This window comes from Plantibacter sp. CFBP 8804 (assembly GCF_014841225.1).
GTDB lineage: Bacteria > Actinomycetota > Actinomycetes > Actinomycetales > Microbacteriaceae > Plantibacter > Plantibacter auratus.
Genome location: NZ_JACYTU010000004.1, coordinates 56,542 through 169,162, shown reverse-complemented (window position 1 = coordinate 169,162; position 112,621 = coordinate 56,542). Strand labels below are relative to the sequence as shown.

Sequence of the window (112,621 nt, the reverse complement as noted above, 5' to 3'; positions counted from 1 at the left end):
GACGCCGCACGTGCGTGCGCAGACCCACCACGTCGAGGACGAACTCGCAGAACATCGCGTTCGCCCAGGAGAACCAGGGGCGGGTGAAGGTGTCGGGGTCGTCCTTGTGGAACGACTCGTGCATGACCCCGGTGCCGGCGTCGGTCCGCAGCAGCGTGTCGAGCAGACGGGCGCGGTCCTGCTCGTCCTGCGAGGTGAGGCCCTCGATGGACAGGGCGATCGGCCAGATGTGGTCGTGGGGTGTGTGCGGGCTCCCGATGCCACGGGCGGCGGACCCGACGAAGTAGCTCGGGTCGCCCTCGCTGAGCAGGAACCGTCTGGTGGCGAGATACCGGGCATCGTCGGGCGCGCACCAGCCGAGGAACGGCAGCGAGAGCAGGCTCGGCACGTTGGCGTCGTCCATCAGGAGCGCGTTGCCGAACCCGTCGACCTCGTAGGCGTAGACGTCGCCGTACTGATCGGTCGTCACGACACCGTGGGCGTCGATCGCGGTCTCGAGCTCGCGTCGGAGCGCACCGGCCTCCGCGGCGAGTGCCGCGTCGTCGAGCACATCGGTGGCGATCGATTCGACCCCGGCGAGCGTCACCGCGGCGAAGAGGTTGCCGGGAACGTTGTAGCCGTACCGCCCTGCGTCGTCGCTCGGCCGGAACCCCGACCATGAGAGCCCGGTCCACGCCGTTTCCGGCCCGAGTCCGTCGCGGACGAGCGTGTCGGAGAGCGGCGCGTCGAACCGCTGGAACCGGTACGGCGAGCGCTCCTCGTGGTGCTGTTCGACCCGCCAGACCTCCATCGCCGCGACGACGGCGGAGCGGTACCGCGCGTCCAGGTGGTCGCGGCGCCCCGTCGCCAGCCAGATGTCGTGTGCGAGCTGGAGCGGGTAGCAGAGCGAGTCGATCTCGTACTTGCGTTCCCACACCCAGGGCGACGCGTCGGTGCGGTCGTCTCGGTGGCCGTGTCCGTTCGGGTCGGCGTTGAACGCGTTCGCGTAGGGGTCGAGCGCGATCGCGTCCAACTGCCGGCGGTTGACCGCGACGAGCAGCTCGGCCAGCTCGGGGTGGTCGGCTGCGAAGTGGAGATAGGGCGCGAGCTGGGCGCTCGAGTCGCGCAACCACATCGCCGGGATGTCGCCGGTGAGCATGAAGACGGTGCCGTCCGGCATGGGCGTCATCGTGCTGTGCAGGGTGTCGGCGAAGCAACGCTCGAACATCTCGGCCACCCGTTCGTCACTGCGCTCCCGCACAGCCGTGGTCACCTCGGTGATGAGTTCGTCGATCCAAGCGGTCACGGGTCTCCTCCGTCTGCGTCGGCGCGGTGATCGGGCGGGTCAGGTCGAGTCAGGTCAGCGCAGGTCGGAACGAGGGGGCGCGCCCCGTGTTCCACCCCACCGTCAGACGTCGCCGCGTGGTTTCGGGGCGTCCGGCTGTTCCGCCGCGTAGGCGGACTGGCCGGTCGCTCCGGGCTCCCCGGCGGGGATCGGGACGAGGTACGCCGCGGTGCCGTAGGCGGTCAGCTGCGTCCACGCACCGCCGATGTCGGTGGTCTCGAGACGCATCGCGAGGACCGCGTTTGCGCCGCGCTGTTCCGCGTCGGCCACCAGGCGTCGCATGACCTCCTGGCGGGACTCGAACAGCAGTTGGGTCATCCCCGGGACCTCGCCGCCGCCGAGCGCCGAGAAGCCGATCGACATCGAGGAGCCCCAGTCGCGAGCTCGCACGGTGAGCCCGACGACCTCGCCGAGGACGGCGTCGATGCGGTGTCCTGCGACGGTGTCCGTCGTCACGACGATCATGCGGTGGCCGCCGTTCCGGCCAGACGCGACAGTGCCGCGAGCGAGAGCGCTGCGATGCCGGTGTCGAGGGTGGGGTGGATGAGCGGAGCGAACTTCGAGGAGTGGTTGCCGGGGAGGTCCTGCTCCATGCGGCCCGAGGCGTAGGCCGCCGCGAACGCCTGTGGATCGGCGCCACCGAGGATCCAGTAGACGATGGGAGCGTCGGCAGCCGTCGCGAGCATGCCGACGTCCTCACTCCCCGTGACGAGACCGGGGTCGACGATGCGATTGGCACCGAACGCGTCGGCGAACACCGCCGTCACCGCACCGGTCGCCGCGGGATCGTTCACGAGCACCGGGAAGGTCTCGGTGTGTTCGATCACCGGTTCCCGCTCGGCGCCCGACGCGGCGGCCTCGGCGCGGATGATGCGCTCCATGGAGCCGACGACGCGGTCGCGCACGTGCGGTTCGTAGCTGCGGATGTTGACGCCGATCTGCGCGGTGTCGGGGATGATGTTGTTCTTGGTGCCGGCGTGCATCGTGCCGACGGTGAGCACCGCGGTGTCAGTTCCGGCGACCTCGCGGGACACGATGCTCTGGAGGCGGACGACCGCCGACGCCGCCATCACGATCGGGTCGATCGTCGACTGCGGGCGGGATCCGTGCCCGCCGCGGCCGTGGAAGGTGACGCGGTAGGCGTCGGTCGCGGCGAACGACGGACCGGCGTGCGTGCCGACGACACCGGCAGGCAGCGGACCGACGTGCTGGCCGAACACGATGTCGGGCTTCGGGACGCGTGCGTAGAGGTCGTCGTCGATCATCGCCTGCGCACCGCCGCCGGCCTCCTCGGCCGGCTGGAACAGGACGACGAGCGTCCCGGACCAGGTGTCGCGCCGTGCGGCGAGCAGTTCGGCGGCACCCAGCAGACAGGTGACGTGGACGTCGTGGCCGCAGGCGTGCATGACCGGGACGTCATTGCCCTCCGGGTCGACCCCGCGCGCGACGCTCGCGTAGTCGAGGCCCGTCTCCTCCAGGACGGGCAGGCCGTCCATGTCGGCCCGCAGCAGGACCGTCGGTCCTTCGCCGTTCTCCAGGACACCGACGACACCGGTGCCGCCGATCCCCGTCGCGACCCCGTACCCGAGGCCGGTGATGCGATCCGCGACCAGGGCGGCCGTCCGGTGCTCCGCGAAGGAGAGCTCCGGATTCGCGTGCAGGTCCTGGTAGACCGGGGCGAGGGACACGGCGAGCGCGGCCGCCTCCTGCTGGACGAGTGCGGCGGTGGCGATGGGCTGGTCGGTCATGGGTCTCCTTCGAGCGTCGCCTCCACCCTACGACCTGGGGCTCGCGATGCACCGGGAGCGCGTCGAACCGGCCGCTCAGCTCCGTTCGCCGGCGCGACGCTTCCGGAGGCCGACCACGACGAACACGACCGCGACCGCCAGGGCGATCGCCGCGACACCGAACGGTCCGATCGCCGCGAGCAGCGCACCGAACCCGGCGCGGCGTCCGGTGCTCCGCCCGGCGACCTCGTCCCAGATCGGGGTGAAGCACAGGATCGCAGCGAGGAGACCGATCCCCGCGCCGACGAACCAGCCGAACGGTGAACTCCCCCACTCCTCCACGGACCACTGGGATGGCGTCTCCTCCTGGCCGGATCGATCCGGTTCGCGCACAGGTTCCCGCCCGGGCTCGTGCACGCCGGTCATCGCTTCCACACCGTCCCGCCCGAGCCACCGTCGGAGGTGCCGACGTAGACGCCGGTCACCTCCAGACCGTCGGTCGACGACAGTGGCACGCAGACGGTGACCGTCTCACCGGCGACCAGGTCGTCGGCGGCGGCGACCGGATCCTCCGGTGTGCCGCTGCACTCGGTGAGCCCGATGAACGAGGCCTCGAGGAGGCTCCCGTCCGACAGCCGTGCGAAGACGTTGTTCCACGGCACGGCGAGCACCTCGGCGGCAGCATCGCCCGTGTAGGCGAACTCGATGGACGCGAAGTAGACGTCGTCGTCACCCTCGATCTGATCGGCCACCTCGGCCGGAGCCTCGTCGACCGAGGCGACCGTGACGGCGAAGTCCTGATCACCGTTCCCCGCGGTCTTCGCCGGCAGGGTGACCGTCGCCGTGTCTCCGACCGAGACGTCACCTCCGGAGCACCCTGCGAGGGTGGCGGCGAGCACGAACAGCCCGCCTCCAGCGGCAAGTCGTCTGAGCCGGTTCGTCGATGGTCGGTGTCGCGTCATGGGGTGTTCGTCCTTCTGCTGGCATGGGCCGACGAGCTGCGTCGTCCGGCCGGATGTCGGTCTGTCTCGGGCTCGCCGCACGGCTCGCTCCGGCATGATCGTGGCGGATCGAGGCGACCGCGGACCAGTCACCCGAACGAGCCCGAACGTCCGGGCGCCGAGGACCGCCGATTGCCGCGTGTCCACTGGTTTCCGCCGTCAGGGTCGGAGGGAAGCCGCGCGCATCGTCTGGACGGCCGTGGCTCGCCAGTGGCCGACCGCGCTGAGGAGGTCGGCTGCGGCGGTGGACGCGGCGTCGGCCGCCGCCCGGTCGCCGCGGATCGCCGCCGCCCTCCCGATCGTCTCGAACGCCCGCGCCTGCTCGACCCGGTCACCGAGCAGTTCGGCGAGCTCGAGCGAGCATCGCGCCCAGCGCTCGGCGGTCTCGGCGTCGTCGGCATCGGCGGCGATCTCGCCGAGGGTGCTGCAAGCGTCGGAGCGGAGGAGTGGGTAGCCGACACGCTCGGCCGAGGCCAGGGCGGTGTCCGCCAGACGCGCGGCCTCGACGAGGTCTCCGCGTCGACGAGCGACCTGGGCGAGCTGGATGGCGATCTCGGCGTCCTCGTCGAACGTCGTCGGACCGCCGTCGTCCGCCCCTGCCGCGAGCAGGGCCGCCTCCGCCTCGGCCACACGGTCGAGGTCCAGCAGGATCATGGCGCGCTGGGTGAGGAGGTATCCGCGGTTGACGCCGGCACCGCCGTGCTCGAGCAGGGTCGCGCAGCGCCGGAGCGCCTCGTCGAACCGGCCCTGCGCCTGGAGCAGGAGCACACGGTTCGACTCGACGATCGTCAGATTGACGTCATCCCCGGCTCGAGTGCTCACCGCCTCGGCCAGATCGAACAACCGCTCCGACCGGCGATACCGGCTCGTGATGCGCGCCAGATTGCCGAGGTTGCCGAGCGCGCGCCCTCGCGTGATCGGATTGCCGGCCGCGGCCGCGATCCGAGCGGCGCGGAGATACGACTGCTCGGCTTCCGCCATCCGTCCCAGTTGGCGTTCCACATTGGCGATCACGTTCATCGTGCGACCCGGCTGCTCCTCGGTGAGGAGGCGGCTCGCCCGATGCAGGTGGTCGAGGGCGTCGTCGTACCGACCGAGCTTCTCGAAGGCGCGGGCGAGGAGCTCCGCGGTCGTGCCTCGTCGGTCCCGCGGCACGAACGGCGCGGCGAGCTGGAGGAGTTCGGCCGCATGGCTCCAGTAGCCGGCATCACCCACCGGCTCCACCACGTCGAAGACGAGCGCGGCGAGCGCGTCGCCCGCCCGCTGGTCGACCGCGAGCGCTGCGGCGGCCACCAGCCCGTCGGCGAGGGACGCGTCGACGCGGACGGAGCCGACCAACTCGCGGAACCGGTCCAACACACGCTCGGCCAGCACCACGAGGACCGACGGGCGCTCCTGCTCGACCCCGAGCCGGTGGGCCGCGGTGTGGACGAGCGGGTGCAGTTCGACGGTCCGCTCCGAGACGGTGGCCAGGTGCATGTCCGCCAGGCGACGGAGCAGGCTCACCGAGGTCGGCGCATCCGCGCCGGCGTCGTCCAGCAGTGTCCCGACGACGTCCAGCCGTACTGGGCCGCGGAGCAGGCCGAGCCGCCGGAACAGGGCTGCGGCGGCCGGTCCGACGGCGGCGACCGAGGGTTCCAGGAGCGGCACCGCGTGGTCGCGCCGCGGGCGGTCGCCGAAGCGCTCGGCCACATCGGCGAGCGACCAGTCCGGGTGGTCTTCGATGAAGCGCAGCACGAGGTCGAGGTCGAGGCGGATCCCGCTGATCGCCTTCGCGAGCCGACGGACCGCCGCGTCGTCGGCAGAGGAGGACGTCGGACGCCGCGAGGCGGTCGCGGCCGAGAGCAGCCGGACCGTCTCCTCGGTCTCGAGCGGCAGGACGGTCCGACGGTCCACCGCGAGTCCCTCCGCGGCCGCCAGTGCCTCGAGGCCGTCGAGCCGGGCTCGCGAGGTCACGATCAGCTGGAGACCGCACCCGGCGGGACCCCGGGCGTGGTCGGCGATCAGGAGTGGAGCGAGTTGCGCTGCGGAGAACGCGTCCTCGAGCAGGACGACGATCCGGCGGTCGCGCGCCGCTGTTCGGAGCGTCTCGCGCAGCGCTGCGGCGTCGTGGCGACGATCGGACCGACCTCCGACGGCGCGCACCAGTTCGCGCAGGACCTCGTCCGCTTCCGCCGGACGCTGCCCGTCTTCGAATCCGTGCAACCGGACGAGGAGCACCACCGCACCGGGGGTACGGCGGCGTTCGACCTCGGCGAGCCGCCTCGCGACCTCGGCCTTGCCGACCCCGGGGAGCCCGGTGAGGACGACGACGGGTGCGGCAGCGGGTTCCACACCGGTGGACGTCGATCCCTCGGCTGCCGGTAGGACGGAGGCGGACACCGGGCCCCCGAGCGTCGCACCGTTCAGGCGCGCAGCAGTGGTGCGCCACTCGGCGGCCGCTGACGCTGAGGCTCCGAGGGCGAGGACGAGGTCGTGGATGAGTTCGGCGTCGACCCGATGCCGGTCGGTGCGGAAGCAGTCGTAGACCGTCACCTTGCCGGGGGCGTCGCGGGAACCTCGTCTGAGCCGGAGGGCACCGACCCGCCGGGCCAGCTCGGCGAACGACGGCGCACCGGCCGCCGCGCGCAACCCCGTGAGCGCCTCTGCCAGCTCCCCCAGGTCGGCGATGGACGAGAGGGTGGTCGGTCGCATCACCGGGCCCGGCGCGCCGGTGCCGTGGTCGCGCCAGGGTGGAACCGGACCGCGAACTGCTCGCACTCCGGATCGCGGCCGTCGAGCATGGCGACGATCGCCCGGCCGGCGGCCGACCCCTTCTCCCGGGAGGGCTGCCAGACCGTCGTGAGGTCGTAGTCGAGCCCTTCGACGCGGATGCCGTCGAACCCGACGACGCTGAGCTCCGCGGGAACGGAGATGCCGAGCTCCTCGGCTGCGCGGATGACACCGGCGGCCAGGAGGTCGCTCTGTGCGGCGATCGCCGTCGGGCGCTCATCCGCCGGAACGTCGAGGATGGCGTGTCCGGCGACCCGCCCCTCCTCGAGCGATGACCCCGTGGTGACGAACCCTTGCGCGTCGGGGAAGACGTCGCGGAGGCCCTGCAGGCGTTCGATGGCAGGGACCGTCGTGGCGGATCGCTCCCACTCGGGCGTGAGCGGGCCGCGGCGTTCGGTCGGGTCGAGGTTGAGGGTGACGACGGCGACCCGCTCGTGGCCGCGGTCGGCGAGGTGTCGCGCCTCCTCACGCACGCCACCGCGGTTGTCGACGGCGATGTCGGGGACGCCGAGGGCTGCGAGTCCTTCGATCGACACGATCGGCATCCCCCGTCGGCTGAGGATCGCGACCGAGCTGTCGAGGTTCGGGCTGCAGCCGATGAGGACGACGCCGTCCATCGGGGCGTTGCTCAGCTGCAGGGTGCCCTCCTGCGCATCGTTCAGGAGCAGCAGACCGGCACCGACCGCGCCGAGTTCGTCGGCGAGTCCGTCGAGGGTCTGGACCATCACCGGGTCGCGGAAGGAGTGCCCGATGCGGCCGGCGACGACGGCTCCGACGATGCCGCTGCGTCCCTGGCGGAGGGAGCGGGCCCGCGGGTCGGGGCCGGCGTAGTCGAGGTCGGCCGCAGCCTGCAGCACCCGCTGCTTGGTCGCTTCGGACACGGGTCCGGCGCCGCTGAACGCCAGCGAGGCGGTCGACGGCGACACCCCCGCACGCTCGGCGACATCGGCGAGCGTCGGTCGCGAGGGGCGTGTTTCCTGGTCCACGATCTGCTAGCTTAGTCGACGGAATCGAATCGATTCGATTTCCGCCAGATCCACCCAGATGCACGGGCCTCACCACCCCGCTCCACCGAGCGCCCAGGCACACCAGCACCGATCCCGAGGACCCTGTGTCAGAGCCGACCAACCCGCACACCGCCCCCGTCGCACAGCGCCCACGCCGCGAACTCCTCGCCTGGCGCAACGCGATCTTCGTGATCTTCGCCCTGAGCGGCCTCAGCATCGCGACGTGGGTGGCGCGCATACCCGCCATCCGCGACAACCTCGAGCTGACCACCGGCGCCGTCGGGCTGCTCATCCTCGGCATGTCGATCGGATCGATCCTCGGCCTCGTCGCCTCCCAGCACGTCCTCGCGCGTCTCGGCCCGCGACACGGCATGCAGCTCACGCTCGGGCTCGTCGCGACCGGCTTGCTCCTCATCGGGGTCGGCGCGAGCCTCGTGCCACTCGAGGGCATCGTCCTCGTCGGGCTCATCATCTTCGGCTTCGGGAACGGCGCGCTCGACGTCATGATGAACGTCGAGGGCGCCGCGGCCGAGCAGGAGCTCGGCAAGACGGTGATGCCGCTGATGCACGCGTGCTTCAGCTTCGGCACGGTCGCCGGAGCAGGGCTCGGCGCACTCGCGTCCGCAGCCGGCCTCGAGGTCTTCTGGCACGCGCTCGTCATGGCGGTCGTCATCGCGATCGTCGCCGTCGTCGCCGTGCGCTTCGTCCCCGCCGAGCAGGTCGTCGCCGACGAGCTCGACGACGCACCGAAGGCGCCGTGGCAGGACCGTGTCCGCGAGAGCCTCTCGGTCTGGGCGGACGGCCGCCTCATCCTCATCGGCGTCATCATGCTCGGCATGGCGTTCGCCGAGGGCAGCGCCAACGACTGGCTCGCACTCGCCGTGGTCGACGGCCACGAGCAGAGCAACACGACCGGCGCGCTCGTCTACGGCGTGTTCGTCACCGCGATGACCGTCGGTCGCATCGTCGGCGGGCCGCTCATCGACCGCTTCGGCCGGGTGCCGGTGCTGCAGGTGTCGGCCGCCGCGGCGATCGCCGGACTCGTCCTGTTCATCCTCACGCCGGTCACCGGCCTCATGGTCCTCGGAACCGTGCTGTGGGGACTCGGCGCCTCGCTCGGGTTCCCGGTGGGCATGTCCGCCGCGGCCGACGACTCCAAGCGCGCTGCGGCACGGGTGAGCGCCGTCGCGATGATCGGCTACTGCGCGTTCCTCGTCGGTCCGCCGCTCATCGGCATCCTCGGCGACGCCATCGGCCTGCTGAACGCCCTGTTCGTCGTGCTCGTACTCATCGTGTTCGCCGGCCTCGCGTCGCCGGCCGCCCGCGAGAGCAGCCGCCGCAAGCGCTGAGCCCTTTTCGTCCGCCCATGTTCGGGCGATTCACGGTTCCGTCGCCCGAATATGGGCGAATGGACGCGCTGCGGTGTCGCGGTAGGCTCGTCGTCGTGCGTTTGGTGATTGCGGAGTGCTCGGTCGACTATGCCGGACGGTTGTCGGCTCACTTGCCGCTCGCCAAGCGGCTGCTCATGGTGAAGAACGACGGCAGCCTGCTCGTCCACTCCGACGGCGGCTCCTACAAGCCGCTCAACTGGATGAGCCCGCCCTGCGTGCTCACGACGGTCGAGCCCGACGAGACGCAGGCCGCGGCCGGGATCACCGAGCTGTGGAAGGTCACGCACAAGAAGACCGGCGACGCCCTCATCGTGTCGATCCACGAGGTCCACCACGACAGCGCGCACGAACTCGGCGTCGACCCGGGCCTCCAGAAGGACGGCGTCGAGGCGCACCTGCAGAAGCTCCTCGCCGAGCAGATCGAACTCCTCGGCGACGGCTACCGACTCATCCGCCGCGAGTACATGACCGCGATCGGCCCGGTCGACATCCTCGCCACCGACGCGACCGGGGCGTCCGTCGCGGTCGAGCTGAAGCGCCGCGGCGACATCGACGGCGTCGAGCAGCTCACCCGCTACCTCGAACTCATGAACCGCGACCCGCTCCTCGCTCCCGTGCAGGGCGTCTTCGCCGCCCAGGAGATCAAGCCGCAGGCGCGCACCCTCGCCCAGGACCGCGGGATCCGCTGCGTCGTCCTCGACTACGACGCGATGCGCGGCCTCGACGACAGCGACTCCCGCCTCTTCTGACGTCGACCGAGTCCCTTTCTCAGGAGTCCTCCGGCGCGCCGACTTCACCCGGCACCGACACGCCCGGACACTCCTGAGAAAGGCGCCATCTACCGCTCAGTGACCTTTCTCAGGAGTCCTCCGGCGCGCCGACTTCACCCGGCACCGACGCGCCCGGACACTCCTGAGAAAGGCACTGGTCCGACGGTCACGACTCGGGCTAGACGAACAGCCAGATGAGGGCGACCATCCCGAAGCCGACGACCGAGAGGATCGTCTCGAGCACGGTCCAGGTCGCGAGCGTCTGCTTGACCGACATGTTGAAGTACTTCGCGATGATCCAGAACCCACCGTCGTTGACGTGCGAGAGCGTGATCGAGCCCGCGGCGATCGCGATGCCGATGAGCGCCAGCTGCGGCTGCGAGTAGTCGCCCGCGAGCACGACCGGCTGGAGGATCCCCGCCGTGATGACGATGGCCGCGGTCGCCGAGCCCTGCGCGATGCGGAGGCCGGAGCTGATGAGGTACGCGGACACGATGATCGGCAGGCCGAGCGAACCGAGCACCTCGGCCAGTGCCGCGCCAACACCCGTCGCTGAGATGACTGCGCCGAAGAACGCACCCGCACCGACGACGAGCAGGATCATGCCGATCGGCCGGAGCGACTGACCGGAGAGCTCGCCCAGCTCGGCGAGCGTCATGCCGCGCCGCACCCCCAGCACGTAGTACGCGAGGCAGACGGCGATCGTGAGCGCGACCGCCGGGTTGCCGATGAGCGTCAGCGCTTCGAGGACCGGTCCGTTCGGCAGGGCGAGGGCACCGAAGGTGGCGGCGAGGATGAGCAGGATCGGCGTGATGATGATGAGACCGACGCTCCAGAGCGAGACGTCCTTGCGCTCGGGGGCGTCGTCCTCGGGCTCCAGCACGTACTCCTCGGGGACCGAGACCATGACGCGCTTCCCGATCCAGAGCGGCCAGGCGATGCCCGACGCGATGAAGGCGGGGATGCCGCAGAGGAAGCCCATCAGGATGAGCCAGCCGAGCCCGACCTCGAAGGTGCCGGCGAGCGCCGTCGGGCCCGGGTGCGGCGGCAGGAACGCGTGCGTCATCGAGAGGCCGGCGAGCATCGGGAATGCGTAGAGCACGAGCGACTTCCCGCCGCGACGCGCGGTGATGTAGACGAGGGGCGCGAGGACGAAGATGCCGACGTCGAAGAACACGGGGATACCGAAGATGAGACCGGTGAGCCCCATCGCGATCGGAGCGCCGCGTTCCCCGAAGCGACCGAGCAGCTTCCGGATGAGGACGTCAGCACCGCCGGAGCGCTCGAGGATCGCGCCGAGCACGGTGCCGAGACCGATGATGATCGTGATGTGCCCGAGGATGCCGCCGAAGCCGGTCTCGAGGAGTGACGCCCCCGGCTTGATCTGCTCGTCGTCGAAGGGGTCCGGCACGGCCACGCCGACGATCTGGTAGATGCTCGTCCCGGTCGCGAGCGCCAGGCCGATGCCGACGATGAAGAGCGAGATGAACGGTTCGAGCTTCACCCGGATGATGAGGAGGAGCAGTACCGCGATGGCGACCGCGCACAGGATGAGCAGGCCGGGGGTGGTCTGCTGCAGCCATCCGATGGGATCGCTCGGAGCTGGTGCGGCGGCGGCTACGACGCTGCGCGCGAGGGCGGTGATGGGCATGGGAGGACCTTCTGTGTAGGCGGTGAGGAAGGGGAAGCGATCAGGCCGGGCTGCGGCGGATCGAACGACCGGGGACGGCGTCGGTGCGTCGACCATCGGCGATGACGGCGGCACCGTTCACGAACACCCACGGGATGCCCGCGGCCTGCTGCCGAGGCTCGGCGAAGGTCGCGCGGTCGGCGATGGTCGCGGGGTCGAAGAGGACGACGTCGGCGACGGCTCCGACGCGGAGCACGCCGCGGTCGCTGAGGCCGAGACGCGCGGCCGGTCGCGAGGTGAGGTGCGCGACGGCGTCTTCCAGCCCGAGCACAGCCTCCTCGCGGACGTAGTGGCCGAGGTATCGCGGGAAGGTGCCCCAGGCACGCGGGTGTGGCTTCGCGCCGATGAGGATCCCGTCGCTCCCGCCGGTGTGGGCCGGGTGCACCATCATCGTGCGCACGTTGGCCTCGTCGCCGACGTGCTGGAGGATGCCGGTCGCGAGCCGGTCGGCTTCGAGCAGCGCGAAGAACAGGGCTGTCGGATCGCCCGACCACGCGTGTCCCGCATCCTCGGCGGCGATGTCGGCGACGGTCCGCCCGACGAAGCCGGCGAGCTCGGGGTTCGCGACGCCCGAGATCTCGATCGTGGCCCAGTCGGTGACGACACCGTGACAGCCGTCCGTGCCGAGCACCTCGAGCTCGTATCGGATCCGCGCACGGACGTCGTCATCGCCCAGACGCTCGATCGTCGCGTCCGGCCCGCCGACCGCCGCCCAGCTCGGCAGCAACGCCGACAGGGTCGTCGAACCCGGCAGGTAGGGATAGGTGTCGAGCGTGATGTCGACGCCGTCGGCGATGGCGGCGTCGATGAGCGCCACGAGTTCGGCGGCCCGGCCGGCGTTGACGCCGAAGTTCATCGTCGCGTGCGTGAGGTGCAGCGCGCAGCCGGAACGACGACTGATGTCGATCATCTCCGCGTACGCATCGAGTGCGCCCTTGCCGTACGAGCGCTGGTGCGGTGCGTAGAAGCCGCCGTGCTCCGCGACGGTGCGGCACAGCGCGACGAGCTCCTCGGTGTCGGCGAACATGCCGGGCACGTAGGTGAGCCCGGAGGACATGCCGACGGCACCCTCGCGCAGACCCGCCGCGACGAGCTCCTGCATGCGAGCGATCTCGTCAGCGGTCGCAGCCCGGTTCTCGGTGCCGACCACGAGCATCCGGACGGAGCCCTGCGGCACCAGGTAGGCGACGTTCAGCGCGGCCCCGCGGTCGACCCGGTCGAGGTACTCGCCGACGGTCCGCCACGCGAAGTCGACGTCGTCGGGTTGCCCGTTCCAGCCGGCGATCTGCTGCCGGACGATCGCCATGGTGCGGTCGTCCGTCGGAGCGTAGGAGAGCCCGTCCTGTCCGAGGACCTCCGTGGTGACGCCCTGCGAGACCTTGGCGAGGTGCTCGTGGTCGCGGAGGACGGCGAGGTCGGAGTGGGCGTGCATGTCGATGAAGCCGGGCGACGCGACCAGACCGTCGGCGTCGATGATCAGGGCGTCGGCGGGCGCGTCGGCCTCGGCGGACGCCCCGATCGCGATGATGTGGCCCCGGTCGATGAGCAGCGACCCGTGCACGCTCGGTCCGCCGGTGCCGTCGACGATGCGAGCGCCGCGGATGACCACCGCGCGCGCATCGTCCGTCGGTCGCGACGTCACGGCAGGAGGGCCGCCGTGGTGAAGGCGGTCGCACGCTCGGTGACCCCGGCCCAATCGGCCGCGGCGACGTCGGCCGCACCGACCACGCTCGACCCCGCGGTCACGGCAGCCGCGCCGGCCTGGATGTACTCCCGTGCGTTGCCGGCGTGCAGTCCGCCCGACGGCACGAGCCTGAGACCCGGGAACGGACCCTTGAGGTCCTTGAGGAAGCCGGACCCCATGGCGGCGGCGGGGAAGATCTTCACCGCATGGGAACCGAGCGACGCGGCGCGCATGACCTCGCTCGGCGTCATCGCACCGAGCAGGAACGGGATGCCGGCGGCGGTGGCGACCTCGGCCACCTCTTCGCTCAGACCGGGCGTGACCAGGAACTGCGCACCGCTGTCGATGGCGCGCTGCGCGGTGTCGCGGTCCACGACCGTCCCCGCGCCGATCACGGCCCCGTGGTCGCCGATCGCATCGGCCGCAGCGCGGATCAGGGCTTCGACGCCCGGCGTGGTGAAGGTGAACTCGACACTTCGGATCCCGCCCGCGGCGAGCGCCCGGCAGAGTTCGACCGGGTCGGGGATGACGGGTACGCGGACGACGGCGATGGCGCGGTCGGCGTACAGGGCGTCGAGGGCGTGCGGTGTGGAGGGAGGGGTCTCGAGCGTCATGCGGGGCTCCTGTTCGGTTCGGCTCAGCCGAAGGTGGTGGTGACGGCGTCGACGGCGCTCGGTTCGGCGAGACGGACGTCGTCGATGACCACGAGGGCACGCCACTTGTCGAAGGTGGTGCACGGGTGGGAGAGGCCCAGGCGGATGACATCGCCGACCTCGACGTCGCTGCCGGGCGGCAGGGAGACGAAGGTGTGCTGGTCGTTCATAGCCGTGGTCGTCGCGCCCGGGAGCGGTTCGACGGTGGTGGACCCGGCGCGGCGGACGCCCTGCACCTCGGGAAGCCCCTCGTCGAACGGGAAGTCGCGCTTCCCGCCGTCGACGAGCGCGAGGCCGGGCTCGGGGCGGGAGACGATCGTCGCCCAGCCGTGGATCGCGGAGCGGAAGTCGCCGGTGCCCTCGTGGCGGCCGAGCGGGGTGATCCCGCGGTAGAAGCCGTCGTCGTGGGTCACGTACGCGCCGGAGCGCAGCAGCACGTCGACGGCGTGTCCGTGAGCACCGTCGAGGTCGCGCAGTCCGGCGAGGACCTCGGCGACCACGTCGAAGTAGGCGCTGCCCCCGGCGGTCACGATGAGCGTCCGGACACGTCCGTCGTACCGGCCGCCTGCGAGGAGCGCGTCGTGGAGAGCGGCGAGCGACTCCAGGTAGTCGCGGACGATCTGCAGCGAACCGTCGTCGCCGTGGTGTGCGAGGGCCCCCTCGTAGCCGCTGACGCCGGCGAGCGCGAGCTCGGGAGAGGCGACGACGGCCTCGGCGATCTCGAGCGCGGTGGCGTGGTCTCGGGCTCCGGTGCGGCCGCCCGGCGCACCGAGTTCCACGAGCACGTGGAGGGGGCGACGGGGCGGCTGCTCAGCCAGCACGCTCGACATGATCTGCACCGCGCGGACGGAGTCGGCCCACACGACGATCTCGGCGTCGCCGCTGTCGAGGGCCCGCCCGACGGCGCGCAGGTGTTCGGGCTGGACGAGGGCGTTGGCGAGCATCACGCGGGGGATCGACCAGTCGAGCGCGACGGAGAGCTGCCACGGGGTCGCGACGGTGATGCCCCAGGCACCCGCGTCGAGTTGACGCTGCCACAGGGCTCGGTTCATCGTCGTCTTGCCGTGCGGTGCGAGGCCCACCCCTGCGCGGTCGCACCACTGCCGCATGGTCTCGACGTTGTCGACGACCGCCGAGCGGTCGAGCGTGACGAGCGGCGTGGTGAAGTCGGCGAGCGCCGGTCGACCGGCGAGGAACGCGGCGGCGTCGGTCCCGACGGACGCCGGCGGGAAGCCCTTGAGGCTGCCGTCGAGCACGCCCAGCGCGCCGGCATCGAACTCGTCCGTCATCGTCTCCTCGTTTCGCGATCGAGCGCTGCACCCGCCGACCTCGTGAGCATCAGGCGTTGCGCATCATGCAACGTACATTGCATCCGGCGCTACGTCTGTTCTAGCATTGCGTCCACAGGCCGTCAACCGGACCCGGCCGAGATGCGAGGGGAACCGTGATGACGACGTCACCGTCCACCGTGAGCACGATCGGCGAAGCGATGGTCGTCCTCCTGCCCGAGAACCAGCTCCCGGTCGCCGAGGCCCGCGAATACCGGACGGGCGTCGGCGGTGCCGAGTTCAACGTCGCCTCCAGCCTCGCGCGCATGGGCGTCCCCACCCACTGGATCTCGCGCCTCGGCGACGACGGGTTCGGCGACTACATCCTCGAGACAGCCCGGCACGACGGCGTCCTCACCGACGCCGTCGAACGCGACGACCACCGGCCCACCGGCCTCTACGTCAAGGAGACGGTCGTGAGCGCCGACGGCGACCGTCGGCCGCGGATGCACTACTACCGCAGCGAGTCCGCCGCATCGCAGCTCGGCGCCGACACCCTGCGACACGAAGCGACCCGGGCGGCCATCACCGCCTCGGCCATCGTGCACACCTCCGGCATCACCCCGGCCCTCTCCGACTCGACCGCGCTGCTCGTGGGCGAGCTGGGCGACGCACTCCCCCGAGACACCGTCCTGAGCGTCGACCTCAACTTCCGCCCGCGACTCTGGGAGCGTCGCTCGACCGCCCCGCTGCACCGCCTCCTCGACCAGGCGTCCGTCCTGTTCCTCGGCGTCGACGAAGCGGAGTTGTTCTTCGGCCACACGGACGCCGCCCGCCTCTTCGCCGAGCTGCCGACCCTGCAGCGCATCGTGCTCAAGGACGAGGAGAACGCCGCGACCACCCTCCACCGCGGCTCCGAGGCGGGCATCGAAGTGCGGTCGTTGTCGGTCGACGTCGTCGAGACCGTCGGCGCGGGCGACGCGTTCGCCGCCGGCTACCTCGCCGGGCTGGCCTCGGGTCGCTCCGACACCGCCTGCACGCGGCTCGGCCACGCGGTCGCGGCGTCGACGCTCATCTGCCACGGCGACCGCCCCGAGCTCGTACCCGACGCGCAGGGCGTCAGCATCATCGTCGAGGCGACCGATGAGGAGTGGGCGTCGTGGCGCATCACCGCGGAGCACCCACTGCCGTGGACGACCGTCGGCGCACACGGGATGATCGACGCATGAGCCAGTCCCTGTCCCGCGCGCTCGACCTCCTCCGCGAGATCGTCTCGGGCACCAACTCCCTCGACGCGCTCGCGGCGACGGCCGGCGTGCACAAGACCACGGTGCTGCGCCTGCTCAACACGCTCGAGGAGCACGGCTTCGTCACGCGCGACGCGTCGTTCCGGTACCACCTCGGGCGGGCGATGTTCGAGCTGACCCAGACCGCGCTCGACGAGCAGGACGTCCGCGGCGTCGCCGCTCCGCACATCCGGGCGCTCGGGGCTGCCACGGGCCAGACGGTGCACCTCGCCGCCTACGAGGGCGGCTCCGTCTTCTACATCGACAAGGTCGAGTCCCGTCAGCCCCTCCGCATGTACTCGCGTGTCGGCCTGCCCGCCTCCCTGTACGCGACCGGCGTCGCGAAGGTCCTCCTCGGCGGGCTCGACGAGGCGGAGCGTCGACGCGTCGTCACGGGCATCGTCTTCGAGCGGTACACCGACAAGACCATCACCGACGCCGACGCCCTGCTCGCCGAGATCGAGCGTTCGACCGAACGCGGATGGGCCGAGGACCACGAGGAGCACGAGAGCTTCATGAACTGCGTGGCCGCACCGGTCTTCGGGCCCGACGGCCGGGTCACCGCGGCGGTGTCGATCTCGGTTCCGACGATGGTGCTCCCCCACAGCGGCGTCCGCGCACTCCTGCCGCAGCTCCTCGCCACCACGTCCGCGATCTCCACAGAACTCGGCTACGCACCGCCGGCGCCCACTGCGGCCCCCGCCACCGCCTGACCTCCCGCCCGTCCCGTCCCTGAGCCCCCACCAACCCCGGTCCCTGACCACCCATCCGGCCCCTGAGCCCCACCATCCGGCCCCTGAGCCCCACCATCCGGTCCCTGAGCTTGTCGAAGGGCCACCAACCGAAGGACACACCCCCATGACCGAACGCACCGCCATCTCCACCACCGACGCCCCGGCTCCGGCGCACACCTTCTCCCAGGGGGTCCGCAAGGGCAACTTCGTCCAGGTCTCCGGCCAGGGCCCCGTCGACCCCGCGACGAACGAGTACCTGTTCCCGGGCGACGTCGCCGCGCAGACCACCCGCACGCTGCAGAACGTCGAGGCGATCCTCGCGGCCGGCGGCGCGACCTTCGACGACGTCATGATGCTGCGCGTCTACCTCACCAAGCGCGAGGACTTCGCGATCATGAACGACGCCTACGGCGAATTCGTCGGCTCGCGTGTGAAGGGTGGCGTCCTGCCCTCGCGCACCACGGTCTTCACGGGCCTCCCGCGCGAGGAGATGCTCGTCGAGATCGACGCCATCGCGATCGTCGACTGACGCACGTCCATTCGCCCAAGTTCGGGCGACCGAGGGTTCGTTCGCCCAGAACTGGGCGAACGAACACGCCTCGCCGGAGGCTGGTAGCGTGGTGCGCGATAGCGCCTAGGGTTCCGGAGCGACAGCTCGACTGGTCCGAGCGGCGCCACGGTCGGCGGCCAGCCAACGACCGTCATCTGACAGGACAAAAGCCCGGAGGACCCTGATCGTCGCGCCCGCGAGGATCGGAAGGGTCTCACGTGTCTCTGCTCGCCGTCACCATCGTCCTCGCCGCCGCAGTCTGCCATGCGGCGTGGAACATCATCGCCCACGGCGTCAGCCGGATCGGCATGCCCTTCCTCTGGTGGGGCGCCGTGGCGAGCACCGTCCTGTGGGCGATCGTCGTCCCCTTCACCGGCGGTCTCGGTACGGACGACCTCGCCGGCTTCGCCATCGGCGTCGTCGTCTCCGCCGTGCTGCACTACGTCTACATGCTCGTGCTGCAACGCGGCTACGCCAGCGGACGCCTCTCCACCGTCTACGCCACGGCGCGCGGCACCGGCCCGACGATCAGCGTGATCATCGCGGTCCTCGTCCTCGGCGAGCGCCCGTCGCTGCTCGCGCTCCTCGGCGTCGCGGCGATCGTCGTCGGCGTCGTCGCGATCGGGTTCGTCGATCGCGGCAGCGACCCGTCACCGGTCGCCGTCGAGGTGCGTGCAACGCGACGACGCCTCGACCCTGCAGTCGCCTTCGGGCTCCTCACCGGGGTCGCGATCGCGGCCTACACGATCTGGGACGCGCACGCCGTCCGCACGTGGGGCGCCTCGCCCGTCGCGTACATGGTCGGCTGCACCGCGGTCGAGGTCGTCCTGTTCTCCGGATCGCTCGGGCGCCGGGCACGCGAACTGCCGGCGGTCCTGCGCGCCCACTGGCCGCGCATCCTCGCCTTCGGAGTGCTCTCGCCGATGTCGTACATCCTCGTGCTCGTCGCCATCACCATGGCGCCGGTCGCGCTCGTCGCACCGATGCGCGAGGTGAGCGTCATCCTCGTCAGCCTGTTCGGCGCACTCGTGCTCCGCGAGGGCCGACCCGTACGCCGGATCGCCGCGGCGACCGTCGTCGTGATCGGCGTCGCCCTCCTCGCGGGCTGACCAGCGGACACCCGGACGCCGGCACGGACCACCGCGACGACCGCCTCAGGTGACCTTCACCGAGCGCCACGTGCCCTGGTCGTTCACCCAGAGCAGCCCGTTGCCGACGAGCAGGTCACCCGACCCGCCACCGGCCGGGCGCGCCGTACCCATGTGCCTGGTCGTGACGTAGCTCGTCGCCGGCTGCGCATTGATGTGGGCGCTGCCGGAGACCGAGAGCCGGTTGGCCGCGACCATGGAGCGGCCGGTGGAGCCGTACGTGTCGATCCCGGTCGCGCACGTCAGAACCGTGTTGCCGACGATGGTCACCCCGCCCGTCGAATTGGTGACGGCGAGCCCGATCCGGAACCCCTCCACCCGGTTGCCGGTGACCTGCACGGCTCCGGCACCCTGATGCTGCACGCCGTACCCGCTGGCCTCACCTGCACCGAGGAGCGAGTTGTCGGCGACGACGATGTCGCTGCTGAGATACGAGACGACGCCTCCCGTGGTCCCACTCGGCGTGGTCACGCTGAGCCGGTTGCCGACGACGAGCGGCCGGATCGCGCGTTGCAGCACCACGCCAATCGGACACGTGCCGCCGGCGAGCCGGATGACATTGTCGGTGATCACCGTGTCGGTCGAACCGACGGGCGTCTTGGTGTCGCCCGAGGGCATGGTCGCGTCCTGCAGGCGGATGGCAGCGGAGGCGACGCCGCGGATCTCCAGCACGTTGCCGTCCACCACCGTGGCCTCCGCGCTGCGGTAGACCATGATCGGCCCGCGCGACGGACCCCAGACCGACCCCTGGTCGTCCTCGGCCGCCCGCGTCCAGCGCACCGTGTTGTTGGAGATCCCGGTCGAGCGCGTGTCGATCGCGGCGATGCCCCACCAGGTGCTCCCGGTGACGGTGTTCCCCGACACGGTGGCGTGCGACACCGCCTCCAACGCGATGCCGCGGCGGAACGGACCGCTGACGACGTTGTCGTTGATCGAGAACATCGCGTCGGGGTAGAGCCCCGGATCGACCTCGTAGTCCGACAGGCCTTCCGCGTGGATGCCGATCCGCGCATCCGTGCCGGCGAGCGCGTTCACGACGTTGCCGGAGACGAGCGCGCGCGCACCCCAGATGGTGATGCCGTCGCCGCGATCCTCGCCGGCCCTCGAGGTCGAACCGCGGCCACCGCCCACGCCGACGATGTCGACGATGTGGCAGTTCGTGACGATGACGCCCTCAAACTCGCCGGTGGGCTCGTTCACCACGCCGTTCTGGAAGCCGACGATCCGCACCCCGTCGACGATGACGTCGCTCGTCCGGATGTCGATGCCGATGTTGCGCGCACCCGTGGCGGAACCGAGGTGGTTCGGGTTCGTGAGGCGCACCTCTCGTACGGTCGACCCCGGAGCGGTGATGCGGACAGCCGGCGCGTTCGTGATGCCGGCCGTCCACCGCAGCTCGCCGCTCCCCCGCAGTGCCAGCCGACGGTCGAGCAGGAGGGTCGCGTCGAGCGTGATGACGGCGCCGCCCGGCACGATGATCGTGCTGCCGTCCGGCGCCGCCGACAACAGCGCCTGGACCGCGGTCGTCGAGACGGTCGCGCCGGTCGGATCGATGCCGTCACCGGCCAGGACGATCGTGCCGTCGTCCGTTGCCTGCGTCGAGGGGGCTGGCGGATCGGCCTCGGTGGGCGTCTCGGGGGCGTCGGGTGCCGGGCCGGGTGGGGTCGGGGCGGGAGGCTCGGGTGACGGGTCTGGTGTCGGCGATGGGGCAGGGTCGGGCTGGACGTCCGGTGGCTGGGTGTCGTCGCTCGTCATCTGTTCCCCCGAACCGTCGTGTGCGTCCTCGTACCGCACCACGGTAACCCGCTGGAACCTGAAATACCAGAGGCGCTTGTGTGCCGAGGGCGTGACGTGAGCGCGCCCCTGCGACGTGAGCGCGGGCCTCCGGAGGGGCGCACTCACGCCACAGGGGCGCGGTCGGGTCAGCGCACCGCGCTGGCCGCAGGGATCACCAGTCGTGGACGGTGCCGTCGGCGAGACGGTTGTAGGGCAGGTAGGCGCGCTGGTACGGGTACTTGCCCGCCTCGTCGACGTCCAACTCGACACCGAGACCCGGTGCCTCTCCCGGGTGCAGCATGCCGTTCTCCCAGGTGTAGGACTGCTGGAACACGGCGTCCGTCTTCTCGCCGTGCTTCATGTACTCCTGGATGCCGAAGTTGTGGATCGACAAGCCGAGGTGCATCGCGGCCGCCATCCCGACCGGCGAGATGTCCGTCGGCCCGTGCATGCCCGACTTGATCTGGTACTGGGACGCGTAGTCGAGGACCTTCTTCAGATGCGTGATCCCGCCGGTGTGCGTGACCGCACCACGCACGTAGTCGATGAGCTGCTCGCGGATGATCTGCTGGTAGTCCCACACCGTGTTGAAGATCTCCCCGATCGCGAGCGGCGTGGTGGTGTGCTGCCGCACGAGGCGCAACGCCTCCGGGTTCTCCGCCGGCGTGCAGTCCTCGAGCCAGAACAGGTCGTAGGGTTCGAGGCTCTTGCCGAGCTTCGCGGCCTGGATCGGCGTCATCCGGTGGTGCCCGTCGTGCAGCAACGGCAGCTCCGGACCGAACTCGTTCCGGACCGCCTCGAACACCGTCGGCAGGTGACGCAGGTACGACCGGGTGTCCCAGTCCTCCTCGTTCGGGAGCCCACCGCGCTGCGCCGGCTCGTGGTCGTAGCGGACACCGGTGTTGCCCTCGAACGTCGCGTTCGACGCGATCCCGTAAATCGACTTCAGACCCGGCACCGCCGTCTGGATGCGGATGGCCTTGTAGCCCTGCGCCTGGTGCTCGCGCACGCTGTCGAACAGCTCCTCGTTCGTCTTCCCCGACGCGTGCCCGTAGGCGAGCAGCCCCGTCCGGGACGCCCCGCCCAGCAGCTGGTACACGGGCATGCCCGCGGCCTTGCCCTTGATGTCCCACAGCGCCATGTCGACCGCCGCGATCGCGGCCATCGTCACGGGACCCCGCCGCCAGTACGCCGAGCGGTACAGGAACTGCCACGTGTCCTCGATCCGCGACGCATCACGGCCCAGCAACAACGGCACCACATGCTCGGACAGATACGCCACCACCGCGAGCTCACGCCCGTTCAACGTCGCGTCGCCCAGGCCCGTGAGGCCGTCGTCGGTCGTGAGCTTCAACGTCACGAAGTTCCGGTCGGGACTCGTGACGATGACCTCGGCCTTGTCGATGTTCATGGGTACTACTCCTTCGTGCGTTGCGGCCGATGTGGCCGGGGTGGTTCCGACGAACTGCGGGTCGGCTGCAGTGGCGGGTGTCAGGGGTTCCGTGGGCGTCCGGTCAGCTCGTCGACCAGGTGCTCCAGCTCGGTGACGAGCGTGGATCCGTCATCCGGCTCCGAGTCGAGGAGGCGGGGATCGATCAGGCGTACGAGCGCCGCGGTCCGCTCCCGACCCTGGAACCGGAGCGCCTCGGCGACGGCGGCACCGCTCGCGTCACCCGGCCGGTCGTCGCCCTGGACGGCCGCCACCCACGCGGCGATCACGCGCAGGGACCCGGTTCCCGGCCGACCGGCGGCCCGTTCCGCCAGGAGGGTCGACACGATCCGCACCCGCAGCTTGGTGACGCCCTCAAGGGCGATCTGCTGCAGTCGATGTTCGATGCGCGCGTTGTCGAAGCGCCCCAGGAGTGCGGTGCGATACGCCGTCAGCCCGAGGTCGTCAGGCAGGTGGCGCTCCGTCTCGTCCCAGTACTCCTCGACCCAGGCCCGGCACTGCTCGTCGCCGACCGCCTCGGCGACCGTCGCATGACCGCGCAGCGGGCCCGCGTAGGCGAGGAGGCTGTGGGCGCCGTTCAGCAGCCGCAGTTTGCGTTGCTCGTAGGGCTCGAGGTCGTCGACGAACCGGGCACCCGCGGACTCCCACGCCGGCCGCCCGGCAGGGAAGTCGCCACTGAGCACCCAGTCGGTGAAGGGCTCGGTGACGACGGGAGCGGCATCGGTGAATCCGGTGAGTTCCGCGGCCGTCGCCTCGTCGGCAGGCGTGGGACGCGGCGTGATGCGGTCGACCGAGGACGAGACGAACGAGACTTCGTCGGCGATCCACCGAGCGGTCTCCGGGCGGACCCGGTCGGCGAGGGCGAGCATCGCGCGACGGACGAGCGCACCGCCGTCGGCGATGTTGTCGCACGGCACGATCGCGATCGAACCGGCCCCGGCACGACGACGGGCTTCGAGGCCGAGGAGCAGCCGACCGAGCGTCGTGGTCGGTCGGGCGTCCCGGAGGTCCGCCCCGCCGTCCAAGGCGTCCGACAGCAGGGCGACGTCATGCTCGACCGCCGGATCCGACGCGTCCGGCTTGCCCTCGGCATCGAGCCGGTACCCGGACTCGGTGATGGTGAGGGTGACGATGGCGGTGGTCTCAGCGGCGAGGAGGTCATGGAGCCGTGCGACGTCGGCACCGTCCCGTGCCTCGACGATCGAACCGACGATCGTGGCCGAGTCGCCGTCCGCCGAGCGCTCGACGACCGTGTAGAGGCAGTCCTGAGCGTCCAGGTCGACTGCGGCCTGCGGACTCCGGCCGGTGAAGGCGGCGATGCCCCACTCGTGATCGGGGTCGGCGAGCTGGGTGTACCAGGCCTGATGGGCGCGGTGGAAGGCGCCGAGTCCGAGGTGGACGATCCGGACCGGCGCCGATGGGAACTCGGGCAGCCGCGCTCGGGACAGACGCGGGACCGCCTCCTCCCCCGGCCCTGCGGCGACACCGGCCACGTCCGTCACGGTGCTCACAGCTTGAACACCCGTCGCGGCTGGTCGACGACGAGGTCGAGGATGATGCGTTCGGCCGTCGCCTCGTCGATGCGCCCCTCCCGCACGAGTCGCGCGAGGAAGGACGCGTCGAGGCGCCGGGACATGTCGTGTCGGGCGGGGATCGAGAGGAACGCCCGCGTGTCGTCGATGAAGCCCGATCCGCGTGAGAACCCGGCCGTCTCCGTCACGGCGGACCGGAAGCGCAGGACGGCGTCGGGCGCGTCGAGGAACCACCACGGTGCGCCGACGAAGACACTCGGGTAGAACCCGGCGAGCGGTGCGATCTCCCGCGAGTAGCTCGTCTCGTCGACACTGAACAGGACGAGGTGGAACCCCGGAGCCGTGCCGAACCGCTCCAGCAGCGGACGCAGGGGGCGGACGTAGTCGGTGCGGACCGGGAGGTCATGCCCGGTGTCCGGTCCGAAGCGGGCGAGCGTCGGCGCGTGGTGGTTGCGGTGGACGCCGGGGTGCACCGTCATGACGAGGCCGTCCTCGACGCTCATCCGCGCGCTCTCGAACAGCATGTGCGCGGCGAACCGCTCGAGGTCGGCGGTGTCGGCGGTGCCCGACAGCGCCCGGTCGAACAGTGCTGCGGCATCCGCCTCCTCGAGTTCGAGCGTGAGGGGCTGCGGGACACCGTGGTCGGCCGACACCGCCCCGTGTTCGATGAAGTGGCGACGGCGCCCGGCGAGCGCTTCGAGGTAGCCACGGTAGCTGCCCTCCGGCGTCCCGTTCCAGGCGGCGAGCGAGGCGACCCGCTCCGCCCACCCGGCCTTGGCCGGGTCGAGGTACGCGTCGGGCCGGAAGGTCGGCAGGACGCGCCCACTGAAGGTGGGGTCCGCCGCGAGGGCGGCATGCGCGGCGAGGTCGTCCATCGGGTCGTCGGTGGTCGCGAGCACCTCGATGCGGAAGCGGTCGAACAGCGCGCGCGGACGGAACGCCGGCGCTTGGAGCGCCTCGTGGACCGTGTCGAAGAGCCGGTCGGCGTTCGCTCCGTCCGGCTGCTCCGTGACACCGAACTGCTCACCGAGGATCGAGCTCAGCCAGTACCCGGAGGCGGTGCCGGCGTACAGGTGCCAGTGTTCGCAGAAGCGTCGCCAGGCGTCCCGCGGCGCGGCGACGGCACCACCCTCCGCGAGGTCGGGCACGCCGACGTCCGCGAGAGAGAACCCGGCGGCGTGCAGCAGGCGGGTGACGTAGTGGTCGTGCCGGAGGAACAGCTCGGTGGCGTTCGCGAACGGGGTGTCCTCGACGAGGATCGCCGGATCCACGTGCCCGTGCGGCGAGATGATCGGCAGGGCCTCGACCGAGCGGTAGAGCGCCCTGGCGACGTCGCGCGTCCCCGGGTCGGCGGGGAGGAGGCGGTCTGGATCGTTCTGCAGCGTCATTGGCACGCCTCCATTGAAACCGGGGGACCGCGGTCTGTCAACCGATTGCCACACCCTTCTGGCAATCGCTTGCCAGATCGACGACCGTCTGCGAGACTGATCCCGCTTCCGCCCGGAACCGTCGTGGTCCAGCACCACTGAAACGCTTCAGCGACGCGAGGAGCAGACCCCGCTATCAAAGGAGATTGCAGTGGCAAACAGCGTTCGTATCGGAATCGCGACCGCGGGAATCCTCGCCCTCGCGCTGACCGCGTGCTCGGGACCGGGTGGCGACGACTCGGCCGACGGCCCGGTGACGCTCGAGTTCTGGGCCTGGGGCTCGAACATCGACAAGCGCGTCGAGGTGTGGAACCAGGCCAACCCCGACATCCAGGTCAACATCTCGCAACCCGCGAGCGGAGCGGACATGCCCGTCCGCGTCCTGAGCGCCGTGCGTGCCGGTGACGGCCCCGACATCGCGCAGGCCGAGTACACGCAGTTGCCGACCTACGTGTCGGCCGGCGTCCTCGCCCCACTCGACAGCGCGAAGCAGGACCTCGAGGAGGCCTACTCCCCCACGGTGCTCGAGAGCGTGTCCTTCGACGACACCGTCTACGGCGTTCCGCAGGACCTCGGGCCGGCGCTCTTCGTCTACCGGAACGACCTCTTCGCGCAGTACGGTCTCACCCCGGCCGCGAGCTGGGACGACTTCCGGGCCCTCGCCGAGCAGGTCCGCACCCTCGACGGTGACCGCTACCTCTTCAACTTCAGCTCGATCGACGCCGACCAGTTCATGGGACTCGCCCTGCAGAACGGCGCCCAGTGGTGGGACTACTCCGACGAGCAATGGGGTGTCGACATCGACAGCGCCGAGACGCAGGAGGTCCTGGACTTCTGGCAGGGCATGGTCGAGGACGATCTCGTGAGCACCTACCAGACCGGCAGCCCCGAGCAGATCGAGGCGACCGCGAGTGGCCGGGTGCTCGGCACGATCGCCGGCGCCTGGGCTCCCGGCCCGCTGCTCAACCAGTACCCCGACACGGTCGGGCTCTGGTCGGCCGCGCAGATCCCGCAGTGGGACGCCGCCGATCCGCGGGTCTTCGCCCGTGGCGGTTCGGCCAACGTCATCCTCAAGGAGAGCCCGCACTACGACCAGGCGCTCGAGTTCATCACGTGGCTGAACGCCTCCGACGAGGGCGCCGAGGGGCTCGTCGAGGTCAACAAGTTCACCGGCGCCCTGCACGGCCAGGAGATCGACCGCACGCCGCCGGAGCTCATGCCCGAGGACACCACCTACTGGCCGAGCGCCACGGAAGCGGCGTCGAAGCTCGTCACCGTGCAGTGGGGCCCGAACACGCAGGTGGCCTTCACCGCCATCACCGACGAACTCGGCAACGCCATCGAGGGGACGAGCCCGTGGGCCGACGTGCTCCCGAAGGTGCAGGACATCGTCGAGAAGGACCTGGCCGGCTGATGACCGCGCTGACCATCGAGCGCGACCGCGGTCGGACGGAGGATGATCCGACCGCGGCCGCCACCAGACGGCGCGTCTCGCTGACCCGCCCGCACCACCTGTTCGCCTGGGTGCTCATCGCCCCCGCGGTCGTCCTGTTCGTCTTCGTGTTCGTCATCCCGATCGTGTACTCCGGCGGCCTCAGCCTCATGGGCACCGCGGCGGGTGCGAGCGCGTACGGCGTGCGCGAGGAGGTCTTCGTCGGCCTCGGCAACTACACGAAGGTGCTCCAGGACCCGACGTTCTGGACGAGCCTCGGCAACCTCGCCGTGTACGCGCTCTTCCTCGTGCCGATCATGATGCTCACGGCGATGCTGTTCGCGCTGCTGCTCGACCTCCCGAGAGCCCACCTCCGCGCCTTCAGCCGCATGGCGATCTTCCTGCCGTACGGCGTGCCGAGCGTCATCGCGGCGCTCATGTGGGGCTTCCTGTACGTGCCCGAGATCAGCCCGATCTACCAGCTCGCCGAGACCTTCGGCCTGCAGTTCCCGACGCTGCTGCGTGGCGACCTCGTCATGACGGCGATCATCAACGTCGTGCTGTGGGGCGGGATCGGCTTCAACACGATCATCCTGTACACCTCGCTGCAGTCGCTGCCGAAGGAGCAGATCGACGCCGCCCGCATCGACGGCTGCAACGAACCGCGCATCGCCTGGTACATCAAGCTGCCGCACATCGTGCCGGCCACGATCCTCACCGGGCTCTTCTCGATCATCGGCGCGCTCCAGGTGTACAGCGAGCCGCAGATGCTCTCGAGCCTCACCCCGGCCATCAGCTCCACCTACTTCCCGCTGATGCGGGTGTACCGGGACGCCTTCGCCCACGACGACCTCAACTCGGCGTCGGCGGCATCCATCATCCTCGCCCTCGCCACGGTGCTGCTGTCGCTCCTGGTGCTCGGCGGGCAACGCCTCGCAGCTCGGAGGAACGCATGACCACCACCGCACGCACCGCGGAACGCGCGGAGGAGGACCGTCGAGCTCGCGAGACCGTCGTCCGCGCCGATCGCGGCCGCATCCGCAAGCCGAAGGAGTCCGTCAGCCTCGTCCACAAGCTCGGCGGGATCCTCCCGACGATCGTCCTCCTGATCGCCGTCCTCTACTTCCTGCTCCCGATGGTGTGGGTCGTGTTCGCCGCCACGAAGAGCACCGGCGAGCTGTTCTCCACGAGCGCGTTCACCTTCGGGTCGAGCCTCGTCGACAACATGACCGACCTGTTCGCCTACGAGAACGGCTCCTTCGCGCGCTGGTTGGGCAACAGCTTCATCTACTCGATCGGCGGCGCACTCCTGTCGACCGCCGTCTCCGCCGCCGCCGGCTACGCGCTCGCGCTCTACCGGTTCCCGGGCAAGAAGGCCGTCATGGTGGGACTGCTCGCCGGCGTGCTCCTCCCGACGATCACGCTCGCGATCCCGCAGTACATGCTCTTCGCGCAGCTGAACCTCACGAACACCTACTGGGCGGTGCTCATCCCGATCTCGATCACCCCGTTCGGGATCTACCTCTCCTACGTGTTCGCGCGGGGCTCGGTGCCGCAGGAACTCCTCGAGGCGGCACGCGTGGACGGGTCGAACGAGGGACGCACCTTCGTCTCGATCGGCCTGCCGCTCTTGTTCCCCGGCCTCGTGACCGTGTTCCTGTTGCAGTTCATCGGCGCCTGGAACAACTTCCTGCTGCCGTACATCATGCAGTCGAAGTCGGAGCTGTCGCCCATCACGGTCGCCATGTTCCTCATGCTCAACCGTGGCGGTAGCGAACCGGTGCTCTACTCGGTCGCCATCGCCGGGGCGCTCATCGCCGTCATCCCCGTGGTGATCTTCGTGCTCGTCCTCCAGCGGTTCTGGCGCCTCGACCTCATCTCGGGGAGCCTGAAGTAGCGATGACCATCCCACCGACGACGGAACGGAACCACATGTCCGACACGCACCCGACGGCCCAGCGGCACCCGCTCACGGGGTACGGCGTGATCGTCCCCTCCGAACGCATCCCCAGTGCGTTCGCGTCCGGAGCCGACTACGCGGAACCGACCATCGTCGGCAACCTCATCGTTGCCGACGGAGCCGGGTGGACGCGCCACCCCGACTACGACGTGAGCGTCCGACGCGGCTCGTTCGCGATCCTGTTCCCCGGCGACCTGTCACTCGCCGACCCCGGCTTCCCGGCGGAACGCGTCACCGCGTACCTCGACGCCGTCATTCCGATCATCGGTTCGGTCTCGGAGCCCGGCGCGAAGATCGTGTTCGGGAGCGGTACGGCGCGCACCATCCCCACCGGGGTGGACGTCGCGGCCGCCCGCGCGAGGTTCGCAGAGGTCGTCGTCGAGACGCGCGACGCGGCGGAGCGGAACGGACTGCAGATCGTCCTCGAGCCGCTGAACCGTGACGAGACGAACCTGCTCAACTCGCTCGAGGAGACGGTCGCCTTCCTCGACGAGTTCGGGATCGACCGTGTGCCCGTCGTCGCCGACCTCTTCCACATCATGCTGGAGGAGGAGCCGTTCGCCGTCGTCCAGGCCCTCGGCGCCCGCATCGGACACGCCCACATCGCCGATGCCGGACGACGGCCGCCCGGCCAGGGCGACTGGCCACTCACCGAATTCATCACGGCCCTCCGAGACGGCGGCTACGACGGCCCCATCACCGTCGAGTGCCTCTTCGAGGACTTCGAACCGGAGCTCGAGGCCGCCCTCGCGCACCTCCGCCAGCTCGCCTGAGCCGGCACGGACACCGACGCACCCCACGCACAGAACTGGAGCGAACCCCCGCATGTCCCGACCGCACCGCATCGCCATCGCCGGCGCCGGCATCATCTCGAAGCAGCACGGCATCGTCATCGACCAGTTGCGCGACGAGCTGGAACTCGTCGCCGTCGCCGACCCGGAGCTCGCGAAGGCGGAGGCCCTCGTCGCCGAGCGCGGCGGACGCGCGTTCACGACCCTCACGGAGGCGCTGGCGCAGACCGACCCCGACATCGTCGTCGTCTGCACGCCCACCGGTCTGCACGCCGACCTCGCCATCGAGGCGCTCGAGGCCGGCAAGCACGTCATCATCGAGAAGCCGGCCGACGTCACCGTCTCGCGGACGGACGACATCATCGCCGCCCAGGAGCGCGCCGGTACCGTCGTGACCGTCATCTCCCAGCACCGCTTCGACCCCTCGACGGAGATCGTCCTCGCCGCCGCCGAACGCGGAGACCTCGGGCGCATCACCTCGGGCATCGCATCGGTCGACTGGTGGCGCGGGCAGAGCTACTACGACTCCGGCGACTGGCGCGGCACGTGGGCGCTCGACGGCGGCGGCGCGCTCATGAACCAGGGCGTGCACACGGTCGACCTGCTGGTCGCCCTCGTCGGACGCCCCGTCGAGGTCTTCGGCTACACCGCGCTCCTCGCCCACGAGCGCATCGAGACCGAGGACGTCGCGGTCGGTGTCGTCCGCTTCGCATCCGGCGCGCTGGGCGTCATCCACGGCTCGACGGCCGTCTACCCGGGCCTCGTCGCGCGGCTGCAGGTCCACGGTGACCGCGGCTCCGCGGTCATCGAGAACGACCAGCTGACGTACTTCCACTCCACCCCCGCGGGGATGGAGCGCGCCGAGGCCTTCTTCGGCTCGCAGGGCAAGGACACGAACCAGGCGGCGCAGTTCGCCGACGAGACGCAGGCGGGCTCGAGCGTCGCCGGACAGATGTCGGACGCGCACCTGCGCCAGTACCGGAACGTCCTCGCCGCGATCCGCGGGGAGGAGCCGCTCCGCGTGACGCTGGCCGAGAACCGCCAGGCGATCTCGATCATCACCGGTCTCTACGAATCCGTACGCACGGGCCAACCGGTCCGCCTCGACGCCGTTGCGGCGGTGGCCCGATGAGCGCCCAGCGGACGAACCGGGTGGCGGCGAACCCCATCCCGTACTGGAGTGCGCGCGGCAAGACCCGCGAGGTGTTCGAGGAGGCCTTCGCCGACTTCCAGCGCATCGGGTTCACCGCGGTGAAGGCCGACATCCCCGAGGGCATGACCGCGGACGAGTACCGCACGTGGATCGGCGGCTACGGCCTCGCACCGTCGCTCAGCCTGTTCAGCAGCGTGTTCGACGAGACGGTCGACCCGGCCGAGGTCCTCGAGGCGGCGAAGGCGTTCGGGGCGGCCCAGGCCTCCCTCGGACTCGACCGTACGATGATCTCCTCGATGGCGATCCCGGCGCGCATGGCGACGCCGGCGATCGGCGCCGACTTCTCCCAGGAGCGCCTCGACCTGGCCATCGAAAACGTCGGCCGCACCTGCGAGGTCCTGCTCGCCGAGGGGATCCGTCCCCTGCACCATTCGCACGTCGGTGGTGTCTTCGAGACCGAGCACGAGATCCGCAGTCTGCTCGACACCCTCGGACCGGACCTCATCGGGTTCGGGCCCGACACCGGGCACCTCCGCTGGGCGGGAGCGGACCCGGTCGCGATGATCACCGACTACCGCGACCGCGTCGGCGGCATCCACATCAAAGATGTTTACGCCGATCACCTCGACGGCGCAGCGGACGGCGCGCTGAGCTACCACGAGACGTCGCAGACGAAGCGGCTGTGGGCGGAACCCGGGCTCGGTGTGCTCGACTTCGACGCGATCGTCGCGGCGATGCCCGCGGACTACGACGGGGATTTCATGATCGAGGTCGACTTCCCGAGCGTCGAGAGCGTCTACGAGTCGCACCGCCTGTCGTACGAATGGGCCAGCCACGCACTCGATGTCGCGACCCGCTGACCAGGCCGGCCTGAACCCGCACGCCGAGGCCGCGGCAGTACGATGGCTCAGGTCGCCGAGGGCGGCGATCGAGAGGAGCGGGCCCCATGAGCACCTCTGATGCATCCGCGGAGACGGTCGCTCCCGAGCCCGGAACGCCCGAACCCACGGCAGGGGCCGCGAGGACGAAACGTGCCGCGACGATCTACGACATCGCACAGCTCGCCGGCGTCAACCCGTCGACCGTTTCGCGGGCGCTGAGCCGCCCTGGCCGCATCAACGAGAAGACGGCGCAGAAGATCCACGACGCCGCCAAGCAGCTCAACTACGTCGCGAACCCCGCCGCCCGAGCGCTCCCCACCGGGCGCACCGGCACGCTCGGCCTCATCGTCGCCGACATCACGAACCCGATGTTCTTCGACGTCGTCCGCGGCGCGGAGCGTGAGGCCGCCGAGCGCAACTACACGCTCGTGCTCGCGGAGTTCAAGGAGTCGGCGGAGATGGAGCTGCTGACCGCCAGGCGGCTCATGCCGTCGGTCGACGGTCTCATCCTCGCGACCTCGAGGCTTCTGCCCGACGACGTGCGCGCGCTGGGCCAGGAGAAGCCCGTCGTCGTGATCAACCGTCAGGTCGACGACGTCGACAGCATCGTCGCCGACATCGACCCGGGCCTCACCGCGGCGATCGACCACCTCGCCGAGCTCGGGCACCGGAGGCTCGCGTTCGTCTCCGGCCCCGGTCGGTCCTGGATGTCACGGCATCGGTGGAGCCGGACACGGGAGCTGTGCGCGGAGCGCGGCATCGAGACGGTGCGGGTCCCTTCGACGCAGCCCGACATGGCCGCAGGCAGGGCGGCAGCCACCGCCGTGCTCGAGACGGGTGCCACCGCGGTCCTCGCGTACAACGACCTCCTGGCCATCGGCATCATGCTGGAGCTGCGCTCACGTGGTGTCGAGATGCCCACCCAGCTGAGCCTCATCGGCTTCGACGACATCTTCGGTTCGGACTTCACGACACCGGCACTCACCTCGATCCGCAGCCCGCACATCGCCTCCGGCTCCTACGCCGTGCAGACCCTCTTCGCGCACCTCGGGGGCACCGCCGTCCCGACCATCACCGACCTCGCGACCACGCTCATCATGCGCGAGTCGACCGCTCCGCCGCCGGCCACGGACTGAGTCGGGGCGTCACCCAGCCCTTCGACAGGCTCAGGGACCGGGGTGGGCTCAGGGACCGGGACGGTCCCTCGCCCGGGGACCGACCGCGGGGTACGCTCGATCCGATGATCGAGCTGAGCCCGCACCGGACGGCGTGGGCGACGGCGTTCCGACACGAGGCGGCGCGACTCTCGGACGTCCTCGACGGACGTGTCGACGCGATCGAGCACATCGGGAGCACCGCCGTCCCTGGTCTCGTCGCCAAGCCGATCATCGACCTCGCCGCGAGAGCGATGGCAGGCGTCGACCCGTTCGCCCTCGGACCGCTCCTGGCCGGGCTCGAGTACGAGCCGAACGCCGCGGGACCGAAGACGCATGCCGTGTACGTCCGCTCAGAGCGAGCCCGTCGCACGCACATCCTCCACATGTTCGGCCCAGACGCGTGGGAGCACTGCAACCAGCGGCTGTTCCGAGACAAGCTACTGCACGACGCATCCGCTCGGCGCCGGTATCAGGAGCTCAAGCTGGAGCTCGCCAGGACCGACGACGGCCGCGCCTACACGGCGGCGAAACTCCCGCTCATCGAAGCGCTGCTGAATGAGGAACGCACCGCGCGGGGCCTGCCGCCGACCGAGGCCTGGGACAAGTAGGGCCGCCCCTCGCGTGGTCCTCAGGCGACGAGCTCGATCTCGACGCGCGCGCCGAGCGGCAGCCCGACGACCGCGACCGTGGTGCGCGCAGGGTAGGGCGCCGAGAAGACCGTCTCGTAGACGCGGTTCATCGCGGCGAAATCGGCCATGTCGACGAGGTACACGTTCACCTTCACGACATCGCCGAAGCCTCGACCGGCGGCCGTCAGCACCGACTCGAGGTTGGCGAACACCCGCTCGGTCTGTGCCGCGACGTCGCCCTCGACGAGGGTTCCGGTCGAGGGGTCGATGGGCGTCTGCCCCGACAGGTGGAGTGCCCCGCTCGGGCCGGACGCCGCATGCGAGTACGGCCCGACGGGTTCGGGCGCGTGCGGGTCGGTCACGGTGGATCGGGTCATGGCCTCAGCCTAGGGAACGCGGGCGGGTTCCGATGGTGTTCGACGAGGCCAGCGTCGCACTCGGGTACTCGCCGAAGCGTCGCGAGTACCCGGCGGCGAACCGCCCCAGATGACCGAACCCCCACCGACGGGCGACGTCACCGACCGTCGTCCGTCCGGGGTCGGCGTCCCGCAGGTCGTCGCGGACGCGGTCGAGCCGGACCGCGCGGAGGTAGTCGGCCGGTGTCACGTCGAACTCCCGGCGGAACGCCGACTGCAGACTGCGGAGGCTCATGCCGGCCGCCGCTGCGACGTCCTCGGTGCGGATCGGCAGATGAGCGTTCGCGACGAGGTACTCCACCGCGGTCCGCGTCCGAGCGCTGGCGGCGACGGCCACCTCGGTCGGCGGCCGGAGCGCGAGGTGCGGGAACGTCTCGAGCAACGACACCGCGGCCGCTCGCCTGGCCTCCGCGCGCAGGAGCGCCGGGCTGTCGTCGTCGTAGACCACCCCTGCGACGGCCGCGACGGAGGCGTTCCATCGGTGGAGTCCCGCGCCCGACGGGCGGAACGTCGTGTCGAACCGGATCGGACCGACCGACCCCTCGGTCTCCGCCGCGACGCCCTCGAGATAGGCGCCACCGAAGTGCATCATGTTGAGCCGGTAGTCGATGAGGTCGAACTGCGCGGGGCGGTCGTTCGCGAACATCGCCGGCTGCCCGTGCAGGAACTTCATCGGCGAGCCGAGCAGGTCTGAGACACCTTCACCACGCGTCATCCAGGAGACCACGTACTCGCCCTGGGTGAACGACGCACCCGTGATCCGTCCCTCGACCTGCGAGGCACGGAGGGAGAGGTCGTCGTCGCCGGTGGAGGTGAAGCGGTATCCGAACTCGGCGGCGGTCGGCTCGACCGTCATCCCGCCGATCCGGTAGGCCTCGCGGTAGAGCTCGCGAGCGTCGTCGACGTCGCTCCCCGCGGCCTCGAACCGCTCCGCGGACCCTGGTTTCGCGCTCATCCTGCTCAGAATCCCACGACTGTGCCAAAGCTCCACTTCCGGGCGGTCGGCGTTCGTTTATCGGATAACGCCGGATCGCCGCCGAGCGCCAGGCGTCACCCGATGTACGAGGTGTCGGAGCGGGCCTCTCCCGCCACGACGGCAGTCAGGTCGACCTCGCGGCCGTCGAGGCGGAACGTGAACCGCCCCGTCTGTTCGACCATCGGCGTCTCCGTGAGGTACTGGCGGAGTTCGGCGCGTTCGCTCTCGTGCAGCCAGACCACCGGGTCGGAGGTCGACTTGAACTCGAGGATGGCGGCGACGTCCTGGAGCATGCGACGTTCGACGGGGTCGAGGAGGTTCCGAGCGCTGCGGAAGTAGACGGCGTCGGGGTCGACCTCGTAGACGTCCTTCAGCCAGACGCGGTTGACGGAGTCGACGATGGAGTTCCAGGCCCCGACGCCAGACGGATCGCCGACCCGTTCGGCGTTGTCCCAGAACGGACCGACATCCGGCCCCACGCGCGCGCCGTCGAACACCCCGATGGACGGGATCATCGGGACGCCGCAGCCGAGCAGGTACACGTCGTCACCGACGGTCTCCCTGATGAACGAGATCGCGTCCCGGTAGGCGGTTTCGCGGTGGACCTCCTGGTGCCGCCGCCCGGTGACGGCGCCCGCGTACATGAAGTCGAGCTTGAGGTAGCTGAAGCCCCACCCGGTGACGCGCTCGAAGACCTCGCGGAGGTGGTCCTGCACCTCCCGCTGGGTGGTGTCGAGCGAGTAGTAGTGGGAGTTCCAGTTGTAGCCGGTCGCCAGCGGGCGGCCGGCGTCGTCCTGCACGAGGAGGTCGGGGCGCTCCCGCGCGATCGTGGAGTCGGGAAGCGCGATCATCGGGGCGAGCCAGAGCCCCGGGCGGAACCCGGCTTCGGCGATGCGACCGGCGGTCGCCTGCATACCCGACGGGAAGTCCGGTCCGGCCGTCCAGTCGCCCACGATCGGCTCCCAGCCGTCATCGAGCTGGAACACGTCGAAGGGGTACCCGGCGAGATCGGCCACGGTGCGGGCGACCAGCTCCTCGTCGATGCCCTCGTAGTAGGAGTACCAACTGCTCCAGACGCGACCGGCGCGCTGCGAGCGCCGCCCGAGCCGTTCGGACAGGATCGCCGCGTAGTCGGCGAAGGCCTGCAGCTCCGGTCCGAACGTGACGAACCACTCGGCTTCGTCGGTCTCGCTCCGCGCCCAGATCGTGTTGCGGTCGGCACCGACCCGGGGGTTGCCGAGCCCGAGGGTCCCGATGAGCAGTACGGTGCCGTCCGGTCCGGCGATGGCGCCGACACCACTGCCGGAGTGGAGGTGCGGGGTCTCGTTGACCGCGTCGTCGGCGGTGAGCAGCCGGTCGGGGCTGTTCTTGATGCCGATGGTCTCGCCGTCGGTGGTGGTCCACCCGCTCGGACTCCACGAGTTCCAGCCGTGCCGGTAGAAGCCGGTGTCGCCGAAGGGGTGGAGCAGCGCGACCGGGCCGGCGGGCACGACGAACCCCGTGCTGGTGGCGGTCGGTTCGCCGGCGAGGTTCGCGGGGATGCGGAGGTCACCGAAGGTGAAGGTGTGCAGCATGGCCGGCTTTCTGTGTGGGTGGGCGCTCCCGAGATGGACGCGGGCCTCCCGGCTGCCGCCGCGGGGCTGCCGCGGGTAGAGTCGAGGAGGCGGAGTTAATACTGCAACGTGCCGTGAAAAGTCGCAAGAGGGGAATGCCGAATGCCTCGAGAGGCGATGGTGGAGCCGTCCGGCGGATCGATGGGCAGTCGGTCGTTGCTCCGGAGGATGAACTCGCTCGGTGTGCTGCGCGCCCTGCTCCCGCAGCCACTCACCCTGCGGGAGTTGGCGGACGCGTCCGGGCTGTCTCGGACGGCCATCGACGCGATCGTGACGGATCTCGTCGAGATGGGCTGGCTCGAATCCGTCGAACGCGCCTCGGCGTCCCGGGTCGGCAGACCCGCCACCGCTTTCAGCGTGCGGGCCGGACTCGGCCACCTCCTGTCGCTCGACATCGGCGCGAACCACATCCACGCCGTCGTGACCGACCTCGCCGGTGCCGTCCTGGGCCAGCGCACGGCACAGCTCGCCGAGGACACGGGCGCGACCGAGCGCATCACCCTGGCGCTGGCGACCGGCGATGCGGTGCTCAGCACCCTCGACCTCACCCGCGGGTCGGTGTGGATCGTCGCCGTCGGCTCCCCCGGCGCGATCGGCCGGGACGGCGAGGTGCTGCACTTCGGCGGGACGGGACTCCCGGACTGGGTCGGACTCAACCTGCGCGAGCGGTTCGAGCGCGAGTTCGACGGAGCCGTCCTGGTGGAGGGCGACGTCGCGCTCGGTGCCCGCGCGGAACTGACCGTCGGCGCGGCACAGGGCCACCGCGACGTCGTCTACCTCCTCTGCGGCGTGCGCACCAGCGCCGCCTCCATCGTCGACGGGAAGGTGCATCGCGGCGTGCACGGTGCGGCAGGGATCGTCGGCGAGATGCCCGAACTCCGGTGGTCCCGCCTGAACGAGCGGTACGGCGAGTCGGTCCTCGGCTCACCACGGCCGTCCCGCGAGGAAATCTTCGATGCGGCTCGCGCCGGTGATCGGATCGCCCTGACGGCGATGGACGAGTTCGCGGACGACCTGGCCACCGGCGCGGCGGCCATGGTCCTCGCACTCGATCCGGAACTCCTCGTGGTCGGCGGCGGCAGTGCTCCGGGCGCGGACGTCTTCCTGCCGCGTTTCATCCGCACCCTCGGCGAGATCTGCCCGCTGCCACCGGACGTGGTCGTCTCCTCGCTGGGCTCGGAGGCGGTGGCGATGGGTGGCGTGAGCCTGGCGTCCCAGCACCTCGACACCGTCCTGCAGACGGCCGTCCGAGACGTGGAGCGGTTCCCCGACCCGGACGGAGCGCAGCTGCTCGTCAAGCGGACCGCAGCGTCCTGAGCCGTCACAGCCCGCGGCGGGTGACGGCTCAGCGACCGCCGAGCTGCGCGGCGGGGACCGACGACCGTCGCTCGGGGATCGCCGCGTCGTAGACGTCCTGGATCACGTCGAACGCCTTCCGTGCTTCTGCGGGGTGGAGCCAGAAGGCGCCCGGCTCGTCGAGCCCCGCGTAGAAGTCCTGGATCAGCCGTTCATGGGACACACCCCAGTAGGCACGCGCTCCGCTGGCCGTCACCCGCTCGACGGTGGTCTCGACGCGTCCATCGGCGAAGCGTGCGGTGAGTTCGGCCCCCAAGCTCAGCGTGCCAAGCTCGCAGACGACGTCGATCGTCACGGGCAGGTTCGCGACCCCGGCGACCGTCGCGTAGACCGTGCTCGTCGCGCCACCCGCGTGCACGATGCGCAGCTCGGCCGTGTCCTCGACCTCGATCACCTCGGCGAGCGCGCGGGTGGCGATCGACCCCGTCGCCTCGAGCGGGTCGCCGACCAACCACTGCACGAGGTCGATCGTGTGGATCGCCTGGTTCATGAGGAGTCCGCCGCCGCCGGTCTCCCAGCGACCGCGCCACGGGCGATCCTCGTAGTAGGCCGCCGTCCGATGCCACGGCACGACCGCCGAGGCGCCGAGCACTGCGCCGAGCTCACCCGAGTCGAGGAGTTCCTTGGCGCGCTCCGCCGGCTGGTTGTAGCGGTTCTGGAAGCACACCGCGATCTTCGCGCGACTGTGCTCCGCCGCGGCCAGGAGCCGTTCGGCCTCATTGCGCGTGTGGGCGAGGGGCTTCTCGAGGATGACACTGATCCCGCGCTCGAGCGCCCGGATCGCCTGGTCGGCGTGCAGGTGGTGCGGGGTGCAGATGTGGACGACGTCGGGTCGCGCCTCCTCGAACAGTCGATCGAGGTCGGTGAAGCCCGGGACACCCGTCGCAGCCGTCGCCGCATCGAGCCGGCCGGCGTCGACGTCGCACACCGCCACGAGCTGCGCATCGGGCACCGTTCCGATCGCCGCGATGTGGAGGGCGGAGATGTCGCCGCACCCGACCACGGCGACGCGACGGAGGACGGATGCGGGCCCGCGGCTCATCGCAGTTCGATCCCCAGCTCGTCGGTGAGCTTCCGGAAGGCCCGGGCGGCCACGCCGAACGAGGCGGGACCCGAGAAGCCGCCGAGCGCGTGGGTGTCGGCGAGGTGCGGCTCGAGCGAGGCGAACCCCGCGTAGCCGTCGTCGCGCAACGCCGTGAGCGTTTCACGCAGTTGCCCGTCGCCCTCGCCGGACGGCACGACCTGGCCAGTCTCGGCGACCGCGTCCTTGACCTGCAAGTAGTCGACGTACGGACGCAGCATCGCGTAGCCGTCGTCGAACGGGGCGACGCCCACCTGGACGAAGTTCGCGTTGTCCCAGGCGAGCCGCAGCGCGGGTGATCCGACGGACTCGACGAGGTCGAGGATGCGCTCCGGGACGTCGCCGTAGATGTCCTTCTCGTTCTCGTGCAGGAGCACGACCCCCTCCCGCTCGGCCAGGTCGGCGAGCAGGCGCATGCGGACCAGGACGTCGTCGCGGGTGGCCTCCACCGGCACGCCCTCACCGCGGAAGAAGGAGAAGATGCGGATGTTGGGGGTCCCGAGGGCGTGTGCAGCGGCAACCGCTCGCGCGAGGCGGGCGACTTCCAGCTCGGCGTCGAGGGCCACGTCGACCTTGCCGATCGGCGATCCGATGGCGGACACGCCCATGCCGGACCGCTGCAGCTGCGCACCGAGTCGGGCGAGCTGGTCGGCGTCGAGGTCGATGATGTTGACGCCCCACGCGCTCCTGACCTCGATGTGCGATGCACCGAGCGCCTCCAGCACGGCGATCTGCGTCGTCGGGTCGGCGTCGATCTCGTCGCCGAAGCCCGACAGGGTCCAGCTCACCGGGTGTTGTGCATTCACGTGCGCTTCCGCCTTCGCGTTCGTTCTCGTCATCGGGAACCAGACAGTCGGGCTGCCGGTCCTGTCAGCCTACGGCTCTGGCAACCGGTTGACAACCCTCTGCAGCCGGAGGGGTCGCCCTAGGATGGAGCGTGTGACCGATCTCTACCTCGCGAGTACGACCGTGTCCTTCCACCGCAGCTGGTCCTGCGTGCTGTTCGACCTCGACGGCACGATCGTGGACTCGGCTCCCGGCATCATCTCCCGCATGAAGACGACCCTGGCGAACGTCGGTGCCGTCGTCCCGTCCGACGAATCGCTGCTGCGTTGGGTCGGACCACCGCTGCTCGACTCCTTCCGCGACTTCGCGGACATGGACCCGTTGCAGTCGCAGCTCGCCCTCACCGAGTACCGTCGCCAGGTCGCCACCGAGGGCGCCGAGGTCGGCACCGCGGTGTTCCCGGGCGTCGCCGGACTGCTCGCGCGCATCTCCGAGGCCGGGATCCCGATCGGGCTCGCGACCTCGAAGCCCGAGTCGCAGGCGAACACGATCCTCGACCACTTCGGTCTGAGCCAGTACTTCACCGTCGTCACGGGCGCCTCCGAGGACGAGGTCCGCAGCAGCAAGGCCGACGTCGTCGGTGAGGCCCTCCGGCGCCTCACGGTCGCCGGCGTCGACACGTCCCGCACCGTACTGGTCGGCGACCGCCTCCACGACATCGAGGGCGCAGCGGCGCACGGGATCCCGACGATCCTCGTCGAGTGGGGCTACGGCTCGCCGGCGGAGGCCACCGGTGCCCTCGCCGTCGTCCACTCGATCGACGCGCTGTCGAACCTCATCACCGGCTGAGCGAGGCCGGAACCACTTGGTGACCCCAGGAGGGCCTGGCTTCACCGACACCTGCTCACTAGGGTGATGACCATCCTGAGGAGGTCGACATGGCGGTGTTCACACGCGGTTTCGGAGGACGGGCACGAGAGCAGGACGACCGACTCCCGCCAGGCCAGTTCCTCACCGAGGACTTCCCGGTCCTGTCCGCCGGACCCACGCCGCGGATCGACACCGATGAGTGGGAGTTCCAGATCCGGACGGAGACGGGCGAGACCCACCGCTGGGACTGGGCGGCCATGCAGGCCCTGCAGCAGGACGACATCACCCGCGACATCCACTGCGTGACCCGGTGGACGAAGCTCGGCACGAGCTGGCAGGGCGTCTCCCTCGACACGCTCTTCGCCGAGGTCGAGAGCGGCTACGACTTCGTGATGGCCCACTCCTACGGCGGTTACACGACCAACGTCCCACTCGACGATCTCCTGGACGGCAAGGCCTGGATCGCCACCGGCTTCGACGGCGAGCCGCTCGCCGCGGAGCACGGCGGCCCGGCGAGGCTTCTCATCCCGCACCTCTACTTCTGGAAGAGCGCGAAGTGGATCCGCGGCCTCGTCATGCAGCAGGACGACGAACCGGGGTTCTGGGAGCAGAACGGCTACCACGCCTACGGTGATCCCTGGCTCGAACAGCGGTACTCGTGAGGCGCACGAACCATGTCGACGTCTGGAAGCCGGCCACCGTGGTCACGGCGACGCAGCTGACCCCATCGGGGCGGAGCCTCATCCTGGACGCCCCGGGCTGGGGCGGGAACCTCGCCGGGCAGCACGCCGACGTCCGCCTCACCGCACCCGACGGCTACCAGGCGGTCCGCTCCTACTCGATCGCCTCGGCCGACGCCGGTGACCGCATCGAGATCGCCGTCGACCGGGTCCCCGACGGCGAGGTCTCACCCTTCCTCGTCGACGCGATCGAGGTCGGCGACCAGGTCGAGGTGCGTGGACCACTGGGCGGCTGGTTCGTCTGGCGCCCTGAGGACACGGAGCCGGTCCTCCTGATCGGCGGAGGTTCGGGCATCGTGCCGCTCATGGCGATGGTGCGAGCGCACGAGGCGGCCGGGAGCACGACGCCGTTCCGACTCGTGTACTCGGTCCGCTCACCGCAGGACGCCTTCTTCGCCGACGAGCTCGCTGCGGCGACCGGGGTCGAGGTCACCTGGATCTACACCCGTCGAGCGCCCGACGGCTGGCCTCGTCCCGCCGGCCGCCTGGTGGCGGCCGACCTGCAGGCGCTCGAGGTCACCGGCGGCGAGGCCCCGTCGGTGTTCGTCTGCGGACCGACCGGCTTCGTCGAGGCGGTCGCCGACACCCTGGTCGCGATCGGCCACGATCCGGCCCGCATCAAGACCGAGCGGTTCGGAGGCGCGTGATGACCTCGCATCTGGACGGGAACGTCCTCGCCGGAACCCTGTCGGAGCTGACCGGCACCGACCCGAGCGGGACCATGTCGCAGTGCCTCGGGTGCCGCGACGTCTCGCCGCTCGCCGCGGAGCTGGTGTTCGGCACCCCGGACGCTTGGGTGGTTCGCTGCCGCCACTGCGATGACGTCCTGCTCGTCGTCCTCCATCACGAGGAGACCACGCGCGTCACCCTCGACGGCGTCCGCTGGTGGACGGACCTCGGCTGACCACCCCTCCCCCGCACTCGTTCGCCCATTCTCGGGCGAACGGAGTTTCCCTCGCCCAAAGATGGGCGAATGAACCTCGTCCGCAAAAGCTATTGACATTAGCCAAACGGCGATGCAGACTAGCTTCATGAACACGAACCCGGCATCGTCAGGGCCTGCCACCCGCTACCTCGACCGTCCCGAGGGCAAGATCGCCTACGAGATCCAGGGAGACGGCCCGCTCGTCGTCCTCGTCCCGGGAATGGGCGAGCTCCGCTCCTCCTACCGCTTCCTCGCTCCCGCGCTCGTCCAGGCCGGGTACCGCGTCGCCTCCACCGACCTCCGTGGTCACGGCGACAGCGACACGACGTTCTCCTCGTACGGCGACGTCGCGACCGCCTCGGACATCCACGCCCTCATCCGCGACCTGGGTGCCCCGGCCGTCGTCATCGGGAACTCCCTCGCTGCCGGCGCGGGCGTGATCGTCGCCGCCGAGCACCCGGAGGACGTGTCGGGTCTCGTCCTCGTCGGGCCCTTCGTCCGCAACCCGAAGGCGGGCGCCGTCATGCAGGCGGTCTTCCGCGCCATGATGGCTCCGCTGTGGATCGCACGGGTCTGGAAGGCCTACCTCCCCACGCTGAACGCGGGCCGGAAGCCGGTCGACTTCGACAACCACCTCGCCGACGTCTTCGCGAGCCTGCGTCGCCCCGCCTATGGCAAGGCCTTCTCGCAGACGACCAGACAGACCGACCATGCCCCGGCCGAGGCTGCGCTCCCCGGCGTGAGCGCTCCGACGCTCGTGATCATGGGCACCAAGGACCCCGACTTCCCCGACCCCGCAGGAGAGGCGCGCTGGATCGGCGACACCCTGCAGGCGGAGGTCGTCCTCGTCGAGGACGCCGGCCACTACCCGCAGGCCCAGCAGCCCGAGGTCACCTCGCAGGCCGTCCTCGGCTTCCTCCAGTCGGCGCTGCACCGTGCCTAGGGCGGGACTCAGCCGCGCGCGCGTGGTGGACGAAGCGGCTGAACTCGCCGACGAGGTCGGGCTCGAGGGGCTGACCCTCGCCGCCCTCGCCGAACGGCTCGGCGTCCGGCAGCCCTCGCTCTACAAGCACCTCGACTCGCTCGCCGGACTCCGCCGGAGCATCTCCCTCCAAGCGAAGGGCGAGCTCGGCGACGTCCTGCTGCGCGCCGCCGTCGGCCGTTCGGGCGCGGATGCGATCACGGTGATGGCCGGCGCCTACCGGGAGTGGGCCCTGGAGCACCCGGCACGCTATACGGCCGCGCAGTGGATCGCCGGGCCGGAGGATGAGGAGGACGCGGCGGCATCGCTCGGCGCCATCCAGGTCATCAGCGACGTCCTCACGGCCTACGAGCTCCGCGGCGACGACGCCATCGACGCGATCCGCGCGTTCCGCTCCACCCTGCACGGCTTCGTCTCGCTCGAGGCGGCAGGCTCCTTCGGCCTAGACCGCGACCTCGACCGGAGCTTCGACCGCCTCGTCCGTGGCTTCGTGATCACGCTGACCCGTTGGGCCGAGACCGCTGGGGACGAGTCCTAGCCGACCTGCAACGGGTTCCGCTGCACGACGCGTGCGGGGTAGCGTGCCCTCATGTCATGCCGCATCAGTGAACTCGTCCTGGACTGCCGCGATCCGGAAGCGCTCGCCCGCTTCTGGTGCGAGGTCCTCGACTTCGTCGTGCTCGACCGAGACGAGGACGGGGTGGAGATCGGAGCGCGGGACGGCTTCGGTGGGTCGCAACCGACCATCATCCTCAGCCGCAGCGACGACCCGCCGCAGCCGAAGTCGAAGCTCCACATCGACGTCAGCCCGACCGACGGCGACCAGGACGCCGAACTCGAGCGCCTGTTGGCCCTCGGAGCGCGCCCGACGGACATCGGGCAGACGGGCGATGAGTCGTGGCACGTCCTCGCCGATCCCGAGGGCAACGCCTTCTGCCTCCTGCGCACGCCCGTCAAGCCGGTCTGATCGGCCTCAGTCCCGGGCGATGAGGGCGAACCGTTCGAGGACGACGAGCGTCGCGCGTCGAGGCGGAAGTCGGCGCCGAGTTCGGCCTGCATCTCCGGTGAGGTCCAGAACCGCTCGTGACCGGCACGCCAGTCGGCGACCGAGGCGTAGCCTTCGCCCTCCGCCAGAGCGTGAGCCAGCGGCACCTCGTCCAGCGGTACCACCTCGACACCCACCGTCTCGATGACGAAGCGGTGAGCGCCATCGGAATCGACGACGATTCCGCGCTGCCCGACCGCCGGCAACTCCTCGCCTGCCACCGCGTACTCGTGCGCCAGGGAACTCGTCGCGGCCTTCTCGCCGGACTCGATCGCCGCCACCAGCCTGTCCCGCAGCGGGCCGGGGAACGCGAACTCGACGATGGGGAGGTGGTCATCCATGCGTCCATCCCAGCATCGATCGACGCGTCGTGCCACTTCACACCTCCTGTCGGTTTCCCGCGGCGGCGCCTGCAGCCTCCTGCGGACGCGAGCGGATGCGGTCTGAGGGCCGGCGGGCACGGTGCCGGTGGGATAATCGGCGCATGTCCTCGACCGCGCGGTACGCCAGGCAGCTCGCCCTCCCCGGGTTCGGACCAGCGGCGCAACAGCGCCTCGCCGACGCACGGGTGCTGATCGTCGGCGCCGGCGGCCTCGGCAGCATCGTCATCCCGGCGCTTGCCGCTGCCGGTGTCGGTTCCGGTGACGGCGCGATCCACCTGGTGGACGACGACACGGTCGAGCTCAGCAACCTGCATCGGCAGACCGTCCACAGCACCGCGGACGTCGGCCGGTCGAAGGTCGACTCCGCCGCCGACCGCGCCCTCGCCGTCAACACCGATGCGACGATCCTCAGACACCGCCTCCGCCTCGGACCCGGCGAGATCATGGGCCTCCTGGCCGACGCGGAGATCGACCTCGTCATCGACGGCAGCGACAACTTCGAGACCCGTTACCTGGTCGACGACGCCGCGACGCTCGCCGACGTCCCACTCGTCTGGGGTGCGGTCTCGCAGTACGGCGGGCAGGCTGGACTCAGCTGGTCGTCTCGCGGCCCGCGCTACCGCGACCTCTTCCCCCACCCGCCGACGGACGGTTCGGTGCTCTCCTGCGAGGCCGGCGGCGTCCTGCCCACCACGGTCGGGGTCATCGGGTCCATCATGGCCACCGAGGCGATCAAGGTGCTCACCGGGGTCGGGACCCTCTCGCTCGGCCGGGTGACGATGTTCGACGGGCTGAGCGGCGGATTCCGCGAACTCCGGTACGAGCGCGACCCCGCGGGCGCCCGGCAGGTGTCGCTCGATGAGCATCTGCATCGGACGCCAGGAGGGGACGCGGCGAGCGCCGCAGCGGCAGCCCCGCACGAGCCGCGACACGGCGGCCGCACGATCACCGCACCGCAGCTCGCGGCGAGCGACGATGAGGCCGTCCTGCTCGACGTCCGGGAGCCGTGGGAGGCGGAGATCGCCCGGTTGCCCGGTTCGACGCTGATGCCGCTCGGCTCGCTCCCCGAGACGCTCCACGGGCTCGACCCCGAGACGCCCGTGGTCGTCTACTGCCACCACGGCATCCGATCCGAGTCCGCGCTTCGCCTGCTCCTCGAGCGCGGCTACTCGGCCGTCCATCTCGAGGGCGGCATCGACGCGTGGTCGCGGCTCGTGGATCCGACCGTCCCCCGCTACTGACCGCGGCTCCGAACACCCCGTGCAGCCCCACCGACCGACCTCGACGACGGGAACCACCATGACGACGCCAGCGCCCACGAGTCGGAAGACCGTTGAGCAACACGCCTCCGACGTCGCAGCCCTCCTCGACGACGTGACCGACACCGGCGCCGAGCACGTGCCGATCGACGAGGCCGCAGCTCGGGTGACGGCGGTGGCAGTGCCGTCACCGGTCGACCTGCCGCTGTTCCGCAACTCGCAGATGGACGGCTTCGCGGTTCGGGCGGCAGACCTCACAGGCGATGAGACGCGACTGCGGGTGGTGGGCGAGATCGCCGCGCGCCCGATCGACCCCGCGCCGCTCGAGGCGGGGACCTCGGTGCGCATCATGACGGGCGCGGTCGTTCCGCCGGGTGCGGACGTCGTCGTGCCGGTCGAGGAGAGCGAGGTCGTGACGGATCCGGACGGTGTCGAGACCGTCCTCCTCGGTCCTGCGCGCGGCGGTGGCGAGCGCCCGGTGGGGCTGTTCGTCCGGGAACGCGGGAGCGACGTCCGCGCCGGCGAGGAGCTGCTGCCGGCCGGCGTGCGCCTCGCTTCACGACACCTCGCCGTGTTGGCTGCGGCCGGGATCACGACCGTCGAGGTGCGTCGGCGGGTGCGGGTCGCGATCGTCACGACCGGTGCCGAACTCGTCGAACCCGGCGAGACGCCGACGCTCGGCCAGACCTTCGACTCCAACGGGACCGCGCTGGCGGCCGCCGTCGTCGCAGCCGGGGCCGAGGTCGCCGCCCGTGCGCGCGTCGTCGACGATGCCGACGTCCTGCTCGCCCTGCTCGACGACCTCCACGGCGAGGTCGATCTCATCCTCACCTCCGGCGGGATCTCCATGGGTGAGCACGAGGTCGTCCGTGACGTCCTCGGTCCGCTGGGTGGCTGGATCGGTTCGGTCGCGATGCAGCCCGGCGGACCACAGGCGCTCGGCGCCCACCGGGGCGTCCCGATCATCGCGTTCCCCGGCAACCCGGTGAGCACCCAGCTCTCGTTCGAGGTCTTCGTCGCTCCGGTCCTCCGCCGGGTCGCGGGGCTGCCGCAGGCGTCGCGCGTGCCGGCCGAGCTCGCGGTCGCCGTGCGTTCGGTGCCCGGCAAACGCCAGTTCCTCCGCGGACGCCGACGAGACGATGGTCGGGTCGAACCGGTCTCGGGCCCCGGCTCGCACCTGGTCGCCGGGCTCGCGGCCTCCGACGTGCTGATCGTGATCCCGGAGGACACGCTCGAGCTCGACGCCGGTGACGCTGTGGAAGCATGGGCACTATGACCGGGCTCACACACCTCGACGACGACGGCCGCGCACGCATGGTCGACGTCGGCGACAAGGCCACGACGAAGCGGGTCGCGACGGCGACGGCGACCTTCACCACCCGACCAGACGTGATCGCACTCGTCCAGGCGGACGGCCTGCCGAAGGCGGACGTCATCGCGACCGCTCGCATCGCGGGGATCGCGGGGGCCAAGCGGACGAGCGAGCTCATCCCGCTGTGCCACCAGCTCGCGCTGTCGTCCGTGAGCCTCGACTTCGCATTCACCGAGGACTCGATCGTCATCACCGCGACGGCGAAGACCACCGGCCAGACCGGGGTCGAGATGGAGGCCCTGACGGCCGCGTCGATCGCCGGCCTGACCCTGCACGACATGGTCAAGGCCGTCGACCCGGCATCGGTCCTCGGCGACATCCGGCTGCTGGGGAAGTCCGGCGGCAAGCGCGGGAACTGGACGCCGGAAGCGGTGGAGCCGATCGAAGCACCTGTGGCGCGAACGGTCCGTCCGCGAACCGCGGCCGTCATCGTCGCGTCGACCGCCGGCGCGGCCGGCACGCGCGAGGACCTCACGGGGCCGCGCATCTCCGCCTGGTTGTCCGAGCACGACTACGCGGTGGATGCGGTGACGGTCGTGTCCGACGCGGACGTGCACCTCGCGATCACGGCAGCCCTGGCCGCCGCGCCCGCGGTGCTCATCACGACGGGCGGCACCGGCCTCTCGCCGAGCGACCGCACCCCGGAGGCGACGCAGTCCCACCTCGACCGCGAACTGCCCGGCATCGCCGAGGCGATCCGCGCCCTCGGGTCGACCAAGACCCCGACCGCGGCGCTCAGTCGCGGGCTCGCGGGGGTCTCCGGCGGCACCGTCGTGGTGAACCTGCCCGGATCGACCGGCGGCGTGAAGGACGGACTCGCGGTCCTCGACGGCCTGCTCGACCACCTCGTCGCCCAGATCGCCGGAGGTGGCGCGCATGAGTGAGTCGACGGTTCCCGAGGTCCTCGCCCTCATCTCGGAGTCGCCCCTCGACGCGCATGCGATCGAGGACTTCGTCGCGGCGCCCGCCAACGGCGCACTCGTCGCCTTCCGAGGGATCGTGCGCGACCACGACCACGGCGAGGCGGTCGACGCCCTCGACTACCGGGCTCATCCCGACGCCCAACGGTTCCTGGAGGACTGCTGCCGGACGGTCGCCGCGGAGACCGGCCTCCGAGTGGCGGCAGCGCACCGCGTCGGGTCGCTCGTCGTCGGCGACCTCGCGCTCGTCGCCGCCGTCGCCGCTGCGCACCGGGCCGAGGCGTTCGCCGCGTGCGAGCGGCTGGTCGAGGAGATCAAGCGCACCGTCCCCATCTGGAAGCGCCAGCACCTGGCCGACGGCGATACGGAGTGGGTCGGTCTGTAGCGGCCCGCCCTCGATTCGCCCCGAGTGGTCGCACGCACGAAGCGTGGGCGACCACTCGGGGCGAATCGAGCTGTCAGCGCGCCAGCACGTCGTAGGTGATGCGCACAAGGCCGTCCTCGGGCGTCGCGTGGGTGCCTCGGAGCCGCAGGAGGACGTCGGCGTCGAGGTCGCCGAAGAGGCGTGCGCCGGAACCGATGAGGACCGGGGCGACCGACACCGTCAGCTCGTCGACGAGGCCGGCGCCCAGGAACGCCTGGATCGTCCTACCTCCGTCGATGTAGACGCGGCCGGCCCCGGCCTCGTCGAGCAGGGCGGCCGCCTCGTCGACCGACCCGGCGACCGTGATGCGGTCGTCCCCGGCCTCGAGCGTGGTGCTCAGCACGACGACCCGCTTGCCTTCGAACGGCCACTCACCGAAGCCGAGGACGGTGTCGTAGGTGGTGCGTCCCATCACGAGGGTGTCGATCGTCGGGAAGAACGAGTCCCAGTCGAGCGCCGGGTGCTGCCCTGGCGCATCCGCGGCATGCTCCCGCGGCTCGAGCTCCGTGAGCCAGCCGAGGTCGCCGTCGGGCTTTGCGATGTAACCATCGAGGCTCACGCCGATGAAGACACAGCCGTGCCAGGAACGTTCACGATTCATGAGGACGATCCTGCCGTCCACCCCCGACATCGCGCATCGGGCGGGGCACGTCAACCGGTCGCCCACCAGACCGCGGCGACGTAGGGTGATCTGATGCCCGAACACGCCCCCGAAGCATCCGACCCGTTCGTCCGCGTCCGGGGAGCCAACGAGAACAACCTCCGCAACGTGGACGTCGACGTGCCGCGCGATGCGATCGTCGCCTTCACCGGGGTCTCCGGCTCGGGCAAGTCGTCGCTCGCGTTCGGCACCATCTTCACCGAGGCGCAGCGACGGTACCTCGAGTCCGTCGCACCGTACGCCAGGCGGCTGATCCAGCAGGGTCATGACCCGCACGTCGACTCGATCTCCGGTCTGCCACCGGCGGTCGCCCTGCAGCAGCGTCGCGGCGCCCCCAGCTCGCGCTCCAGCGTCGGCACGGTGACGACCCTCTCGAACTCACTCCGCATGCTCTTCTCGCGCGCCGGCACCTTCCCCGAGGGGTTCACGACCCGGCTCGACTCGGACGCCTTCTCCCCCAACACCGCTGTCGGTGCCTGCCCGGAGTGCCACGGCATCGGCGTCGCGCACACGGTCACCGAGGACTCTCTCGTGCCCGACCCGTCGCTGAGCATCCGCGAGGGCGCGATCGCCGCGTGGCCGGGCGCCTGGCAGGCGAAGAACCTCCGTGACATCACCATCGCGCTCGGATACGACGTCGACCGACCCTGGCGGGAGCTCGACCAGGAGGACCGCGACTGGATCCTCTTCACCGAGGAGCAGCCGGTCGTGCAGATCACGCCGCAACGCGACCGCGTCGCGAAGCCGTACAACGGCATGTTCTGGAGCGCCAAGCAGTACGTCTTCCACACCCTCTCCGACTCCAAGAGCCAGATGATGCGGAACAAAGTGCTGCAGTTCGTGCGCTCGGGTCCGTGCCCGCTCTGCCACGGCACGGGACTCCGCCGCGAGGCGCTCGCGGTCACCTTCGCCGGCCGCACGATCGCCGAGCTCAACGCCCTGCCGATGACGGAACTCGCCGAGGTCATCCGCCCCACCACGGAGCTGACCGACGCGGCGCCCGCGCTCCCGACCACGCTCTCCGGCGAGCGCACCGACGTCGCCGTCGCCATCACGACCGACCTCCTCGCGCGCATCCGCGTGCTCACCGACCTCGGACTCGGCTACCTCGGACTCGGGCGCGTGACGACCACGCTCTCCCCAGGCGAGATGCAGCGGCTCCGGCTCGCGACCCAGCTGCGCTCCGGGCTCTTCGGCGTGGTCTACGTCCTCGACGAACCGTCAGCGGGTCTGCACCCGGCCGACGCTGAGCCCCTCCTCGAGGTGCTGGAGCAGCTGAAGCGCTCGGGCAACTCGGTCTACGTCGTCGAGCACAACATGGACGTCGTCCGGAACGCGGACTGGATCGTCGACGTCGGCCCCGGTGCGGGCGAGGGTGGCGGCGACGTGCTCTACAGCGGGGCCGTCGAGGGTCTCGCCGAGGTCGAGGCCTCGGCGACCCGCCCGTTCCTCTTCCCCGAACAGCACGGTCCGGCTCCCGAGCGACGAGCACTCCGTGAGGCGCGCGACTGGCTCGAGGTGGAGGGCATCACGCTCCACAACCTCGCCGGCGTCGACGCCTCGATCCCCCTCGGGACCTTCGTCGCCGTCACCGGTGTCTCGGGTTCCGGCAAGTCGACCCTCGTGAGCCGCGTCCTCCGCGACGTCGTGCGCGACCACCTGCGCGCAGACGGTCGGGGTGCGGACGACGTCGCAGACGACGACGAGGTGCCCGCCGAGACCGATGCGGCCGAGGGTTCCGGCCTGGCGGAGGCGACTGTGCCGGACGGACATGCCGACACGCTCACTGTCCGCCGCGTCCGAGGGCTCGAGCACGTCGACCGCCTCGTCCGGGTCGACCAGAAGCCCATCGGACGCACACCGCGGTCGAACCTGGCCACCTACACCGGACTGTTCGACGCCGTCCGCGCCGCCTTCGCCGCCACGGACCTCGCCCGCGAGCGCGGGTACACGGCCGGCCGCTTCTCGTTCAACGTCGCGGGAGGTCGGTGCGAGACCTGCCTCGGCGAAGGCTTCGTGTCGGTCGAACTGCTGTTCCTCCCCGGCAGCTACGGGAAGTGCCCGACCTGTGACGGCGCTCGGTACAACGCCGAGACCCTCGAAGTCACCTACGACGGGAAGTCGATCGCAGACGTCCTCGCACTCACCGTCGAGCAGGCGGCCGAGTTCCTCGCGGCCGTCCCGGCGGCGGCACGGAGCCTCCGCACCCTGCTCGAGGTCGGCCTGGGGTACCTGCGGCTCGGCCAGCCGGCCACCGAGCTGTCGGGCGGTGAGGCGCAGCGCATCAAGCTCGCGACGGAACTCCAGCGGGTGCGACGCGGTCACACCCTCTACCTCCTCGACGAGCCGACGACCGGCCTCCACCCGGCGGACGTCCGTCGTCTGCTGGCGCAGCTGAACGCGCTCGTCGACTCCGGCGACACCGTCGTCGTGGTCGAGCACGAGATGGACGTCGTCGCGGCGGCCGACTGGGTGATCGACCTCGGACCGTCCGGCGGCGACGCTGGTGGGCGCATCGTGTCCGCGGGCACCCCGGACACCGTCGCCGCAGACCCCGACAGCCGCACCGCGCCCTACCTGGCGAAGCGACTGGCGTTGCTCGGTGCCGCACCGTCACCGGAGGAGGCGTCGGCGGGGTGACGTCCCACCGACCCGGAGCGCCTAGCGTGGAGTCCATGCAGGCGACCGATGAACGCCGTGACCTCCGCGCTCAGCGCATCGCCGTCGTCGTCTGGGCGGTCGCCGCGACGTCGATGCTGGTGCTGGCTCCCATCGAGGAACTCATCTGGGCGCCGCTCGCGATGACGGACGACTCCTACGGCCTCGAGGCGATCTACGGGGTGTTCGCGCCCACCACCCTGACCGTCGGCCTCGTCGGTGTCGCGATCGCGTTCCTGCTCGGCCTCACAGCCATTCTGGTGTTCACCCACTTCGGATGGCGCGGCCGGCTCGGCACACACTGGGTCCACGTCGCGACACTCGGATCCATGCTCGTGTGGCTCGGTCTCCTGGCCATGTTCGTCGCCGGCTTCGGCGTCGGGAACACCGTGTCCGACGAGATCCCGCCGTACGTCGGCCGGTCGTCATCGGTCGGCGAACTGCTCCAGATGCTCGCGCTCGTGGCGTTCCTGGCGACCGTCGTCGGAGCGATCTGCTCGCTCATCCTGATGTTCCGGTCGGCCGGGGTGGCCCGTCGCGCCTGGCAGGCTTCGCGATGAGCCCCTATCCGACACCTGACGTGTAAGGTCACGGAGTATGACGCAGCCCGAATCCGCGTTCCTCTCCGTGACCTACGTGAGCACCTCCGCTGCGCCGCTGACCCAGACCGCCCTCGAAGCGATCCTCCGGCAGTCCCGCGACAACAACGGACGCTCCGGCCTCACCGGCATGCTCGCCGTGCGCGGCGACGACTTCTTCCAGGTGATCGAAGGGCCTCCTACGGCCGTGCGCCACGTGCTGCAGCGGTTGCGCGAGGACACCCGACACAGCGAGCTGCAGGTCCTGGTCGAAGAGGAGATCGACTACCGGCGGTTCCCGGACTGGACCATGCGCTGCGAGAACCTCGACGACTACCCGGCTGATTCGATCCCCGGCTACCGCGCGTCGCACGAGGACGAATCGGATGCACGGCGCCATCGCATCCTGGACCTCCTGCGATGGTTCCAACACCGCGCGACCCGCGCCCTCGCCGAGCGTCGTCGCTCAGCGACGTCCCCGTCCTAGCCGCCGGCGAAGGGTGGGAGGACGTCGACCCGGGCGCCGAGCGGACGGGTGTCGTCGCGACTGACGACGCCGTCGACGAGGAAGGAACCGGACGCGAGGACCTTCGCCATCGCGTCGCCGTAGCGCTCGAGCAGCACCGACTTCAGCTCGCCGACCGTCGCGACCGCCGGCAAGGACTCCTCGGGGACGCCGGCGGCCTCCTCGGCAGCGGCGAAGTAGCGCACGAGCACCTGCAGCGTCGTCGTCTCAGCCACCGATCGCTCCCATGCTCCGCTCCGGACGGACGAAGTCGGGCGACGCGATGCGGTGCCCGGCCTGCTTGTGCCACATCGCCGCGCGCCAGCGATCCGCGATCTCGACGTCCTCGACGCCCGAACGCAACATGCCCCGAAGGTCGGTCTCATCGTCGCCGAAGAGGCAGGAGCGGATCGTCCCCTCGGCGGTGAGCCGCGTGCGGTCGCAGTCGTCGCAGAACGAGCGCGTGACCGAGGCGATGATGCCGACCGTGGCCGGGCCGCCGTCGACGAGCCACTCCTCGGCGGGAGCGGAGGGGTCCTCGCGATGCGGGGCAGTGAGCGTGAAGCGGGAGCCGAGGACGTCGAGCAACTCGGCCGCGTCGACCATGTTCTCCCGCACCCACGCCTCGTCGGCGTCGAGCGGCATCTGCTCGATGAAACGGAGACGGCAACCGTTCTCGATCGCCCAGGAGAGCAGGGCGACCGCGCCGTCGAGCGTGTCGCGCATGAGGACGGCGTTGATCTTGAGCGGCGTCAGCCCGGCGCGCTTGGCGGCCTCGATGCCGGCCAGGACGGCGGGGAGTCGGTCGCGACGCGTGAGTCGCGCGAAGTGGTCGCGGTCGACGGTGTCGAGGGAGATGTTCACGCGGGTGAGCCCGGCGGCCACGAGCTCGTCGACGCGCTTGTCGAGTCCGATGCCGTTCGTCGTCATGGAGATCGAGGCGTCGCCGGCGACCGCGGAGCTGCGGGCGATGATCTCCGCGAGGTCGGGGCGCATGAGCGGCTCGCCACCCGTGAAGCGGATGTCGTGCACCCCGAGGTCGCGGACGGCGATTTCGACGAGGCGACCGATCTCGGTGGGCGTCAGCAGGTCGTCGCGGGCGATCGCGGGGAGACCCTGCTCGGGCATGCAGTACGTGCAGCGCAGCGAGCACTTCTCCGTGATCGACACCCGGAGGTCGCGGGCGACCCTGCCGAAGCGGTCGATGAGGCCGTCGACGTCGGGGCGCCCGGCAGCGTCCGGGATGTGCCTGAGCGGCGACCCGATGCGTGGGATTCCGAGCCCGACTGTGGTCATCCCCCCAGGGTACGGGGATGGACGGCCGACTTGCCCCTCTAGAGCCGCTTCGGGGAGGAACGCCCAGCGGGCGCGCGTAGCATGACGGACATGGAGCCCCGCCGCCGCACCCTGCTCGCCGGTGCGTCCGGCGTCGTCGCAGCCGTCGCCACCCTCGGCTCGGCCGAGGCCGTCGCAGCCTTCGTCGCCCCCGCGAGCTCGCCGCTGCTCGCTGTGGGTTCCCTCGTGATCGACCTCGTGCCCGGGTGGGTGAAGGACCTCGTCATCGCCCTGTTCGGCACCAACGACAAGCTCGTGCTGCTCATCGTGCTCGGCGTCCTGGTCGCGGCCCTCGCCGTCGGGATCGGGATCCTCGAGGAGCGTCGCCCGGTGGTCGGCAGCATCGCGCTCGCGCTCGTCGGTGTCGTCGCGGTCGTCGCAGCGATCACCCGCGCGGACGCGGGCCTCGACTGGGCGTTCCCGAGCATCGTCGGTGCCGCGGTCGGCATCCTCGTCCTGCGGCTGCTCGTGACCCGGCTCCGGACCTGGGACGATGCGACGGTCGCGGACGAAGCCCGGCCGGTCGTCGGCGCCTCCCGGGCCGAACTCCCCCGGCGCTCCTTCCTCGTCCTGCTCGGCGGCACCGCGGTCGGCGCCCTCGTCGTCGGCGTCGGCGCGCGCGTCGCCTCGGCCGGAGCGGTCGCCGTTGAGACCTTCCGGAAGGCGCTCAAGCTCCCGACGGCCGCCGTCGCCGCACCGCCGGTCCCCGCCGGAGCCGAACTCGGCATCGACGGACTCACCCCGGTCGTGTCGGCGAACGACTCCTTCTACCGGATCGACACGGCCCTCCAGGTGCCGAACATCGACCCCTCGACCTGGAGCCTCAAGATCACCGGCATGGTCGAGCAGGAGGTCGAGATCGGGTTCGAGGAACTCCTCGCCCTCCCGCTCCAGGAGTCGATCATCACGCTGACCTGCGTCTCGAACCCCGTCGGCGGCGACCTCATCGGCAACGCGCTCTGGCTCGGGTACCCGATCCGCGAGTTGCTCGCCCGCGCGAAGCCCAAGGCCGGAGCCGACATGGTCCTGTCGCGGAGCATCGACGGGTTCACCGCCGGCACTCCGCTCGAGGTCCTGCAGGACGAGGATCGCGACAGCCTCCTCGCCGTCGGGATGAACGGGCAACCGCTCCCGCTGCAGCACGGCTTCCCGGTGCGCATGGTCGTCCCGGGCCTGTACGGCTACGTCTCCGCCACGAAGTGGGTCGTCGAGCTGGAGGTGACCCGCTACGCGGACGCCCGGGCCTACTGGACCGACCGCGGCTGGTCCGAGCGCGGGCCCATCAAGACGGAGTCGCGCATCGACGTACCCCGCAACGGTGGACGTGTCGCGGCGGGGAACGTCGCGATCGCCGGCGTCGCCTGGGCGCAGCACACGGGCGTGAACCGGGTCCAGGTCCGGATCGACGACGGCGATTGGCTCGACACGACGCTCGCGACCGCCATCTCCGACGACACCTGGGTGCAGTGGGTCCTCCAGTGGGACGCCCCGGCCGGCGACCACACCATCGCCGTTCGCGCGACCGACGCCGCGGGCAAGACGCAGAGCGAGGCCCCCGTCGACGTCGTCCCCGACGGCGCGGAGGGCTGGCACACCATCTCCGTCGGCGTCGACTGACCCGAGATCATCACGATTCCGAACCGGGACACCACCGTGTCACCGGTGCGGAGTATCGTCACTCGGGCACGTCCCTCACGCTCCTGTCCGGCTGCGCCGCCGACCGGAGCACTGGTCTCGCGCCAGGCCCGCTCCACCTCGTCACCCGTCCGCGCGATGCCCCGCGCCGGACACGAACCGTCTAAGGACCTCACGTGGCCCTCCTCGCCCTCGCCCTCCGACACGCCAAGCCGTACGCGGCCTGGGTGGTCGCGGTGTTCGTGCTGCAGCTCGTCTCGACGATCGCGGCCCTCTACCTCCCCAGCCTGAACGCCCAGATCATCGACCAGGGTGTCTCCCGGGGCGACACGGACTTCATCTGGTCCACCGGCATGACGATGCTGCTCGTCTGCCTCGTCCAGGTGGCCGCAGCCATCGGCGGGGTCTACTTCGGCGCCCGCACCGCCATGGCCATCGGCCGCGACCTGCGCCGGGAGTTCTACCGGAAGGTCGACTCGCTCGGCGCCCTCGAGATCGGCGGCTTCGGCAGCGCGACGCTCATCACGCGCGGCACGAACGACGTCCAGCAGGTCCAGATGCTGATCCTCATGACCCTCAACTTCATGGTGTCCGCACCGATCATGTGCGTCGGCGGCATCATCATGGCCCTCCGTGAGGACGCGGGGCTGTCCTGGCTGGTGTGGGTGTCCGTGCCGGTGCTCTTCATCATCGTCGGGTTCCTGGTCTACCTGCTCATGCCGCTGTTCCGGCAGATGCAGGACCGCATCGACGGCATCAACAGCGTGCTGCGCGAGCAGATCATCGGCATCCGCGTCGTACGCGCCTTCGTCCGCGAGCCGTTCGAGTCGGAGCGCTACAACCGTGCGAACGAGGCGCTCACCCGGGTGTCTATCAAGGTCGGCAACATCTTCGTCCTCATGTTCCCCGTCATCATGATGGTCCTGCACCTCGCGACCGCCGCCGTCCTCTGGTTCGGCGGTCAGCGGGTGGACGCCGGACAGATGCAGGTCGGTTCCCTCACCGCGTTCCTCCAGTACCTGCTCCAGATCCTCACCTCGGTGATGATGGGCGTCTTCATGGTCATGATGATCCCTCGCGCGGTCGTGTGCGCCGAACGCATCCAGAGCGTCCTCGACACCGAGCCGAGCCTCACGGTGCCGACGAGCACCGACATCCGCGTGCCGTCCGTCGGTCGCGTCGAGTTCACCGGCGTCACCTTCGGATACCCCGGTGCGGAGCGACCGGTCCTGTCGGACGTGACGTTCACGGCGGAGCCCGGCAAGACCACCGCGATCGTCGGCTCGACCGGCTCCGGCAAGACGACGCTCCTCTCGCTCATCCCGCGCCTCTACGACCCGCAGCAGGGCCACGTCACCATCGACGGCGTCCCCGTCTCGCAGCTCACCCGGCAGCAGATCGCCGGGGTCGTCGGGATCGTGCCGCAGAAGCCATACCTGTTCTCGGGCACGATCGCCTCGAACCTCCGGTTCGGACGTCCCGACGCCACCGACGACGAGCTGTGGAGCGCCCTCGACGTCGCGCAGGCTGAGGACTTCGTCCGCGCGAAGCCGAAGATGCTGAACGACGGCGTCGCCCAGGGTGGCACGAACGTGTCCGGCGGCCAGCGTCAGCGCCTGTGCATCGCCAGGGCCCTCGTCGCGAAGCCCCTGGTCTACCTCTTCGACGACTCGTTCTCGGCCCTCGACGTCGCCACCGACGCCCGACTCCGGGCAGCCCTCGGCGACAACACCGCCGACGCGACCGTCATCATCGTCGCGCAGCGCATCGCGACGATCCGCGAGGCCGACCACATCATCGTCATGAACGACGGCGGCATCGTCGGCCGCGGCACCCACGACGAACTCCTGGAATCCAACGAGACGTATCGCGAGATCGTCCAATCGCAGCTCGCTGTGGAAGGGGTGGCGTGACCATGGCCCGTTCACCACGTGACAAGCGTCCCTCGCGCACCTCGAAGGACACCGCCCAGGCTCCCGAGCTGAACGCGATCGAGGCAGACGTCCTCGAGCCGGAGTTCACCCCGGGAGAGTCCGACGGCGACATGTTCGGCGGCACGCCCTCGAAGAAGGCCGAGCAGTTCTGGCCGTCCGCCAAGCGGCTCGTCGGTCTGCTCGCACCCGAGAAGGTGAAGATGAGCCTCGTCGTCGGGCTCGTCGTGCTCTCCGTCGTCCTCACGGTCATCGCCCCGAAGATCCTCGGGCTCGCGATGGACGCGATCTTCAACGGCGTCATCGGCTCGCAACTCCCGGCGGGCGTCCCGCTCGACCGGATCGTCGACGAAGCACGGGCCTCCGGCAACGACCAGTACGCCGACATGCTCGTGAAGTCCGACATCACGCCCGGCCAGGGCATCGACTTCACCCTGCTCGGCCGCCTGATCATCATCGTGCTCGGCATGTACATCGTCGCGTCGATCCTCAACTGGGCGCAGGGGTACATCCTCAACGGACTCGTCATGCGCGTGGTCTACAACCTGCGCCAGGACATCGAACGGAAGCTCAACCGCCTCCCGCTCAGCTACTTCGACACCCGCCAGCGCGGCGACCTCATGTCCCGGGTCACGAACGACGTCGACAACATCCAGACCGCCCTCCAGCAGGCGTTCTCACAACTCGTGCAGTCCGCCCTCACGGTGCTCGGCATCACGGCGATGATGTTCATCGTGTCGTGGCAGCTCGCACTCATCGCGCTGATCGCGTTGCCGCTGTCCGCGCTGATCGCCGGGGTCATCGGCTCCCGCTCGCAGAAGCTCTTCACCGCGCAGTGGAAGAACACCGGCTCGCTCAACGGGCACATCGAGGAGTCGTTCTCGGGCCTCGAGCTGGTGCGGGTCTTCGGTCGCGACAAGGAGATGCTCGCCGAGTTCGACGAGCGGAACGAGAAGCTCTACACGGCGGCGTTCGGCGCGCAGTTCGTGTCCGGCATGATCATGCCGGCGATGACCTTCGTCTCCTATCTGTCCTACGTGCTCATCGCCGTCGTGGGCGGCCTCCGGGTCGCCTCCGGGCAGATGACCCTCGGCGACGCGACGGCGTTCATCCAGTACTCCCGCGAGTTCTCGCAGCCGCTCGGCCAGATCGCGGGCATGGCCAACCAGTTGCAGTCGGGCGTCGCGTCCGCCGAGCGCACCTTCGAGCTGCTCGACGCCGAGGAGCAGGACCCGGAGACGGCGACGGCGCACCTGCCCGAGCACACCGACGGCCACGTCGAGTTCGACGGCGTCTCCTTCAGCTACGACCCCGAGAAGCCACTCATCGAGGACCTCTCCTTCTCCGCGCAGCCGGGTCAGACCGTCGCGATCGTCGGCCCGACCGGGGCGGGGAAGACGACCCTCGTGAATCTCGTCATGCGGTTCTACGAGCTCACCGGCGGACGCATCCTCCTCGACGGGGTCGACGTCACGGCGCTGACGCGTGCCGAGCTGCGGTCGCAGGTCGGGATGGTGCTGCAGGACGCCTGGTTGTTCGAGGGGACGATCCGCGAGAACATCCGATACGGCCGACTCGACGCGAGCGATGCGGAGGTCATCGAGGCCGCTGAGGCGACGATGGTCGACCGCTTCGTGCGGCAGCTGCCCGACGGGTACGACACCGTCCTCGACGCGGACGGCGGCAGCGTCTCGGCCGGTGAGCGCCAGCTCATCACGATCGCCCGCGCGTTCATCGCGAAGCCGAAGCTCCTCATCCTCGACGAGGCGACGTCCTCCGTCGACACGCGGACCGAGCTGCTGGTGCAGCACGCGATGGCGGCGCTTCGGTCCGACCGCACCTCGTTCGTCATCGCCCACCGCTTGTCGACCATCCGCGACGCGGACACGATCCTCGTGATGGAGAACGGCCGGATCGTGGAGCAGGGCTCGCACGCGCAGCTCCTCGAGGTCGACGGCGCGTACGCCGAGCTCTACCGCACGCAGTTCCGCGGTGGCGAGGAGCAGTCGGCGATCGACGAGGCAGCCGTCGCCAGCGGGTCCGACACGGCGCGCGCACCGCGCAGCTGATCCGACACCGACGCCACGACGGGCGGGCGCTCGATTCCCGAGCGCCCGCCCGTCGGTTCAGCTGAGGGTGGTCGACCGCCAGGTGCCCTGATCGTTCACCCACAGTCGCCCGTTCCCCACGAGGATGTCGCCGGAGCGACCGCCGTACGGACGCGCGAGCCCCATGTGGCGCGTGGAGAGGTAGCTCGTGTTCGGCTGCGCGTTCGCGTGCGCCGTGTTGCTCGTCTCCCAACGGTTGCCCTGCACCACCGAATGCCCGGTCGTGCCGAAGGTGTCGAGGCCGTACTCGCATTCGCGTCCCGTGTTGCCGATGATCGTCGCGCCACCGGTGCAGTTGCTCACGGCGACCGCGACGCGGATGCGGTCGATGCGGTTCCCCGTCACCACGATCGAGCCCGCGCCCTGGTGGAGGATCCCGTACCCGTTGGAGGTCGCCGACCCGGTGATGGAGTTGTCTGAGATCACCGCGTCCTCGGCGAGGTACGAGATCACCCCGCCGACCGAGCCGGTCGCGACGCTCACGGCGATCTGGTTCCCGGACACCATCGGGCGGACAGCTCGGTCGAGCGAGATCCCCGTCGGGCAGGTGCCGGCGGTGAGGCGGATGACGTTGTCGGCGATGATCGCATCCACAGCGCCGACGAGCGTCGAGGGGCCGGTCGGGAGCGGAGCCGCGTGGAGCCGGATCGCGGCCGGTGCAGCGCCGAGGATCTCGACGACGTTCGCCGAGATGATCGGGCTCTGCGCACCCCGGTACACCATGATCGGACAGCGGGGAGGGTTCCATGCCGACCCCGGCGTCTGGTTCTCGGTCCTCGTCCAGCGGACGGCGTTGCCGACCACGGACGTCGACCGGGTGTCGCTCATGGAGATGCCCCACCACGTCGCATCGGAGACGGTGTTCGCGGAGACCGAGGTGTGACTCACCCCTTCGAGCGCGATACCACGACGGAATGGTCCTGAGACGACGTTTCCGCTGATCGTGATCATCGAGTCGAGCCAGGGCCCCGGATCGACCGCGTAGTCGCCGAGCGACTCGGCATGGATCCCGATCCGCGCGTCGGTACCCGCAGCCGCGGAGACCACGTTGCCGATGACGGTCGCCCGAGCACCCCAGACGGTGATGCCGTCGCCCCGGTCCTCTCCGGCCGTCGAGGCGGAGCCCGACCCACCACCGGCACCCCGGATGTTGAGCACGTGGCAGTTCGTGACGACGGCGCCCTGGTACTCGCCGAACGGGCGGACGACGATGCCGTTCTGGAACCCGTCGAGCGTGACGCCGTCGACCACGACGTCGTCTGCGTGGATGTCGATCCCGACGTTGCGCTCCGCGGCACCGCCGTCGATGGGGCCGGAGTACGTGACTCGGACATCCCGTACCGAGCTTCCGTCGGCGATGAGCTTGAGCGCGGAGGCGGAGGAAAGCCCGCCCACGAAGCGCAGTTCGCCCCCTCCCCGGATGTCGACCCGCCGATCGAGCCTGAGCGTCCCGTCGAGGGCGACGACGTCCCCACCTCTGACCACGGCGGTCGCTCCGTCCGGGAGCGCCGCAAACCATGCCTTGACGGCCGCCGTGCTCACCACCGCACCGGTCGTGTCGATCCCCGGGCCGCCGAGCACGTGTTCGGCGGGCGCGACGGTGGCGGCGTCCGGTACCGCGTCCGGAGTCGACGGCTCTTCTCCGGTATCGGGTGACGGAGCCGGTTCGTCAGGACCCGGTTCCTCCGGACCCGGGTCATCGGCGGTCGGCTCTGGCTCCGGTGTCGGCTGAGGCTCGGCCGCGCCGCTCCGCCACCAGCCTGATCTCTCGCGTCGTGATGTCTTGTCCACAGCTCACACAGTACAGAAACATGAGGCACAAAAGCATCTTACGATGAGTGTCTGGCGCGTTCACCGCCGCCCGACCATTCAGGAGCACCATGCCGTCACCCGCGAACCGCGCGACCTGGCCGGGCTGCCGACCGGCACCCCGCGTCGACCACACCGCCTTCGCCGGTGCCCGCGCCATCGCCGCCTGGTGGGTGGTGTTCTCGCACTCCGCAGACTGGCTGTTCTCCGTGCTGCCCGAGCTCTCGTGGCTCGCGCCGATGGCCCACACCGGACTCGCCGTGGACGTCTTCTTCGTCTTGAGCGGGTGCACGATCGCACGGGCCTACCTGGATCGGCGCTGGACCTGGCCCGCCTACGGTCGCTACCTCCGGAACCGCATCGCGCGGATATACCCGGCACACGTGGCCGTGCTCTCCGCCTTCGTGCTGCTCTGCGTCGGCGGGGCCATCGTCGGTGTCGCAACGGACGACGGAGCGTTCCCGCCCATCGGCCTCCTCGCCGAGCTCACCCTCACCCGCGCATGGTTCGGCGACGCACTCTGGTGGAACCCGCCCGCCTGGTCGCTGTCGGCCCAGTTCCTCGCGTTCATCCTGTTCCCGGTGATCGCCTTCGCCTTCCGCGGCCGGATGCGCGGCCCGGTCCCGGTGATCGCCCTCGCAATCGGACTCGTCTGCGCGACGACGATCGCAGCCGCTGTCGCGCCGTCGGCCATGAACGGCATGGCACCCCCAGCTGTCCGGGTGCTGTGCTGTTTCACGCTCGGCATCTGTGTGGCGGAGTGGACGGCGGCCCTCCCGGCCACCCGACGAGCGGCGTGGGTCGCTGCGGGAGGTGCCGTCGGTCTGGTAATGGCGGCGATCGCACTCGAACCCGGAGCACCACGAGCCTGGGCAGCGATCACCTTCGCGGGGATCGTCGTCGGAGGCCTGGCGGTCGCGAGTCCGCGCTCCACGGCGGTGCTGCGCAGTCGCCCAGCGCGCTTCCTGGGGCAGCTCTCGTTCTCCACGTACCTCGTGCACGTCTTCGTGCTCATCCTGCTGGCGAAAGTGATCACGCCGAGCGCCGTCGACGGCATGCCCCTCCTCCTCCGGGCCCCGATCATCCCGGTCTGGTTCGGCACGATCCTCGCCGCGTCCTGGCTGCTCCACACGCTCGTGGAGGTGCCAGGGCATCGGAGACTCGCAGCACCGCGGACGAGCCGGGTCATCCCTGCCGACGGATCGGCCGCCAGCGCTTAGGCGTTCGTCCCCGACAACGGACGCCGCGCCGCCCGGACGCCCGCCGCGATGCGCTCCGGGAGCCGCAACGCGGCGCTGACGAAGGCGAGTACGGCCACGGCGAGCGACACCCAGAGTACGGACCAGGCGGCCTCGGTGGGCGGGCCCAGCAGCAGCGACGCCGCCGCATCCCCGACGCCGCCGGGGATCGCGACCGACACCGCGAACACGAGGGCGAGTCGGGCAGCGCCGAGCAGGATGAGCGTCAGGCCCGCCGCGAGCAGGACGCCGATCGCAGCTCCGGCGACCGTCCGGCTCGGGTTGCGGCGCCCCAGCCAGAGCAGGATCACCCCGAGTGCGAGGAGCCCGATCGCGAGCCAGGGCGACCCACCCGCCGCCGTCTCGATTACCCGGATGCCGCCGAGCACGGGCGCGACCTGCGACGCCGGGACGACGTCGACCACGCGGTCGACGTCCGGGATGGCGGCCGCGAAGCCGAACCCGGCGTCGACCAGCCAGGTGCGGGTCGCGGAGACGATCGGTCCCAACTGCACGCCCAGGCCCTGCTCGGCCGAGACGTCGATGACGGCACCCTGGGAACCGGAGACGCCCGCGACGAGCTGCTCATGCGTGACGCGGAGGGCCTCGGTCCAGGCGGTCGTGAACGCGGGCGAGGCCGCGAACTCGGCGACGTTCCTGCGCAGGACCTCGCGCAGTGCATCCGCGGTGTCGCCGCCGATCGCGCCGAGCACTTCCGAGATCGCCGGCGGGAGCGAGAGGGTCGCCGCAAGGTCGGCCGGCACTGCAGCCGCCGCATCGAGGTCGACCTGACTCTCCAGCGCGGCGAGCGCCTGGTCACCCACGAAGGCTTGAACGGCGGGGTCCGTGGCCAGCGGGGCGAGGGTGTCGACGAACGTGTCGGTGTCGCGGAGCATCGTGTCCGCCCAGGTGCTGACGAGGGCGACCGGGATCAACAGGGCGCCGATCACGATCGCGACCGTGCCGAAGAACCCCCACGCGCCCGCTCCACGTCGGACCGGCTGCTCGACGGCCTCCGCCCGGAGCGCGTCGAAGGTGACGAAGTCGTTGCGGGCGTCGGACGACGGGTGATCGGTCACGCGCCCGAGTCTACGAGTCGGCGTCGTCCGGGCGTCTGGATCCGCGAGACCGCGCGATCGCCTCGACCGCCGCCGCCGTGGACACGGTCACCCGTTCCGGCAATGCGTCGAGCGGGAACCACCGGAGACCGCCGTGCTTCTCCGGCTCTCGGAGTTCAGGCTCGCCGACGGTGTCCTCCGCGAGGTACACCGGCGAGATCCAGTGCTGGTGCAGCGCCTGCTCGAAATGGTCGACGACGCACAACAGCTCGATCGATCCGAGCTCGAGCCCGGTCTCCTCCAGTGCCTCGCGACGGACGGCTTCCTCGAGGCGTTCCATCCAGTCGACCTTCCCGCCGGGGATGCCCCAGGATCCGGCCTCGGGCTCGCGGAGGCGCTCGAGTAGGAGGATCCGACCGTCGCGGACGATCGCGACGCCACACCCGGAGCGCGGGTGCGGAGCGGGCTCTTCAGTGGGCGGAAGCGTGGTGGACGACACGTGCTCACGCTACTCGACGCCGCATCGGCTCGGCCGTGAACGATCACGGTACGCTTGCCTCCGGCACCACGACGATTCGATGATGAAAGCGCAGACCATGCCCTACGAAGCAGCCGAAACCCGTTACGACGACATGACCTACCGCCGCGTCGGCCGCAGCGGACTGCGCCTCCCCGCGCTGTCCCTCGGTCTCTGGCACAACTTCGGCGAAGGCCGCAGCATCGAGGTCCAGCGGGCCATCGTGCGCCGCGCCTTCGACCTCGGGATCACCCACTTCGACCTCGCCAACAACTACGGCCCGCCCGCGGGTTCCGCCGAGACCGCCTTCGGCCGCATCTTCGCCGAGGACCTCGCCGCCCACCGTGACGAGATCATCATCACCTCGAAGGCCGGCTATTACATGTGGCAGGGGCCCTACGGCGAGTGGGGCTCACGCAAGACCATGCTGTCCTCGCTCGACCAGAGCCTCGCGCGCATCGGCGTCGAGTACGTCGACGTCTTCTACTCGCACCGCCCCGACCCGGAGACCCCGATCGAGGAGACGATGGGTGCGCTCGCGACGGCGGTCAAGCAGGGCAAGGCGCTGTACGCGGGCATCTCGAACTACTCCCCAGAGCAGACCATCGCCGCGGCGGCCGCGCTTCGTGAGCACGGCGTCCCGCTGCTCGTCCACCAGCCGCGCTACTCGATGTTCTCCCGCGAGGTCGAGGACGGCCTGCTCGACACCCTCGACGACCTCGGTCTCGGTGCCGTCGTGTTCAGCCCCCTCGCGCAGGGAATGCTGACCGACCGCTACCTCGGCGGAACGGTCCCGTCGGACTCGCGTGCGGCGACGAGCCACTTCCTCAACGAGAACTCAATCACGGGCACCTACCTCGAGCGAGCCCGCGGCCTCCAGTCCATTGCGGAGGAACGCGGCCAGACGCTCGCGCAGCTGGCGCTCTCGTGGGTGCTGCGTCGCGACACGGTCACGTCGGCGATCATCGGTGCCAGCTCGGTCGAGCAGCTCGAGGGCAACTACGCAGCGATCCACCGCCTGGACTTCGACGACGCCGAACTCGCGCGCATCGACGAGTTCGCCGTCCACGGCACCCTCCGCTAGCCCACCCTCGTCTCCGCACGCATACCTAACTCAGGACAGCTCCGGCGCGTCGCCCCCGCACCCTCCCGACCCGCCGGAGTTCTCCTGAGACAGGTTCACAACTCAGGAGGATGTCGGCGCGGCATGCAGAACGCCCCGGCGTGTCGGGATGACACGCCGGGGCGTTCCTGCGTTGCGAACCGAGCGGGGTCGGGTCAGATGAGGTCGTCCGAGAGGTGGTTCGGCGTGCCGAAGCGGTGCGCCGTGATCGAGACCGCCTGCTCCTGGAGGAACGGCAGCAGCTCGATGCGGCCGGCCTCGGTGACGTCGCCCGCGTAGATCGCGACGTCGGGGCTGCCGGAGGTCGCATGGGCGACACCCTCGGTCGTCCCACCGATGATCCGGACGCGCGCACCGGTCTTCGTCCCAACGAGCGAGGCGGCGGTGACGTACCAGCGGTCCTCGCTCTCGACGGTGATCCCACCGGCGATGGCCTCGACGGCGGGGACGAGCTTCGGCGGCAGCGCGACGGCGGACGACACGTGCACGGTCGCGCCCGCGGTCGCACCGGCGGCGACGACGCGGAGGAGTTCCGCGACCGAACCGCCGTCCACGAGACGCACGTGGACCTCACGCGGCACGTACCGGAACACGTTGCGCTCGGCGGTCAGCTTCGAGACGTCCTTCGCGACCCCGAACTCGTCCGCCCACGCAGCTGCGTCGCTCGCGACCGACCGGCGCAGGAACGCGAACTCGTCGGCGGTGAGCACCGCGTCAGCGGCACGCAGCAACGAGGCGACAGCGGGTTTCGGGCCACGGCGCTCCGCCGACCGACCGACGGTGCGCTCAGCCGTGCTCTCGGCGCTCGACCACGAGCCGAGGCCGATGAGGTAGTTCGGGCCACCGGCCTTCGTGCCCGCGCCGACCGCGGACTTCTTCCAACCGCCGAACGGCTGACGCTGCACGATCGCGCCGGTGATGCCGCGGTTCACGTACAGGTTGCCGGCCTGGATGCCGTCGAGCCAGAGACGCAGCTCGGCCGGGTTCAGGGAGTGCAGCCCGGCGGTGAGTCCGTAGTCGATCTCGTTCTGGATGGCGATGGCCTCCTCGAGGGTCTCGGCCGTCATGATCCCGAGGATCGGGCCGAAGTACTCGGTGAGGTGGTACTCGGAGCCGCGGGCGACGCCGGCACGCACGCCGGGGCTCCACAGCTTGCCGCTGTCGTCAAGCTGCTTCGGCTCGACCAGCCACGACTCACCGGAGCCGAGCGTCGTCAGGCCGCCGAGCAGCTTGCCCTTCGCCGGCTCGATGATCGGACCCATCTGCGTGGTCGGGTCGACCGGGTAGCCGACCTTGAGCGACGTGACGGCGTCGACGAGCTGGTGACGGAAGCGGCGCGAGGACGCGACCGACCCGACGAGGATCACGAGCGACGCGGCCGAGCACTTCTGACCGGCGTGACCGAAGGCCGACGCGACGACGTCCTTCACCGCGAGGTCGAGGTCGGCGCTCGGCGTGACGATGATCGCGTTCTTGCCGGACGTCTCGGCGAGGAGCGGCAGCTCAGGGCGGAAGGAGCGGAACAGCTCCGCCGTCTCGTAGCCACCGGTGAGGATGACGCGCTCCACCGCCGGGTGGGCGATCAGGCGCTCACCGAGCGAGTTGTCGGCCAGCTGCGCGAAGCGGAGCACCTCGCGCGGCACACCAGCCTCCCAGAGCGCCTCGATCATGACCGCGCCGCTGCGGCGAGCCTGACGGGCGGGCTTGATGATGACGGGCGACCCGGCGGCGAGCGCCGCGAGGGTCGAGCCGGCGGGGATGGCGACGGGGAAGTTCCACGGCGGCGTGACGACGGTGAGCTTCGCGGGGGTGAAGGTCGCGCCGTCCACGTGGTCGAGCTCGCGGGCGCGCTCGGCGTAGTAGTGGGCGAAGTCGATCGCCTCGGACACCTCGGGGTCGGACTGGTCGAGGGTCTTGCCGGTCTCGGACGCCATGACCTCCATGAGGTCGGCGCGACGCTGCTCGAGGACGTCGCCGGCGCGGTGCAGGATGACCGCACGCTCGGCGCCGGAGAGCGAGCCCCACGAGGCGCCTGCTGCAGTCGCTCCGTCGATGACGGCGTCGAGGGCTTCGACGCTGTCGAGGATGGACGCGGCGACGGTGTCGTTCCCGAGCCGCGACTCGGTGACGCGGGTGAGGATGTCGCGTCCCCAGACCCGGTTCGCGGGGAGCGAGGGGTCGGTGTCGGGGGTGTTCTCGAACGCGTCGACCGGGGAGGCCTCGGCCGGCTTCGTGCGGTCCTGCTGCCGGTTCGGCGCGGGGACGGTGGTGTCCAGCTCCGCGAGCGACGCGAGGAACCGCTGCTGCTCACGGGCGAAGAGGGTCTCGTTCTCGCTCAACTCGAACACGGCGGACATGAAGTTGTCCTGGCTCGCTCCCTCCTCCAGGCGGCGGATGAGGTAGGCGATGGCGACGTCGAACTCCTGCGGGTGCACGACCGGCGTGTAGAGCAGGAGCTCGCCGACGTCGCGCTTCACAGCCTCGGCCTGGCCCTGCGCCATGCCGAGCAGCATCTCGAACTCGACGCCGCGTTCGACGCCCCGCTGCTTGGCGAGCAGCCAGGCGAAGGCGATGTCGAAGAGGTTGTGGCCGGCGACGCCGATGCGCACGTTGTCGATGCGGTCGGGGTGCAGGGCGTACTCGACGACGCGCTTGTAGTTGGTGTCGGAGTCCTGTTTGGTGGACCAGGTGGCGAGTGGCCAGTCGTGGAGCGACGACTCGACCTGCTCCATGGGGAGGTTGGCGCCCTTGACGATGCGCACCTTGATGCCGGCACCGCCCGCGGCACGGCGACCGGCCGACCACTCCTGGAGACGGATCATCGCGGAGAGGGCGTCGGGCAGGTAGGCCTGCAGGACGATGCCGGCCTCGAGGTCGTGGAACTGCGGGAGGTCGAGGAGCTTGGTGAAGACCGCGATGGTGAGGTCGAGGTCCTTGTACTCCTCCATGTCGAGGTTGATGAACTTCGCAGGCGTGGCTTTGGCGGCACGCTCGAACAGCGGGGTGAGGCTCGTGACGACGTGCTCGACGGCTTCGTCGAACGCCCAGACCGAGTGGGGGCTGACGGTCGACGACACCTTGATCGACACGTAGTCGACGTCGGGGCGCGCGAGCAGCTTGTGGGTGCCCTCGAGACGACGTGCCGCCTCACCTGTACCGAGGACGGCCTCGCCGAGCAGGTTGACGTTGAGCCGGGTGCCGGGCGTCTTGATCTTCGCGATCGCGGGACCGAGCTTCTTGTCGGTGGCGTCGACGACGAGGTGACCGACCATGTTGCGGAGCACCTTGCGGGAGATCGGGATGACGACGCCGGGCAGGATCGGGGCGAACGCACCGCCGCAGCGGACGGCCGCCTTCAGGTACCAGGGGAGGAACGCGGGCACCTTCGGAGCGATCGTCTGCAGGGTGCGGGCCGCGACGCGGAGGTCCTCCGGACGCACGACGCCGTCGACGAAGCCGACCGTGAACTCGAGGCCGGTCGGGTCCTTCAACACACCGGCGAGCTGCTGCGCGGAGGCGTCGGCGGGGATCGTCGAGGCCGTCTGGAGCCAGCGGCGGACGAGGGCGATGGCCTCGGTGGCGAGGGCGTCGCGGTCGAGCTGCTGCGTCGATGCAAGAGTGTCGGTCATGGTGCCAGTATCGGCGTCGGGACCAATAAGATACAGCGAAGGTTTTCGAACGATATCCATCGGTTGAGCCGATGGTTTTGGAGGGCACCGTGCTGGACGTCCGACGGCTCCGCCTGCTGCGCGAACTCAAGATCCGCGGGACGATCGCCGAGGTCGCCGCAGCCCTCAACTTCAGCCCCTCCTCCGTGTCGCAGCAGCTCTCAGTCCTCGAGCAGGAGACCGGCGTCGAGCTCCTGCGGAAGGTCGGTCGACGGGTGCAGCTCACCCCGCAGGCCGAGATCCTCGTGGGGCACACGGACGCCCTCCTCGACACGCTCGAGCGCGCCGAGGCCGACCTCGGGGCCTCCCTCACGACCGTGTCGGGCACCATCCGCGTCGCGGTCTTCCAGTCGGCGGCGCTCGCGCTCATGCCGGCGGCCCTCAGCGCCATGCGCCGCGACCACCCGGACGTCCGCGTCGAGATGGTGCAGCACGAACCGGAGACGGCGCTGGCCGAGACCTGGGCGCGCGACTTCGACGTCGTCGTCGCGGAGCAGTACCCCGCCCACGCCGCCCCGAGGCACCCCGGACTCGACCGCCGTCAGCTCGCCACCGACCCGATCCGACTCGCGTGCCCGCCGGTCGCGAACGAGATCCACCCGGTCCTGCGCATCGAGGACGCGGCCGACCTCCCCTGGGTGATGGAGCCGCACGGAGCGGCGTCGCGACACTTCGCCGAGCAGTTGTGCCGCCGTGCGGGGTTCGAGCCCGACGTCCGCTACCAGACCGCCGACCTCCAGGCGCAGATCCGGTTGATCGAGTCCGGCAACGCGGTCGCCCTCATCCCCGACCTCCAGTGGGCGGGCGAGCCGGCCAGCTGTCGCCTCGTCGACCTGCCCGACCTCCCGCGACGCACCATCTTCACCTCCGCGCGCGAGGCCGGCGTCACCCGCCCGGCGATCGTCGCCTTCCGTGCCGCCCTCGAGGACGCTGCAGCCTGACCCATCCCCGGTCCCTGAGCTTGTCGAAGGGCGGTCCCTGAGTAACACCCGCCGGTCCCTGAGTAACACCGGCCGGTCCCTTCGACAGGCTCAGGGACCGAATGCAAGGGGGGTGCGCCTCCCAGCCGCCGGTGCTTGGCTGGAATTTCCGCATTCCTTCGAAGGAGCACCCGCATGACCGACACCACCACCCGTCCAGCCGCCGCCGCCGGCACCTTCGCCCTCGGCGGCGACCTCACCGTCAACCGACTCGGTTACGGCACGATGCAGCTGACCGGCGAGGGCGTCTGGGGCGAGCCCGACGACCGCGACGGCGCCATCCGCCTGATCAAGCGCGCCGCCGAGCTCGGCGTGAACTTCTTCGACAGCGCCGACGCCTACGGCCCCGATGTCACCGACACCCTCCTCCGCGAAGCGCTGCACCCCTACGACGACATCGTTATCGCGACGAAGGTCGGCCAGACGCGACAGGGTCCCGGCGAGTGGACGCCCACCGGCGTGCCCGCCTACCTCCGCCAGCAGGTCGAGCTCGGTCTCCGCCGTCTCGCCGTCGAGCGCATCGACCTCCTGCAGTTGCACCGGATCGACCCGACCGTGGCGTTCGAGGACCAGATCGGCGAACTGCGCAAGCTGCAGGACGAGGGCAAGATCCGGCACATCGGCCTCAGCCAGGTCAGCGTCGCCGAGGTCGAGGCGGCCCAGAAGATCGCTCCGATCGCGTCGGTGCAGAACCTCTACAACCTCACCGACCGCTCCTCGGAGGACCTCCTCGACTGGTCGACCGAGCACGGCGTCGCCTTCATCCCGTGGTTCCCGCTGGCGACCGGCGCCCTCAGCAAGGAGGACGGCCCACTCACGCAGCTCGCCGAGCGACACGACGCGACCCCGTCGCAGCTCGCGCTGGCCTGGCTGCTCAAGCGCTCGCCCGTCATGCTCCCGATCCCGGGGACGTCGAGCATCGAGCACCTCGAGGACAACCTGCAGGGTGCGACGATCGAGCTCACCGACGACGAGTTCGAGGAGCTGTCCGCCGTCTCGGAGTAACGCTCCCACCGCCCTTCGACAGGCTCAGGGACCGGACCGCCGGTCACTGAGCGGCCACCCGGTCACTGAGCTTGTCGAAGTGCAGCGCAGCTCACGGACCGGACCACAGCTGCCCGGACGCCGAGTGGCCCCACCCGGTCACTGAGCTTGTCGAAGTGCAGCGCAGCTCAGGACCTGGTCACCGGGTCGGCCGACGAGGCCGAGAGCGATGGGGCTCCATCGCGTTCTGCAGACAGGCCGAGGTCGAAGACCCGGTCGCATCGGTCGGCGACCCGCCGATCGTGAGTGACCACCAGCAGTGTCTTGCCGTAGTCCTGCTGTAGCGACAGCATTTCAGCGACTGCGACATCCGCCAGGGCGTCATCGAGGGCTCCCGTCGGTTCGTCCGCGAGGATGAGCTCTCCCGGCTTCACGAGGCAACGAGCGAGCGCGACGCGCTGACGCTCTCCCCCGGACAGCGTCATGACCCGGTCGTGCGCGACCTGCCGAAGACCGAGTCGGGTGAGTATTTCCATGATCTGCTGCTCCTTCGCTCGTCGGCCGAGTCTTACAGCATGAAGACCGATCAGGACGTTCTCGAAGGCCGTCGAAGCACCGATCAGCGCGAACGACTGGAAGAGGTAGTTGATGTGGTCGCGGCGCAGATGCGACGCCGCCCGGCTGTTGATCCGTGGAAGCGGTGCGCCGCGGAACCGCACTTCGCCGCCGCTGCACTCGTCGAGGAGCCCTGCGATGTTCAACAACGTCGACTTGCCGGAACCTGACGGCCCCACGATGGCGACCGATTCGCCACGGTGGACCTCCAAGTCCACGCCGTCGAGGACGCGGCGTGAACCGTACTGCTTGGTCAGCTGGTCGATCATGAGCAGTGGTGTCACTGTGGGTCCGTCCTAGTCCTTGAGCATGATGGTCAGTTGCAGCCGCGAGAGGGTTCGCGCAAGGAACACGAACAGGATGAGTTGTGCCGCGGACATGACGGCGATCCCCAGGATCGCGCTCCGCGAAGAGGACAGCGCCGCGGCTGTCACTGCCGAGGCACAGACCACGCCGACGAGGACGAAGGCGGGCGCGAAGATGCTGCTGGATGAATACCCGAGCATCCTCTTGACGGCCATCGATTCCCGATACGTGGTCGAATACAGCCTCATCAGCGCAGTGAGCAGCAACAAGCAGAACAGGCCAAGGAAGAGAATCATCACGCCGAAGAGTTGCACCACCGACTGGATGGACTTCGTGAGGCCCGCGACGAAATCGCCGACCGGGAGGTATTCGACCCCGTTGTCGTCCAGGTCGAATCTCGAGAGGTATGACTGATTCGCATAGCTCTTCGATGCGCCCCGGCTGAGCTTGACGTAACTGTTGTCCAACCCGACCGCGGCGAGGCTTTCGCTTTCGAACGGGATCATGTTCTCCGGGGTCGTCACGAGGATGACCGCGTCGGTGACCCCATTCCACCCAGCCGGATTCGTGCTCCACGGGAACAGCGCTTCGGCGGGGTGGTAGTTCTGGAAGGTGACGATCCGGTCGTCGAAGAAGGCCGTGCGGATCGCCGGTTCGTAGGCGACGTCACTGTGCTCACCGAGCCACCCGCGGACTGCGGCTTGCGCCGATCCCGTCCAGGAATCCGGAATCAGGAAGACACGTTCGCCGGCCTCGGCACGCTCGACGAGACCGGCGTCCACCGCGAAGCCCTGTGACGCGAGGGCGTTCGGCGAGGCCACCACATACCAGAACGGCCGCTCTGGAACGGATTGGTACACTCCCGACCACACGTCCAGCACACTCCGGTCGACATACTGGCTGTTGACGAGGCCCACGCCGCGCGCGTCGGCGATCGAGGTGTACCAGTCGTAGAAGTCGCGCTGATACTGGCCTGACTGTCCGGCGAAACTCGCCTCATCCTCACCCGCCTTCGTCTGGTACAGGATTTCCTGATCGGCCACCGCCGCCCATGATTCGCTGACCCCTGCGAGCGTTCCGGCTTCCTTCATCGGACCGTCGAGAAAGATGAACGTCGTGGTGAATCCGGCCATCGCCATCGCGTGAATACCGGCGAGCACGCCGAGCAGAATTCGCCGCGAGAAGCGTCCGGCGATCGCGTCGACCGGTTTGACCGCGACGAGCGCGAGGGCCGCGATCGCCACACACCCGACTGGTAGGAGCACTCCGGCCACTGCGGCACTCCATGCAGCGGCGAGCATCGTCGGGTTCACGCTGTATCCCGGCGCCATCAGTGGTACGGCGATCATCGACAGCGCGATGGTCGCAACGATCGCGACGACGACGGGCCTCAACAGCACGACGGCGAAACCCAAGCGCGATCTTCCCAGGAGGAGATGCACGCCGAGCACGCGGAACGCACGCACTGCCTCGAAGAGGAGAACGAGCAACAGCAGGAGAGCCGTGGCTATCACGAATCCTTGAAGCAGGCGGGCGCTCATCCCGCTGTCCGTCACATGACCGCGGAGCGGTGCGAGCATCCGGTCCGACGAGAGCCCCGTCGCCGATTCGAGCGAACTGAGCAACTCTGCCAACTGCTCCTCGTCGGCCCCCGAAACCCGGTAAGCACCGTTGACCGTACCCGACGTTTCCACGAGCCGCGCGAGTTGCACCACGGAGAACCGCGGCGCGAACAACAACTCCGGAACAGGGTGGATGACATCTGCCGCATTGGCGTCGAGGCCGATCGATGCAGCGGGATCGGCCCTGGCGAGATCGGCGATCTGGTCGATGTCGACCAGCGTCGTCCCGAGGAAATCCAACGTGAGCGATGCGGGAGCATTGTCTCCGGTCATGACCCCGACGCGCATCCCGGTCAATGAGCCGTCAGCATCGGACAACTCTTGATCCACTCTCACGATGGCTGCCTCGTCGGCGGTAGCGAACTCACCGAGAATGTCCAGTACGCGAGTCGTCTGCGCCTCGGAAACGTCATAGAGGGAGATCTCTGTGGAACCGCGAGGATACTCATCGATCTCTCGACGAAGCAGGCTCCCTTGACCGATCACGTAGAGCACACTCATCATTGCTCCGATGACGATCACGAGCACGACGCTCGTCACTTTCGACCAGAGGGCCATGTGTGTTGCCGTCTCTCTTTCGCCGACCGGCGGTTCTCCGGACACTCTCGTGAGGTCGCCCCAGACGACGGAGACCTCACGAGAGGCCGAATATGTGAACGAAGAACCTATCCTCGGGCGTTCCAGTAGGCCGTCGCCGAGCCCGTCCCGACCCACTGTTCAGCGCTCGCAAGCACTCCCGGGGCTTTCCAACCTGAGAAGGTCGTATTTGCGGTGGCGCTGTGCTCGTATGCGCCCGACTGCACACTCGAGTAACTCGTTACCCCCCAAGAGCGACCGTGATCCCAGCTGATCGCAGACCCTTTGTAATACACGGTTTCCGCGTGCGCGACACCTGCGCCTCCGGCCAACAGTGCCGCAGACAGTAGCGTGACGGTGAGTGCCTTTTTGATCCTCATTATGTGTTTCCCCTCTAACCCTTTGAGTCGAGCGCCACCGACGGTAACGCCCCGCGATCTTGTCCGCAGCCGATCCGACTGTCGACACCTGAATGGCTTCTACTGGTCGATTCGGCTTGAGGAGTTGAGCGTAGGTCGACCCTAGCGAACAGATATTTTGCATGTCTAGTTAATATTTCAGGCTTTCCGGGTTCGCAGATATGACTGACTCACCGCCATAGCGCGAGACCCAGCGCGTGGGTCGAAAGACGGTCGAGAGTCCCTCCACGCCTCATCGCGCCACCTTGGGAGGTCAGCGATACCGCTGGAGCAGCGTCGGGTTACGGCTCGCCGGCGGCGTGCCGCCGCCCTTCGACAGGCTCAGGGACCGCACCGTCGGTCACTGAGCGGCCACCCGGTCACTGAGCTTGTCGAAGTGCAGCGCAGCTCAGGAACCGACCGCCCGGCTCAGCGGAGTCGCTTCGACAGCTCGTGCGCCTGCTCCAGCAGCAGGCCACCGAGGAACGCCTGGCGCTCAGGCCGGAACCGGGATTCGATCCCGGTGAGACTGAGCGCCCAGGCGGGCTTCCCCGCCGCATCGAAGACCGCTGCACCCATCCCCCAGCTGCCCTCGAGGATGAGCGCCGGGTTCACCGCGTACCCGCGCTCGCGCGTCTCGCGGATCCGCTCGCGCACACGGTCGGCGGCGTGGGCCTCGCCCCACCGCTCGGCGAGGTCGGCGCGGCCCAGGTAGTCGTCGATCTCCTCGTCGCTCGAGAACGCGAGGATCGCCAGCCCCGCCGACGCGACCCCCAGCGGGAAGCGGACACCCTCGGTCAGGACGAACGACCGCACCGGAAAACTCCCCTCCTCACGCAGGAGACAGACGGTCTCGAAGCCACGGCGCACCGACAGGAACGCGCTCTCGCCGCTCTCGTGCGCGAGGATCCGCACGCTCTCCTGCGCGAGCTCGGCGACGTCGTACCGCTCCGCCGCGAGCGATCCGAGGAGGAACAACTCTGGACCGAGGTGCCATCGGGCCGCCCGGGTGTCGTGGTCGAGGAAACCCTCGGCGGCGAGCGAGGCGAGCAGGCGGTGCGCCGTCGGCCGGGTGAGCCCGGCGGCCGCAGCAACCGCCGAAGACGACGCGCCACCGGGATGCTCCGACACGATCTTGAGGATCCGGCTCACGCGCGAGACGACCTGGGCGCCGCGCATCCCCTCAGCCACATCTCACCATCAGCTTGTCCACATGGTGAGCCTACGCCGTGGCCGGGACCACGTCATGAGTGAATCCGGGCTCGGGCCCGATGCCACCTTTGACACCGCAGGACCGCTGTGACTGACTACTGGAGAGACGAACGGCCGGAACCACCATGTGGGCAGGCCGGTCCGCCATCCACAAGGGAGTGACATGACGAAACACTGGTCGAGCGCCGCCGAGGCGTTGCACGAGGTCGTCCGGGACGGAGCGACCATCGCGGTCGGCGGATTCGGCCTGAGCGGCAACCCGACCGACCTCATCGAGGCCCTGCGGGACACGGGTGCCACCGACCTCACGATCGTCTCCAACAACATGGGCGTCGACGGCAAGGGCCTCGGCATCCTCCTCGAGAACCGACAGGTGCGGAAGGTCGTCGCGTCGTACGTGGGCGAGAACAAGCTCTTCGCCAAGCAGTTCCTCGACGGCGAGCTCGAGGTCGAGTTCACGCCGCAGGGCACGCTCGCCGAGCGGCTTCGCGCGGGCGGTGCCGGGATCGCCGGGTTCTACACGAAAACCGGTGTCGGCACCCCGGTCGCGGAGGGCAAGCCGACGGAGGTGTTCGACGGGGAGACCTACGTCCTTGAGCGCGGCATCGTCGCGGACGTGGCCCTCGTGCACGCGTTCCGCGCCGACCGCGAGGGCAACCTCGTCTTCCGGCACACCGCCCGGAACTTCAACCCGATCGTCGCGACCGCCGGCCGGCTGACGATCGCCGAGGCCGAGGAGGTCGTCGAGGACGGCTACCTCGATCCGAACACCGTCGTCACCCCCGGCATCTTCGTCCAGCGCCTCGTCACGGCGACGCCGCGGGTGAAGGACATCGAACAGCGCACCGTCCGCCCGGCGGCCGCCTCCACGACACCGGCAGGAGCCTGATCATCATGTGGACGAGAGACGACATGGCCGCGATCGCGGCGACCGAACTCCGCGACGGCGAGTACGTGAACCTCGGCATCGGCATCCCCACGCTCGTCGCGAACCACGTCCCGCCGGGGGTCCACGTCACGCTGCAGAGCGAGAACGGCCTGCTCGGCATGGGTCCGTTCCCGATCGAGGGCGAGGAGGACGCCGACCTCATCAACGCCGGGAAGCAGACGGTCACGCTCCTCGAGGGCGGGAGCTACTTCGACTCCGCGATGTCGTTCGGCATGATCCGCGGCGGTCACGTGCAGCTGGCCATCCTCGGCGCGCTGCAGGTGTCGGGTGCGGGCGACCTCGCGAACTGGACGATCCCGGGCAAGCTCGTCAAGGGGATGGGCGGTGCGATGGACCTCGTCGCCGGGACCCCGCGGGTGGTGGTCGTCACCGAGCACGTCGCGAAGGACGGCAGCCCGAAGATCGTCGAGCAGTGCGATCTCCCACTCACCGGCGTCGGTGTCGTCGACCGCATCGTCAGCGACCGCGCCGTCTTCGATATCGTCGAGGGGGCGCTCGTCCTGCGGGCCTTCGCGCCCGACACGAGCGTCGCCGAACTGCGCACCCTGACGGGCGCGGAGTTCTCCGTCGAACTCGACCCCACCACCACCGGCGAGGTGCCGACCGCACCCGCCACGCCTCAGGAGGCACACGCATGAGCACCGTCATCGTCGGGTACGCCCGCACCCCGTTCGTGAAGTTCAACGGGGCGTTCGCGTCCGTGCCGGCCACCGAGCTCGGCGCCCACGCCATCCGCGCGGCCCTGTCCCGGGCAGGAGTCGACGCCGCCGACGTGCAGCAGGTCATCGCCGGCCAGGTACTGCAGGGCGCTGCCGGCCAGAACCCCGCCCGGCAGTCCGCCGTCGGGGCCGACATCCCCTTCACCGTCCCCGCCATCACCGTCAACGCCGTGTGCCTCTCTGGCATGGAGGCGATCGTCACCGGCACGCGTCTCATCGACGCCGGCGAGGTCGACGTCGTCGTCGCGCTCGGCCAGGAGTCGATGAGCCTCGCCCCGCACGCCTGGTCGGGCTCGCGCGCCGGCAAGCGCTACGGCGCCATCGAGCTCGTTGACACCCTCGATCACGACGGCCTGACCGATGCATTCGAGCACCGGTCGATGGGTTCGTCCACCGAAGAGCGCAACGGCTCACTCGGCATCGCACGCCCGGAGCAGGACGCCTGGGCGGCCGGGTCGCACCAGCGGCTCGCAGCAGCGGCGGACGTCCAGGCCGAGGAGATCGAACCCTTCTCCGTGCCGGGGCGCAAGGGTCCGACGGTCGTGAGCGCCGACGACGGACTCCGCGCCGACACCACCGCCGAGTCGCTGGCCGGGCTGCGTCCCGCGTTCGGCGGCGAGGGCACGATCACCGCGGGCAACTCCTCCCAGATCACCGACGGAGCGGCCGCGGTCGTGCTCATGAGCGAGGAGGCGGCTGCAGCCCGGGGACTCACCCCGATCGCCCGGGTCGTCGCGCACGCGCTCGTCGCCGGACCCGATGTGAGCCTGCACGCCCAGCCGTCGAACGCGATCGTCGCCGCCCTCGCGAAGACCTCCCACACGACGGGCGACCTCGCAGCGGTCGAGATCAACGAGGCGTTCGCCGCCGTGTCGGTCCACTCGACCGACGAACTCGGGGTCGATCCTGCGATCGTCAACGCGAACGGCGGCGCGATCGCCCTCGGTCACCCGATCGGCGCCTCCGGCACCCGGATCGTCGGGCACCTCGCCCGGCGCCTCGCCGCCGCCGGCTCGGGTTCGATCGGTGCCGCCGGCATCTGCGGTGGCGGCGGCCAGGGCTCCGCGATCATCCTCGAGGCCGTCTGATCCGTGAGGTGAGGCATCTGGTCGCTCCCGGGGCATCCCCGCGACAGACTGCCTCACCTCAGACGGGCTCGCCGGTGACGGTGTAGCGGAGGTGGACGACGCCGGCATCGAAGCGACGCTCGTCGACGAGTTCCAGACGCCGCCGGAGGTTGGCCGGCAGTGCACGCAAGCCGCCGCCGACGATCACCGGCGAGAGGAACAACTGCACCTCGTCGACGAGCCCCGCGGCGATCGCCTCGGCTGCAAGGTGTGGGCCGCCGACGCTGAGGTCGCGGTCCGATTCCGCCTTCCACCGGCGCACGGCCTCCGGATCGAACGATCGCTCGAGCGTCGTCCGGGCCGTCGAGACCGCGTCGAGCGACGTCGAGTACACGACCTTGTCGGCAGCGAGCCACAGAGCCGCGAAGTCCGCGATCTCGCGGGGCTCGTCCGGCAGCTCGTCCGCCGTCTCCCAGAACGTCATGATCTCGTACATCCGCCGGCCGAACAGGTAGGTGCCGATCGGCCGGGAGAGCTCGTTCACGAAGGCGTGCACCTCGGCGTCCGGTGCGCTCCAGTCGAAGTGGCCCTCCTCATCGGCGAGGTAGCCGTCGAGCGAGCTGATCGCCGAGTAGATGAGCCTGCCCATGTGTCCTCCGTCGCCAGTGCCGGTACGCGAGAGGCTAGGCCGCAGAGGCGACCGCCCACAAGGGGTGGCTCCGGCACCGACGGTCAGGCGGGTGGGATGACGAGCGTCGCGAATGAGTCTGCCGGCAGGGTCGGCGTGATGACGTCGTCGCCCACCACGATCTGCACCGGGAGCGGTTCGCCGAGGTCGTTCTGCATCACGAGCACGACGCCGCCGTTCGGGTTGCGGAAGGCGAGCAGGTTCTCGTGCCCGGTCCAGCTCATCGTCGCGAGACGCTGTGCCCCCGGCTGCAGGAAGTGCCCCAGGTGCCGCATGAGGAAGTACTCGTGGGTGTATCGGAAGGTCCGGGTCTCGGGGTCCACGACGACGAGCGAGTTCTGCGCCCAGCCCCAGCGGCTGACCCCGCCCTCGGTGAGCGCGAGGTTCCAGTACGTGTAGGCCTGCGCACCATTCGTGAAGAAGTGCCGCATGAGTCCCCAGGTGTGCCGCACGAAGCGCCAGTCGTTCCGGCCGTCGCCGCATTCCTGCTCGGTCTGGTACAACGCGAGGTCCGGGTGGGCGTGATGCACGGCAGCGATCGCACCCTTGCCCGCCCATTGGAATCCGACTCCGGCGACCCATGGGCCGGCAGCCGGATCCCGGAGTACGGTCTCGATCTGCGCGTCGTGCGGCCGCTCCTGCGTGCCGAGGAAGACCCGCACTCCGAGACGGTCCATCTCGGGCCCGAGGACCGCGATGAACCGCGCGAGCCCCTCGGCCGTCCACACGCAGCTCGGGAACACCTGCGCCGAGTTGAACTCGTTCTGCGGCATGACCATCTCGACGCGGATGCCCTCCTGGCCGTAGGCCTCGACGAAGCGGGCGAAGTACCGGGCGTAGGTCTCGAGGTAGCGGTCCTCGAGGATGAACAGATCGGTCCCCTCGGAGCCCAGCTGGTCGTCGCGGATGCCGTTGTCGACGCCGGACCCCGGCCATGGGCGTGCGGCCGCGTAGTGCCCGTTCGTCTTCATCCAGGTGGGCGGGCTCCACGGCGACGCCCAGAGACGCAGGTCGCCCTGGTACCGCTGCGCCGCCTGGATGAAGGGGACGAGCGTCGCGCGGTCGTGGTCGATACTGAAGTGCTCGAGGTCGAAGTCGCCGTCGACCTCGTCGTAGGAGTACCAGTCGGTGGAGAAGTCGTTGGCGCCGACGGGCATGCGGCAGAGCGAGAGGTTGAGCCCGGCACCCGGCGTGAAGAGGTCGGACAGGATGCCCTCGCGGTCCGCCTTGGGCAGGAGGCCCAGCGCCGTCCAGCCGAGTTCGTTGAAGCATCCGCCGATTCCGTCGACGGTCTGCTGCGGGTTCGTCACGTCGACCATGACGTTCGGCATCCCCGCGAGTCGTCCGAACCCGAGGGGTTCCTGCTCCTGCCAGGGTGCGTCCTGGGTGGTCACGACCCAGCTGACCGACCGCGCTGAAGGCGTGGTGCCTCCGCTGGCGACGGGGCTGCTGGCGGGAATGCTGCTCGTCATCGAGTGCCTTTCGACGGGGGTCCTCCGTGGACCGCGACCGGTGCTCCCACCAGTATGTTGCAGAACCCGCGAAAACCGAAGAGCAGTCGCCATTCACGATCGGGCGCGGCGCACAGCAGGGCTCACCCGAGAGGAGCACCCGGGACACCCCGCTGGCATGCCGTTTGCAGGCGGTCGTACACTCGATGGATGGCCGATTCCACGACGGTCCGGGAGCCGCAACCCGGAGCAGACCTCCCCGACGCCCGCGGGCGCACCGGCCTGCACCGGACCGGCCTCGACCTCACCGGCAACCCGCGCGTCCAGGTGATCGACGTGGAACTGGTCGCCGCCGCCTGGCACGTCCTCCGCCGGACGACCCTGCGGGTTCAGGACCGCTCAGGCGCCTGGACGACGCAGCAGCGCGAGACCTACGACCGCGGCAACGGTGCGACCATCCTGCTCTACCACGGTGACTCCCGGAAGGTCCTGCTCACCAGGCAGTTCCGCTACCCGGCGTACGTCAACGGACACCTGACCGGCGAGCTCATCGAGACTGCCGCCGGCCTGCTCGACGACGACGATCCCGAGACGGCTGTCGCCCGCGAAGCCCGGGAGGAGACCGGGTTCGCGGTCGAGGCCGTCCAGCACGTGTTCGACGCCTTCATGAGCCCTGGCTCCGTGACCGAGCGCCTGCACTTCTACGCTGCCGAGTACGACCCCGCTGCGCGTCGCGGCGACTGGGGCGGACTCGCCGAGGAGGGCGAGGAGATCGAACTCCTCGAGCTCGACATCGACGACGCGATCGCCCGCATCGGCGACGACATCATCGACGCGAAGACCATCATGCTGCTGCAGTGGGCGAGGCTCTCCGGCCCGTTCGCGACGGCACCGACGCCTGTTCCGCCTGCACCACCCGCACGCTAGTACCGCCGAGACTCCCGGACCCCGAGCTCGCCAGAACACCGTGCCACCCGTCTCCGGGTGGCCGATCGGCGAACCCGAACACCGGTCGGCCCCCGGTCCCTGAGCGAAGCGCCGGTCCCTGAGCGAAGCGCCGGTCCCTGAGCGAAGCGCCGGTCCCTGAGCGAAGCGCCGGTCCCTGAGCTTGTCGAAGGGTGCCCCGACCGAGCCCGCCACCGCCCTTCGACAGGCTCAGGGACCGGCATGCGTCAGCTCAGGCCGAGCGGATGATGTCCGTGAGCACCGCGCAGCCGAAGTCGAGCGCGTCGAGCGGCACGCGTTCGTCGACACCGTGGAACATCCCGGGGAAGTCGAAGTCCGCCGGCAGCCGGAGCGGGATGAACCCGTACCCCGTGATGCCGAGTCGGCTGAGCGCCTTCGCGTCGGTGCCGCCGGGGATGAGGTGCGGGAGCACGGTCGCACCGGGATCGTGCCGCTCGATGACCGCTTCGATCACCGAGACGAGCTCACCGTCGTTCGGCGACTCCATCGCGATGAGTTCCAGCTGAACCTCGACGTCGACCCCCTCGCCCGCCGCCTCGCGGATGCGCGCGATGACCTCGTCCCGCTGGCCGGGCAGGAACCGGGCGTCGACCGTCGCGGTCGCGGACTCGGGGATCACGTTCTCCTTGTACCCGCCGGAGATCATGGTGACGTTCGCCACGTTCTGCAGGCCGGCGCGCAGCCGCGACGCACTCGGGCCGACGAGCGCGGCGAGTTCGAACGGCGACAGCTCGGAGGACGCTCCGGTCAGTTCACGCAGCCGCTGGAACAGGTGCGTCGTGGTCTCGGTGAACGACACCGGCCAGTCGAGCGCGCCGATCCGGCCGACCGCGGCGGCGAGCTTGACGATCGCCGAATCCTGACTCGCGAGCGAGGCGTGACCGGCGGCACCGTGGGCGGTCAGTCGCAACCAGAGCACGCCCTTCTCGCCGGTGTTGAGCAGGTAGGCGCGGGTGTCGGCTCGTTCGCCGAGGGTGACGCTGTACCCGCCGCCCTCGCTGATCGCGTCGCGGACGCCGGCGAACTGCTCCGGGTGGTGCTCCACCATCCACTGCGAACCGAGGACGCACCCGGCCTCCTCATCGGCGAAGAACGCCAGGACGACGTCTCGCTCGGGCTGCTCCCCCGCCGTCACCATGCGCCGGACCGACGCGACGATCATCGCCACCATGTTCTTCATGTCGACGGCGCCGCGGCCCCACAGCATGCCGTCGGCGATCTCGCCGCCGAACGGGTCGACCGTCCATGCTGCCGCGTCGACCGGGACGACGTCGAGGTGCCCGTGCAGCAGGAGGCCGGGCAGGGTGCGGTCGCGACCTGGCCACCGCGCGACGAGGTTCGTCCTGCCGGGCTCGGCCTCGAAGCGCTCGCACACGATCCCGACCTCACCGAGCAGGCGTTCGACGAGGTCGGCCGCGCGGGACTCGCCGACGGCACGCCCGCCGCCGTAGTTCGAGGTGTCGATCCGGATGAGGTCGCGCGTGATGGAGACGACCTCCGAGAGACCGACCGGGTCGCTCACGCGCTCGCCCACGCTCATTCGGCGGTCCGCGGGACCACGGTGAACCGGCGGTTGGCGAGCGAGGGCACCCGCGCACGGACGGCGTCGAGTCGCGCCGGATCGAGCTCGGCGAAGACCACCCCGGGCGCCTCGCCGGCGGCGGCGATGACGACGCCGGCCGGGTCGACGATGATCGAGTTCCCGGTGGCGAGCGGGCCGGTCTGGTTGGCGCTCACGACGTAGGCGGTGTTCTCGATGGCCCGGGCGCGCACGAGGGTCGTCCAGGCGTCCTCCTTGCCGGGGCCGACGATCCACATCGCGGGCAGCAGGATGACGTTGGCGCCGGCGTCGATGAGACGCCGCGCGCTCTCCGGGAAGCGGAGGTCGTAGCAGGTGAAGGCACCGATGCGGAGGTCGCCGAGCTCGAGGACGAACGGTTCGGTGAGCTCGCCGGCCGAGATGCCGTCGCTCTCCGCGTACCCGAAGGCGTCGTAGAGGTGCACCTTCCGGTACGTCGCAGTGATGTCCCCCTCGGCGTCGATCGCCACGAGCGTGTTGTAGGGCAACCCGCCGGGGTTCTCCTCGATGGTGCCGACGACCGTCGGGAGGGAGCGCGCGGCGGCTGCGGCGGCGACACCCGTGATGAAGGGTCCGTCGAGTGGTTGGGCGATCGCGGCGAGCGCGCTCGGCGGCTCCGAGGTGGCGTAGCTGCTCATCTCCGGCAGCACGAGCAGTTCGGCGCCACCCGCCGCGGCCTCACCGAGCAGGGCGACCACGCTGGCGAGGTTCTCGTCGATGTCCGTTCCGGCGGAGAACTGCCCGGATGCGATGCGCATGTGAAACCTCGTTCCGTGGGAAGGGCCGCGACCGTCAGCGCGCGGCCGTCCAGCCACCCTATGCCGAGAGTGGGGGCGTGCGCCGCCGGAGCCGGAGCCGGCCCTGGCTCACGAGGATGCCGAGCACGACGATCACGCCGCCGACCGGCTCGTTCCAGTGCAGGATCTCACCGAGCACGAGGATGCCGAGGACGACACCGACCAGGGGCGTGAGGTAGGTGACGGTCGACGCCGCCGTCGGGCCCCAGGAGTCGACGATCGTCGTCATCCAGATGTAGGCGACGCCGGTACCGAGTGCTCCCAGGGCGAGCATGCTGAGGACGACCGGGGCGTCGAGCGACACCGGCTGCATCGCGATGAACGGCGAGAGCACGAGCATGATGACGGCGGCGAGCGAAATCTCCACGGCCGAGATGACGACCGCGTCGTAGCTGTGGGTGCCGAGGACGAACTTCCGGAGGTAGACGAAGGCGATGCCGTAGCAGAGGGTCGCGCCGAGGCAGGCGAGCTGAGCCGGGATGGACTCGAGGATCGCCGGGTCGGCCAGGACGCGCCAGGGGCCGACGACGATCGCGACGCCGAGGGCGCCGACGAAGATGCCGAACACCTGCAGGCCGTTCAGCCGTTCCTTCGGGAGGAACACGGCGCCGACGGCGAGCGTCATGATCGGCGTGGTCGCGTTGAGGATGCTCGACAGGCCGGACGGCAGGAACTGTCCCGCCCAGGAGAACAGGAGGAACGGGGCGACGCAGAGGAAGACGGAGACGACGGCGAGGTGCGCCCAGAGCCGACGCTCTCGCGGCCAGCGGCGTCGGGTGACGAGCATGATGATGCAGAGCGTCAGGGCACCGAGCACCACGCGGGACAGGGCGACCTGCGCCGGAGCGAGCCCGGTCAGGCCGGTCTTCATGAAGAGGAAGCTGGCACCCCAGATGAGCGCGGCACCGAGATAGGCGCCCAGCACCCTGCCGGACCCTGGCGCGACGAGCGCGGTGACACGGGTGTTCGGTGCTGCGGCGCTCATCGTGCTCCCTCGAGTCGGACGACTCAGCATGGCATCACCCACCGACGCGCGCGTGCACCGTTCTGCGACGCGGACGTCCTTGTCTCAGGACTCCTCTGGCACGCCGCCCTGCTCCCCGGGCGACGCGCCGGAGTTCTCCTGAGAACGGTCCGGTCGGTCAGACGGTGGTGGCGACGGGCTCCAGCCGGTGGATCGCCTCCACGAGCGGCGCGAGTTCCGGGAGCGACTCGGCTGTGGTGAGCGACTCCTCGAGGGCGCGATCGTGCACCGGTCGGGCCTCCTCGAGCAGCGCCTTCCCGGCCGCCGTGAGCTCGGTGTAGACCCCTCGGCGATCGTCGGCGCACAGGACGCGGGTGAGGAGCGCGCGGTCCTCGAGGCGGTTGACGAGCCGGGTGGTGGCGCTCGGCGACAGGGCCGTCGCGCGGGCGAGCTGCTGCATGCGCATGTGCCAGCCGTCCTGGCGCCCCAGGGCGTCGAGCACGGTGTACTCGACCACGGAGAGCCGGGCCTCGGCCTGCAGCGCGCGTTCCAGATCGGACTCGATCGATCCGTACAGGGCGGCGAGCGTCCGCCACCCCTGCGCGCGGATCTCAACAGCGTCGTCGGCGATGCCCATCGGGACTCCTCGGTTCGAACATCGATCAATTGATTGCAGGCGCACATAGTTGCTTGCGCTATTACCTAGCGCATGCAACGATATCTATCGCGCGTCTGCAACTATCAGCGTACGCGTCCCGGCTGCAGGCCACCAGCACTCTCCCCACGACCCCCAGGAATCGCAGGAATCGTCATGCCACTCGGTCTCATCGCCCTCGCCCTCGGCGGCTTCGGCATCGGCCTCACGGAGTTCGTCATCATGGGGCTGTTGCCCGAGGTGGCGGCCGACTTCGGCGTCTCGGAGGCCGCAGCCGGCTGGCTCATCTCCGGCTACGCCCTGGCCGTCGTCGTCGGGGCGCTCGCCCTCACCGCGGCGGTCACCCGACTGCCGAAGAAGCCCGTCCTGCTGGCCCTGATGGTGCTCTTCGTCGTCGGCAACCTCGTCTCCGCACTCGCCGGCGACTACCAGATCATGCTCGCCGGCCGCATCCTCGCCGCCCTCAGCCACGGAGCGTTCTTCGGTATCGGCTCGGTCCTGGCGGCGGCGATGGTCCCCGCCCACAAACAGGCCGGCGCGATCGCGATCATGTTCACCGGCCTCACCGCGGCGAACGTGCTCGGCGTCCCGTTCGGCACGCTGCTCGGCCAGCACTTCGGCTGGCGCTCGACCTTCTGGGCCATCACGGTGATCGGGGTCGTCGCCTTCATCGGCATCCTGGCACTCGTGCCGAAGCCGAAGCGTGACGAAGCCCCGGCGTCGCTCCTCGCCGAGCTGCGCGCGTTCCGCTCCGGCCAGGTCTGGCTCTCGATCGCTGTCACGGTCCTCGGCTACGGCGGCATGTTCGGTGCGTTCACCTACATCGCGTACACGCTCACGGAGGTCAGCGGCTTCGCCTCGACCACGGTGCCGTGGCTCCTCATCCTCTTCGGCGTCGGGCTCCTGGTCGGCAACATCGTGGGTGGCAAGGCGGCCGACCGGAACATCGACCGGACGCTCATCGTCGTCATCGCGGTACTGACCGTGATCCTGGTCGCCTTCGCCGCGACCGCACAGTCGCCCGTCGCCACCGTGATCGCCCTCGTCCTCATGGGCGGCTTCGGATTCGCGACCGTCCCCGCGTTGCAGATGCGGGTCATGCGGTACGCGTCGGCCGCTCCCACGCTCGCCTCGGGAGCGAACATCGCCGCGTTCAACCTCGGCAACGCGCTCGGCGCCTGGTTCGGCGGCGTCACGATCACCGCCGGCCTCGGCTACACCTCGCCGATCTGGGCCGGTGCGGCCATCACCCTGCTCGGCCTGATCGTCATCATCGGTGCGGCCACCGCCGCGAAGCGCTCCCGCCGTCGTCCACAACTCCTGCAGGATGAGCCCACCGACGCCGCCCGCCAGGAGGTCCCGCACCCCGTGTGAGCCGCGCGCGACTCCAGCAGGAGTTGTGAACGCTCTGGGCTTCGCACCTCGACAAGCTCGGTGACCGGATGGGAGGCTCGGCAACGGGGCGGGGGGCTCGGTGACCGGGGTAGGGCGCTCGGTGACCGGGGTAGGGGCAGTCGGCGAGCGGGCCAGCGGCGAGCGGCGAGCGAAGGGCGAAGGGCGAAGGGCGCGCTACCGTGGGCGGATGAGCCGAACCCCTCGCCCCAGTGACACCATGATCGCGGTCGCCGAGCACTGGGCGGCCGAGCGACCGGCGATGCAGCCCGGCAGCCCGACCATCACGATGCTCGGAGCAGGCACGGCGAACGAGGTCGCAGCGGTCGAACTCGACGGCGGCGAGCGCGTCATCGTGAAGCTCTCCCCCGCGGACGCGGCCGGCCTCACCTACGAGCGGTCCCTCATGGCGACCGAGGCGCTCGCGCTCCGCATCCTCGGCCGTGCGGAGGTGCCGCAGCCGGAGATCGTCTTCGAGGCGACGCTCGACGGACGCGACGCGCTCGTGATGACCGAGCTCACCGGCCGGCCGGCGAACAGCACCGAGACCGTCCCCCTCGCCCGCGACGTCCTCGGCCGCACGCTCGCCCGTCTGCACGAGGCGGGTCGCACGCCGTTCCACGTGGAACCAGACGACGTCGACATCCCGGCGGAGGCCGCGTCCATCGATTCGGCGACCGGCCTCGCCGAGGGGAACCGATTCGGCTACCCCTTCCGCCCGGAGCTTCAGGCGGCCAGTGCCGCGGACGCCTACCGGCTCGTCGTGGAGGCCGTCCTCGCCGATGCCCTGCGGTTCGAGGTCGACCTCCCGGTCGCGGCGGACGAGATCCGACACCTGATCGACACCGCGCTGCCGGCCTTCGACAGCGTGACGGAGCCGACGCTCGTCCACTTCGACCTCTGGGAGGGCAACCTCCTCGTCATGCCCGAACACGGGGCGGAGGCCGCCCAACTGACCGGCGTCATCGACCATGAGCGCGCGCACTGGGCCGACCCCACCGCCGACCTCGTCTCCCTGGCGCTCTTCACCGACGTGCCGGAGACGGTCGCCGCCGACTCGGAACTCCTCCGCGCCTACCGCGAGACGTCCGGCCGCGAGCTCCTGCCCGATGAGGACGCCCGGACCCGCGCGCGCCTGTGGTCGCTGTACCTCGCGCTCGTCATGGTGGTCGAAGGCGTCCCGCGTGGCTACGAGGGCGACTGGTTCGACGAGCACGACGCGTCGGTGCGTACGTGGATCGGTGACATGGCGGCCTTGCTCGCCTGAGCCGCGCAACTCCCCCGGTCCCTGAGCCGACCTTCTCCGGTCCCTGAGCCGGCCTCCTCCGGTCCCTGAGCTTGTCGAAGGGCGGTCGTGGCACTTCGACAAGCTCAGTGACCGGGGTGGGGCTCAGTGACCGGGGTGGGGCTCAGTGACCGGGGTGGGGCTCAGTGACCGGGGTGGGGCTCAGTGACCGGGGTGGGGGCTCAGTGACCGGGTGGGGGCTCAGCGACCGGGTGGGGCTCAGCGACCGGGTGGGGGCTCAGTGACCGGAGTCGGGCTCAGTGAACGGGCAAGCTCAGTGACCGGGAGTTGTGCGCAGCGGCGGTTGCGCGCGGCCGTACCCGCGCGGCTAGACTGGTCGGCTCGCCAGGCGGTGGGCGGCCCGGCGCGAACCTGCGCGGGCCCGTTCGGGAGCGATCGGCTCCCTGGGGAGTGCGCACCATGGGCTACATCGACGTCAGCGACCTCAGCTACACGCTGAGCGACGGACGGACCCTGCTGGACGAGGTCTCGTTCCGCGTCGGCGAGGGGGCGATCGCAGCGCTCATCGGAGCGAACGGCGCCGGCAAGACGACGCTCCTGCGGATCATCCGCGGCGAACTCCTGCCCGACTCCGGGGTCGTCTCCATCGACGGCGGTCTCGGCGTGATGGACCAGTTCGTCGGTCGCGGCGACGACGACCGGACGGTCCGTGACCTCCTCGTCCAGGTCGCGCCTCCGCGGGTCCGTGCGGCGGCCGAGGCGGTCGACCGCGCCGAGCTGGCCCTCATGGAGGACGACGTCGAGGCGACGCAGATGGCCTACGCGACGACACTCGCCGAGTACGCCGACGCCGGCGGGTACGACCAGGAGGTGCTCTGGGACAGCTGCTGCGAGGCGGCACTCGGGGTGCCTTATGACCGCGCGCAGTGGCGGACGCTCGGAACGCTGTCCGGCGGCGAGCAGAAGCGGCTCGTCCTGGAAGCCCTGTTCCGCGGCCCCGAGCAGGTCCTCCTCCTCGACGAGCCCGACAACTCCCTCGACGTCCCGACGAAGCGCTGGCTCGAGGGCATGCTCGCCGAGACCCGCAAGACCGTCCTCCTCGTCTCGCACGACCGCGAGCTCCTGGCACAAGCGGCGACCCGCATCATCACCCTCGAGGTCGGCGCGGCCGGCAGCACGACGTGGACCCATGGCGCGAGCTTCCGCAGCTACCACGAGGCCCGCGACGCCCGCCTCGACCGACTCGACGAACTCCGCCGGCGCTGGGACGAGGACCGCGTGAAGCTCCGTGCACTCGTCCTGCGTCTGCGCGAGCAGGCCAAGTTCAACGACTCCATGGCATCCCGCTACCGCGCCGCGCAGACCCGACTCGCCAAGTTCGAGGAGGCCGGTCCGCCTGAGGAGCGGCCGAAGGACCAGCAGGTCACGATGCGCCTCCGCGGCGCACGCACGGGCCGACGCGCGATCGTCTGCACCGGGCTGGAACTGACCGGCCTCATGCAGCCGTTCGACGCGGAGATCTGGTTCGGCGAGCGCATCGGCGTCCTCGGTTCGAACGGTTCGGGCAAGTCGCACTTCCTCCGGCTGCTCGCCGGCGGTGGGACGGATCCCGATCCTGGCGCGGGGCACCTCGCCGCAGCGGGCGACGCGCTCGTCCCCGTCGAGCACGACGGCCATGCCAAGCTCGGCGCGCGCGTGCAGCCGGGGTGGTTCGCGCAGTCGCACCGGCACCCCGAACTCGTCGGCCGGACCCTGCTCGACATCCTGCACCGCGGGGACGAGCACCGGTCGGGTCTCCCCCGCGAGGCCGCCAGCCGCGTGCTGGACCGCTACGGGCTGGCGGGTGCGGCCGAGCAGTCGTTCGAATCCCTCTCGGGCGGACAGCAGGCGCGCCTGCAGATCCTCCTGCTCGAACTCTCCGGTGCCACACTGCTGCTGCTCGATGAGCCGACCGACAACCTCGACCTCGTCTCGGCGGAGGCGCTCGAGCAGGGCCTGGCGGGTTTCGAGGGCACCGTGATCGCGGTCACCCACGACCGCTGGTTCGCGCGCGGCTTCGACCGCTTCCTCGTCTTCGGCTCCGACGGCCGGGTGCAGGCCTCCGACGAGCCCGTCTGGGAGGAGACCCGCGTCGACCGCGCGCGATAGCGGGTACCAGTTCAGGTACCAACGAGCTATCATCGATCCATGCCGGCACTCAACGTGACCTTCACCGACGCGGAACTCGAGCAGCTCCGCGCATCCGCCTCAAGTACGGAGACCTCCCTGAAGGTGTTCGTGCACGATGCTGCATTGGCTGCGGCGAACGACCGGAAGCGGATGATCGCCCAGCTCGCGCAGGAGGTCGCGGCGACCTCGGCCGAGCTCAACGCGCGCCTCGCGTGACCGCGTACTTCCTCGACCGCGAGGATGTCCTCACGGCCAGCGCCGCCGCGCTCGGCCACCAGCCTGCCGTCCGGGATTTCGGACTTCTCGACGCTGCAGTCGCCCGGCCGCAGAGCACTGTTTTCGGACTCGACGCCTACCCGGACAACTTCCTCAAAGCGGCAGCCCTACTGCACTCCATAGCTCGCAATCATGCTTTCGTCGACGGAAACAAGCGCACTGCTTGGGCGTCTGCGTGGGTGTTCCTCGGCGTAAACGGCATCCGGCTCAGCCACGGTTTCGACGTGGATGCAGCGGAGGCGTTCATGAACAGCGTCGCCACAGGTGACGGGGAGCTCGCATTCGTCGCATCCGTGCTGCGCAGTTTCGCCGCCCAGGAGGAAGACTGAGGCGACACCCCCCTGCATGAGTCGCCGCCTTGGTCAACCCACCGCCATCCTCAGGACCGTTCCCTACGCTGGCATCAACAACCCGAGCTCGGAGGTGATGGTCATGCAGTACAGCATCGCCATCGGCCGTGCCACCTACGACATCGAACCGGGTGTCGATCTGCCTGCGCTCATGTCCGAGATCGAATCCGCCGTCCAAGCCGGTGGCCGATTCGTCCGGGTGCCGCTCTCCTCCGACCGGACCATCGACGTGCTCGCCAGCCCTGGCCTGCACATCACGGTGGAGTCGTTCGCGAACCGTGCCCTGGAGATCGTCCCCACGATCGAGACGGGAACCCTGTCCGGTCTCGACGAATACGACGAGTTCGGCGAGTTCTGACCCGACCGTCCTCGACGGCTACGAACCGAGCGTCGTGCTCGGATACTCGCCGAAGCGGTTGGTGTACGAGGCGGAGAAGCGTCCGAGGTGGGCGAACCCCCATCGGTTGGCGATCTCGGCGACCGTGGCACGCCCTGGGTCGGCTTTGCGAAGCTCCTCCTGCACCCGGTCGAGTCGGACGCGTCTGAGGTAGTCGATCGCCGTGATGTCGTGCTCCTTGCGGAAGGCACTCTGCAGACTGCGCTGACTCATGCCGGTCGCCTCCGCCACGTCCTCGGTGCGGATGGGGAGGTGCGCGTTGGCGATCATGAACTCGACGGCGGCGCGGGTCTTCCCGCCGTTCGGTACCCCGATCTCGACCGGTGCGTGGAGCGCGGTGTGCGGGAAGGTCTCCAGGAGCGCGACCGCCGCCGCACGGTTCACCTCGGCCCGCAGGAGCGCTGGACTCGTGTCGTCATAGATGACCCGGGCGACGGACGTCACCGAAGCGGCCCACCGGCGGAGCTGCTCACCGGTCGGTCGGGCTGTCGTGTCGAAGAGGATCGGGCCGCTCGTACCCTCCACCTCGCCGGCCACCCGCTCGAGGAAGCTCCCGTCGAAGTGCATGAGGTTCTGCCGGTAGTCCGTGAAGTCGAATTCGGCGAGCCGGTTGTTCGCGAACATGGCCGGCTGCCCATGGACGAGACGCACCGGGTCGCCGGCGAGGTCGGTGGCTCCACTACCCGCGGTCAACCACGAGACGATGTACTCGCCCTGTGTCAGGACCGTACCCGTGACATGGCCGTCGAACTGGGTGCCGCGCAGGGTCAATTCGTCGTCGCCGATGGCGGTGTACCGGAAGGTGAACTCCGATTCCGTGGGCTCGATGACCATCTCGCCGGCGTTGTACGCACCGGCGAACAGGTCGCGGGCCTCATCGACGTCGCGACCTGCGACCTCGGACCGCTCGGCGGGTCCCGTGTGTTCGCTCATCGCTCATAGAATCTCACGACGGTGCCGAACTGTCACCCTCGACGGGGGCGTCCGGACGTGGAGCAGTCCACTCGATGTCAGGCGGTCCCTTGCAGGAAGCCGTGCTCCGCGCCCAGGACGTCGGTCATCGCGGACGACGTGATGCTGGCGAAGCGCGGCAGGATCGTCGTCTCGTGGACGGCGGTCGGCCGCTCGGACCAGACGGTCACGACGATCAGTCCACCCTCGGCGCGGAGCGACCACGCGACGATGTGCCGGGTGAGGACGCGGACGGTGTCGCCGTCGACGTCCAGCGCGATGGCTACACGGCTGAGTGACAGGCCGCCACCCGACTCGGCGCTGACGTGTGAGGTCTCGAAGACGATGTCGGTGCGGTCGAGCAGTCGGCCCGTCGTGCGCGCATCATCCAGGTCGAGGAAGTCGGGCGCGCTCGGAGACCAGGTCGTCACGGTCCCACCCCCAACTGGTGTTTCACAGATGCCCGACGGCCGGAGCTCGTCGTTGCGTTGATCGATCCGCCGAAGCGGACGCTCGGACCTAGGCCGCGGACTCGACGCGTTTTGCGGCGCCGGCTGCCGGCTCAGGGACGACACGCATGCCCTTGGCGCTGTTGGCCTGCTCGAGGAGCGCGGCCAACCACTCACGGTTGAGCTCAGGGGCGCGGCTGCCGTAGAAGGAGAACTGGAGGGGGATCATCGGGTTCAGCCAGAGCGACTGACGTCCGGTCCCACGGCCGGGGACGGCTTCGAGGTGGAACGCGAAGCTCTCGTTGCGTCGGAACTTGGTGAAGATGACCGTCTGCAGGTGAGCGAGCAGTCGGTCTTCGATCTCGTGCGGGGTCGGAGGGGTTCCGTAGAGGAGGTTTCCCATGAGGCGCGCCATCCGTTCTGTTTCGGTTCCGGGCTGGTTCCCGGCGCCGTTGATAACGCTAGATGTTCTAGCGATCCCCCGCTCTGACCTATCCGAAATGCGTCGGGTATCGCCCAGAACCGGGTCGGCGTTCAGGCTGCGCTCAGCTGCCGAAGGCCCAGGCCTCGCGGTCCCCGCGCAGTCTGGCGGCGAGCGCCGTCGCCTGTTCGTCGGTCAGCGACGCGACGTAGTCGAGGATGCCGCGCGCCCGACCGAGGCGCCCCAGGGCGCGTGGGTCGCTCTGCGGGCGGCCACTGTCGGACTCGGGGTCTGCCGGGAGCCAGTCGGGGTTGTCCGCCCGGAGTCGGAAGTAGCCGTCGGTGGCGAGTTCGACGAAGTCGAGGAGCTTCTGCGGGGCGCGCGGGCCGTCACGGGGGTCATCGAGCCAGCTGTCCAGTTCGGTGACGAGCACGTCGAGCACCCGCGACTGGCCTCGCTGGTAGGTGGCGAAGTCCGGCCGGTCGATGACGAACCGGGTGTGGACGAATTTCAGCACGGTGACGTCGTGCCACGCCTCGGGCAGGAGCGACACGTGCCCGGAGCGCACGTTCGGCTCCTCGACGACGAGGACGGAGCGCTGGAGGCGACCGATCCAGGACGACACGAACGATTCGATGGCGCGTTCGGTTCGGCTGGAACCGTCGAAGGGCACGGCGAGGAGTCCTTCGACGAGTTCGGTGGCGACCCGCTGGACCGACGCCCGGAAGTGTTCGTCGCTGGCGATCCACGGGTCGCGTGAGACGATCCGCCGGCGCAACAGCTCGAGCGAGTGGCCGGGTGCGCGGTTCCAGAGTTCGTCGGCGTCGAGCGCGGCGAGGGTGTGCTGATCGCGGAGGAAGGTGCGGAACTCGACCGCCACCGCCGCCTGCTGCAGGACGCCGGCCCGGTAGAAGTCGTCGAGGTCGTGCAGGGAGTAGGCGATGTCGTCGGCGACGTCCATCACGGAGCACTCGACGGTCTGCTGCCAGGGCGCGATCGCGGTGAATGCGCTGCGGGCGTCGAGCATGTCGTCGAGGTCGAGCGTGTACGCGGAGAACTTCGGCGGCGCGGTCTCCCAGCGGCTGGCGGTTGACCCGCGAGGCATGCGGGTGGGGTCTGCCGGGTCGAGGTCGGGGCGGTGGATGGTGCGGCCCCAGGGGTACTTGAGCACTGCGGCGCGGGAAGCGGCCGTGAGGTTGAGGCCCTCCTTCACCGTCTCGCACACGTCGAGTGCGGAGAGGATGCGGAACGACTGCGCGTTGCCCTCGAAGCCCTCCGCGAGGCCGAGCCGCTCACGTGCCAGGCGGTCGAGGACCTGCTCACCGAGGTGGCCGAACGGTGGGTGGCCGAGGTCGTGGGCGGAGGCGGCGGCCTGCACCACGACCGGGTCGCAGCCGCCGAGTCGCTCGACGATGGCGTTCTGCTCGGGATCGGTCGTGGTGAGCTGCATGGCGATCGCGCGCGCGACCGCGGTCACCTTGATCGAGTGCGTGAGCCGGTTGTGGACGACCTGACCGACGCCGGAGGGCGAGACGACCTGCGTCACCGCGGACAACCGCGCGAAGTAGGGGGAGAACCGGATGCGCTCGAGGTCGACGCGGTACTCGGGGTACTCCTCGCCGGTCGCGAACCGGTCCACCGGCTCGGGGATGAGTCGCCGTCGCCGCTGGTCGTCGTCCATCCCCTCACTGTATTGCGCGGCGGGTGGGAGACTGCAGGGATGCATCCGATCGATCGACTCCGAGCCGAGGTCGCCGCGCACGAGTCGAACGCTTGGGCCCACGAGCTCGGCTGGAAACCGCTCTTCGTCGCCTCTCCGGAGGCCCGCGTGCTCATCATCAGTCAGGCGCCTGGTCGTCTGGCGCAGGAGTCGGGCATCCCGTGGAACGACCCGAGCGGCGTCCTCCTCCGCTCCTGGATGGGTGTGACGCCCGAGGAGTTTTACGACCCGGCGAACGTCGCGATCATCCCGATGGACTTCTACTTCCCGGGCAAGGGGGCGAGCGGCGACCTGCCGCCGCGCCGCGACTTCGCGCCGCGCTGGCATCCACGCCTGCTCGAGCAGCTGACCGAGGTGCGCCTGACGATCCTCATCGGCGCCTACGCCCAGCGCGCCTACCTCGGACCGCGGGCCGGTCGCACCCTGACGGAGAACGTCCGTGCCGCGGAGACCCACCTCCCGCTCTTCCCGATCGTGCACCCGTCGCCGCTCGCGCGCGGCTGGCGCAGCAAGAACCCCTGGTTCCAGGAGGAGACGGTTCCCCTGCTGGCCGCGCGGGTGCGGGCGGCGCTCACGACGTGACGAATAGGCTGATGAGGATGCCGGCACGCCGGCGTCTGATCGAAGGGACGGGGGGCACGTCGTGAGCGATGAACCGAGCGCTGGCGACGGACTGCGGCCGCCGGCCGAACCGCTGTCAGGGCCGAGCTCAGCCAGGGAGCCTGCCGCGTCGGCCGCTGGATCCGTGTCAGCCGCCGACCCTGGAGCAGCCGACCAGGACGGACCGGTCACCGGACGAGCGTCCGGCGTCGGCATCACGCTGCTCCTGTTCGGGCTGCTGGTGGTGAGCTGGCTCGTCCAGCTGTCCTTCGCCCTGCAGGGCGGGTTCGGGCCACCCGAGGACCGGCTGAGCGACGGCGGCTTGCTCGGCGGGTTCATGCTCGGCGCCGCGATCGCGATCGGTTCGCCCATCGTCGTGCTCATCCTGCAGGCGCGGGTCCACAAGCGGACGCCTCGGCACTCGATCGTCGCCGTCATCGGCGCAGTCGTCGTGCTCATCATCGCCGTGCCGATCAACGCCGTGGTGGTGGGCCTCCAGGCCGTGAGCGTCGTCAGCGGCAGCTAGGCGCTCGTCGCCGCGGATATGGGAGCGCATTCGCGGGGGGGGTGAGGTAGACGAGGCCTCTATTCGGGGACTTCCCAGAGTTCGATCGGGAGTCCCTCGGGGTCGTGGATGCGGACGAATCGGCCGTATTCCGTCTCCCACTCAGTTCGACGCTCGACGTCGATCCCGGCTCCCTCGAGATGCGCCGTCAGGGCGTCCAAGTCGCTCACGCGAAGGTTGAGCATGAAGGGCTGGTCGTGAGCGAACGACTCGCTCCTCCCCGCAACAGGCGCGAAGACGGTCATGCCGGCCTCCTGCATCCAGACGGCGTCTTCGCCCTCTGCGCCGGCTTCGATGCCGAGATGCTCGCGGTACCACGCCGCGCGCGCCGACGGGTCATGACTGCGGAAGAACAACCCGCCGATGCCGAGAACGCCCATGGGGTGAGCTTATCGACGCGAGGAACTCCGCGACCCCGACGCAGATTCGAGATCGGTGCTGCGGGACATCAGGACATACGGTGCACGTCCGCTGTCGTCCGTGATGGTCGATCGCGGCTCGAACCAAGTGATATCCGGAATCGTCTACGGGCGAGCATGTTGATCTCCGCTCAGCGGCATAGGGTTTGACGACCATGAGCCACTTCTCCGTTATTCCCGCGTCGTATGTCTTCCTGCGCCGCGATCAATCAGTCCTGTTGCAACGACGGCAGAACACCGGCTACATGGACGACTGTTGGTCAGCGGGTGCCGCCGGCCATGTGGAGTTTGGTGAAACTGCGGCGTCTGCCGCAATCCGCGAGGCGAGAGAAGAACTTGGCGTCCAGGTGGCACCTGAGGCGCTATCGGCCGTGGCTGTCATGCAGAGAACCGATGGCACAGCGAACCCGATGGAACAGCGCGTCGACTGGTTCTTCGTCTGCGACGTCTGGGGTGGCGAACCACTGATCCGAGAACCAATCAAGTGCGCAGAACTGTCGTGGTTTCGCCTCGACGATCTACCGCTCAACCTACCCGCTCACGAGCGGCTCGCACTGGACGCCTTGCGCGAGGGGCGCGGGTCAGCGGTCCTCACGTTCGGGTTCTGACCACCCGTCAGCGCGACTGTCCGGCCTTCCACCTGTTTCATAACGTGTCAAACAGTGGTGCGTTGAACGGTTGAGACCACCATGATTTCCGGGCCACTTCCATTACGTAAGCGCGTGCCCTCTCGACACAACCTGCGGCGGGCCGATCTTTCCACGCTTGATCCCTGAGACGATCGAGGCGTGAGCGAAGAGACGAAACCGAAGTGGGCGAACCCTGAGCCGGCGATCCATCACGCGATCGCACTGTGGGCGGCGAGCTGCGCAGAACGCGCTTTGCCGATCTTCGAGCAACAGCGCCCCGGTGACGATCGACCACGCGCAGCGATCGCGGCACTCCGAGCTTGGGAACGCGGTGAACTTCCGATGACGGCGTGCCGCACCGCTGCGTTCGCAGCACATGCGGCCGCACGCGACGCGACCGAAACAGGAGCATTCGCCGCCGTCGCCGCTGCTCGTGCAGCCGGTCAGGCATGCGCGGTAGCCCACATGTTCGACCACGCTCCGCACGCTGCGACCTACGCCGCGAAAGCCGTGGGCCTCAACGGAGACGATCAGGCCGCTCAGAAAGCTGAGCGTGCCTGGCAGTGGGAGAACCTGGCACCCGAGCTGCGCCCGATCGGCTTCCCCAGGGGGCTGTGACCGAACCCGTCTCCGGGAAGGCATCCGAAGGCCGCGACAGCGAAGAGGCCGTTGTCGCACCGAGCCCGAGCGGCTCGCCGCGAGTCGCTCTTACAGACCGGCGATTTCAGCCGATCGCACGACGAAGTACACGAGGATGGCGACGAATGCCACGACGAGGACGGCGGCGGTCCAGAACATCACGATGCGAAGCCGTCGTATCTGTGGAGATTCGCCGGGTCGATTCCAGGGTGCGCGAGCCATGGAGCAACCATAGCGGGGGGCGGCCCACGCTGAGCAAGCCGCCGCTCAGGTGCCGAGCTCTCGAGTCGCATCGGTAACGGCCGAGGCGGACGCGACGGCCCGAACCACCGCTGCGAGGGTCGCGCAGGCCTGAGCTGTTGAGAGCGACCCGGACATAACACTTCGGGCGAGGGCGTCCCCGGCGCCGGGGATGGCACTCAACGGCGCCGGGTCGAATGCGCCTGTCCAGGGTTCCAGCGCCTCGCGACAGATCTCGAGATACGCCAGCTCCGCCTCGGATCGGAGGGCATTCAACGTCGTCGATCCGCGAAGTGCGGACACGACGGCTGCAAGCTCCATCCCTTCCGCGATGCAGCAGCCGATGTAGGCCTCGGCGACCAAGTCCGCGACGGCGGTGAGATCCTGCGGTGCACCCGCGAGCACCGCGACCAGGGCGTCTCGCTGATGCGACTCAAAGGCCCGGTAGACCTCGGACAGCAATCCCGACAGATCACCGAAGTGGTCATAGGCCACAGGCTTCGTCACGCCGGCGTGCGCAGCCACCCGCGCCAGCGTGACGTCCGCGAGGTCATGCGTGCGGAGGAGGTCGCGGAACGCATCGAGTAACTGCGCGTGGCGCGCGTCCCACGAGAGGCGACGTCTCGGTGCCGACCTCAGGCTGTCGTCCGTAGTGGGTTCCATCCCCCGATACTATCTACTCTTAGTAAGTTACTATCGGTAGGTAATGGATCGAGAGGATCACCCATGACGTCACGAGACACCATCGCCGCGACCGAGAGCTCGACCGCGGGTGCTTCAGTCGCGCCCGCAACGCGCGTCTTCATCCTCGGGATCACGGGCAGGGTCGGCCGACTCCTCGCGACCAGGCTCCGCACCAAAGGGGCCATCGTCTCAGGCCTCACGAGGTCGTCGCTGCCGGATCCCGCCCTCGAAGCCGAGGGAGCGACGACCGTCACCGGCGAGCTCGGGGTCGCCACCACGGAGGAGATCACGGCGATGATCTCGGACTGGGACGTCATCGTCTTCGCGGCGGGGTCGAACGCCGGAGCCCAGAGCGTGACGGACGACATCGACGACGCGGCTCTGCAGCGTGTGTCGGAAGCGATCGCTGCGTCACCGGGGAAGCGCCTCATCCTGCTGTCCGTCCTGCCGGAGGCCTGGCGCGAACGGCAGCTGAGTGACGACGAGGAACACTACTTCGCCGTCAAGAAGCGAGCAGAGGTCGCACTCACCCGCCAGCCGATCGACTGGGTCATCCTCCGCCCGTCCCTGCTGACCGACGATCCGGGCCAGGGAACGGTCGCCCTGGGGCCCGCCGAGCTCCATGACGAGATCACCCGCGAGGATGTGGCCGCCGTCCTCGAGGCACTCATTCTCGAGCCGACCATCAGCCGGCGAATCCTCGAACTGAACACCGGGCCGACCGCCATCACCGAGGCGGTCGGCCGCATCGCACGTGTCTACCAGGCGTAGGCCTCCGGGGCCTGGCCACCGGGGCCGGGGAAGAGCTCGTCGAGGGCGGTGAGGTCGTCGGCGCTCAGTTCGATGTCGACTGCTGCGACCGCGGACTCCAGCTGCTCGATCGTGCGCGGTCCGATGATCGGGCCGGTGACGCCGGGCTGGTGCAGGAGCCACGCGAGACCGAGGGACGCCGAGGTCCAGCCGCGCTCGGCCGCGAAGCGGTCGTAGGCGTCGAGCTGGTCCTGCTGCTTGGCTCGAGCCTCGGTGATGCGAGACTCGCCCGATCGCGCGCGCTTGTCGGAGGAGCCGCCGCTCAGCAGCCCACCGGACAGCGGTGACCAGGGCAGGATGCCGAGCCCGTAGTGCTGCGCGGCAGGGATCACCTCGAGTTCGATCGAGCGCTGCGCGAGGTTGTAGAGCGACTGCTCGCTCACGAGGCCGAGGAAGTGTCGCTGTGATGCGACCTCGTTCGCCTGCGCGATGTTCCAGGCGGCGAAGTTCGAGCTGCCCGCGTAGACGACCTCGCCGCGCGCGACGAGCACCTCCATGGCCTGCCACAGCTCCTGCCAGGAGATGTGCCGGTCGATGTGGTGGAACTGGTACAGGTCGATCCGGTCCGTCTGCAGTCGTTCCAGGGAGGCGATCGCCTCACGACGGACCTGCCAGGCCGACGCGCCACGCGCGTTCACGACGTCCGAGCCGTCGTCGTTCGGGGCGACCATGGGCGAGTGGACCTTCGTCGCCAGGACGATGTCGTCACGGACGCCGGGGCGGGCTGCGAACCAGCGGCCGATGATCTCCTCCGTCGCTCCGCGACCGGCGCTGCCGCCGTAGGCGTTCGCCGTGTCGAAGAAGTTGACGCCGAGGTCGAACGCCCGGTCCATGATCGCGAACGAGTCCTCCTCGCTAGTCCGGTCGCCGAAGTTCATCGTGCCGAGCACGATCCGGGAGACCGTCGTCCCCGTGCGGCCGAGGTGCGTGTACTTCATCGTGGAGCCCTTCTCATCGTCGAACCGGGCCGCGATCCCGCGGCGCGTCGAGTGTGTCACGGAAGCCGCCCGCTACACCCCCGGCTCGACAGGGCGGCCTCGACCGGCTACAGCCCGAGGCGATACCGTGGCCTGATGCTCAGCCTCACCGACGTCTGGCCGCTCTTCGGCCTGGAGATCCGCACGCCGAGACTCGTCCTGCGCCTCGTGCGCGACGAGGACCTCCCCGGATTGATCGAGGCCGCCCTCGCCGGCGTCCACGACCCCGCCGTCATGCCGTTCTCCACGCCGTGGACCGACCAGCCGCGCGAACAACTCATCCGCGAGACTGCACGGCACCTCTGGACCCAGCGTGCGGGAGCGACGCCGTCGTCCTGGACGCTCAACCTCGCGATCCTCCTGGACGGGACGCCGATCGGTCTGCAGGACATCGGCGCCCGCGACTTCGCCGTCACGCGGACGGTCGGGAGCGGTTCCTGGTTGACGCAGGCACAGCAGGGCAAGGGGCTCGGCATCGAGATGCGGGCGGGCATGCTCCAGTTCGCCTTCGACCACCTCGACGCGCAGGTCGCGGTGTCGGACGCGGCCGTCTGGAACGGCGCATCGCTGGGCGTCTCGCGTCGACTCGGCTATCGGGACAACGGCCTGCAACGCTTCATCGGGCGGCCAGGTGAGCTCGTCGAGTCGCAGAGCCTCCGGCTGCACCGCGACGAGTTCGTGCGACCCGACTGGACCGCCGAGGTCACCGGACTCGATGCGGCACGGTCGGCGCTCCTCGGCGAGCCGTCAGCAGACTGACGGCGCGAGCGTCCGCGTCATCGTGACGGGATGACCGACGGCTCCAGCGGCAGGACGAGGGTCGCGACGGTCGCACCGGGGGCGCTGGCCGTAGCGGGCGTGCTCCGCAGGGTCACGGAACCGCCGTGCGCGTCGGCGATCGCCCGCGCCGCCGGCAGGCCGAGCCCCACTCCCTGCACCGCCTGGTCCCGGGCGTACTCCGCCCGGTAGAACTTGTCGAAGGCCTGACGGAGTTCGTCGGCGCTCATCCCGACGCCCGTGTCGCTGACGGTCACCGCGGCGTGCCCGGCGCCCGGCTCGACGACCACGTCGACCGTCCCATCGGCCGGCGTGAACTTCACGGCGTTGGCGACGAGCTCGGTGATCGCACGGTGGACCTGCTCGGGATCCGCAGACACGACCGCCGCCGCATCGGCGTGCAGCCGGACGACCGGCCCCGAGACTCCCGCCGTCGCCGTCTCGATCGCGAGCGCGGCGACGTCCGTGAGGTCGATACGGCTCGGCTCGATCTGGACCGTCGAGTCAGATGCGGTCAACAGTTCCTGAACCCGCCGCTCCAGCTCGACCGCGTTGCGCTGGACGACCCGAAGCGCCGGGAGCAGACCGGGGGCGTCGACCTCGGCGTCGTCCATGATCAGTTCGAGGTAGCCGTGGATGGAGGTGAGCGGCGTGCGCAGCTCGTGGGACACCGTCGTGAGGAACGCCTCACGGACGTTGATCGCGTTCGCGAGTTCGGTGACGTCGTGGGCGACGATGACCGTTCCCAGGTGCGTGTCGCCATTGCGCATGACCCGCGTGGAGCTGGCGAGGATCGCACGCTGTTGCCCGGCCTCCCCCACCCATTCGAGATGGTTCGAGAGCAGCTCGCCCCGCAGCGCCCTGGGGATGATCTGCTCGTCGAACGGGATGGGTGTCCGACGATCGGCTTGGAGGACGTGTTCCCCGGCGTACGGCGGGGTGTCCAGCCGGAACCCGACGGCGGCGACCATGTCGGCAGCGTGCGCGTTCGCCACGCCCAGGGTGCCGTCCGCCGTGTAGAAGGCCACGCCCGCGTCCACCGTCTCGAGGATCGACTCGGCGAGCGCCTCCGCGTCGAGCGCCCTGGCGAGCGAGCGTTCGAGCTGCGCGGCCTGCTCCTGGATGGCGTGCCGGCTCCGTCGCAGTTGGCGGGCTCCGATGTTCACGGCGACCGCGATACCGATGGTGAGCATGGGCAGCAGTGCGACGTTGAGCCAGTCCACGGCGGTCTCCGGCGTGCGAGCCCGGAGGACGTAGGGAGCACTGCTGATGAACAGGGTTCCCGCCACAGCCAGGATGATCATCCGCGGGGTGAACCCGAACGCCAACCACAACACGGGGAAGATGCAGAGCAGGCTCGCGCCCGGAGTCACGCTGATGAGCTCGAGCCGGATGCTCGCGACGGCGAGGAGGTCGAGGACGGCGATGGCGGCCATCGCGTGCGTCGGCCAGCGTTCCCACGGCAGGACAGCTGCGAGGAGGGTGCTGATCGCCGCGAGAGCGGTGCCCGAGAGGACGGCGACCGTGAAGAACCGCTCGGGCAGGACGATCGCGACGAGGATCGCGACGATGCCGAAGGCGATCGCGAACGGGAGCTGTGCACGGGCGAACACCCGGAGTCGGCCGCGTCGAGAGGCTTCATGTTCCAACAGCGGCATGATCGCCCACTCTCTCCAGCTCGGTCAGAGAGGACGTCGGCCGGATTCTACGTCGATCAGCTGATCGACGTCAATCTAACCCATGCGCACGCGGACAGCCATCGTCGCAGGCCTGGAGCGCCGAGGCACCGCGTCCCGCGGACAGATTTGCGTTAATCGGATCACCGATCGGCGGAATCAGGAGCGGGCGAGCTGAGGGGTCCGTGCCGGATCGGAAGCCGTCGCCGCAGGCCGACGGTCCAGGTGGATCCCCGCGATCATGCAGCGGACGGAACCCCCGGCGAGCTCGATGGTCGGGACGTCCAACGGCAGGATCCGACAGCTGCGCTCGATGACCGCCAACTGTTCCGCCCGCAGGCTCTGGACGGCGCGACTCGAGATCGCGAGGAGGCGTTCCCCCGTCGCCGACCGCAGCTCGATCGCGTTGCCGGCGAAGTCGCAGACCTGCCCGTAGTCGAGGTCGACGATCGTCCGCCCGTGGGCCGTGAGCCGCTCGATCACCTGGTCGCGGCGCGCCGACGAGGCGATCAGGTCGAGACCGACGAGCGCGAATTCGGTCGCCACGCCCATCATGACGTTGGTGTGGTAGATCGGGACCCCGTGCGGGTCGACGGCGTCGAAGACGAGCGGCTCGTAGCCGAAGTTGGTGCAGAACCGCTCGAGGGCGATCGGGTCGGCACGGTGGGATCGCGCGACGAACGCCACCCGGGCCGCGTGGTCGAGCACCATCGCACCGGTGCCCTCGAGGAACACGTCGTCGAGCTCCAGCCCCGAGTAGTCGATGACGTCCTGCACGCGGTACTCGCGCTTCAGCATCTCGACGATGTCCCACCGGCGCTCGCGTCGGCGGTTCACCGCGTACATCGGATAGACCGCCAGGTGCCCGCCCGCATGGGTGGACAGCCAGTTGTTGGGGAAGACGCTGTCGGGGCGGTCCGGGTCCTCATCGTCGAACAGGTGGACGCGGACGCCCGCCGCATCGAGCGCCTGCGCCACGGCGGTGACCTCGTCGAAGGCCGCGTGAGCCACCCCGGCCACGGACGCCGACGGGACGCCGTCCGCGACCTGGAAGACGTTGTCGGCCGCGGTCAGCGGGTTCGGCGTGAACCGGTGCGGCCGGATGAGCACCACGGCCGACGGCGCCTGCACGGACATGTCGGACTCAGCCGACGGGAGAGAGCGCGCCGACGAGTCCGAAGAGGTCCTTCGGGTCGTCAGGGGCGGCGACGAGGTCGATCTCCTCGAAGTACTCGCTGCCGTCGACGGAGTCGCGGAGGAAGCGCAGCGCGGTGAAGTCCTCGATCGCGAAACCGACGGAGTCGAAGAGCGTGATCTGCTCCCGCGAGCTGCGGCCGGGGACGGCACCCGTGAGGACCTGCCAGAACTCGATCACCGGGAAGTCGGGAGCCATCTGCTGGATCTCGCCCTCGATGCGGGTCTGCGGCGGGAACTCGACGAAGACGTCGGCGCGATCGAGGATCGACGCCTCGAGCTCCGTCTTGCCGGGGCAGTCGCCACCGATGGCGTTGAGGTGCATGCCGGGCTCGACCAGGTCGTTCGTGAGCACGGTCGCGAGCGCCTTGTCGGCCGTGCAGGTCGTGACGACGTCTGCGCCCGCCACGGCGTCGGCGGCACTCGTCCCGATGACGACCTCGAATCCGAGCGGCTCCAGGTTGCGCGCGAACTTGTCCATCGCGAGCGGGTCGACGTCCCAGATCCGGACGGTGTTGATCCCGAGGGCGGCCCGCATGCCGAGGGCCTGGAACTCGGCCTGGCTGCCCGCGCCGATGAGGGCATGGACGCTCGAGTCGGGACGGGCGAGGTGCTTCGCGACCATGCCCGACGTCGCGGCGGTCCGGAGGGCCGTGAGGAGCGTCATCTCGGCGAGGAAGGTGGGGTAGCCGTTGTGCACGTCGGCGAGGACGCCGAACGCCGTGACCGTCTGGTAGCCCCGGGCCGGGTTGGAGGGGTGACCGTTCACGTACTTGAAGGCGTAGGTCTCGTGGTCGCTCGTCGGCATGAGCTCGATGACGCCGAAGGGCGTGTGACTGGCGACACGCGGGCTCTTGTCGAACGAGGGCCAGCGGCGGAAGTCGGCCTCGAGGTAGCCGATCATGCCGGCGATGATGCGCTCAGGACCTCGGTCGGCCGTCCAGCGGACCATGTTGCGGACATCGACGAAACGCGTCATGACGTTCCCTTCCAGACGAGTTCGGGCTCGGAGCCGACCGGAGCAGACCACTCGCGGTTGCTTCGAGCCTAGGTTTCGACGATCTGCACTTTCTATTCCAGAGATGCGCGATTTGTGCACAGGTTATGCACAATGTGAGTAACTGCGTTGTACATTGTGTGCATGGCTGCGCTGGACGATCTGGACCGGAGGCTGTTGGCTGCGCTCCGAGCCGACGGCCGTGCGTCGGTCGCGAGCCTGGCCCGGTCGCTCGACGTCGCCCGGGCGACCGTGAACAGCCGTCTGGAGCGACTCATCTCCTCCGGCACGGTGGTCGGGTTCTCGGTCCGGGTGCGTGACGAACTCGACCCCGGCACCATCCGCGCGATCGCGTTCATCGAGGTCGAGGGTCGCACCACCGACCACGTCATCCGCCAGCTCCGCGGCTTCCCGGAGATCAGCGCACTCCACACCACGAACGGCGGGTGGGATCTCGTCGCGGAACTCCGCACCGAGACGCTGACCGACTTCGACCGCGTGCTCGGCGGGATCCGACGCATCGAGGGCGTCGTCAACAGCGAGACGAGCCTCCTGCTGAGTTCCGTCCTGCGCTGACGTCCCGGTCGCGGCGCTTCAGCCCCGGCCCCTGAGCTGAAACCCGGTCCCTGAGCTGAAACCCGGTCCCTAAGCTGAAACCCGGTCCCTGAGCTTGTCGAAGGGCACACGGCCTGGTCCCGCCCTTCGACAGGCTCAGGGACCGGACGGGGAGCTCAGGGACCGGACGGGGAGCGCAGGGAACGAACGGTTGCGACGAGTCGACGCTAGAGGCGCGGGTCGATCGGCTCGGACTCCATGGCGAGCACGCCGAAGACGGCCTGATGCACCCGCCAGGTCGGTTCACCGGCGACGAACCGTTCGACCGCCTCGACGCCGAGCGCATATTCGCGCAGCGCCATCGACCGCTTGTGGCCGATGTCCCGATCGCGCAGGCGCTCGAGGTTGTGCGGCTCCGTGTAGTCGGGACCGTAGATGATGCGCAGGTACTCACGGCCCCGCACCTTGATGCCGGGCTGCGCGAGCGACTTCTCACCGCGGACGAGGCCGGCCACAGGCTTCACCACCATGCCCTCACCACCCGCACCGGTCAGCTCCTCCCACCACGCGGTCGCGGCATCCTCGGAGGCCGACGAGGAGAGGTCGACCTCGACCGAGCGGGTCCGACGGATGAGCTCCGGGTCGGCGTCCGCGAGGCGGTCCGCGACCGAGAGGTGCCAGGCGTGGTCGCGGCCCAGGTGGCTCGTGCCGGTCGAGGCGAGCAGCTGGAACGGAGCGATCTGCACGCCATCCAGACCGTTCGAGGGCGCGGTGTACGGGCGGTAGGCCGCGACGTAGGCGTCAGCGGCCTCGGCCCGTCGACGCGTCCGCTCGAGCAGGTCCGAGACGTCGACACCCGTCGCCGCCGCCTGCTCCAGCACGTGCACGGCCGCCGGGAGTGCAGCGGTCGCGGCAGCTCCGACCGAGGCGTACTGTTCGCGGATCAAGCTCTCCGCCTTCACCGACCACGGCAGCAGCTCGCTGTCGAAGAGCAGCCAGGAGGCGTCGAGCTCCTCCCAGAGACCGACTCGCTCCACGGCGGCGTCGAGCCGGGTCAGGAGCGTCTGCATCGTCTCCTCGTCGAAGAACGGCCGACCGGTGCGGGTGTGGACGGTGCCACGCCACCCCGTGGGAGCACCGAAGGGTGCCGGATCACGCGTGAGCAGCACGACGGCTCGCGAGCCCATGTGCTTCTCCTCGCAGACCACCCGGTCGAGCCCCTCCCGGCGATACGCCTCGAACGCCTCAGCGGGGTGCTCCAGGAGGTCCTTCCGCTGCGAGGTGCTCGGCGGGCTCATCGTCGGCGGCAGGTAGAGCAGGCGCCGCGGGTCGATCGCGAACCGGCTCATGACCTCGAGTGCGCCGGCCGCCGCGTCTTCGCGGATGCCGACCCGGCCCGAGACGCGGGTCTCGACGACCTGCTTGCCGAGGACGTCGTCGATGCGCAGCAGCCCGGGATCCCGCTGCTCGCCCGCGGGACCGGTCGGGTGGCCGAGCGGCACGACGGGTTCGTACCAGACCTGCTCGGCCGGGACGTCGACGACCTCGCGCTCCGGCCACCGCAGGGCACTCAGCTTGCCGCCGAAGACGCAGCCGGTGTCGAGGCACATCGTATTGTTGACCCACTCGGCGTCGACGGTCGGCACGTGGCCGTAGAGGACGGTCGCCTTGCCGCGGTAGTCCTCCGCCCAGGGCAGCCGCACGGGCAGGCCGTACTCGTCGGTCTCCCCCGTGGTGTCGCCGTACAGCGCGAACGACCGCACCCGCCCGGAGGCGCGGCCGTGATACTGCTCGATCAGGCCGGCGTGCGCGACGACGAGCTTCCCGTCGTCAAGGACGAGGTGTGCGACGAGTTCGCGACAGAACCGTTCGACCTCGGCACGGAACTCCTCCGGCTCCTCGGCCAGTTGGGCGAGCGACTCGGCGAGCCCGTGACTGGTCTGCACCCGCTTGCCCTGCAACGCCCGGACGAGCTTCGACTCGTGGTTCCCGGGCACCGCCAAGGCATGTCCCGCGCCCACCATCCCCATCGCCAGTCGCAGCACGCCAGGAGTGTCCGGCCCGCGGTCGACGAGGTCGCCGAGGAAGATCGCGCGGCGGCCCTCGGGGTGCGCGGCGTCGATCGGGCGACCCTCCACGTCGCGCTCGATCACGTAGCCGAGCTTCGTGAGCAGCGTCTCGAGCTCGCTCCGGCAACCGTGCACGTCGCCGATCGCATCGAAGGGACCGCGCTCCTGACGGCGGTCGTTGAGCAGCGGCTCACGGACGAACGACGCCTGCGCGATCGCCTCCACCCCGGAGAGCACGTGGACCTTCCGGAAGCCCTCCTTGCTGAGGTGCCGCATCGACCGGCGCAGTTGGTCCTGCTGACGCTTGATGACGGCCGCGCCGAACGAACGGTCCTCGCGAGCCTCATTGCGCTCGATGCAGACGCGCTCAGGGACGTCGAGCACCACGGCGACGGGGAGGACGTCGTGGTTGCGTGCCAGGTCGATGAGCGATTTGCGCGAGGCCGGCTGGACGTTGGTCGCGTCGATGACCGTGAGGAGCCCGGCGTCCAGGCGGCGCGCGGCGACATCGCGAAGTGCTGCGAAGGCATCGGCGCTGGCGGCCTGGTTGTTCTCGTCGTTGGAGACGAGCCCACGGAAGAAGTCACTCGACAGGGTCTCGAACCGGCCGAAGTGCGTGGCGGCGAAGGTCGACTTGCCGGACCCGCTCACGCCGATGAGGACCACGAGCGACAGTTCGGGGATCGGCAGGGCGGCGGGGGTCTGCTCGAGGTCGCTCATGAGGTGGCCTTCCGGAAGATGGCGAGCTGCGTCGGCGAGCCGAGCTGCGGGTCGACGTCGCCGACCGTACGGTGCTCGACGCCGTAGCCGTACCGCTCGGCCGCAGTGGTGCACCAGGTCGCGAACTCCTGGCGGTCCCACTCGAAGCGGTGGTCCGGGTGCCGGAACGAGCCCGCCGGCAACGAGGGGTACAACGCGTTGTACTCGCGGTTCGGCGTCGTGACGATCACGGCCTCGGGAGCCGCAGCACCGAAGATCGAAGCCTCGAGTGCATCGAGGCGCTCGGCGTCGATGTGCTCGACGACCTCCATGAGCACGATCGCATCGAGTCCGCGCAGCCGGGTGTCCGCGTAGGTCGCCGAGGACTGCAGCAGCTGGATGCGCTCTCGGACGCGATCGCTCGCGTCGCGGAGCCCGAGCCGCTGCGACGCGGATGCGAGCGCGCGTGCGGAGACGTCGGTACCGATCACCGTGGTGACGACGGGATCCGCCAGCAATCGCGTGAGGAGGGCGCCCTCGCCGCACCCGACGTCGGCGACCGACCGTGCCCGCACGTCGGCGAGCGCCTGCAGGACCGCCTCGGCGCGCAGGCCGGCGAGTGCCGGGGCACGCTTCGTCTGTGACGCGGTGGCCGCGTCGTCCCCGTCGGCACCGTCGGTCCGCGCCTCCGGGTCCAGCTGCGACTGCGCATCGGTGACCATCCGCGACTGGTGCGCGAGATACCGCTTGGCGATCAGGTCCCGGTCGGGGTGATCGGCCAGCCACCCCTCGCCGGCGCGGAGGAGCTTGCCGACCTCGTCGTCGGAGACCCAGTAGTGCTTGGCGTCGTCGAGGACGGGCAGCAGCACGTAGAGCTGGCGGAGGGCGTCCGCGAGGCGGAGGTGCCCGGTCAGCTCGAGGTCGACGTATCGCGAGTCGCCCCACGCGGGGACCGTCGGGTCGAGCGGGATCGCCCGTTCGACGACGGTCCAGCCGAGCGGGCTGAAGAGTCGGGTCGCCAGCTGCTCCAGGCCTCGCGACGGAACCGCCGCGACGGTGATCGTCAGCGGGAGCGCTGCCGCGGCGAGCTCCGGGTGGGAGTCGCTGCGGCCGGTCATGGCGCTGCGGAACACCTGCCCGATCGCGACGGCGACCATCGATGATGACGCGTACGGTCGGTCGTTCACGTACTGCGAGAGCGACGCGCTGTCACCGCCACCGAAGCGCTTCTGACGGACGAGCGCGATCGCGTCGACCTCGAGCAGCAGGGCGATGGTGCACCGCTCGTCGGTCGCCTCCGGGTAGAACACGTGCGCGCGCCCGACGCTGAGGTCGAAGCTCTGCGCCCGCGCGGGATGCTTGCGGACGAGGTGCCCCAGGTCGGCGGCCGACGGCGCGGTCGAGGTGATGGTGACGAGCACAGGTCCATCCGTCCGGTCGGCGGCGAGGTTCCTGAAAGCCTAGCGGCGGTCGTCGCGCGTGCGTGAGTCGCCCGAATCTGCACGGATTTCGGCGATTTCCGTGCAGTTCCGGGCGACTCAGGGCCGGCTGATCAGCCGCCGAACAGCTTGCCGAAGAACCCCTTGCGCGGCTTCCAGCCGGCGGCGGTCAGGGCGTCGATCACGGGCTGCTTGACCTCGTCGGTCGTGAACTCGTAGCCCATGAACTGTCCGGTCGTCGTGCCATCGCGGTCGGTGGACTGCGAGATGGGCGCGACGCTCCGCCCGAAGGAGAAGGACTTCTGCGGGCCGGACTGCCAGGTGCGCTTCGTCGACAGACCGCCGAGACCGACGGTCGTCTTCGAGGAGGACGACTGCTCGTGGAACTCCCACTCCCCCTCCTCGGGGTGCAGCTCGACCCGCAGCTCGTACTCGGCACTGAACATCCCGGCGCCGATGAAGCCGAGCCAGCGCTGGTCGGCGTACCGCCAGTGCGCGACGATGCCGTCGGGTGTCGGGTCGTAGATAAAGGGGAGTTCTTCGCTGTTGAGCGCGAGGATCCGGGCCTGGGCGTCGCGGAGGTCGAAGGTCATGGGGCGAGTCTAGGCAGACGGACCGCCCGGCGACATGGGGACAGCTCCCCGTCACCCGGCTCCCCTACGCTGGCCGGGTGAGCGAATCCATCCTGACCCAGAACGTCCTGACCGTCATGAGCTACAACATCCGCACCGCCGTCGCCCAGCCCGGTCACGAGTGGGTGGACCGTGCACCGCTGGTCTCACAGGTCATCGCCCGCAACGCACCCGACCTCCTCGGGCTGCAGGAGGTCCGCGAACACCAGCTGCACGACCTGCTCCCGGGTCTCGCCGAGTACGACTGGTTCGGGCAGGGTCGCGACGGCGGTTCGGCCGGCGAGTACGGGCCGGTGTGCTTCCGCCGCTCGCGGTTCGAACAGCTCGACGCCGGCGAGTTCTGGCTGTCGGACACCCCCGACGAGCCGGGCTCGAACACCTGGCCGTCGCTGCACGCGCGGTTCGTGACCTGGGTCAGACTCCGCGAGCGACGCACCGGCGACGAGCTCGTCTTCGCCAACACCCACCTTGACCACGAGAGCTCACCCCACGGCGACGACGTCCGCACGCGCAGCGCGAAGCTGATCGCCGACCGATTCTCCGGCGTCGACGTCCCCGTCCTCCTCACCGGCGACTTCAACACCGAGCGTGGATCGGCGGCGCACGACGCCCTGGCGGACGCCGGGTTCGTCGACCTCTCGCCGGTCGAGAGCGACGGCATCGGCACGTTCCACGGCTACGGTCCGCAGCGTCCGGGGAACGCGCGTATCGACTGGGTGCTCGGGCGCTCAGGCAGCGTCGCTCCGCACGCCCGACTGGAACCGATCGAAGCCCTCGTCGACGAGCAGGAACCCACGTCGGAGGCGAGCGACCACTTCCCCATCCTCATCCGGGCGCAGCTCACCCACTGACGGCGATCCGACGCCGAGGTGGCCGCGCCGACGCCGTCCGACGATGTCGGGCACGATGGATCGAGAGCGGTCGTACGATCGCGCCCGCACCACGAGGAGGAACCATGTCCGTCGTCACGCTGATCCGATCCGACGAGCTCTCCGACGCCGCGGAGTACGCCTACGCGTCGTCCGTTCCGGCGAGCGCCAGGCTGCTGTTCCTGGCCGGATCCTGCCCACTGAACGTCGACGGCTCGACCGCTGCCGTCGGGGACGTCGCCGGGCAGGCGGAGAAGTGCGTCGAGAACCTCGTCATCGCCCTCGAGGCCGCCGGTGCGACGCTCGGCGATGTGGCGAGTACCCGGGTGCTCGTCGCGTCGACGAAGCAGTCCGACCTCGTCACCGCGTGGGAGGTCGTGCGCGCCGCCTTCGGCGATCACGACGTGCCGTCAACGCTCCTCGGGGTCACCGTGCTCGGCTACGACGACCAGCTCGTCGAGATCGAGGCGACCGCCGCCGTCGCTTAGGCGGAAGCTAGGTCGAGTTCGCGTCCCTCGAAATACCGGGCATGGGTCTTCTTGACCGTGTCCAGAGAATCGCTGTTGAGTGACACAATCTCCCAATCCTCGCTCGACCTCGTCTGCTCGACCTCCAGACGTCGCACCAGTGCCTCGCGGTGGCCGTCGGGGCCGGTGAAGGAGGTCACCCGCCAGTCGCGAGAAACCCGGTTGTACTCGATCAGGTAACCAGGCATGTCACGCTCCTCGTTTGGCCTTTTGCAATGAGATTCGAGCGTCGGACAACAGGCTACGCATGGCGGTACCGCGCTCGGATTGTTCGACGTGAAGTTCTTCGATTGTACGCTTCTGCTCCTGATAGTCCTCGATGAGCTTCCGTTCTCGACGTGATCTCGGGACCAGCCGCTCGATGTGGCCCGCCGCTTCGGCAAGCGCGAGTTCGCTCTTCTGTAGGAGGTCATACGACTCCTCGAAGCGCGCGATCGTCGACGACGAGTATTCACGGAGCGCCTCCACAAGGCGGGCTGCCGCGGGTGTCGTCGGCAGCCCGTCGTAACGGATGTCGCGTCCCCAGAGATCCCCTGCGGCTTCGTACAGGTTGGCCCACT

106 protein-coding genes and 1 pseudogene (2 of these 107 running past the window's edge) are annotated in these 112,621 nt (G+C 69.9%); 55 read left to right on the top strand and 52 right to left on the bottom strand.

Annotated elements, in window-relative coordinates; all coding sequences use genetic code 11:
* The 7 genes from IFU11_RS10775 to IFU11_RS10745 all read right to left on the bottom strand — a co-directional run.
* Positions 1-1,285, bottom strand: partial view of a glycoside hydrolase family 125 protein gene (locus IFU11_RS10775; protein ID WP_229940179.1) — the 5' portion only. The gene continues 20 nt to the left of window position 1, outside the view; only the first 1,285 of its 1,305 coding nucleotides appear in the window; its start codon is at positions 1,283-1,285; its stop codon lies beyond the left edge, outside the window.
* A 102-nt stretch (positions 1,286-1,387) separates the two neighbouring features.
* Positions 1,388-1,789: a YbjQ family protein gene (locus IFU11_RS10770; RefSeq protein WP_079704464.1), complete on the bottom strand. Its 402-nt coding sequence runs from the start codon at positions 1,787-1,789 to the stop codon at positions 1,388-1,390.
* On the bottom strand, positions 1,786-3,072 hold the full coding sequence (locus tag IFU11_RS10765; protein WP_137242808.1) for an amidohydrolase: 1,287 nt from the start codon (positions 3,070-3,072) through the stop codon (positions 1,786-1,788). Before IFU11_RS10765 ends, IFU11_RS10770 begins: the two co-directional genes overlap by 4 nt.
* 75 nt (positions 3,073-3,147) lie before the next feature.
* Positions 3,148-3,477 carry a hypothetical protein gene (locus IFU11_RS10760; RefSeq protein WP_192018947.1) on the bottom strand — a complete coding sequence of 110 codons (330 nt, stop codon included), beginning with the start codon at positions 3,475-3,477 and terminating at the stop codon, positions 3,148-3,150.
* Complete coding sequence (locus IFU11_RS10755) at positions 3,474-4,013, bottom strand: hypothetical protein (protein WP_192018946.1); 540 nt, start codon at positions 4,011-4,013, stop codon at positions 3,474-3,476. The genes IFU11_RS10760 and IFU11_RS10755 overlap by 4 nt, the downstream gene beginning before the upstream one ends.
* A 198-nt stretch (positions 4,014-4,211) precedes the next feature.
* Positions 4,212-6,746: an AAA family ATPase gene (locus tag IFU11_RS10750; RefSeq protein ID WP_192018945.1), complete on the bottom strand. Its 2,535-nt coding sequence runs from the start codon at positions 6,744-6,746 to the stop codon at positions 4,212-4,214.
* On the bottom strand, positions 6,746-7,810 hold the full coding sequence (locus IFU11_RS10745) for a LacI family DNA-binding transcriptional regulator (RefSeq protein ID WP_229940175.1): 1,065 nt from the start codon (positions 7,808-7,810) through the stop codon (positions 6,746-6,748). The genes IFU11_RS10750 and IFU11_RS10745 overlap by 1 nt, the downstream gene beginning before the upstream one ends.
* 125 nt (positions 7,811-7,935) lie before the next feature.
* Here IFU11_RS10745 and IFU11_RS10740 point away from each other — a divergent pair, with 125 nt between their 5' ends.
* Both IFU11_RS10740 and nucS read left to right on the top strand, forming a co-directional pair.
* Positions 7,936-9,180 (top strand): MFS transporter, encoded by a 1,245-nt coding sequence (locus IFU11_RS10740; protein WP_192018944.1) that lies wholly within the window; start codon positions 7,936-7,938, stop codon positions 9,178-9,180.
* Between the two features lie 95 nt (positions 9,181-9,275).
* Positions 9,276-9,971, top strand: a complete 696-nt coding sequence (gene nucS / locus IFU11_RS10735; protein ID WP_064294112.1) for an endonuclease NucS — start codon at positions 9,276-9,278, stop codon at positions 9,969-9,971.
* A 199-nt stretch (positions 9,972-10,170) separates the two neighbouring features.
* Here the strand turns inward: nucS and IFU11_RS10730 are convergent, their stop codons facing one another.
* The 4 genes from IFU11_RS10730 to IFU11_RS10715 are packed head-to-tail and all read right to left on the bottom strand — an operon-like array spanning position 10,171 to position 15,308.
* Complete coding sequence (locus IFU11_RS10730) at positions 10,171-11,643, bottom strand: GntP family permease (RefSeq protein WP_192018943.1); 1,473 nt, start codon at positions 11,641-11,643, stop codon at positions 10,171-10,173.
* A 40-nt stretch (positions 11,644-11,683) separates the two neighbouring features.
* A complete protein-coding gene (locus IFU11_RS10725; RefSeq protein WP_371742760.1) occupies positions 11,684-13,324 on the bottom strand; it encodes an N-acyl-D-amino-acid deacylase family protein in 1,641 nt (546 codons plus the stop codon).
* Positions 13,321-13,980, bottom strand: coding sequence for a bifunctional 4-hydroxy-2-oxoglutarate aldolase/2-dehydro-3-deoxy-phosphogluconate aldolase (locus IFU11_RS10720; protein WP_137242815.1), 660 nt, complete (start codon positions 13,978-13,980; stop codon positions 13,321-13,323). The genes IFU11_RS10725 and IFU11_RS10720 overlap by 4 nt, the downstream gene beginning before the upstream one ends.
* A 23-nt stretch (positions 13,981-14,003) precedes the next feature.
* On the bottom strand, positions 14,004-15,308 hold the full coding sequence (locus tag IFU11_RS10715; protein WP_192018942.1) for an amino acid deaminase: 1,305 nt from the start codon (positions 15,306-15,308) through the stop codon (positions 14,004-14,006).
* A gap of 158 nt (positions 15,309-15,466) precedes the next feature.
* Here IFU11_RS10715 and IFU11_RS10710 point away from each other — a divergent pair, with 158 nt between their 5' ends.
* The 4 genes from IFU11_RS10710 (at position 15,467) to IFU11_RS10695 (ending at position 18,966) form a co-directional block, all read left to right on the top strand.
* Positions 15,467-16,516 carry a sugar kinase gene (locus IFU11_RS10710; protein WP_192018941.1) on the top strand — a complete coding sequence of 350 codons (1,050 nt, stop codon included), beginning with the start codon at positions 15,467-15,469 and terminating at the stop codon, positions 16,514-16,516.
* The gene (locus IFU11_RS10705; RefSeq protein ID WP_191940022.1) at positions 16,513-17,286 is read left to right on the top strand and encodes an IclR family transcriptional regulator; all 774 of its coding nucleotides are present in this window, start codon (positions 16,513-16,515) and stop codon (positions 17,284-17,286) included. The genes IFU11_RS10710 and IFU11_RS10705 overlap by 4 nt, the downstream gene beginning before the upstream one ends.
* Before the next feature lie 145 nt (positions 17,287-17,431).
* Positions 17,432-17,836 carry a RidA family protein gene (locus tag IFU11_RS10700; RefSeq protein WP_064293914.1) on the top strand — a complete coding sequence of 135 codons (405 nt, stop codon included), beginning with the start codon at positions 17,432-17,434 and terminating at the stop codon, positions 17,834-17,836.
* A gap of 239 nt (positions 17,837-18,075) precedes the next feature.
* Positions 18,076-18,966, top strand: a complete 891-nt coding sequence (locus IFU11_RS10695; protein ID WP_191940021.1) for an EamA family transporter — start codon at positions 18,076-18,078, stop codon at positions 18,964-18,966.
* Positions 18,967-19,011: 45 nt separating this feature from the next.
* On the opposite strand, the gene IFU11_RS10690 is transcribed toward IFU11_RS10695, so the two are convergent.
* The 4 genes from IFU11_RS10690 to uxaC all read right to left on the bottom strand — a co-directional run bounded on the left by IFU11_RS10690 (position 19,012) and on the right by uxaC (position 25,151).
* On the bottom strand, positions 19,012-20,760 hold the full coding sequence (locus IFU11_RS10690) for a NosD domain-containing protein (RefSeq protein ID WP_192018940.1): 1,749 nt from the start codon (positions 20,758-20,760) through the stop codon (positions 19,012-19,014).
* Positions 20,761-20,953: 193 nt separating this feature from the next.
* Positions 20,954-22,192 carry a D-mannonate dehydratase ManD gene (gene manD, locus IFU11_RS10685; protein ID WP_192018939.1) on the bottom strand — a complete coding sequence of 413 codons (1,239 nt, stop codon included), beginning with the start codon at positions 22,190-22,192 and terminating at the stop codon, positions 20,954-20,956.
* An 80-nt stretch (positions 22,193-22,272) separates the two neighbouring features.
* Positions 22,273-23,742, bottom strand: coding sequence for a mannitol dehydrogenase family protein (locus IFU11_RS10680; RefSeq protein ID WP_240043989.1), 1,470 nt, complete (start codon positions 23,740-23,742; stop codon positions 22,273-22,275).
* Positions 23,739-25,151 carry a glucuronate isomerase gene (gene uxaC / locus IFU11_RS10675; protein ID WP_192018938.1) on the bottom strand — a complete coding sequence of 471 codons (1,413 nt, stop codon included), beginning with the start codon at positions 25,149-25,151 and terminating at the stop codon, positions 23,739-23,741. Before uxaC ends, IFU11_RS10680 begins: the two co-directional genes overlap by 4 nt.
* Positions 25,152-25,341: 190 nt before the next feature.
* Here uxaC and IFU11_RS10670 point away from each other — a divergent pair, with 190 nt between their 5' ends.
* From IFU11_RS10670 to IFU11_RS10635, 8 genes are all read left to right on the top strand, one after another.
* The gene (locus IFU11_RS10670) at positions 25,342-26,604 is read left to right on the top strand and encodes an ABC transporter substrate-binding protein (protein WP_168223364.1); all 1,263 of its coding nucleotides are present in this window, start codon (positions 25,342-25,344) and stop codon (positions 26,602-26,604) included.
* Complete coding sequence (locus IFU11_RS10665) at positions 26,604-27,578, top strand: carbohydrate ABC transporter permease (RefSeq protein WP_192018937.1); 975 nt, start codon at positions 26,604-26,606, stop codon at positions 27,576-27,578. Before IFU11_RS10670 ends, IFU11_RS10665 begins: the two co-directional genes overlap by 1 nt.
* Positions 27,575-28,519 (top strand): carbohydrate ABC transporter permease, encoded by a 945-nt coding sequence (locus tag IFU11_RS10660; protein WP_123539768.1) that lies wholly within the window; start codon positions 27,575-27,577, stop codon positions 28,517-28,519. Before IFU11_RS10665 ends, IFU11_RS10660 begins: the two co-directional genes overlap by 4 nt.
* Before the next feature lie 2 nt (positions 28,520-28,521).
* A complete protein-coding gene (locus IFU11_RS10655; protein ID WP_192018936.1) occupies positions 28,522-29,355 on the top strand; it encodes a sugar phosphate isomerase/epimerase family protein in 834 nt (277 codons plus the stop codon).
* A 52-nt stretch (positions 29,356-29,407) separates the two neighbouring features.
* Positions 29,408-30,505: a Gfo/Idh/MocA family protein gene (locus IFU11_RS10650; protein WP_192018935.1), complete on the top strand. Its 1,098-nt coding sequence runs from the start codon at positions 29,408-29,410 to the stop codon at positions 30,503-30,505.
* The gene (locus IFU11_RS10645; RefSeq protein ID WP_192018934.1) at positions 30,502-31,386 is read left to right on the top strand and encodes a sugar phosphate isomerase/epimerase family protein; all 885 of its coding nucleotides are present in this window, start codon (positions 30,502-30,504) and stop codon (positions 31,384-31,386) included. Before IFU11_RS10650 ends, IFU11_RS10645 begins: the two co-directional genes overlap by 4 nt.
* A gap of 86 nt (positions 31,387-31,472) precedes the next feature.
* Positions 31,473-32,543 carry a LacI family DNA-binding transcriptional regulator gene (locus IFU11_RS10640; RefSeq protein ID WP_192018933.1) on the top strand — a complete coding sequence of 357 codons (1,071 nt, stop codon included), beginning with the start codon at positions 31,473-31,475 and terminating at the stop codon, positions 32,541-32,543.
* 104 nt (positions 32,544-32,647) lie between these two features.
* Entirely contained in the window at positions 32,648-33,172 is a 525-nt protein-coding gene (locus tag IFU11_RS10635; protein ID WP_192018932.1) for a GrpB family protein, read from the top strand.
* A 20-nt stretch (positions 33,173-33,192) separates the two neighbouring features.
* On the opposite strand, the gene IFU11_RS10630 is transcribed toward IFU11_RS10635, so the two are convergent.
* From IFU11_RS10630 to IFU11_RS10620, 3 genes are all read right to left on the bottom strand, one after another.
* The gene (locus IFU11_RS10630; RefSeq protein ID WP_079704440.1) at positions 33,193-33,570 is read right to left on the bottom strand and encodes a RidA family protein; all 378 of its coding nucleotides are present in this window, start codon (positions 33,568-33,570) and stop codon (positions 33,193-33,195) included.
* Positions 33,571-33,574: 4 nt separating this feature from the next.
* Positions 33,575-34,564 (bottom strand): helix-turn-helix transcriptional regulator, encoded by a 990-nt coding sequence (locus IFU11_RS10625; RefSeq protein ID WP_192004081.1) that lies wholly within the window; start codon positions 34,562-34,564, stop codon positions 33,575-33,577.
* Positions 34,565-34,659: 95 nt separating this feature from the next.
* Positions 34,660-36,159 carry a glycoside hydrolase family 36 protein gene (locus IFU11_RS10620; protein ID WP_192018931.1) on the bottom strand — a complete coding sequence of 500 codons (1,500 nt, stop codon included), beginning with the start codon at positions 36,157-36,159 and terminating at the stop codon, positions 34,660-34,662.
* A gap of 141 nt (positions 36,160-36,300) precedes the next feature.
* Between IFU11_RS10620 and IFU11_RS10615 the strand changes: the two genes are divergently transcribed.
* Positions 36,301-37,515, top strand: a complete 1,215-nt coding sequence (locus tag IFU11_RS10615; RefSeq protein WP_244631746.1) for an ROK family transcriptional regulator — start codon at positions 36,301-36,303, stop codon at positions 37,513-37,515.
* 28 nt (positions 37,516-37,543) lie between these two features.
* Here IFU11_RS10615 and IFU11_RS10610 read toward each other — a convergent pair whose 3' ends face one another.
* The gene (locus IFU11_RS10610) at positions 37,544-38,596 is read right to left on the bottom strand and encodes a Gfo/Idh/MocA family protein (protein WP_192018930.1); all 1,053 of its coding nucleotides are present in this window, start codon (positions 38,594-38,596) and stop codon (positions 37,544-37,546) included.
* Positions 38,593-39,474, bottom strand: a complete 882-nt coding sequence (locus IFU11_RS10605; protein WP_192018929.1) for a sugar phosphate isomerase/epimerase family protein — start codon at positions 39,472-39,474, stop codon at positions 38,593-38,595. The genes IFU11_RS10610 and IFU11_RS10605 overlap by 4 nt, the downstream gene beginning before the upstream one ends.
* A 100-nt stretch (positions 39,475-39,574) precedes the next feature.
* On the opposite strand from IFU11_RS10605, the gene IFU11_RS10600 reads away from it, so the two are divergent.
* The 7 genes from IFU11_RS10600 to IFU11_RS10570 all read left to right on the top strand — a co-directional run bounded on the left by IFU11_RS10600 (position 39,575) and on the right by IFU11_RS10570 (position 43,905).
* A complete protein-coding gene (locus tag IFU11_RS10600; RefSeq protein ID WP_371742759.1) occupies positions 39,575-40,270 on the top strand; it encodes an HAD hydrolase-like protein in 696 nt (231 codons plus the stop codon).
* 89 nt (positions 40,271-40,359) lie between these two features.
* Complete coding sequence (locus tag IFU11_RS10595; RefSeq protein WP_086472594.1) at positions 40,360-40,953, top strand: sulfite oxidase-like oxidoreductase; 594 nt, start codon at positions 40,360-40,362, stop codon at positions 40,951-40,953.
* A complete protein-coding gene (locus tag IFU11_RS10590) occupies positions 40,950-41,678 on the top strand; it encodes a ferredoxin reductase (protein WP_192018927.1) in 729 nt (242 codons plus the stop codon). Before IFU11_RS10595 ends, IFU11_RS10590 begins: the two co-directional genes overlap by 4 nt.
* Positions 41,678-41,935, top strand: a complete 258-nt coding sequence (locus IFU11_RS10585) for a DUF6510 family protein (RefSeq protein ID WP_079704433.1) — start codon at positions 41,678-41,680, stop codon at positions 41,933-41,935. The genes IFU11_RS10590 and IFU11_RS10585 overlap by 1 nt, the downstream gene beginning before the upstream one ends.
* Positions 41,936-42,062: 127 nt before the next feature.
* Positions 42,063-42,899, top strand: a complete 837-nt coding sequence (locus IFU11_RS10580; protein WP_192018926.1) for an alpha/beta fold hydrolase — start codon at positions 42,063-42,065, stop codon at positions 42,897-42,899.
* Between the two features lie 22 nt (positions 42,900-42,921).
* Positions 42,922-43,476: a WHG domain-containing protein gene (locus tag IFU11_RS20765; RefSeq protein WP_197977355.1), complete on the top strand. Its 555-nt coding sequence runs from the start codon at positions 42,922-42,924 to the stop codon at positions 43,474-43,476.
* Positions 43,477-43,527: 51 nt separating this feature from the next.
* On the top strand, positions 43,528-43,905 hold the full coding sequence (locus tag IFU11_RS10570; RefSeq protein WP_071261898.1) for a VOC family protein: 378 nt from the start codon (positions 43,528-43,530) through the stop codon (positions 43,903-43,905).
* Between the two features lie 158 nt (positions 43,906-44,063).
* On the opposite strand, the pseudogene IFU11_RS20230 reads toward IFU11_RS10570, so the two are convergent.
* A pseudogene (locus tag IFU11_RS20230) lies at positions 44,064-44,324 on the bottom strand (ASCH domain-containing protein); the annotation flags it as partial.
* Between the two features lie 143 nt (positions 44,325-44,467).
* Between IFU11_RS20230 and IFU11_RS10560 the strand changes: the two are divergent.
* Genes IFU11_RS10560 through IFU11_RS10545 form a run of 4 tightly spaced genes read left to right on the top strand, consistent with a single transcriptional unit; the run spans position 44,468 to position 48,302 of the window.
* A complete protein-coding gene (locus tag IFU11_RS10560) occupies positions 44,468-45,607 on the top strand; it encodes a ThiF family adenylyltransferase (protein WP_137242838.1) in 1,140 nt (379 codons plus the stop codon).
* A gap of 58 nt (positions 45,608-45,665) precedes the next feature.
* Positions 45,666-46,901, top strand: a complete 1,236-nt coding sequence (locus IFU11_RS10555) for a molybdopterin molybdotransferase MoeA (RefSeq protein ID WP_192018925.1) — start codon at positions 45,666-45,668, stop codon at positions 46,899-46,901.
* Entirely contained in the window at positions 46,898-47,881 is a 984-nt protein-coding gene (moaCB, locus tag IFU11_RS10550; RefSeq protein ID WP_192018924.1) for a bifunctional molybdenum cofactor biosynthesis protein MoaC/MoaB, read from the top strand. Before IFU11_RS10555 ends, moaCB begins: the two co-directional genes overlap by 4 nt.
* The gene (locus IFU11_RS10545; RefSeq protein WP_192018923.1) at positions 47,874-48,302 is read left to right on the top strand and encodes a molybdenum cofactor biosynthesis protein MoaE; all 429 of its coding nucleotides are present in this window, start codon (positions 47,874-47,876) and stop codon (positions 48,300-48,302) included. Before moaCB ends, IFU11_RS10545 begins: the two co-directional genes overlap by 8 nt.
* Before the next feature lie 73 nt (positions 48,303-48,375).
* Here IFU11_RS10545 and IFU11_RS10540 read toward each other — a convergent pair whose 3' ends face one another.
* Positions 48,376-48,942: a dihydrofolate reductase family protein gene (locus tag IFU11_RS10540; protein ID WP_192018922.1), complete on the bottom strand. Its 567-nt coding sequence runs from the start codon at positions 48,940-48,942 to the stop codon at positions 48,376-48,378.
* 93 nt (positions 48,943-49,035) lie between these two features.
* On the opposite strand from IFU11_RS10540, the gene IFU11_RS10535 reads away from it, so the two are divergent.
* The 3 genes from IFU11_RS10535 to IFU11_RS10525 are packed head-to-tail and all read left to right on the top strand — an operon-like array spanning position 49,036 to position 52,725.
* Positions 49,036-51,642 carry an excinuclease ABC subunit UvrA gene (locus IFU11_RS10535; RefSeq protein WP_192018921.1) on the top strand — a complete coding sequence of 869 codons (2,607 nt, stop codon included), beginning with the start codon at positions 49,036-49,038 and terminating at the stop codon, positions 51,640-51,642.
* Between the two features lie 35 nt (positions 51,643-51,677).
* Entirely contained in the window at positions 51,678-52,220 is a 543-nt protein-coding gene (locus IFU11_RS10530; RefSeq protein WP_192018920.1) for a hypothetical protein, read from the top strand.
* A gap of 37 nt (positions 52,221-52,257) precedes the next feature.
* Entirely contained in the window at positions 52,258-52,725 is a 468-nt protein-coding gene (locus IFU11_RS10525; protein WP_192018919.1) for a BLUF domain-containing protein, read from the top strand.
* On the opposite strand, the gene IFU11_RS10520 is transcribed toward IFU11_RS10525, so the two are convergent.
* Both IFU11_RS10520 and moaA read right to left on the bottom strand, forming a co-directional pair.
* Positions 52,722-52,979 carry a MoaD/ThiS family protein gene (locus tag IFU11_RS10520; RefSeq protein WP_079704425.1) on the bottom strand — a complete coding sequence of 86 codons (258 nt, stop codon included), beginning with the start codon at positions 52,977-52,979 and terminating at the stop codon, positions 52,722-52,724. The two genes, IFU11_RS10525 and IFU11_RS10520, sit on opposite strands and share 4 nt — an antisense overlap.
* The gene (gene moaA / locus IFU11_RS10515) at positions 52,972-54,039 is read right to left on the bottom strand and encodes a GTP 3',8-cyclase MoaA (RefSeq protein ID WP_064293946.1); all 1,068 of its coding nucleotides are present in this window, start codon (positions 54,037-54,039) and stop codon (positions 52,972-52,974) included. The genes IFU11_RS10520 and moaA overlap by 8 nt, the downstream gene beginning before the upstream one ends.
* 90 nt (positions 54,040-54,129) lie before the next feature.
* Here moaA and IFU11_RS10510 point away from each other — a divergent pair, with 90 nt between their 5' ends.
* From IFU11_RS10510 to IFU11_RS10500, 3 genes are all read left to right on the top strand, one after another.
* Complete coding sequence (locus IFU11_RS10510) at positions 54,130-55,695, top strand: molybdopterin-dependent oxidoreductase (RefSeq protein ID WP_192018918.1); 1,566 nt, start codon at positions 54,130-54,132, stop codon at positions 55,693-55,695.
* Between the two features lie 194 nt (positions 55,696-55,889).
* Positions 55,890-57,626, top strand: a complete 1,737-nt coding sequence (locus IFU11_RS10505; protein ID WP_192018917.1) for an ABC transporter ATP-binding protein — start codon at positions 55,890-55,892, stop codon at positions 57,624-57,626.
* A gap of 2 nt (positions 57,627-57,628) precedes the next feature.
* Positions 57,629-59,713, top strand: a complete 2,085-nt coding sequence (locus IFU11_RS10500; RefSeq protein WP_192018916.1) for an ABC transporter ATP-binding protein — start codon at positions 57,629-57,631, stop codon at positions 59,711-59,713.
* 57 nt (positions 59,714-59,770) lie between these two features.
* On the opposite strand, the gene IFU11_RS10495 is transcribed toward IFU11_RS10500, so the two are convergent.
* On the bottom strand, positions 59,771-61,543 hold the full coding sequence (locus tag IFU11_RS10495) for a NosD domain-containing protein (RefSeq protein WP_192018915.1): 1,773 nt from the start codon (positions 61,541-61,543) through the stop codon (positions 59,771-59,773).
* Positions 61,544-61,632: 89 nt separating this feature from the next.
* Here IFU11_RS10495 and IFU11_RS10490 point away from each other — a divergent pair, with 89 nt between their 5' ends.
* A complete protein-coding gene (locus tag IFU11_RS10490; protein ID WP_192018914.1) occupies positions 61,633-62,781 on the top strand; it encodes an acyltransferase family protein in 1,149 nt (382 codons plus the stop codon).
* Here IFU11_RS10490 and IFU11_RS10485 read toward each other — a convergent pair.
* Complete coding sequence (locus IFU11_RS10485) at positions 62,778-63,878, bottom strand: hypothetical protein (RefSeq protein WP_192018913.1); 1,101 nt, start codon at positions 63,876-63,878, stop codon at positions 62,778-62,780. The genes IFU11_RS10490 and IFU11_RS10485 overlap by 4 nt on opposite strands.
* Before the next feature lie 10 nt (positions 63,879-63,888).
* Complete coding sequence (locus IFU11_RS10480; RefSeq protein ID WP_192018912.1) at positions 63,889-64,356, bottom strand: NUDIX hydrolase; 468 nt, start codon at positions 64,354-64,356, stop codon at positions 63,889-63,891.
* A gap of 97 nt (positions 64,357-64,453) precedes the next feature.
* Between IFU11_RS10480 and IFU11_RS10475 the strand changes: the two genes are divergently transcribed.
* Positions 64,454-65,458, top strand: a complete 1,005-nt coding sequence (locus IFU11_RS10475) for an aldo/keto reductase (RefSeq protein ID WP_192018998.1) — start codon at positions 64,454-64,456, stop codon at positions 65,456-65,458.
* Positions 65,459-65,652: 194 nt separating this feature from the next.
* Here the strand turns inward: IFU11_RS10475 and IFU11_RS10470 are convergent, their stop codons facing one another.
* The gene (locus tag IFU11_RS10470) at positions 65,653-69,126 is read right to left on the bottom strand and encodes a bifunctional proline dehydrogenase/L-glutamate gamma-semialdehyde dehydrogenase (RefSeq protein WP_192018911.1); all 3,474 of its coding nucleotides are present in this window, start codon (positions 69,124-69,126) and stop codon (positions 65,653-65,655) included.
* An 89-nt stretch (positions 69,127-69,215) separates the two neighbouring features.
* Between IFU11_RS10470 and IFU11_RS10465 the strand changes: the two genes are divergently transcribed.
* Together IFU11_RS10465 and IFU11_RS10460 are read left to right on the top strand one after the other, a co-directional pair.
* The gene (locus IFU11_RS10465; protein ID WP_079003772.1) at positions 69,216-70,106 is read left to right on the top strand and encodes a LysR family transcriptional regulator; all 891 of its coding nucleotides are present in this window, start codon (positions 69,216-69,218) and stop codon (positions 70,104-70,106) included.
* 174 nt (positions 70,107-70,280) lie between these two features.
* A complete protein-coding gene (locus IFU11_RS10460) occupies positions 70,281-71,150 on the top strand; it encodes an aldo/keto reductase (protein WP_191939992.1) in 870 nt (289 codons plus the stop codon).
* A gap of 167 nt (positions 71,151-71,317) precedes the next feature.
* On the opposite strand, the gene IFU11_RS10455 is transcribed toward IFU11_RS10460, so the two are convergent.
* The 3 genes from IFU11_RS10455 to IFU11_RS10445 all read right to left on the bottom strand — a co-directional run bounded on the left by IFU11_RS10455 (position 71,318) and on the right by IFU11_RS10445 (position 75,825).
* Entirely contained in the window at positions 71,318-72,013 is a 696-nt protein-coding gene (locus IFU11_RS10455; protein WP_192018909.1) for an ABC transporter ATP-binding protein, read from the bottom strand.
* Positions 72,014-72,040: 27 nt separating this feature from the next.
* Positions 72,041-74,230, bottom strand: coding sequence for a hypothetical protein (locus IFU11_RS10450; protein WP_137242853.1), 2,190 nt, complete (start codon positions 74,228-74,230; stop codon positions 72,041-72,043).
* An 845-nt stretch (positions 74,231-75,075) separates the two neighbouring features.
* Positions 75,076-75,825, bottom strand: coding sequence for an IclR family transcriptional regulator (locus IFU11_RS10445; protein ID WP_086472571.1), 750 nt, complete (start codon positions 75,823-75,825; stop codon positions 75,076-75,078).
* Positions 75,826-76,021: 196 nt separating this feature from the next.
* On the opposite strand from IFU11_RS10445, the gene IFU11_RS10440 reads away from it, so the two are divergent.
* Genes IFU11_RS10440 through IFU11_RS10430 form a run of 3 tightly spaced genes read left to right on the top strand, consistent with a single transcriptional unit; the run spans position 76,022 to position 78,614 of the window.
* The gene (locus tag IFU11_RS10440; protein ID WP_137242855.1) at positions 76,022-76,747 is read left to right on the top strand and encodes a CoA transferase subunit A; all 726 of its coding nucleotides are present in this window, start codon (positions 76,022-76,024) and stop codon (positions 76,745-76,747) included.
* 5 nt (positions 76,748-76,752) lie between these two features.
* Positions 76,753-77,445 carry a CoA transferase subunit B gene (locus IFU11_RS10435; protein ID WP_191939991.1) on the top strand — a complete coding sequence of 231 codons (693 nt, stop codon included), beginning with the start codon at positions 76,753-76,755 and terminating at the stop codon, positions 77,443-77,445.
* Positions 77,442-78,614: an acetyl-CoA C-acyltransferase gene (locus IFU11_RS10430; protein ID WP_079704415.1), complete on the top strand. Its 1,173-nt coding sequence runs from the start codon at positions 77,442-77,444 to the stop codon at positions 78,612-78,614. Before IFU11_RS10435 ends, IFU11_RS10430 begins: the two co-directional genes overlap by 4 nt.
* A gap of 58 nt (positions 78,615-78,672) precedes the next feature.
* On the opposite strand, the gene IFU11_RS10425 is transcribed toward IFU11_RS10430, so the two are convergent.
* On the bottom strand, positions 78,673-79,242 hold the full coding sequence (locus IFU11_RS10425; protein ID WP_192018907.1) for a dihydrofolate reductase family protein: 570 nt from the start codon (positions 79,240-79,242) through the stop codon (positions 78,673-78,675).
* An 83-nt stretch (positions 79,243-79,325) separates the two neighbouring features.
* Positions 79,326-80,753 (bottom strand): glycoside hydrolase family 30 protein, encoded by a 1,428-nt coding sequence (locus tag IFU11_RS10420; protein ID WP_192018906.1) that lies wholly within the window; start codon positions 80,751-80,753, stop codon positions 79,326-79,328.
* A gap of 189 nt (positions 80,754-80,942) precedes the next feature.
* Between IFU11_RS10420 and IFU11_RS10415 the strand changes: the two genes are divergently transcribed.
* Positions 80,943-81,659 (top strand): NUDIX domain-containing protein, encoded by a 717-nt coding sequence (locus tag IFU11_RS10415; protein ID WP_192018905.1) that lies wholly within the window; start codon positions 80,943-80,945, stop codon positions 81,657-81,659.
* Positions 81,660-81,909: 250 nt separating this feature from the next.
* On the opposite strand, the gene IFU11_RS10410 is transcribed toward IFU11_RS10415, so the two are convergent.
* The 4 genes from IFU11_RS10410 to IFU11_RS10395 form a co-directional block, all read right to left on the bottom strand.
* Positions 81,910-83,238, bottom strand: a complete 1,329-nt coding sequence (locus tag IFU11_RS10410; RefSeq protein ID WP_192018904.1) for a M20/M25/M40 family metallo-hydrolase — start codon at positions 83,236-83,238, stop codon at positions 81,910-81,912.
* Positions 83,235-84,035 (bottom strand): carbon-nitrogen hydrolase family protein, encoded by an 801-nt coding sequence (locus IFU11_RS10405; protein ID WP_138945810.1) that lies wholly within the window; start codon positions 84,033-84,035, stop codon positions 83,235-83,237. The genes IFU11_RS10410 and IFU11_RS10405 overlap by 4 nt, the downstream gene beginning before the upstream one ends.
* 58 nt (positions 84,036-84,093) lie before the next feature.
* Positions 84,094-85,059: a DMT family transporter gene (locus tag IFU11_RS10400; RefSeq protein WP_124767902.1), complete on the bottom strand. Its 966-nt coding sequence runs from the start codon at positions 85,057-85,059 to the stop codon at positions 84,094-84,096.
* A 157-nt stretch (positions 85,060-85,216) separates the two neighbouring features.
* Positions 85,217-85,675, bottom strand: a complete 459-nt coding sequence (locus IFU11_RS10395; RefSeq protein ID WP_137242863.1) for a MarR family winged helix-turn-helix transcriptional regulator — start codon at positions 85,673-85,675, stop codon at positions 85,217-85,219.
* 174 nt (positions 85,676-85,849) lie between these two features.
* Between IFU11_RS10395 and IFU11_RS10390 the strand changes: the two genes are divergently transcribed.
* The 6 genes from IFU11_RS10390 (at position 85,850) to IFU11_RS10365 (ending at position 91,484) form a co-directional block, all read left to right on the top strand.
* A complete protein-coding gene (locus IFU11_RS10390) occupies positions 85,850-87,067 on the top strand; it encodes an MFS transporter (protein WP_192018903.1) in 1,218 nt (405 codons plus the stop codon).
* A 208-nt stretch (positions 87,068-87,275) separates the two neighbouring features.
* Positions 87,276-88,352 carry a phosphotransferase family protein gene (locus tag IFU11_RS10385; protein WP_192018902.1) on the top strand — a complete coding sequence of 359 codons (1,077 nt, stop codon included), beginning with the start codon at positions 87,276-87,278 and terminating at the stop codon, positions 88,350-88,352.
* Between the two features lie 438 nt (positions 88,353-88,790).
* Positions 88,791-90,479: an ABC-F family ATP-binding cassette domain-containing protein gene (locus IFU11_RS10380; protein ID WP_192018901.1), complete on the top strand. Its 1,689-nt coding sequence runs from the start codon at positions 88,791-88,793 to the stop codon at positions 90,477-90,479.
* A 39-nt stretch (positions 90,480-90,518) separates the two neighbouring features.
* Entirely contained in the window at positions 90,519-90,716 is a 198-nt protein-coding gene (locus IFU11_RS10375) for an antitoxin Phd (protein ID WP_137242867.1), read from the top strand.
* A complete protein-coding gene (locus IFU11_RS10370) occupies positions 90,713-91,105 on the top strand; it encodes a type II toxin-antitoxin system death-on-curing family toxin (RefSeq protein ID WP_137242868.1) in 393 nt (130 codons plus the stop codon). Before IFU11_RS10375 ends, IFU11_RS10370 begins: the two co-directional genes overlap by 4 nt.
* 103 nt (positions 91,106-91,208) lie before the next feature.
* The gene (locus IFU11_RS10365; protein WP_192018900.1) at positions 91,209-91,484 is read left to right on the top strand and encodes a hypothetical protein; all 276 of its coding nucleotides are present in this window, start codon (positions 91,209-91,211) and stop codon (positions 91,482-91,484) included.
* An 18-nt stretch (positions 91,485-91,502) separates the two neighbouring features.
* Here IFU11_RS10365 and IFU11_RS10360 read toward each other — a convergent pair whose 3' ends face one another.
* The 4 genes from IFU11_RS10360 to IFU11_RS10345 all read right to left on the bottom strand — a co-directional run bounded on the left by IFU11_RS10360 (position 91,503) and on the right by IFU11_RS10345 (position 95,025).
* The gene (locus IFU11_RS10360; RefSeq protein ID WP_192018899.1) at positions 91,503-92,456 is read right to left on the bottom strand and encodes a helix-turn-helix transcriptional regulator; all 954 of its coding nucleotides are present in this window, start codon (positions 92,454-92,456) and stop codon (positions 91,503-91,505) included.
* 77 nt (positions 92,457-92,533) lie between these two features.
* Positions 92,534-92,905 (bottom strand): hypothetical protein, encoded by a 372-nt coding sequence (locus IFU11_RS10355; RefSeq protein WP_137242871.1) that lies wholly within the window; start codon positions 92,903-92,905, stop codon positions 92,534-92,536.
* An 88-nt stretch (positions 92,906-92,993) separates the two neighbouring features.
* Positions 92,994-93,326, bottom strand: a complete 333-nt coding sequence (locus tag IFU11_RS10350) for a DUF7882 family protein (RefSeq protein WP_079706140.1) — start codon at positions 93,324-93,326, stop codon at positions 92,994-92,996.
* A gap of 142 nt (positions 93,327-93,468) precedes the next feature.
* Positions 93,469-95,025 (bottom strand): deoxyguanosinetriphosphate triphosphohydrolase family protein, encoded by a 1,557-nt coding sequence (locus IFU11_RS10345; protein ID WP_124767894.1) that lies wholly within the window; start codon positions 95,023-95,025, stop codon positions 93,469-93,471.
* Positions 95,026-95,064: 39 nt separating this feature from the next.
* Here IFU11_RS10345 and IFU11_RS10340 point away from each other — a divergent pair, with 39 nt between their 5' ends.
* A complete protein-coding gene (locus tag IFU11_RS10340; RefSeq protein WP_124767893.1) occupies positions 95,065-95,646 on the top strand; it encodes a uracil-DNA glycosylase family protein in 582 nt (193 codons plus the stop codon).
* 163 nt (positions 95,647-95,809) lie between these two features.
* Positions 95,810-96,190 (top strand): hypothetical protein, encoded by a 381-nt coding sequence (locus IFU11_RS10335; protein ID WP_124767892.1) that lies wholly within the window; start codon positions 95,810-95,812, stop codon positions 96,188-96,190.
* A 59-nt stretch (positions 96,191-96,249) separates the two neighbouring features.
* Here IFU11_RS10335 and IFU11_RS10330 read toward each other — a convergent pair whose 3' ends face one another.
* Entirely contained in the window at positions 96,250-96,609 is a 360-nt protein-coding gene (locus IFU11_RS10330; RefSeq protein ID WP_192018898.1) for a VOC family protein, read from the bottom strand.
* A gap of 194 nt (positions 96,610-96,803) precedes the next feature.
* On the opposite strand from IFU11_RS10330, the gene IFU11_RS10325 reads away from it, so the two are divergent.
* Together IFU11_RS10325 and IFU11_RS10320 are read left to right on the top strand one after the other, a co-directional pair.
* Entirely contained in the window at positions 96,804-97,256 is a 453-nt protein-coding gene (locus IFU11_RS10325) for an NUDIX hydrolase (protein ID WP_124767890.1), read from the top strand.
* Positions 97,257-97,436: 180 nt separating this feature from the next.
* Positions 97,437-97,895 (top strand): putative immunity protein, encoded by a 459-nt coding sequence (locus IFU11_RS10320; RefSeq protein WP_192018897.1) that lies wholly within the window; start codon positions 97,437-97,439, stop codon positions 97,893-97,895.
* 288 nt (positions 97,896-98,183) lie between these two features.
* On the opposite strand, the gene IFU11_RS10310 is transcribed toward IFU11_RS10320, so the two are convergent.
* On the bottom strand, positions 98,184-98,819 hold the full coding sequence (locus IFU11_RS10310; RefSeq protein WP_199862255.1) for a TetR/AcrR family transcriptional regulator: 636 nt from the start codon (positions 98,817-98,819) through the stop codon (positions 98,184-98,186).
* 63 nt (positions 98,820-98,882) lie between these two features.
* Between IFU11_RS10310 and IFU11_RS10305 the strand changes: the two genes are divergently transcribed.
* Positions 98,883-99,611: an NAD(P)H-binding protein gene (locus IFU11_RS10305; protein ID WP_192018896.1), complete on the top strand. Its 729-nt coding sequence runs from the start codon at positions 98,883-98,885 to the stop codon at positions 99,609-99,611.
* Here the strand turns inward: IFU11_RS10305 and IFU11_RS10300 are convergent.
* The gene (locus IFU11_RS10300) at positions 99,599-100,588 is read right to left on the bottom strand and encodes an aldo/keto reductase (protein ID WP_192018997.1); all 990 of its coding nucleotides are present in this window, start codon (positions 100,586-100,588) and stop codon (positions 99,599-99,601) included. The two genes, IFU11_RS10305 and IFU11_RS10300, sit on opposite strands and share 13 nt — an antisense overlap.
* 135 nt (positions 100,589-100,723) lie before the next feature.
* On the opposite strand from IFU11_RS10300, the gene IFU11_RS10295 reads away from it, so the two are divergent.
* A complete protein-coding gene (locus tag IFU11_RS10295; RefSeq protein WP_192018895.1) occupies positions 100,724-101,386 on the top strand; it encodes a GNAT family N-acetyltransferase in 663 nt (220 codons plus the stop codon).
* Between the two features lie 17 nt (positions 101,387-101,403).
* Here the strand turns inward: IFU11_RS10295 and IFU11_RS10290 are convergent, their stop codons facing one another.
* From IFU11_RS10290 to IFU11_RS10280, 3 genes are all read right to left on the bottom strand, one after another.
* A complete protein-coding gene (locus IFU11_RS10290; protein ID WP_192018894.1) occupies positions 101,404-103,062 on the bottom strand; it encodes a sensor histidine kinase in 1,659 nt (552 codons plus the stop codon).
* Between the two features lie 177 nt (positions 103,063-103,239).
* Positions 103,240-104,217 (bottom strand): citrulline utilization hydrolase CtlX, encoded by a 978-nt coding sequence (ctlX, locus tag IFU11_RS10285; RefSeq protein ID WP_192018893.1) that lies wholly within the window; start codon positions 104,215-104,217, stop codon positions 103,240-103,242.
* A gap of 7 nt (positions 104,218-104,224) precedes the next feature.
* Positions 104,225-105,253: an ornithine cyclodeaminase gene (locus tag IFU11_RS10280; protein WP_192018892.1), complete on the bottom strand. Its 1,029-nt coding sequence runs from the start codon at positions 105,251-105,253 to the stop codon at positions 104,225-104,227.
* Between the two features lie 162 nt (positions 105,254-105,415).
* On the opposite strand from IFU11_RS10280, the gene IFU11_RS10275 reads away from it, so the two are divergent.
* A complete protein-coding gene (locus IFU11_RS10275; protein WP_064293981.1) occupies positions 105,416-105,847 on the top strand; it encodes an Lrp/AsnC family transcriptional regulator in 432 nt (143 codons plus the stop codon).
* 206 nt (positions 105,848-106,053) lie between these two features.
* Here the strand turns inward: IFU11_RS10275 and IFU11_RS10270 are convergent, their stop codons facing one another.
* The 3 genes from IFU11_RS10270 to IFU11_RS10260 all read right to left on the bottom strand — a co-directional run bounded on the left by IFU11_RS10270 (position 106,054) and on the right by IFU11_RS10260 (position 110,626).
* On the bottom strand, positions 106,054-108,615 hold the full coding sequence (locus IFU11_RS10270) for a polynucleotide kinase-phosphatase (RefSeq protein WP_192018891.1): 2,562 nt from the start codon (positions 108,613-108,615) through the stop codon (positions 106,054-106,056).
* Positions 108,612-110,015 carry a 3' terminal RNA ribose 2'-O-methyltransferase Hen1 gene (locus IFU11_RS10265; protein ID WP_192018890.1) on the bottom strand — a complete coding sequence of 468 codons (1,404 nt, stop codon included), beginning with the start codon at positions 110,013-110,015 and terminating at the stop codon, positions 108,612-108,614. Before IFU11_RS10265 ends, IFU11_RS10270 begins: the two co-directional genes overlap by 4 nt.
* Before the next feature lie 131 nt (positions 110,016-110,146).
* A complete protein-coding gene (locus IFU11_RS10260) occupies positions 110,147-110,626 on the bottom strand; it encodes a hypothetical protein (RefSeq protein WP_192018889.1) in 480 nt (159 codons plus the stop codon).
* 77 nt (positions 110,627-110,703) lie between these two features.
* On the opposite strand from IFU11_RS10260, the gene IFU11_RS10255 reads away from it, so the two are divergent.
* Positions 110,704-111,516, top strand: a complete 813-nt coding sequence (locus IFU11_RS10255) for an endonuclease/exonuclease/phosphatase family protein (protein ID WP_192018888.1) — start codon at positions 110,704-110,706, stop codon at positions 111,514-111,516.
* A 104-nt stretch (positions 111,517-111,620) separates the two neighbouring features.
* On the top strand, positions 111,621-112,022 hold the full coding sequence (locus tag IFU11_RS10250) for a RidA family protein (protein ID WP_124767879.1): 402 nt from the start codon (positions 111,621-111,623) through the stop codon (positions 112,020-112,022).
* Here the strand turns inward: IFU11_RS10250 and IFU11_RS10245 are convergent.
* Entirely contained in the window at positions 112,019-112,249 is a 231-nt protein-coding gene (locus tag IFU11_RS10245) for a hypothetical protein (RefSeq protein ID WP_137242889.1), read from the bottom strand. The genes IFU11_RS10250 and IFU11_RS10245 overlap by 4 nt on opposite strands.
* A 1-nt stretch (position 112,250) precedes the next feature.
* Positions 112,251-112,621, bottom strand: partial view of a GTP pyrophosphokinase family protein gene (locus IFU11_RS10240; protein ID WP_192018887.1) — the end only. Its footprint extends 481 nt past the window's final position; the window shows 371 of its 852 coding nt (coding positions 482-852); the start codon falls outside the window, past its right edge; it ends in the stop codon at positions 112,251-112,253.

What these genes read in the sequence shown, in the direction of transcription:
- IFU11_RS10655 (WP_192018936.1), top strand. Translation starts at nt 28,522, where the DNA reads ATGACCATCCCACCGACGACGGAACGGAACCACATGTCCGACACGCAC.
- IFU11_RS10380 (WP_192018901.1), top strand. Translation starts at nt 88,791, where the DNA reads ATGGGCTACATCGACGTCAGCGACCTCAGCTACACGCTGAGCGACGGA.
- IFU11_RS10720 (WP_137242815.1), bottom strand. Translation starts at nt 13,980, where the DNA reads ATGACGCTCGAGACCCCTCCCTCCACACCGCACGCCCTCGACGCCCTG.
- IFU11_RS10570 (WP_071261898.1), top strand. Translation starts at nt 43,528, where the DNA reads ATGTCATGCCGCATCAGTGAACTCGTCCTGGACTGCCGCGATCCGGAA.
- IFU11_RS10750 (WP_192018945.1), bottom strand. Translation starts at nt 6,746, where the DNA reads ATGCGACCGACCACCCTCTCGTCCATCGCCGACCTGGGGGAGCTGGCA.
- IFU11_RS10605 (WP_192018929.1), bottom strand. Translation starts at nt 39,474, where the DNA reads ATGACGAGAACGAACGCGAAGGCGGAAGCGCACGTGAATGCACAACAC.
- IFU11_RS10450 (WP_137242853.1), bottom strand. Translation starts at nt 74,230, where the DNA reads ATGGCCCTCTGGTCGAAAGTGACGAGCGTCGTGCTCGTGATCGTCATC.
- IFU11_RS10415 (WP_192018905.1), top strand. Translation starts at nt 80,943, where the DNA reads ATGGCCGATTCCACGACGGTCCGGGAGCCGCAACCCGGAGCAGACCTC.
- IFU11_RS10640 (WP_192018933.1), top strand. Translation starts at nt 31,473, where the DNA reads ATGAGCACCTCTGATGCATCCGCGGAGACGGTCGCTCCCGAGCCCGGA.
- IFU11_RS10400 (WP_124767902.1), bottom strand. Translation starts at nt 85,059, where the DNA reads ATGAGCGCCGCAGCACCGAACACCCGTGTCACCGCGCTCGTCGCGCCA.
- IFU11_RS10630 (WP_079704440.1), bottom strand. Translation starts at nt 33,570, where the DNA reads ATGACCCGATCCACCGTGACCGACCCGCACGCGCCCGAACCCGTCGGG.
- IFU11_RS10560 (WP_137242838.1), top strand. Translation starts at nt 44,468, where the DNA reads ATGTCCTCGACCGCGCGGTACGCCAGGCAGCTCGCCCTCCCCGGGTTC.
- IFU11_RS10375 (WP_137242867.1), top strand. Translation starts at nt 90,519, where the DNA reads ATGCCGGCACTCAACGTGACCTTCACCGACGCGGAACTCGAGCAGCTC.
- IFU11_RS10700 (WP_064293914.1), top strand. Translation starts at nt 17,432, where the DNA reads ATGACCGAACGCACCGCCATCTCCACCACCGACGCCCCGGCTCCGGCG.
- IFU11_RS10755 (WP_192018946.1), bottom strand. Translation starts at nt 4,013, where the DNA reads ATGACGCGACACCGACCATCGACGAACCGGCTCAGACGACTTGCCGCT.
- IFU11_RS10705 (WP_191940022.1), top strand. Translation starts at nt 16,513, where the DNA reads ATGAGCCAGTCCCTGTCCCGCGCGCTCGACCTCCTCCGCGAGATCGTC.
- IFU11_RS10645 (WP_192018934.1), top strand. Translation starts at nt 30,502, where the DNA reads ATGAGCGCCCAGCGGACGAACCGGGTGGCGGCGAACCCCATCCCGTAC.
- IFU11_RS10730 (WP_192018943.1), bottom strand. Translation starts at nt 11,643, where the DNA reads ATGCCCATCACCGCCCTCGCGCGCAGCGTCGTAGCCGCCGCCGCACCA.
- IFU11_RS10770 (WP_079704464.1), bottom strand. Translation starts at nt 1,789, where the DNA reads ATGATCGTCGTGACGACGGACACCGTCGCAGGACACCGCATCGACGCC.
- IFU11_RS10625 (WP_192004081.1), bottom strand. Translation starts at nt 34,564, where the DNA reads ATGAGCGCGAAACCAGGGTCCGCGGAGCGGTTCGAGGCCGCGGGGAGC.
- IFU11_RS10395 (WP_137242863.1), bottom strand. Translation starts at nt 85,675, where the DNA reads ATGGGCATCGCCGACGACGCTGTTGAGATCCGCGCGCAGGGGTGGCGG.
- IFU11_RS10245 (WP_137242889.1), bottom strand. Translation starts at nt 112,249, where the DNA reads ATGCCTGGTTACCTGATCGAGTACAACCGGGTTTCTCGCGACTGGCGG.
- IFU11_RS10295 (WP_192018895.1), top strand. Translation starts at nt 100,724, where the DNA reads ATGCTCAGCCTCACCGACGTCTGGCCGCTCTTCGGCCTGGAGATCCGC.
- IFU11_RS10585 (WP_079704433.1), top strand. Translation starts at nt 41,678, where the DNA reads ATGACCTCGCATCTGGACGGGAACGTCCTCGCCGGAACCCTGTCGGAG.
- IFU11_RS10360 (WP_192018899.1), bottom strand. Translation starts at nt 92,456, where the DNA reads ATGAGCGAACACACGGGACCCGCCGAGCGGTCCGAGGTCGCAGGTCGC.
- IFU11_RS10325 (WP_124767890.1), top strand. Translation starts at nt 96,804, where the DNA reads ATGAGCCACTTCTCCGTTATTCCCGCGTCGTATGTCTTCCTGCGCCGC.
- IFU11_RS10610 (WP_192018930.1), bottom strand. Translation starts at nt 38,596, where the DNA reads ATGAGCCGCGGGCCCGCATCCGTCCTCCGTCGCGTCGCCGTGGTCGGG.
- IFU11_RS10500 (WP_192018916.1), top strand. Translation starts at nt 57,629, where the DNA reads ATGGCCCGTTCACCACGTGACAAGCGTCCCTCGCGCACCTCGAAGGAC.
- IFU11_RS10455 (WP_192018909.1), bottom strand. Translation starts at nt 72,013, where the DNA reads ATGATCGACCAGCTGACCAAGCAGTACGGTTCACGCCGCGTCCTCGAC.
- IFU11_RS10545 (WP_192018923.1), top strand. Translation starts at nt 47,874, where the DNA reads ATGAGTGAGTCGACGGTTCCCGAGGTCCTCGCCCTCATCTCGGAGTCG.
- IFU11_RS10410 (WP_192018904.1), bottom strand. Translation starts at nt 83,238, where the DNA reads ATGAGCGTGGGCGAGCGCGTGAGCGACCCGGTCGGTCTCTCGGAGGTC.
- IFU11_RS10635 (WP_192018932.1), top strand. Translation starts at nt 32,648, where the DNA reads ATGATCGAGCTGAGCCCGCACCGGACGGCGTGGGCGACGGCGTTCCGA.
- IFU11_RS10595 (WP_086472594.1), top strand. Translation starts at nt 40,360, where the DNA reads ATGGCGGTGTTCACACGCGGTTTCGGAGGACGGGCACGAGAGCAGGAC.
- IFU11_RS10440 (WP_137242855.1), top strand. Translation starts at nt 76,022, where the DNA reads ATGACGAAACACTGGTCGAGCGCCGCCGAGGCGTTGCACGAGGTCGTC.
- IFU11_RS10490 (WP_192018914.1), top strand. Translation starts at nt 61,633, where the DNA reads ATGCCGTCACCCGCGAACCGCGCGACCTGGCCGGGCTGCCGACCGGCA.
- IFU11_RS10580 (WP_192018926.1), top strand. Translation starts at nt 42,063, where the DNA reads ATGAACACGAACCCGGCATCGTCAGGGCCTGCCACCCGCTACCTCGAC.
- manD (WP_192018939.1), bottom strand. Translation starts at nt 22,192, where the DNA reads ATGAACATCGACAAGGCCGAGGTCATCGTCACGAGTCCCGACCGGAAC.
- IFU11_RS10620 (WP_192018931.1), bottom strand. Translation starts at nt 36,159, where the DNA reads ATGCTGCACACCTTCACCTTCGGTGACCTCCGCATCCCCGCGAACCTC.
- IFU11_RS10260 (WP_192018889.1), bottom strand. Translation starts at nt 110,626, where the DNA reads ATGACCTTCGACCTCCGCGACGCCCAGGCCCGGATCCTCGCGCTCAAC.
- IFU11_RS10340 (WP_124767893.1), top strand. Translation starts at nt 95,065, where the DNA reads ATGCATCCGATCGATCGACTCCGAGCCGAGGTCGCCGCGCACGAGTCG.
- IFU11_RS10405 (WP_138945810.1), bottom strand. Translation starts at nt 84,035, where the DNA reads ATGCGCATCGCATCCGGGCAGTTCTCCGCCGGAACGGACATCGACGAG.
- IFU11_RS10280 (WP_192018892.1), bottom strand. Translation starts at nt 105,253, where the DNA reads ATGACGCGTTTCGTCGATGTCCGCAACATGGTCCGCTGGACGGCCGAC.
- IFU11_RS10385 (WP_192018902.1), top strand. Translation starts at nt 87,276, where the DNA reads ATGAGCCGAACCCCTCGCCCCAGTGACACCATGATCGCGGTCGCCGAG.
- IFU11_RS10425 (WP_192018907.1), bottom strand. Translation starts at nt 79,242, where the DNA reads ATGGGCAGGCTCATCTACTCGGCGATCAGCTCGCTCGACGGCTACCTC.
- IFU11_RS10660 (WP_123539768.1), top strand. Translation starts at nt 27,575, where the DNA reads ATGACCACCACCGCACGCACCGCGGAACGCGCGGAGGAGGACCGTCGA.
- IFU11_RS10475 (WP_192018998.1), top strand. Translation starts at nt 64,454, where the DNA reads ATGCCCTACGAAGCAGCCGAAACCCGTTACGACGACATGACCTACCGC.
- IFU11_RS10390 (WP_192018903.1), top strand. Translation starts at nt 85,850, where the DNA reads ATGCCACTCGGTCTCATCGCCCTCGCCCTCGGCGGCTTCGGCATCGGC.
- IFU11_RS10665 (WP_192018937.1), top strand. Translation starts at nt 26,604, where the DNA reads ATGACCGCGCTGACCATCGAGCGCGACCGCGGTCGGACGGAGGATGAT.
- IFU11_RS10760 (WP_192018947.1), bottom strand. Translation starts at nt 3,477, where the DNA reads ATGACCGGCGTGCACGAGCCCGGGCGGGAACCTGTGCGCGAACCGGAT.
- IFU11_RS10250 (WP_124767879.1), top strand. Translation starts at nt 111,621, where the DNA reads ATGTCCGTCGTCACGCTGATCCGATCCGACGAGCTCTCCGACGCCGCG.
- IFU11_RS10310 (WP_199862255.1), bottom strand. Translation starts at nt 98,819, where the DNA reads ATGGAACCCACTACGGACGACAGCCTGAGGTCGGCACCGAGACGTCGC.
- IFU11_RS10420 (WP_192018906.1), bottom strand. Translation starts at nt 80,753, where the DNA reads ATGACGAGCAGCATTCCCGCCAGCAGCCCCGTCGCCAGCGGAGGCACC.
- IFU11_RS10710 (WP_192018941.1), top strand. Translation starts at nt 15,467, where the DNA reads ATGACGACGTCACCGTCCACCGTGAGCACGATCGGCGAAGCGATGGTC.
- IFU11_RS10435 (WP_191939991.1), top strand. Translation starts at nt 76,753, where the DNA reads ATGTGGACGAGAGACGACATGGCCGCGATCGCGGCGACCGAACTCCGC.
- IFU11_RS10305 (WP_192018896.1), top strand. Translation starts at nt 98,883, where the DNA reads ATGACGTCACGAGACACCATCGCCGCGACCGAGAGCTCGACCGCGGGT.
- IFU11_RS10350 (WP_079706140.1), bottom strand. Translation starts at nt 93,326, where the DNA reads ATGGGAAACCTCCTCTACGGAACCCCTCCGACCCCGCACGAGATCGAA.
- IFU11_RS10330 (WP_192018898.1), bottom strand. Translation starts at nt 96,609, where the DNA reads ATGGGCGTTCTCGGCATCGGCGGGTTGTTCTTCCGCAGTCATGACCCG.
- IFU11_RS10345 (WP_124767894.1), bottom strand. Translation starts at nt 95,025, where the DNA reads ATGGACGACGACCAGCGGCGACGGCGACTCATCCCCGAGCCGGTGGAC.
- IFU11_RS10650 (WP_192018935.1), top strand. Translation starts at nt 29,408, where the DNA reads ATGTCCCGACCGCACCGCATCGCCATCGCCGGCGCCGGCATCATCTCG.
- IFU11_RS10460 (WP_191939992.1), top strand. Translation starts at nt 70,281, where the DNA reads ATGACCGACACCACCACCCGTCCAGCCGCCGCCGCCGGCACCTTCGCC.
- uxaC (WP_192018938.1), bottom strand. Translation starts at nt 25,151, where the DNA reads ATGACGCTGCAGAACGATCCAGACCGCCTCCTCCCCGCCGACCCGGGG.
- IFU11_RS10445 (WP_086472571.1), bottom strand. Translation starts at nt 75,825, where the DNA reads ATGCGCGGCGCCCAGGTCGTCTCGCGCGTGAGCCGGATCCTCAAGATC.
- IFU11_RS10270 (WP_192018891.1), bottom strand. Translation starts at nt 108,615, where the DNA reads ATGAGCGACCTCGAGCAGACCCCCGCCGCCCTGCCGATCCCCGAACTG.
- IFU11_RS10470 (WP_192018911.1), bottom strand. Translation starts at nt 69,126, where the DNA reads ATGACCGACACTCTTGCATCGACGCAGCAGCTCGACCGCGACGCCCTC.
- ctlX (WP_192018893.1), bottom strand. Translation starts at nt 104,217, where the DNA reads ATGTCCGTGCAGGCGCCGTCGGCCGTGGTGCTCATCCGGCCGCACCGG.
- IFU11_RS10530 (WP_192018920.1), top strand. Translation starts at nt 51,678, where the DNA reads ATGCAGGCGACCGATGAACGCCGTGACCTCCGCGCTCAGCGCATCGCC.
- IFU11_RS10555 (WP_192018925.1), top strand. Translation starts at nt 45,666, where the DNA reads ATGACGACGCCAGCGCCCACGAGTCGGAAGACCGTTGAGCAACACGCC.
- IFU11_RS10365 (WP_192018900.1), top strand. Translation starts at nt 91,209, where the DNA reads ATGCAGTACAGCATCGCCATCGGCCGTGCCACCTACGACATCGAACCG.
- IFU11_RS10765 (WP_137242808.1), bottom strand. Translation starts at nt 3,072, where the DNA reads ATGACCGACCAGCCCATCGCCACCGCCGCACTCGTCCAGCAGGAGGCG.
- IFU11_RS10690 (WP_192018940.1), bottom strand. Translation starts at nt 20,760, where the DNA reads ATGACGAGCGACGACACCCAGCCACCGGACGTCCAGCCCGACCCTGCC.
- IFU11_RS10540 (WP_192018922.1), bottom strand. Translation starts at nt 48,942, where the DNA reads ATGAATCGTGAACGTTCCTGGCACGGCTGTGTCTTCATCGGCGTGAGC.
- IFU11_RS10510 (WP_192018918.1), top strand. Translation starts at nt 54,130, where the DNA reads ATGGAGCCCCGCCGCCGCACCCTGCTCGCCGGTGCGTCCGGCGTCGTC.
- moaCB (WP_192018924.1), top strand. Translation starts at nt 46,898, where the DNA reads ATGACCGGGCTCACACACCTCGACGACGACGGCCGCGCACGCATGGTC.
- IFU11_RS10300 (WP_192018997.1), bottom strand. Translation starts at nt 100,588, where the DNA reads ATGAAGTACACGCACCTCGGCCGCACGGGGACGACGGTCTCCCGGATC.
- IFU11_RS10535 (WP_192018921.1), top strand. Translation starts at nt 49,036, where the DNA reads ATGCCCGAACACGCCCCCGAAGCATCCGACCCGTTCGTCCGCGTCCGG.
- IFU11_RS10715 (WP_192018942.1), bottom strand. Translation starts at nt 15,308, where the DNA reads ATGACGGACGAGTTCGATGCCGGCGCGCTGGGCGTGCTCGACGGCAGC.
- moaA (WP_064293946.1), bottom strand. Translation starts at nt 54,039, where the DNA reads ATGACCACAGTCGGGCTCGGAATCCCACGCATCGGGTCGCCGCTCAGG.
- IFU11_RS10525 (WP_192018919.1), top strand. Translation starts at nt 52,258, where the DNA reads ATGACGCAGCCCGAATCCGCGTTCCTCTCCGTGACCTACGTGAGCACC.
- IFU11_RS10430 (WP_079704415.1), top strand. Translation starts at nt 77,442, where the DNA reads ATGAGCACCGTCATCGTCGGGTACGCCCGCACCCCGTTCGTGAAGTTC.
- IFU11_RS10290 (WP_192018894.1), bottom strand. Translation starts at nt 103,062, where the DNA reads ATGCCGCTGTTGGAACATGAAGCCTCTCGACGCGGCCGACTCCGGGTG.
- IFU11_RS10275 (WP_064293981.1), top strand. Translation starts at nt 105,416, where the DNA reads ATGGCTGCGCTGGACGATCTGGACCGGAGGCTGTTGGCTGCGCTCCGA.
- IFU11_RS10615 (WP_244631746.1), top strand. Translation starts at nt 36,301, where the DNA reads ATGCCTCGAGAGGCGATGGTGGAGCCGTCCGGCGGATCGATGGGCAGT.